Origin of the sequence: Vibrio sp. LQ2, assembly GCF_023920125.1 — a bacterium.
GTDB lineage: Bacteria > Pseudomonadota > Gammaproteobacteria > Enterobacterales > Vibrionaceae > Vibrio > Vibrio fluvialis.
In genome coordinates this window covers 4488923-4572010 of sequence record NZ_CP085308.1, presented here as the reverse complement: position 1 = coordinate 4572010, position 83088 = coordinate 4488923, and the positions used below count along the sequence as shown (strand labels likewise).

The window sequence follows — 83088 nt, the reverse complement described above, 5'->3', positions numbered from 1 at the left end:
GAGGACGCTTGCCACTTTGTGGTTCATGACTGGGGTGAAGTCGTAACAAGGTAGCGCTAGGGGAACCTGGCGCTGGATCACCTCCTTATACGAATGATTATTGCGATGAGTGTTCACACAGATTGATACGGTTTAAATGTGAAGAGTATCTTAGTGTCCCGTTCGTCTAGAGGCCTAGGACACCGCCCTTTCACGGCGGTAACAGGGGTTCGACTCCCCTACGGGATACCACGGGTCGTTAGCTCAGTTGGTAGAGCAGTTGACTTTTAATCAATTGGTCGCAGGTTCGAATCCTGCACGACCCACCATTTCCTGCCACAGGAAATCAAATAATGTGGGCGATTAGCTCAGTTGGGAGAGCACCTGCCTTACAAGCAGGGGGTCACTGGTTCGAACCCGGTATCGCCCACCACTCTCTAAGAATTTTTGGATAGGATAGCCAAACCACTTCAGTAAAACGGGTGTGGTTCGGATTTCTGACGCTGAGAATCCTTAGAAAGTGTTTCTTTCGATAGAAAGTGGCATAGCTCTTTAACAATTTGGAAAGCTGACAAAACAACAATTTATTGTTGTTTGTAAAGTTCTCAATGTATTCCTGATGGAATACACCAACAAACACATTCAAGTGTGCTTGGTATCGAAGCTTACTGATTCAGTAAGTCTTCAAATTGAGTCCGGCAAAATCAGTCACACACTCATGAAAAATAAATGTGTGACACCTAGGTTGTTTAACGACAACCCGAAACTCCTTCGGGTTGTATGGTTAAGTGACTAAGCGTACACGGTGGATGCTAAACCTATCAATCTGTGTGGGCACTCGTTGATGATAATCGCAAAAGATTTATCAATGAACTGAGTGACCAATTTGATACTTCGGTATCGAGCACAGTCAATTCAACATTACGTAGTAATGTTATCAGTATTCATTGAGCCAAAACTTTAATTGAAGAGTTTGATCATGGCTCAGATTGAACGCTGGCGGCAGGCCTAACACATGCAAGTCGAGCGGCAGCGACAACATTGAACCTTCGGGGGATTTGTTGGGCGGCGAGCGGCGGACGGGTGAGTAATGCCTGGGAAATTGCCCTGATGTGGGGGATAACCATTGGAAACGATGGCTAATACCGCATGATAGCTTCGGCTCAAAGAGGGGGACCTTCGGGCCTCTCGCGTCAGGATATGCCCAGGTGGGATTAGCTAGTTGGTGAGGTAAGGGCTCACCAAGGCGACGATCCCTAGCTGGTCTGAGAGGATGATCAGCCACACTGGAACTGAGACACGGTCCAGACTCCTACGGGAGGCAGCAGTGGGGAATATTGCACAATGGGCGCAAGCCTGATGCAGCCATGCCGCGTGTATGAAGAAGGCCTTCGGGTTGTAAAGTACTTTCAGCAGTGAGGAAGGAGGTATCGTTAATAGCGGTATCTTTTGACGTTAGCTGCAGAAGAAGCACCGGCTAACTCCGTGCCAGCAGCCGCGGTAATACGGAGGGTGCGAGCGTTAATCGGAATTACTGGGCGTAAAGCGCATGCAGGTGGTTTGTTAAGTCAGATGTGAAAGCCCGGGGCTCAACCTCGGAATTGCATTTGAAACTGGCAGGCTAGAGTACTGTAGAGGGGGGTAGAATTTCAGGTGTAGCGGTGAAATGCGTAGAGATCTGAAGGAATACCGGTGGCGAAGGCGGCCCCCTGGACAGATACTGACACTCAGATGCGAAAGCGTGGGGAGCAAACAGGATTAGATACCCTGGTAGTCCACGCCGTAAACGATGTCTACTTGGAGGTTGTGGCCTTGAGCCGTGGCTTTCGGAGCTAACGCGTTAAGTAGACCGCCTGGGGAGTACGGTCGCAAGATTAAAACTCAAATGAATTGACGGGGGCCCGCACAAGCGGTGGAGCATGTGGTTTAATTCGATGCAACGCGAAGAACCTTACCTACTCTTGACATCCAGAGAACTTAGCAGAGATGCTTTGGTGCCTTCGGGAACTCTGAGACAGGTGCTGCATGGCTGTCGTCAGCTCGTGTTGTGAAATGTTGGGTTAAGTCCCGCAACGAGCGCAACCCTTATCCTTGTTTGCCAGCGAGTAATGTCGGGAACTCCAGGGAGACTGCCGGTGATAAACCGGAGGAAGGTGGGGACGACGTCAAGTCATCATGGCCCTTACGAGTAGGGCTACACACGTGCTACAATGGCGCATACAGAGGGCGGCCAACTTGCGAAAGTGAGCGAATCCCAAAAAGTGCGTCGTAGTCCGGATTGGAGTCTGCAACTCGACTCCATGAAGTCGGAATCGCTAGTAATCGTGAATCAGAATGTCACGGTGAATACGTTCCCGGGCCTTGTACACACCGCCCGTCACACCATGGGAGTGGGCTGCAAAAGAAGCAGGTAGTTTAACCTTCGGGAGGACGCTTGCCACTTTGTGGTTCATGACTGGGGTGAAGTCGTAACAAGGTAGCGCTAGGGGAACCTGGCGCTGGATCACCTCCTTATACGAATGATTATTGCGATGAGTGTTCACACAGATTGATAAATTGAGTCCGGCAAAATCAGTCACACACTCATGAAAAATAAATGTGTGACACCTAGGTTGTTTAACGACAACCCGAAACTCCTTCGGGTTGTATGGTTAAGTGACTAAGCGTACACGGTGGATGCCTTGGCAGTCAGAGGCGATGAAGGACGTAGTAACTTGCGATAAGCTCAGATTAGGCAGTAACAGCCACTTGAGTCTGAGATTTCCGAATGGGGAAACCCAACTGCATAAGCAGTTACTGTTAACTGAATACATAGGTTAACAGGGCGAACCGGGGGAACTGAAACATCTAAGTACCCCGAGGAGAAGAAATCAACCGAGATTCCGATAGTAGCGGCGAGCGAAATTGGATTAGCCCTTAAGCTTTACATGCGTCAGGTGAAGGTTCTGGAAAGGACCGCGAAACAGGGTGATAGCCCCGTAGCCGACAGCGCATGTTCAGTGAAATCGAGTAGGGCGGGACACGTGTTATCCTGTCTGAATATGGGGGGACCATCCTCCAAGGCTAAATACTCCTGACTGACCGATAGTGAACCAGTACCGTGAGGGAAAGGCGAAAAGAACCCCTGTGAGGGGAGTGAAATAGAACCTGAAACCGTGTACGTACAAGCAGTAGGAGCCTCTTCGTGGGGTGACTGCGTACCTTTTGTATAATGGGTCAGCGACTTATATTCAGTGGCAAGGTTAACCATTTAGGGGAGCCGTAGGGAAACCGAGTCTTAACTGGGCGTTCAGTCTCTGGATATAGACCCGAAACCGGGTGATCTAGCCATGGGCAGGTTGAAGGTTGAGTAACATCAACTGGAGGACCGAACCGACTAATGTTGAAAAATTAGCGGATGACTTGTGGCTAGGGGTGAAAGGCCAATCAAACTCGGAGATAGCTGGTTCTCCCCGAAAGCTATTTAGGTAGCGCCTCGGACGAATACTACTGGGGGTAGAGCACTGTTAAGGCTAGGGGGTCATCCCGACTTACCAACCCTTTGCAAACTCCGAATACCAGTAAGTACTATCCGGGAGACACACGGCGGGTGCTAACGTCCGTCGTGGAGAGGGAAACAACCCAGACCGCCAGCTAAGGTCCCAAATTACAGCTAAGTGGGAAACGATGTGGGAAGGCTCAGACAGCTAGGATGTTGGCTTAGAAGCAGCCATCATTTAAAGAAAGCGTAATAGCTCACTAGTCGAGTCGGCCTGCGCGGAAGATGTAACGGGGCTAAGCTGTAAACCGAAGCTGCGGCAATGCGATTTATCGTATTGGGTAGGGGAGCGTTCTGTAAGCCGTTGAAGGTGTGTTGTAAAGCATGCTGGAGGTATCAGAAGTGCGAATGCTGACATGAGTAACGACAAGGGGGGTGAAAAACCTCCCCGCCGGAAGACCAAGGGTTCCTGTCCAACGTTAATCGGGGCAGGGTAAGTCGACCCCTAAGGCGAGGCCGAAAGGCGTAGTCGATGGGAAACGGGTTAATATTCCCGTACTTCTTACAATTGCGATGGGGGGACGGAGAAGGCTAGGTGGGCCTGGCGACGGTTGTCCAGGTTCAAGTGCGTAGGCTTGAGGGTTAGGTAAATCCGGCTCTCTTTAAGGCTGAGACACGACGTCGAGCTACTACGGTAGTGAAGTCATTGATGCCATGCTTCCAGGAAAAGCCTCTAAGCTTCAGATTGTAAGGAATCGTACCCCAAACCGACACAGGTGGTCGGGTAGAGAATACCAAGGCGCTTGAGAGAACTCGGGTGAAGGAACTAGGCAAAATGGTACCGTAACTTCGGGAGAAGGTACGCTCTTGATGGTGAAGTCCCTCGCGGATGGAGCTGATGAGAGTCGCAGATACCAGGTGGCTGCAACTGTTTATTAAAAACACAGCACTGTGCAAAATCGTAAGATGACGTATACGGTGTGACGCCTGCCCGGTGCCGGAAGGTTAATTGATGGGGTTAGCGTAAGCGAAGCTCTTGATCGAAGCCCCGGTAAACGGCGGCCGTAACTATAACGGTCCTAAGGTAGCGAAATTCCTTGTCGGGTAAGTTCCGACCTGCACGAATGGCGTAATGATGGCCACGCTGTCTCCACCCGAGACTCAGTGAAATTGAAATCGCTGTGAAGATGCAGTGTACCCGCGGCTAGACGGAAAGACCCCGTGAACCTTTACTACAGCTTGGCACTGAACATTGAACCTACATGTGTAGGATAGGTGGGAGGCTTTGAAGACGTGACGCTAGTTGCGTTGGAGCCGTCCTTGAAATACCACCCTTGTATGTTTGATGTTCTAACTTAGCCCCGTTATCCGGGGTGAGGACAGTGCCTGGTGGGTAGTTTGACTGGGGCGGTCTCCTCCCAAAGAGTAACGGAGGAGCACGAAGGTGGGCTAATCACGGTTGGACATCGTGAGGTTAGTGCAATGGCATAAGCCCGCTTAACTGCGAGAATGACGGTTCGAGCAGGTGCGAAAGCAGGTCATAGTGATCCGGTGGTTCTGTATGGAAGGGCCATCGCTCAACGGATAAAAGGTACTCCGGGGATAACAGGCTGATACCGCCCAAGAGTTCATATCGACGGCGGTGTTTGGCACCTCGATGTCGGCTCATCACATCCTGGGGCTGAAGTCGGTCCCAAGGGTATGGCTGTTCGCCATTTAAAGTGGTACGCGAGCTGGGTTTAGAACGTCGTGAGACAGTTCGGTCCCTATCTGCCGTGGGCGTTGGAAGATTGAAGGGGGCTGCTCCTAGTACGAGAGGACCGGAGTGGACGAACCTCTGGTGTTCGGGTTGTGTCGCCAGACGCATTGCCCGGTAGCTAAGTTCGGAATCGATAACCGCTGAAAGCATCTAAGCGGGAAGCGAGCCCTGAGATGAGTCTTCCCTGACAGTTTAACTGTCCTAAAGGGTTGTTCGAGACTAGAACGTTGATAGGCAGGGTGTGTAAGCGTTGTGAGGCGTTGAGCTAACCTGTACTAATTGCCCGTGAGGCTTAACCATACAACACCCAAGGGGTTTTGTATTGGACTCAAAGCTAAGCGCATAAGAATGTGTTGTGAGAACGAAAACAGCTTTCCGAATTTTAAGAATTTGCTTGGCGACCATAGCGTTTTGGACCCACCTGATTCCATTCCGAACTCAGAAGTGAAACGAAACAGCGTCGATGGTAGTGTGGGGTCTCCCCATGTGAGAGTAGAACATCGCCAGGCTTTAAAAGAGAAAGGCTACGAAGCGGGCGACGGCATGGTGCGCGATTTGGCCGCGCAGCTCAAAGCCACCGTCACCACGCCAAACGCCACCATTGCGCGCATCTCCACCGATGAGTTCGGTTTGATTTTGCCTAACCTGGATGAGAGCGAGCTGCGTCTGGTGGCCGATGGCCTCATCAACGCCATTCAGGTGGTCAACCCTGATCCGACCGGCATGGCCGCGGCGGATGCGTCGCTGGGTGTGGTGCACAACAAAGAGAGCAAAACCTCGACCGAGATGCTCTCACTGCTGGATAACGCGGTGGCCACGTCCAAAGCCAATCCGGAGCTGAAGTACGGTTTTGTCACCAGTGCCACCCATCAGGTGGTGATGGGCAAACAGCAATGGAAAGCGCTGGTTGAAGAAGCGATTCATCACGACTGGGTCACCTTCCGCTTCCAGGCGGCCAACCACAGCGACGGCCAGACCTTCCACCGTGAAGTGTTCTCGGCGATTGAAAAAGACAACGTGCGCTACAGCGCCAACCAATACCTGTTTGCCTTAGAGCAACTGCACGCCAGCCACCTGTTTGACCAGTACGTGTTGCAGGCCATGGTGGAGAAACTCGACGCCGGCGAGCTGACCGACACCCTCGCCATCAACATCGCGCAAAGCAGCATCGAGCAGCCGAGCTTCATTCGTTGGGTCACCCAACTGCTCGCGCGCCACAAAGCCGTGTGCGACAAACTGCATTTTGAAATTCCCGAGAGCTGCTTTGTCAACGCGCCCCATCACACCGCCCTGTTCTGTCATGCGGTGCGCAGCGCGGGCGCTGGCTTTGGGGTCGACAACTACGGCCGTAACTTCCAGTCGCTCGATTACATCAACGAGTTCCGTCCGGATTACGTCAAACTCGACTACCTCTTCACTCATCACCTGGATGACGAGAAGCAGAAATTTACCCTCACCTCCATTTCGCGCACCGCGCACGATTTGGGCGTCACCACCATTGCGTCACGGGTCGAGACCCAAGTGCAGCTCGATTTTCTGTCGGAGCATTTTATCGATGTGTTCCAAGGTTTTATTGTGGATAGATAAGGATGCGCGGAATGCAAGACACGCTGCTCAATGCCCTGATATACGTCAGCCGTTATTACGGCCTCGCCAATTCGCCGGAGGCGCTGGTCAACGGCCTGCCGCTCTCCGACGGTAAGCTGACGCCGTTTTTATTTCCGCGCGCCGCCGAGCGGGCGGGTCTGGTCGCCAAAGAGAACCGCTCGGCGCTCCAGGCCATTCCACATCTGGTGTTTCCGGTGGTGCTGCTGCTCAAAAGCGGCGAAGCGTGCGTGCTGAGCAGCATCAACGAAGAGAAGCAGGAAGCGGAAATCGTCACCGCCGAATCGGGCATGGTACCGGTCGCCTACCCGCTGGCAGAGCTCGCCGAGCGCTACATCGGCCGCTACTTCATGGTCAAAAAGCAGTTTCGCTTTGATGAACGCTCACCGGAAGTGCTCAAGACCCGCCACGGTCACTGGTTCTGGGGCACCATCTGGCAGTCAAAACGCATCTACCGCGACGTTCTGGTGGCCTCAGTTCTGATTAACCTGTTTGCCATCGCCGCGCCGATGTTCACCCGTCTGGTGTACGACAAAGTGGTGCCCAACCTCGCGTTTGAGACCCTGTGGGTGCTGGCCAGCGGCGTGTTCATCATCTTCTTGTTTGATTTGACCCTCAAGCTGCTGCGCAACTACTTCATCGACGTGGCGGGGAAAAAGTCCGACATTCTGATTTCCTCCAAACTGTTTGCCAAAGTGATGGGCATTCGTATGGAGTCGCGCCCGCCGTCGGTCGGCGCCTTTGCGCGTCACCTGCAGGAGTTTGAGTCAATCCGCGAGTTCTTTACCTCGGCGACCATCGCCTCTCTGATTGACCTGCCGTTTGCGCTGCTGTTTCTGATTCTGATTTGGCTGATGGCCGGCAATCTGGTGCTGGTGCCGGTCGCCGGCGTGGTGATTCTGATTGTCTACTCGCTGCTGATTCAGGCGCCGCTGCGCCGCGCGATTGAAGAAGGCTCGCGCCTCGCCTCGCAAAAGTACGCCAACCTGATTGAGAGCCTGGCGGGGCTTGAAACCCTCAAACTGTTCGGCGCGCAGAGCCAGTTTCAGTACCGCTGGGAAGAAGCGGTGGCGCACATGGCCAACTGGAACATCAAAAGCCGCCGCATCACCGACGGGATTCAGAACACCGCCGGCTTTGTCCAGCAATCGTCGAACGTCGGCATGATTATTCTCGGTGTCTACCTGATTGCCGAAGGTGACCTCACCATGGGCGGGCTGATTGCCGCCACCATGCTGAGCGGGCGCGCGATTGGGCCGCTGGTGCAGCTGTCGCTGCTCTCCACCCGCTACAATCAGGCCAAATCGTCGCTGACCATCATTGAGCAGGTGATGGCGATGCCCGACGAACAAGAAGAAGGCAAACGCTACATTCACCGCCCGATGATTCAGGGCAAGATTGAGCTCGATAAAGTGACCTTCCACTACCCGAACTCGCCAGTGGCCTCGATTCGTGACCTCAGCCTGACCATCAATCCGGGCGAGAAAGTCGCCATCATTGGTCGCATCGGCTCGGGCAAAACCACCTTAGAGCGCCTCATCATGGGCCTCTACCAGCCCACCGAAGGTCACGTGCGCATTGACGATACCGACATTCAGCAGCTGCACCACATTGATGTGCGGCGCAACATCGGCTGTGTGCCGCAAGAAAGCGTGCTGTTTTACGGCACCATTCGCGACAACATCACCCTCGGGCGCCCGCTGGCTGACGACCGCGACGTGATGGACGCTGCCAACCGCGCCGGCGTGACCGTGTTTACCCAACAAGATCCGGCAGGACTGGAGCGTCAGGTCGGTGAAGGCGGCCTGCTGCTCTCCGGCGGTCAGCGTCAGGCGGTCGCCATTGCCCGCGCCCTGCTCGGCCGTCCGCCCGTGCTGCTGATGGATGAGCCCACCAGCGCGATGGACAACCGCTCTGAGCTGCAAATCAAACATCAGCTCAGTCAGCTCACCCCGAGTGAGACACTGGTGCTCATCACCCACAAAACCACCATGCTGGATGTGGTCGACCGGGTGATTGTGATGGAGAAAGGCTGCATCATCGCCGACGGCCCGAAAGAGATGGTGCTCAATGACCTGCGCCACGGCAAAGTGAGAGTGGTGCAGTAATGTTGTGAGAACGAAAACAGCTTTCCGAATTTTAAGAATTTGCTTGGCGACCATAGCGTTTTGGACCCACCTGATTCCATTCCGAACTCAGAAGTGAAACGAAACAGCGTCGATGGTAGTGTGGGGTTTCCCCATGTGAGAGTAGAACATCGCCAGGCTTTAAATTTAGACTCTTGAGTCTAACCAGTGCGGAGCGGTAGTTCAGTTGGTTAGAATACCGGCCTGTCACGCCGGGGGTCGCGGGTTCGAGTCCCGTCCGCTCCGCCACTTATTTAAGACCTCAGCAGCAATGCTGGGGTTTTTTACTATCTGGGAGTTGCTAAACCTCCACACTCTCCAGACTCACTGAGCGCTTCGCGCTCCTCTTTTTCTCGCCCTTACGCTTTGTCACTCTTAAGCGTTATTCCTAACGGGTCGCTACCTCTCTCAGGGTCTTACCCCTCAGCTTTGTTGTCATCGCGCCTCTGTTTGGCAAAGATAGACCTGGCTTATCTTGCTTGGCATTGCTCAGGTTGGCTTCAGACTGGTGCACTACAGAACCTTGTCTTCATGAATTGCGGGGACTTTTCTTTGCTAATCAAGCCTGTCAGTGGAAGCTTACGCCCATCAGTTCACGTTGATGAGACTTATCCGGGCCGCAAAATAGTACTCTCTTGATGCGTGGTTGGGGGATAGCAAAGATATAAAAAAGCCGATGCTGGGCATCGGCTTTTCAGAGTGTTTGATAATCAGAGAATCTGTTTGAGCACTCGATCGGCTTTGACCCGCGTAATTTTACGAATCAGGCGCTGAACGGTTTCTGGATAGTTCTCAAGCTTCTCAATTTGTTTGTACGTACAAACCAGTTGAGTGTGCTGGAGAATGTTTTGTACTTCCTGTTCAAAACGCTCAGTCAGGTGATGATAATCATCAGTGATCAGAATTGCGTTCTCTAAGTCTAGCTTCCAGGCGCGTGGATTAAGGTTGTTGCCAGTGATGAGCATATACCGTTTATCCACCCAGATTCCTTTCAAGTGGAAACTGTTATCCCCATCTTTCCACAGATGGATAGAGAGTTTGCGGCTGGCGATATTCGCTTCGTTGATTTTCGCAAATCGACGCAGGTTAAGTTCATACAAATACGGCAATCCACCAATGGTTTTAAACTCTTGCGTCGGTGGAATATAGAAGTCATTCGCCGTTTTATCACCCACCACAATATGGACTTTCACGCCGCGTTTAATGGCTTTACGCACTTCCTTGGCGACGCCTTTCGGGAAATTGAAATACGGTGTGCAGATGAAGATTTCATCTTTAGCCTGAGCAATCAGCTGAACGATGTATTGATTCAGGCGGTTGCGGCGTTTGCCGATACCGACCAACGGCGTAATGCCCACTTGATCAGGTGATACCTGCTGCGATTCAAAATCGTACCCAGCTTGAGATAGCGTCGCGCGGAACTGGCGAATATCGGTTTTAATTTCTTTGGTGGTTGGCTTGCTGTGACATGCGAGATCGTTGACCGCCGGGTGAGCCAGCATCTGCTGCTGAATGAACGCGACCATACTGTCGGCCAACACTTGGTTTTCTATCGTATGATAACGGTCAAAGCGGTAACGTTCTTTGTAATGCAAATAGACGTTGTTAAGGCTGGCGCCGCTGTAGATCACTTGATCATCGATAATGAAGCCTTTTAGGTGTAGGACACCAAAGACTTCTTTGCCACGAACGGGAATACCATAAACCGGAATGCAATGGTCATACTGATCTTTGAAAGATTTGTACATCGCCGCATTGCCTTCGGAAGAAGCCGCGCCGATAAGGCCGCGTTGGGCACGGTGCCAGTCAACACAAATATTGATGTCCAGGCCGGGATTACGTTGCTTCGCTTCATACAGCTCAGTGAGAATTTCGCGACCAGCATCATCATTCTCTAAATAGAGCGCCACTATGTAGATACGCTTACTTGCCTGACGAATCGACTCAATCAGATGAGTGCGGAATTCTTTGGCAGAGAACAAAATACCAAACTTATTCGGATCTTGCGCAATAGTTGGTAGCTGTTCGAATGGGTTTCTACGAGCAATCATAGGGATGCTTTACCTTACGTACGTGCAAAATTGCGAGCAGAGCATATTACCAAAACTCGGCAAAGAAAGGCTAGGAAAGTGCACAATTCTTACCATCTCTATGGGATGAATTGCATCGGAATGAGATCTTTACCGCTTGATGAATAACGATTAAGTAATGTTTGTAGTTCGGTAGGAAGTGTATCAGCCATTACCGGGATGAAAGCCGCTTTGCGGTAAAACTCAGCAAGGTGGCTATAGGCAAAGCAGTAATCGTTATGTTGTAAGATGTGTTGACTACAGTAGTTCAACAAGGCGAGACCGATGCCACATCCTCGTTGGTTACTGTCTACCGCCATGCCGGTCAGCAGCCGATACTGAGCTATTTGGCGAAATCGCACTACGGCGCACAAACCTTGTTCGCCGTACGCACCAATCATTAATTCATCGCTTTTGGGTTTGGTACTCGCGTAGTGCTGCTTATAAAAACGCTTTATCAAAGGCAACTTTATCGGGTCTATGTGTTCAAATTGCAGAGTTGGCATTTGTATCTGTCTTCAAAGTACATCTGTTGTAGAATGACCCCAGTTTAGTTTATTCAAAGAATCTCATGCAATTACATCTCGACGCGAACTTAAAGCCCTATCATACGTTTGGTATCGAACAGTCGTGCAAGGCGCTGGCGATCATTGGATCGGTGGATGATCTGGTGCAACTCTATAAAGATGAGCGTTGGCAAGGCTCACCTAAACTGATGCTGGGTAAGGGCAGTAATATGCTGTTTACTGAACCTTATCAGGGGTTGGTCATGGTGAATAACATTACAGGTATCGAACACCGTGAAGATGAACATCATCACTACCTGCATGTAAACGGAGGCGAAGATTGGCCAGCCTTAGTTACCTGGTGTATGAACCAGCAGTTCTATGGTATGGAGAATCTCGCTCTCATTCCTGGTTGCGCGGGGTCTGCTCCCATTCAGAATATCGGCGCGTATGGAGTCGAGTTTCAGGATATCTGCCAGTATGTGGACTACCTGTGTCTGGAAAGCTTTTCCATCAAGCGTCTTAGCGCGCAAGAGTGCCAGTTTGGTTATCGAGACTCCATTTTTAAACACCAGCTGTATGGTAAAGCGATTGTTGTCGCTGTCGGACTCGTGCTGAAAAAGCACTGGCAAGCGGTAGCCTCTTATGGCCCTTTGCAGGCATTAGGTGAGAGTTGCTCGCCAGAAGAGATCTATCACACAGTATGTCGTACTCGTATGGACAAGTTGCCTGACCCTTCTGTCACTGGTAATGCGGGGAGCTTTTTTAAGAACCCTGTGATTGCAGAGGAACACTACGCGAAACTCAAACAAACGTATCCAGAGATTGTGGCTTATCCGGCAGCAGGCGGTGTGAAAGTGGCGGCGGGCTGGCTTATTGATAGCGCGGGTTTAAAAGGTGTGAGTGTGGGAGGCGCGCAAGTTCATCCCAAACAAGCCTTGGTTCTGATAAATACCGGCCATGCTACGTCACGAGATGTCGTTGAGTTGGCTGCGTTAGTGCGAGAACGAGTCGAAGAGAAATACAGCATTCGCCTTGAACATGAAGTGCGCTTTATGGGCGCAATTCAGGAAACTCATTTAACTACCCTAATGGAGCAAGCAGAGTGAAAGAGCATAGTGTGAAACTGACGTTATTAAAGACATTGTCGGATGGTGCTTTTCATTCTGGTGAATCGCTTGGCGCGCAGTTAGGCATGACCCGTGCCGCGATCAGCAAACACATTCAAGGCATTCAGGAATGGGGCGTGGACGTATTTCGCGTACAAGGCAAAGGCTACCAGTTGGCTCAGCCACTGCATATGTTGGATGAAGCGTTGATTCAAGCTCAGGTGAATAACCCGGTTGAGCTGCATCCTATTATTGGTTCAACCAACCAGTATCTGCTGGATAACGTTGATACGTTGACATCAGGCACGGTGTGTTTGGCGGAGTACCAAGCCAATGGGCGAGGACGTCGTGGTCGTCATTGGGTGTCACCTTTCGGCGCTAACCTCTACTTTTCCATGTACTGGCGCCTCGATGCGGGAATTGCGGCGGCTATGGGCCTGAGTTTAGTGGTCGGAGTCGCGATTGTTGAAGCGTTGGAAAAGATGGGGCTGGAAGGCGTCAAACTGAAATGGCCAAACGATCTGTATTACCAAGATCGCAAACTTGCCGGGATTCTGGTGGAGTTGTCGGGTCAAGCCGGCGCGGCTGCCCATTTAGTGATTGGTATGGGGATGAACCTCATTATGCAGGATCGTGAATCCAACATCGATCAGCCGTGGGCGAGTTTGTCGCAGGTGATCGGTCAGGATCGTGTCGATCGTAACCAACTGGCGGTCGCCTTCATTCAGGCACTGGATCAGGCACTGCGCGACTATGAGTTACATGGCATGCAGGACTTTGTCGAACGTTGGAACCGACTGGACAACTTTATTGGCCGTAAAGTGCGACTGATCATGGGCGCCAATGAGATTACCGGTATTGAACGGGGCATCGATGCGCATGGTGGCGTATTGCTGGAAATGGAAGATGGGATAAAGAGCTTTATCGGTGGCGAAATTTCGTTACGTAAAGGTGAATAAAAAAAGAGGCTCAGGCCTCTTTTTTTATTGCAGATACTACTTTCTCAGCAGCACTTCTTCGACCGTATGATTGAGGCTTTTACGCAGAATCAGTTGCGCGCGCTCTTTGGTCGGCAAAATGTTCTGTTGCAGGTTTTTGCCGTTGATGTTGTGCCAAATCTCTTTCGCCTTGGCGACGGCCTCTTCTTCGCTCAATTGAGTGTAGTGGCTGAAATACGATCCCGGCTTCATAAAAGCACCTTGGCGAAACTTCATGAAACGTTCCACATACCACTTCTCGATCATCGTGCTGTCGGCATCGACATAAATAGAGAAGTCGAGAAAGTCAGAGATAAACACACGATGCGGATCATGTGGGTAGTCCATGCCGCTTTGCAGCACATTCAGACCTTCAATGATCAATACGTCCGGGCGATCGACCACTTTAACTTCCGGCGTAATGTCGTAAGTTAGATGCGAGTAGATCGGGGCTTCCACATGTGGCTCGCCAGCTTTCACGTCCGAGACAAACTGGACCAGACGGCGCATGTCATAGGATTCAGGGAACCCCTTTTTATGCATGATGTCGCGTTCGTTCAGAATGCGGTTCGGGTACAGAAAACCATCGGTGGTAATCAACTCGACTTTCGGATGGTTTTCCCAACGTGATAGCAGCGCTTTGAGCAGACGAGCAGTGGTGCTTTTCCCGACGGCGACACTGCCGGCAATACCAATCACAAAAGGTGGTGCTTTTTCGGTGTTACCCAAAAACTGATTCAGCACTGAGTTACGGCTCTGCCTGGCGGCGACATACAAATTCAACAACCTGGCGAGCGGCAGATAGATCTCTATCGCTTCTTTGATGGTTAGGTTTTCATTGATGCCTTGCAGCTCTTGAAGGTCCGTTTCCGACAACGTCATAGGCACAGAATTTCTCAACTCTGCCCACTGATGACGAGCAAAAGACAAGTACGGGCTCATAAAATGCTCAATCGTATAATTAGAATAAGAGAAGGGAACATACAATATGGCGCTGATAATGCAAATGAGAAAGATGACAGAATTAGCGATTGAACCTAAATTCGGGTGAAAAATCATCGAATAAACAAAAACGTGCCAAATTTGGATTTTTTTTAGCTTTAAGGGTTGCAAGCTAAGAAATCATTCAATAGAATGCGCTCCACTTATGCCGACTTAGCTCAGTAGGTAGAGCAACTGACTTGTAATCAGTAGGTCACCAGTTCGATTCCGGTAGTCGGCACCACTTTCCTTAGGAGTAAAACTCCAAGACGTATAGTGGATAAAATTTGGAGGGGTTCCCGAGTGGCCAAAGGGAGCAGACTGTAAATCTGCCGGCTCCGCCTTCGATGGTTCGAATCCGTCCCCCTCCACCATATTCTAAAGGAAATAGCTCTCAGAGTTACGTGTTGCGGGCATCGTATAATGGCTATTACCTCAGCCTTCCAAGCTGATGATGCGGGTTCGATTCCCGCTGCCCGCTCCACTCATTCAAGAGTGCTGATATAGCTCAGGCGGTAGAGCGCATCCTTGGTAAGGATGAGGTCGGCAGTTCGAATCTGCCTATCAGCACCAGCTCTAAGCAAAGTTTTCCTTTTGATATATACTTTACTACCGGTAATTTTTGGTTGCGTGGTCATAAATTAAAGCCACCTATATCCGTACCTAGAGGGACAACTCATGTCTAAAGAAAAATTTGAACGTACGAAACCGCACGTAAACGTTGGTACTATCGGCCACGTTGACCACGGTAAAACAACTCTAACTGCAGCAATCTGTACTACTCTGTCTAAAGTATACGGCGGTGCAGCACGTGACTTCGCGTCAATCGACAACGCTCCAGAAGAGCGCGAGCGCGGTATCACAATCTCTACTTCTCACGTAGAGTATGACACTCCAAGCCGTCACTACGCACACGTAGACTGCCCAGGACACGCTGACTATGTTAAAAACATGATCACTGGTGCTGCGCAAATGGACGGTGGTATCCTAGTTGTTGCTGCAACAGATGGTCCAATGCCACAAACTCGTGAGCACATCCTACTAGGCCGTCAGGTTGGTATTCCTTACATCATCGTATTCATGAACAAATGTGACATGGTTGACGATGAAGAGCTGCTAGAACTAGTAGAAATGGAAGTTCGTGAACTTCTGTCTGAATACGATTTCCCAGGTGATGACCTACCAGTTATCCAAGGTTCATTATTATGGTTTATGTAAAATCAATTTCATTCCTGAATGAATAACCAATACGCAACGAGTAGGCATCTTTTAAGTTCATCACAAATTACTAATATAGTGAAAATGCCTAACTTGCTGTTTATTGTCAGTAAATCCCATGAAAAATATGATTTTCGTCCCATTAACAATAATGAGACTTAGATCACATGAAAAGAAGGGTAAAAGAAGAGCTATTCGAGAACGGAATGTACATCAACCAGGTAAAGGATCTCCTTTTGTGGCATTTTGACGATCACAAACAGGCGGCTGAATACTTCGGTGTGCATCCCAATACGGTGAAGAACTGGCAGTTGAAAGGTAACTGGCCGCTGTCGGTTGTTCGCTTGCTTCTCATCATGCACCGTGGCTATCTGCCAACGTCTAAGGAGTGGCGCGGCTTTCGTATCCGTAAGGATGTGTTGCTGACTCCTGCAGGGCGTGAAATCTCTGCCTATGACTTAATGGAGCTGGATATTCGTGTCAGCCTGAAAACGACGTCGAACGTGATCGAGTTCCGCCGTAAGAAAAAAAAACGGTATAGGAAGAAAAAGAAACAGGGCCGTGATAGCCCTGTTATTTCTTGAGTCTCTTGAGCGTGACCGCCGCCACTATGACGATGAATCCGCCCAGGAGCATGGTGCGCTCGCTGACGTCTATCTTGATGGTCAACGGCTCCGGCGTTTTGACGTCAACGCCGAATTGAGTCGGTATTCCCATTTACTTGGCCTCCAGTGCCCGTAAACGCTTTTCATGGTCGCTGAGTGTGTTCTTAATCCAGGAGATATCCACTTTCAGCGCCACGATAGTGGCAACGCTGCTAATCGCACCCGTTACCACGGCCACAATGACGGTTTCCATATTTCCCCTTAGCTGGCTTGCTTGTCCAGCAGATTCTCAGCGCCTTTGACTTCGTCGCGCACAGCATCATAGACGCCAATAGCTGCAGGAACGATGACGGCTGCAGCCTGGCCGATAACGCCGCCCATTTGCACACCATCTGCAGTGATGGACGCACTAAACAGGTCGCCATAGCCGAAGATTGCCGCCACTGCGCTACCGATTAAGACCAGGCCGCGCCAGGTTGATGTTTGATTGAATTTCATAATGATCACTCTATTGGTTGGTTGATTAAGGGTCTGTATTTCTCGGCCATAACGCCGCCTGGATGACCGAATATTGCCTGCATCAGCGGATAGTATTGGTCAATGTTCCACAGCGTTTGTGATGCGTTGGCCGTGAGTGTGTAGTCGGGGTTGAGGTAGAAATCGCGAATCATGAGCGGCTGCAGTTCGACGGGCGACCAACCGTTATACAGCGCGGTTAGGTCGCTCATCAGTTCGCCGACGGGTTTGGTTGCCTGGGCGGTTACCTGGTCCAGCTGCTGCGCGAGCTTCTGTGTTAGGAACCAGACGGCCACGCCGCCCAGGACAACAAATCCTAAATCAATGAGTCGCTTCTCAAGCTGCGGCGATACCGTCATAAATCACCTTGTCGCTGTAGGGCTGCACACCGTTTTCGTGTTGAATGATCACTTTGATGAGCGCCGCTTTGTGCTGCTCACCAATTGGCGTGTAGCGTGTGAGTTTCAGCGCTTTTTCTGCATGCTGAATGTAAGACTCCGTGTTGTTTTCTACCGGAGGCGCCCAACGTGAGATGATCTTTTCCAGTGTGGTGAATCCGTTGCTGGAATAGGTATCCAGGATGCGCGAAATAGCGCGGATGCCGTTCACTGGGTTGTCAAACACGATAAAGCGGCCGTCGTTACCGACACGGCCACGCCAGGGCGTGCCGTTGTCTTCGATATTGCCCGGGTTGTTATTGCGAACGCCGCGAGGCGGCGCGGTCAATGCGTTCAGTAGTTCATCCATATCGATGTAGTCCGTGTTGGTTGATGGGATAGGTAAGAATGCCTGGTCACTTCCGGAACTCCGGCGGTACCACAGCAGCAGGGAACTACACGCCACTACCGCCGCCAGGCTCAATAACTGGGTCTGGGTCATCGATGCGTCCCTCACTTTCTGCCTTGTCAATGCCCCATTCCGACCAGAAACGGTGACCGCGCGGAATTGTCCACTCTTTCCCGTTTACATCGTTCACAAAAACGGCATCTCTTTGTGTGTTTGCGTATTTCATTACGGCCTCGCGTCCAATGTAAATGACAGTAGCGCCATACCTGTGCTGTTTTTTGCTACTGCCGTTAATGTTTTTCTTGAAATATGCACAATTCCCACTGTCTGGGTCTGACCGCCAATTGATACCGCTGGTCTATCTGCCATCTCAGGAACAAGCGGCATTGACCCATATTGTGTGTTCGATGTGTGCATGTTTAAAATCATTGGGTACGAATTACCCGCCCCACCGTAGACCTGAAGAAACCGCTTGCATGGCGTTAGTTCATCCTGCCCCTGTTGGAAAATTGGCAATTCCACGCTCTCTGCCAGAATCAGGCGCGTAAATTTTGAGTTATCGCCGCTGATTTCAAACTGAATGTATGCGCCTGCGCCGTTCGGCTCGTTGCTCGTTCCGCCGTTAATGCTCATTACTGGCGTGCCGCTAATCACATCCATGTTGGAGCGCAGGTTTCGGCCAAACTCAATGCCATTTGGCACCAATTGCACAATTGAGCCCGAAATCAGACGAAAGCCATCGTCATCAATGTAGACTTCTGCCCCTAATGCACCAGCTTTCCAGCCGTCACAGAAATATTGACCTGCAGCCAACACACCATCAGCTTCATTAAGCTGGTTGATTTTTCCACGAGGGTTGATGAGCAGGTTTTCGCTGCCACCGCCTTTGGCGACGTTCACCGTTTGGAAGGTGACGTTTTGAGGGTATGCGCTAAAACTTGCCATTAGTTGATCTCCTCTAAAATGCGGACATCTGAGGTGTCATTTATACTGGACGGATTCAGTGTAATGTGCAGTGCACCTTTAACATCCAGGGTAACTGGTTGCCCTGCAGCAATCGGAATCTGACTGTTAATGTCAGCACCTAAAGCGCCGATGTAAACCGTGTCCTGCAGGGGAATAATGGTCAGGCTTCGGCGATTACGGCGCTCTGCGACCAGGAGCTTTTGCACCTTTTCGGCCATGACCTGGTTCGTGACAATCTGAGAGCATCCAACGGGCGTAAGGTCGGTGGTTGCGCGGCGCATGTCCGCGAATCCGGCGTAAAACTCAATGGATGTTTCGTACTCAGAGCTGATCTCGATGTTGAAGAAATCACGGTCAAACTTGAGCGAGTCACCAGCCACCAAATCCACTTCTTCTGACCAGGTATCATCCACGCCGTGAAAGCGTACATGAATCTCCGCACCGCTCAGCAACTGAAAGACTCGGCCCTGAGTGGAAAAGGTGTAAATGGTCGGTTTGGCGATAATGCGATTGATAGACATCTGTTCCCCTTACTTCTTAAACGCCAGGAGCGCACCCGCGACGGCAATCGCCACAGCGGTGTACATCATGTTTTTGTTCGCATCGCGAGCCGTGGCTGCATCGCTGTCCAGGCTTAGGTTTTTCGCCACGCCTAACGCCGCATCACTGGCCGACTGTGCAAACTCAAACGCCTTGTCAATCACGCCGCTGTTACTCGTCATCGCCGCTTTTGAGACCGCCTCATTGACGGCCAGCGCTTCTTTGCCAAAGGAGAACGCCTCCAGGCTGTTTTGATACATCGAATCGAGCGCTTTGTTGACCGCGCCACCATCGAGCAAGTTAACCGTCGTGCCTTCGTTACCAGTGATAACGTGGCCGGACATATCGCCGTTGAATGCCGCGCTGTTGCTCTGGTTTCGTGTAATCGTTGTTGTGCTGGTCTGGTTAGCACTAGAACTTGAACCACCCATTAGATCACCAACCTTAAAATGTGCTCCTGGCCGCGCTTCTCGGCCAACTCGAACGGATAGCCGATTGACTGAACAAACGGCAGAAAACCACGGCGCTTAGTGTGTAGACGGATGGTTTTAGCGTGAATCGCTTTCCCCAAGTCGTAGAAAAATCCGCAAGCCTTTTCGAGCTTGTGTGTGCCAGCAAAGGCCACAACCACCATTTCGAACGACTCCGTTCTGACTAACGCGTAAGCACCGTCGATAAAAAAAGGGAAGGCCAGCCCCGCTTCGATTTCGGCGCTGGGGTCGTAACCCTCCAGCGCCTCCATCAGGTGCGGCTTTGCTTCGTCCCAGGTCACGGCGTAAAAATCATTTCGTTGACTTAAAGACATAAAACGCTGCCACTCCTAACGCTGCTAAAACGGCCCACGTCGGGATGCCGTTATTCGATCCAAAGTTAATTGAGCCACTGGTAAAGCCGCTGCTGTTGGTGGTGTTCACCGTACTGGTTGCGGTGGATGGTCCGGCGCTGCCGCCTTGCAAACCACCGCCGCCAGTCAGGGAAGTCATCGCTTCAAACATGGCTCCCCCTTACGCTTTCGCGATCAAAACGGCACCGACCAATAGCAGACCACCCATTGCCAGGTAAGCGACCGGAACTCCGGCGACGGTCATCGCCGAAAGTTCGGTGTTTACTGGGGTAGGGTTCGGCTCTGGCGCCACAACTTCAGGCGTGTTGTTCACCTGGCTTTGTGACGTTCCGGCAAAGTCTGCACCTTGCTGGATTTGCTCGTACTGCAGCCAGTAGTTCATGCCTTTGTCGAACAAGTCACCAGAGCTAGACATAAAGTCGTCTAAGGTCATAAGCCCCCCTTACAGACCTTCTTTAACGTCCAGGTACTCGACCAACACGTTAAAAGCCGCTGCTGCAGACAGTTCCAGGCGTACACGGAAATCCTGCACACCATCCAGAACCTGAGATTGAGCAGTGTCGTTTTCCTTGATGAAGTCCATCGTGAACTTACTGTCGCTTGGTGTGCGGCCAGCGTCCTTTTGGATCTTCGCTTCAAGAGATTTCGGAGCCTGGAACGCGATATTGCCGTTCACTTCCAATTCGGCGTGAGTGACCTTATCGGTCAGAAGATGAATCGCCGCGATACGCGCCGTTGCTGGCGTCGGTAGCTTGTCGATTTCGTGTGTGCCAGCCGTAGCAAAGCTCACTGGATAGCTTTTCATCTTCGTGATGTAGCCCATCGGCATTTGCTGGCCCTGCAGTGCGTAGGCTTCGATAACCGGAGCTGCTGCAGCTGCATCGATATCGATGCGCATGACCAGGGTAGAAATGTCGGCGGTACCCAACGCGAATGTGCGTTGCTGCAGCAGGTCATCCAGTTCAGGACGCGCAAAGTGCAGAACCAGGTAACCATTTTCTGCCGCACCGCGAGAGAAATGCTGGTTAATCAGATCCAGTTCGTTGCCGTCTTTGTAGGTCTGGAATACTTTGCCGTTCACTTCCATGCGGATGTTTTTCATCTGCGCAAGCGTGATGCCGGAATACTGCAGAATCACCTGGTGATAGGAGAGACCTTTACCCAGTTCCAGTGTTGCAGTTGAACCCGCAGCCACATTGGATAAGGAGTTGAGTTTCTTTAGACGTCGTGCCATTGCCGCCGCTCCTTATGGGTTAACTACGTTACGTACAGGCTGGATGCGGTTTGCAACGGCCATCGTCGCCAGGACGATTCCGACCGTAATCAAGTGTTTGTTCATGGGTGTTACTCCGTGTTGTGTGAATGACCAAAGCGGTCTGAACACGGCAATCTCACAGGATGATTAGGAATCGCTTCCTAATGGGGATTTGAAAAGCGTTGCTAATAAATTTGGAACATTTCAAAAAAAAGCCCCGATTGGGGCTATTTTCCTTTGGTCCATTGCTTGCCAACTTGCTTGATGTGGTGATATTCGGGCAGGGCATCGATCTCCTTTGCAGGAATTCCGGTCAACTCTTCCAGGTACTTAGCTGACTTGCTGGTTTTCTGCATCATCACCACACAGGTATGGCAGTTATCAATAATGGTCTTGGATACGTCCTGGCCGCGCTGAAAACAGTTGATAGTGTGGATGCCGTACTTACGGCCAACCATCAATAGCTTGCGGTGGTATGGACTGGTGAACTGCGTTGACTTGCTGTTATCGGCCAGTTCTTCACACACCACTTTGAGCATATGCGAGTGATGACCGTCGCCTGCAGCCCAGGCCACTTTGCAAAACAGATCCAAATCTTCCCAGGTCGTGACGTGTTTCGGGTTCCAAATGATTTTGAATCCCTGACTCGTTTTGCGGCCAGCAAAGACCGCTGCCGCAAAGGTTCGAATGTCGTGGTAAACCCGGCACACAGAGCGGCCAACCTTACCGCTGTAATCGCCTTGAGGGTCAAAGGCGATCACCTGGTCTTTGTCCTGGATAAGTCGATTCTGGGTGTAATAGGTTTTGCCGCTGCCACTCATGCCAGCAATCCAAACGTGACCATTTTTCAGGCTGTTGTTTGGGTTCCTAGGCTGCAATGTCATCATCTCCCATCAATGAGGCTGGCTCAGGCTCGGCTTTCTCCTGGCTCACTCTATGTTTCGCTTCTTCCAGGCGGCGAAGCTCTTTCACCTGCATGTAACCACCAAAGGCGAGGGAACCGATAGCAAACAGGGCGATCATTTCCTCCTTGTAGGGCTGCAACCATTCCGGAAGTTCGCCACCGTTCTTGACCAGGGCGGGGGCGATTTGCTCTGCAGCAATCTGTTTCTCGTTGTCGCCCCAGCCGAAATCCTTATGCACGGCCTGTTTAGTCAGTCCTTCAACCATGTTGAGCACCAGGAGCGCCGTTCCTGTTGCGCCTTTCATGGCTAAATCGTCATCATTGGCCGCATCTGGTGCAAAACTATCGTCATTCGTTGCAACGTCACTTTCCAGTGAAGCCAGGAACCTGGCTTCTTCGTCGGTGTACGTGGGTACGTCTAAATCTTCCAGTTCCATTTCAAATCCTTATTAACTTTCTCTTTGAATTCGTTCCAAACCTTTTCGCGGTGCGTTAGGTCGCGTTCCCATGATTCAAGCTCGACCTGTTTCAAATACACTTTGTACATGCCTTGGTCTTTTTCATGTTGCCAGGCTTGTAGTGCGCGCTTCCACTTGAGCAGCTTGCAGTATTGCCCAGCGCCATAACCAACGATAAGCACTAGCAAGCCAAGCAGAGTGAATGTCGACATCAACTCAACTCCCTACGTGCACTGCGATTACTTTCCGCATGATGTTTATCAAGCAAATACTGGTGATCGATTCGCTCTGATATGTCTCCGCACTCCTCACAACGAATAAACGGACTACCTGTAAAGCTTTCATCACTCGTCTGTTCAACGTGCAGACACTTCGTACACTGATATGTTTTGGCCGGATAAATCATGTTTACCCCCGTAGACTAAACAGGCCAACGACGGCCAGAACGCCGCCGATTATCCAGGGCGCTTTGCTGGATTTTTCCTTGGGCTTGTCTTCGTCATCTTTGGGGGTTGGTAACTGCAGCTGCTCGAGCACGGCCTGGGCTTCTTCTTTGGCCATGTGTTTGTTGAACGACGCCTGTACGCCGGAACCGGTTCTCTGGTCAAGGCCACAGTCACAGCGCGCATAGAGAAAACGGGCGCGTTTGCCTTGTCCCTGGAACACTGATTTGAGGGACATACATTGCTTGCAAGGTAGGTAGCCGATTGGCTCGCGTTCACTCATCGTTCGCGGCCTCCTGAACAGCATCCAGGGCGGTTGCTTCAAGCTGGCAACGAATAGCAAGTTTGATGGACGCCAGCTCATTTTCAAGCTCGGCGATACGTTTATCCTGCGCTTGCATCTGGTTTCCCAGGATGCGGCAGATTTGGAATGATTGGTTAAGCGGTTTTAAAAACGCACCAAAACCCATTGGGGGCTTTTGGTTAAGTTGATCGAGGTAATCACCCAGTGATGCCTCAAGTTGTTTGAATTTTTGAATGACAACGTTCATGACTCATTTTCCTTAACTGACGTTAAACAAAACAAGCCGGAAGTTTTACGAATCCCTTTCCGAAAAAGGATACAACAGTTTCATATAATCCGATACATTTTAAACCGATTCCAAATAATTAGGAGAACCACCAATGACGAACGAACTACAACTAACACAAGCAGTTTTAAGACTGAATGATCAAGATATAGAGGTTTATGTACCATCAAGTGGGATGCAATACGTAAACACCTATACAGCCTTTTCACTTGACCAGGATAACTCTGTATTAACTGCGCCAAACTTTAAGATGGAGATATTCCGCGACCAGGACATCAAAAAACTCAGTGAGTGGTTGATGTCCCTCTACATCTAAAATCAGCCCCTTCACCTTGCCAGGCTCGTCGCGTAGCGACATAAACGACCTATACACCTGACACGCCGCTAAAGCCCATCGACTGTGTTGAAGGGCTTCATCCTGGGGCCCGTTAAATCGCCTCACTGCAGTTAAGTTTCTCTCAGCCTTTCCAGCGATTTAATGGGAGCTACCTTTATCCCCGTTATTACGGGGATAAGATCATTAATTCTATTAATTTCTATTAAGGACGTTCTAGTCGAAGACTATGTTGGCTAGATATATAGAGTGATTATTGGTAGTAAGAACTAGGAGTAGTTTATTTAATACGCTCACAGGGTTATCCACAAACTCAGTGGATAACGGTTAAAATTTCATCAACTTGGTTTCTGCCAGGTGTGAACAATGACAAAATGACATACCGAAATGACATACCAGGACAAAAAATAACGTACTCAGCGCGCCATAAACGGCTTAGGGAACGAAAAAAGCCCCAACTAAGGGGCATGTAAGCAATGTGGCTCTAAACGGGTATAGGGGCGGTTTGTGTTGCGCGCGCTGCCGCCTCTTTACGACGGCGGCGAAGTAGGGTGATCGGTGTTTGGATGTATTTGATTGGTCGACCTAAGCGGCGGGACTTCATTTTTAGCCATTCTTTTGCCGCTAATCTGGCAGCTTCATATTCCTCTTCGAACTTAACACCCAAGTCGCTGAAATAACGCAGTTCGATACGCTTGATTGACGCTAGGCCGCGCCACTTTTCAATGTTGTCGTTGCCAGTGAATGACTCACGAGGCTGCTTAGATGTGATCCAACCTTTGGAGAACGCAAACTTAGCACATTGCTTGATGCGCCATAGTGGTAAATCACATTTTTCAGCGATAAATCCCCAAGTCCTTAAACTAAAGCCGTGAGATGTTGCCTTACCGATTTTGCGCGAATGAAAGCACATTTCATCAACCAGTACGGTCATTACCTTGGCTATGTCCTTGGCAAATGACTTACGAATTCCGCGACCATTAGCGGTGGTAAAAGCGACTGAGCTAGAAGGGCACTGAGCAATCTTTTCCATAACAGCACGATGAAATGACGCGAATCCGCGGTCTTTTCTCTTTTTGCTGTAATTGCTCGGTTGGGTATTCATAGAATTAAGCCGCCTTATGATTCAGTGGCTTATTGCTGGTAGTTTGACGTTGAAATGACATAGAATTGATCCCTTTCTTATAGTTCTGGTCAATACTTGGACTTGCAACCCTCCAGAATTCCCCCTAAAAGCGGTGGCCGCCGCCTTTAGGGGGTGAATTAGCATTTCGCAATACCAACTCATATAACAAAGGATCGCAAAGTCTCCCGACTTGACGGAGAGATTAAAGATCATCTGATTAATGGTGTAAACAGGTTGAGACATTGTGCACAGGTGAACTAAGCTTCGCTTTGGAGGTAGGAAAATGATAACTACGCGAAACTTGCTCAACCGTTTAATGGTTGAAAAACAACTACATAGCTTGCGTGATGTAGCCCGTTTTTTAGATATTACTCATTCTACAGTCCACAAATGGCATAAAGGCGGCACAATGAGCGATGATATTGCTTGTGAAGTGGCTGAAATCTTAGGTTTAGATGTGGATTTAACTCTATTGGCAATCATTGCAGAACGCTCTAAGAACAATCGAGCGATTGATGCTTTAAGACGCCTAGAAGAGAATCAAAAGATCGCATAATTTATGTGGGTGAAAAGTAAAGGTATCTGATTGATTGTACAGACAAAGATACCTTTCTTTTTTGCCTACCTTGGTGCGTATTATTGCCCGTCGAACCCACGCACCACCAGCGTGTCGTCCTCCAGACCTTCCACATGAAACTGATACTTTAACGTCGCCATCCTGCCATTCCTTCATACTCAGTAAAAATGGTGAAACCTTAAGCGCAAAACACCCGAAACCAAGCGGATGCCAGGGTGCGGGTTGGATGCTTTGTGCTTAAGGTTCACAAGGTTGCCCGCCTTGAGACGGGCAACACAGCTCGAGCGTAACTTACGCTTCGATTGGTTTACGCCAATCGTCTGAGCCTGAAGTACCCGCGTTCACGTGATCCCACGTGATTTTGCGGTAAGACATCGAAACGGTCAGGTTCTGAGTGAAATCAGATTTTGCTGGATCTTGGCAGTGTGGCATTTCACATTGGATATCCACGATAGACGCGTTTTCCAGCTTGGTGGTGAAGAAGTTTTCTTGTTTGCCTTCGATAGACGTGCGGTACCATTTCAGTTCAACCGTCGTCATCTTCTCGCCTGATGCCAGTGCGTTGTACAGCAGAGGAACAGCTTTGTTCAGAGACACGGTGAATTTGAATGGTTTGTGCACACGCTGACCTGAAGGCTGGCCCGATTGTGGGTCAGTCGGAACAGTAACGATGTGGTCGAACTGCTGAACCAGCATCTCGTCTTCGTGACCTTCAACGAATGAATCGCCGATAGAATCCGCAGTACAAGCGCCTGCAGTGATTAGACCCTGAGTTTGACCTTCGATAGAGATATAACATGGAGTTGGCATTGCTCATTCCTTTCTAACTGGTTGTTTATCAGGCAATGGGTTAAGACAACCTTTGCCATTCGATAAAACGTTCGTGATGTAAGTGCGCTCAGCGCGAATTCAGTGAGTAAGGGAGCAAAGTCGATGCCACTTTGGTATTCTTTTAAAATCAATTAGTTATATTTAAAACCTTGCCATTAGAGCAACAAACTGCCTTTGAACAAGCAAGATCTTGCTTGTCGGGCAAGGATCCTGCGATACAAAAAAGCCCGATTTACATTGTAAAATCGGGCTCGAACAGGCTAATGAGTCATTCAGTCGATAAACTTATACATTAACGTAGCCAAAGGTGGCACGCGTAGTCTCAGTGACTGAGGTAAACCCTCACTAGGTACTTTTTCCGTAGCCACCAGCGTATTGACCTCAAAGCCGCTGCCATCGTACTGAGGCGCATCGCTGTTGAGCAGCAGTTGATAACTACCTGTCTTGGGTACACCTAAGCGGAAAGATTCATGTGGCACAGGGGTGAAGTTTGTTACCACCAGAATGCGCTCGCCATTTTCACTAAAGCGTTCATGGGCAATCACGCTGGCATCAGCGGAATCTTGTAGGCGCCATTCAAAACCTTTCGGATCGCAATCCAGTTCATGCAATGCCGCTTCATTACGGTACAGATGGTTCAAATCACGCACCAGACTTTGCACACCGTTATGACGGGCAAATTCCAGCAGGAACCATTGCAATTGATCATCGTGATTCCACTCCGCCGTCTGACCGATCTCCGCTCCCATAAAGTTAAGCTTCTTGCCTGGCTGACCATACATGTAACCCAAATAAGCGCGCATGTTGGCAGTTTGCTGCCATTCATCGCCCGGCATTTTATAGATCAGAGAGCGCTTGCCATACACCACTTCGTCGTGAGATAGCGACAAGACGTAGTTTTCGCTAAAGGCATAAATCAGCGGGAAGGTCAGCGTATTGTGGTGATACTTGCGGTGCACCGGATCTTCCTGAATGTACGACAAGCTGTCATGCATCCAACCCATGTTCCATTTAAAGCCAAAGCCCAGGCCCCCCATGAAAGTTGGCGCTGAAACGCCCGGGAATGCGGTGGATTCTTCGGCAATGGTCATCGCATTCGGGAAGTATTTGTAGACTTCCTCGTTCATCCACTTCAGCGTTGCGATCGCATCATAGTTCTCACGGCCACCGTCGATGTTAGGAATCCATTGGTCGTGACTGCGCGAGTAATCGAGATAGAGCATCGACGCCACCGCATCAACACGAATGCCATCAATGTGGAACATTTCAAACCAGTACAGCGCGTTAGAAACCAGAAAACGGCGTACGTGCTCGCGCCCTAAATCATAGATGTACGAGTTCCAATCCTGATGCCAGCCCCGGCGTGGATCCGGGTCGTGATAGAGTGGTGTGCCATCGAAGTTGGCCAAACCATGGTCATCCGATGGGAAATGAGCCGGAACCCAGTCAAGCACCACGCCCAGTCCGGCTTGGTGACAGGCGTCGACAAAGTATTTGAAATCATCGGGTGTACCATAGCGACTGGTTGGCGCGAACAAACCAACAGGCTGATAGCCCCAAGAGCCGTAAAACGGGTGCTCCGAAACTGGCATCAGCTCAACATGGGTGTACCCCATATCGACCAGATACGGAACTAACTGATCAGCCAGTTCACGATAATTGAGGAAGCGGCCATCTTCGCCGCGTTTCCATGAACCAGCGTGCAACTCATAAAACGATAACGCTTCTTTGCGTTTTTCCGTCACCGGACGGGTTTGCCAAGATTCATCCTGCCACTCATAGCTTTCGTGGTCATACACTACCGAAGCAAAGGATGGATACTGCTCAGCGTAACTGCCCCACGGATCGGCTTTATGCGGTAAACCTTCACCATGTGGACCTTTCAATTCATATTTATACTGCACACCCGCTTCGAGGCCCGGAACAAACAAGCCCCAAATGCCGTAATCAAGACGCTGCATCGGATGGCGGCGACCATCCCATTGGTTAAATGAGCCGATCAGGCTGCAAGAGGAAGCGTGCGGTGCATACACCAGAAAACGTACCCCAGAAATCTGCTTTCCATCACGTTCAAGCGTGACAAAGTGCGATCCCAGAAAATGATACATCTGCTTTGGCGTGTGCAGGTCGTCGTACTCGGCGTAAATGGAATGATACTGATACGGGTCGTCTATCAACTGCTCGACACCAGCCCAGTTGACGGCCAATTGATAATGGGTAAAACGCAGATCACGTGATGATTTAAGAACAAAACCGGATTCGTCTTCACGTTCCAGCGCAATGCGGGGTTCCCCTTCAATCACCAGCTCAACGCTGTCTGCGCCCGGCAGCCACACTCGCAGCGCGCACTGTTCATCGGCAATGTAGGGGCCTAAAAAGGCAAAAGGATCAGCAAACGCGGCGTGGGAAAGTTGTTGATAGGCCAGTTGCTGTTTGGATGGCTTCTTTTTTGTCGTTTTCAATATACCTACTCCTAACCTTGACTCACTCAAAAGAAAAAAATGCCCGCTAAAAGTGCGGGCTTGCTAGCGTTAAACCATCTTATCGAACTCAAGTATGACATGGAGTGACCGAACCTAAACTTCTCGTTGTAATTTATGAGAAAAGGCTAAATCACTCCAATGGGTTTATTTGCTTGCCTTGGCGCGAACTTCGCTCAGTTTCGACGCAATGCGGTTCACGTCTTCACGGGCGAAAATTTCGTCCAGATTCATGGAAAGCTTACGGCGCCAGTTAGGGTATTCATTAACTGTGCCAGGAATGTTGACTGGCTTATCCATTTCCAACCAATCTTCAAGCTGGACACTCAACAACGCCGAAGAACCGGCAGCGACGTGCAACTGCAAGGCTTCGCTCAGGTAGGAATCCATCGGGACCAGGCTGGCATCACGGCCTACGCCTTCAGGCAGGTAACCATGCCACGCCACTGAATCCAGAATGCCTTGCTTGCACTTGAGGCGATCATCGAACAACGCCGCCAGTTGGGTTGCATCTGGGTACAGACCAATTTCACCGCCCAGTTTCAGGTCGTCGCAGTGCCAGAAACCACGCAGCGTTGGCATGTCGTGTGTACACAGCGCTGCCATTGACTGCTCGGCATAGTGCTCCGGAGAAATAAAGCCGCCGTCGTCTTTAGAAGTTTCGAAGAAGAACACTTTGTATGAGTGCACGCCAGCATCACGCAGCAGTTCAACGATTTCATCCGGCACGGTGCCCAAATCTTCACCAATCACACTGCACTGATGGCGATGCGATTCCAGCGCCAAAATCGCCAACATATCTTTCACCGGGTAGTAGATATACGCACCTTTGGTCGCGTTTTCACCTTTCGGAATCCACCACAGACGCAGCAAACCCAGCACGTGGTCGATACGCAGTGCACCACAATGCTTCATGTTTGCACGCAGCAGTTTGATGTAAGCATCGTAAGCGGTGGCTTGCAGTACTTGCGGGTTCAGAGGTGGTAAACCCCAGTTCTGGCCCAGAGGACCAAGGATATCCGGCGGCGCACCAATGCTCGCGTCCAGGATCAGGTTGCCATCATCCGCCCAGGTTTCAGAACCTGCGTCCGATACGCCCACCGCTAAATCGCGGTACAGACCGACGGACATGCCCTTCTCTTCTGCCAAAGCCTGAGCTTCATTGATCTGGGTGTCAGCAATCCACTGCAGGTACATGTAGAGGTGGACGCTGTCCTGATTCTCTTCAATGTATTTCTGCACTGCCGGGCTATCGAAGCGACGGTAGCTTTCCGGGAACACTGGCCAGCCCCATACTTGGCTGTCTTTGGCGTGTAGGTCAGCATGCAGCGCATCAAACGTTGCCTGATGCAACAGGCTATCGCCACCCTCTTCGACAAAGTTGAGGAAGGCATTGGCGCGATCGGTGTTTTTTTCCAGATGGCGTTTTTTGAATTCAGCAAACAGCAGCGGCAGCACACTCATCTTCATTTCAGCGACTTCGGTGTAGTTCACCCAATGCGTGTCACGCACTTTTTGGAGGCGCTGTTGGAAATCCGGGCTGCCGACACGTTGCTGCGCTTCGCCGCTCAGTGCAAATTCCGGCACAGAGCTGACATCGATGTAAAGAATGTTCAACCAGCGACGCGAAGACGGGCTGTATGGGCTAGCGCCTTCCGGGTTAGCTGGGAACAGAGAGTGAATCGGGTTCAGACCAACAAAATCACCACCGCGTGACGCGATGTCAGCAACCAGTTGTTTCAGGTCACCAAAGTCACCGATACCCCAGTTATGCTGGGTACGCAGGGTGTAAAGCTGTACGCTCGGGCCCCACAGTTTCTTGCCGTGTTCCAGCGCAGATTGCTTAAAACAAGCCGGTGGCGTAATGATCAGCGTCATTTCATACGGCGCTTTGCGGCGTTTGCGGGTGATGTGCAGCGTATGATAGCCCCATGCCAGATCGCTTGGCAGGGCAAACACTAGAGGGCCACCCTCGGCACGCTCGTCTCGAACGATTTGAGACTGAAGATAGCCTTCAAGTACCTCTCCTTGCTCGGTTTCAAGACGCCAGTTAAATTCGCTTTCACGGGCACTCACGCCCAGATAGAGCGGAACTTCCACCGCTTCACCTTCGCGGATCACCAGAACCGGATCCAACACATCTTTCTTGTGTTTTTTCTCTGCCGACTTCAATAAGGTTTCGTCATTGGTGGTGTCGTAGCCCAAAGACGCCAAAAGACGACGGATAGTGTCGTCTTCAACACGCGCTTCGTCGCCCCATGCGCTCACATAGTGATCGACAATTTTTGCCATCTCTGCGACTTGTTTTAATGCGTTTTGTTCTTTCATCGCTCTCTCCGAAGGGACTGCTTTCCCCTTCAAAACGTGTAGGGTGTGTTGTAATAAATATGGTTGTGACACAGCCAAGGCAGTTGCCTTGGCTGTTATTTGGTTTAGCGTTTGACCGCTTCCAGTTTCCAGATGTTGTTGACGTAATCCCGAATACTGCGGTCTGAGCTGAATTTGCCCACCAGCGCAGTATTGAGAATGGCTTTCTTCGCCCACCCCGCCTGGTCGCGGTATTGCTGATCGATGGCTTCGTGCGCCGCCACATAAGAGGCAAAATCTGCCAGCACCAGATACGGGTCGCCGCCATCGAGCAAGCTGTCGTACGTTGCACGCAGTTTGCCCGGCGCGCCCGGCGTGAACTCGTCGCCCAACAGCAGATCCAACGATGCTTTCAGCAGCGGATCCGCGTGGTAGAAGTCGTACGGGTTGTAACCGTTGGCTTTGAGTGATTCCACGCCATCCACTTCCAGACCGAAGATGTAGATGTTGTCATCGCCCACTTCTTCACGAATTTCTACGTTCGCGCCATCCATGGTACCGATGGTCAATGCACCGTTCAGCGCCATCTTCATGTTGCCGGTACCCGATGCTTCTTTACCTGCGGTAGAGATTTGCTCAGACACATCCGCTGCCGGAATGATGATTTCAGCCATGCTGACGCGGTAATCCGGCACAAACACCACTTTCAACTTGTTGTTGATGCGCGGATCGTTGTTCACTTTCTCGGCAATCTTGTTGATGGCGTAGATGATCTCTTTCGCCAGGTGGTAACCCGGTGCTGCTTTCGCTGCGAAGAACACCACGCGAGGATGCATGTCAAAGCTTGGATCGTTCAGCAGACGGTGGTAAAGAGACAGAATGTGCAGCATGTTGAGGTGCTGACGCTTGTACTCGTGCAGACGTTTGATTTGCACGTCAAAGATCGCATTGGTATCAAGATCGATGCCCATGTTCTCTTTCACCCAGTGCGCCAGACGCTCTTTGTTCTCTTTCTTCACGGCCATGAACTGTTTCTGGAACGCTTTATCATCAGCAAACTGAGAAATCGCTTCTAGCTGATCCAGATCCGCAGGCCACTGATCACCAATTTTCTCCGTGATCAGCGCAGACAAACCCGGGTTACAGAACTTCAGCCAGCGACGTGGCGTAATACCGTTGGTCACGTTTTGCAGACGGCCTGGGTAAAGCTCGTTGAATTCAGGGAACAGGTCACGCTTCACCAGTTCAGAGTGCAGCGCCGCTACGCCGTTCACCGCGTAAGAGCCGATCACACACAGGTTCGCCATGCGTACCATGCGGTGGAAGCCTTCTTCGATGATCGACAGCTTTTGCTGTTTCGCCACATCACCCGGCCATTTCGCGCGCACTTCCTGCAGGAAGCGGTGGTTGATTTCGTAAATGATTTCCATATGACGAGGCAGCAGGCGCTGGATCAGAGACTCGCTCCAGGTTTCCAATGCTTCTGGCAGCAACGTGTGGTTGGTGTAAGCGAAGGTTTTTGAACAAATCGCCCACGCCGCTTCCCACGACAGGTCGCGCTCATCAATCAGGATGCGCATCAGCTCAGGAATCGCGATGGTTGGGTGCGTATCGTTGAGCTGAATGGTTTCTTGTTTTGACAGATCAGCCAACGCAAAACCAGCCGCTTCATGGCGACGCAGAATGTCGCGAATCGACGCAGCACTGTGGAAGTACTGCTGCATCAGACGCAGTGTTTTGCCTTTCTCGTGGTTGTCGTTCGGGTACAGCACCTTAGTGATGTTGCCCGCGTCAATCAGTGAGTGCTGCGCTTCAAAGTAGTTGCCGTTGTTGAAGCTTTCCAATGAGAACGGTGCGATCGCGCGGCATTCCCACAGGCGCAACGGGTAGACCGTCTCGCTCTGGTAACCGACAATCGGCAGATCCCACGGCATCGCCTGAACCAGCATCCCCGGTACCCAGCGGCGCTTCTCTTTACCGTTGTCCTGATACACTTCCACATGACCGTAGAAACCGATTTCCTGTTTCAGTTCAGGGCGTGCCACTTCCCAAGGGTAACCTTCAACACCGCACCAGGCATCCGGTGCTTCTTTCTGATGGCCTTGTTCAAAAGATTGTTTAAACAGGCCGTACTCATAGTGCAGACCATAACCCACTGTCGGGTATTCCTGCGCAGCACAAGAGTCCATAAAACACGCCGCCAGTCGGCCCAGACCGCCGTTACCCAATGACGGGTCGCGCTCTTCTTCGAGCAGATCGGTCAGGCTTTGACCCAGTTCGGTCATCGCTGCTGAAATCTCTTCGTACAGCCCCATGCTGATCAGGTTGTTACCTGTCAGGCGGCCGATCAGAAATTCCAGTGACAAGTAGTTCAGGCTTTTCGCGTTAACAATGCGCTCGTCCTGCTCGGTTTGCAGCAGATCAAACGTGGTTAATTCGGCCAGGGCACGACCCATTGCCAAATACCAAGAGCGGCTGGATGCGTGCTCAATCGTCGTCGCGTAGGTAGCAGTCAGGTGGCGTTTTACGTTTTCTTGGAACAAAGCTTTATCAAAACTTTTTTGTTGAGTAGGTTTCATTGAGAAATCTCACTTTTCGGTTCTAATCCATCTGAGACATATCGTGCATCTGCTACGCAATCAAAACATCCTCCTGTTTCCGGCGGAATTTAGGAGGAGGAGTCAGGGCGTAGAAGGGGTAGCACCTGAGTTGGAGTGATCTATCTCCCATTGATTGGGCAAGTCGCGAAATTATGAGTGACAGGGATCACGGCAACCATCTCCATAACCCTAGTGGAGATTTATTAAACGCAGGTTTCTCCGCCTGAAATCATTTGCTCAATGTGCAGCCGCGATCACAAACTATTCGTTCTCGTTACGCAGATTTCACTAATTTTCGTAGAGGGTGGTAGTCATACACCGCTATCTACGCACCATTTTAGTGATTAACTTCACAATAATAGGGCGTAGTTTAGTGAGAAGTGTGAAACCTGCAAAAATCTCGTGGGCGATCAATAAACGTAGGGAAAGACATCAAGTAACATCTTCATCATTAAACCGTGAGCTAGCCCTCACTACCTATTACAAAGAGACAGAAACGGGAAGTACGACGATGTGGATACCCTCTAAATTAACTCGCCCCGGACGGCTGCATAACGCCATCGTCAGGCCGCGGGTATTAGAACTGTTGCAGCAGGCTCCCTGCTATAAACTCGTTCTGTTCCGCTCGCCCGCTGGCTATGGCAAAACCACCATGGCGGCGCAGTGGCTGGCGGACAAACCGAATGTCGGTTGGTACAGCATCGATGAAAGCGACAACGACACGTTCCGCTTCATGAACTACCTGCTGCAAGCGATCAACAAAGCCACATCGCAAAGCTGCCCGAACGCGCAAAAACTGGCGGAGCGTCGCCAGTTCTCTTCTCTGCACTCCCTCTTTAGTGAAGTATTTGCCGAAATGTCGGATTTTCATCAGGAATGCTTTGTCGTGCTGGATGACTACCATCTGATTTCGGATGAAGAGATCCACGAAGCGATGCGCTTTTTCCTCAAGCACATGCCCGACAACCTGACACTGGTCGTGACCAGCCGCATGACGCCACCACTGGGTACCGCCAACCTGCGTGTGCGCGATCTGATGATCGAAATCGGCAACGAACTGCTGGCCTTTGATACCGAAGAAACCACCCGCTTCTTTAACCAACGCGTCGCCGATGGCATTGATGACATCACAGCCGTCAGCCTGCGTAATTATGTTGAAGGCTGGCCGTCAGCCCTGCAATTGATCGCTCTGCAGGCGCAGCATCAGAAACGCACTCTGGCGCAGACGGCAGAATCGGTATCGCACTTTAACCACGCGCATTTGTGGGACTATCTGGTGGAAGAGGTATTTGACCTGCTCGATCAGGAAACCCGCTACTTCCTGATGCAGTGCTCCGTGCTGGATCATTTCAATGACGCTTTGGTATCGGCGCTCACCAAGCGCGATGACGCGCTGAGCATGATTGAATCGCTCAACCGATATGGCCTGTTTATTTACCCACTGGAAGGCGAGCAGAACTGGTATCGCTTCCACAACCTGTTTGCTGAGTTTCTTGCCCACCAGCGTATGGCGCGCATTCCGCAGCAAGAACAAGAGCTTCACCGCGCCGCAGCCCGCGCGTGGCTGGAAGCCAATACGCCGCATCAGGCACTGCGTCATGCACACCTCGCTCAGGACACAGACTTACTGGCCAGTATTCTGACTCAGCACGGCTGGAAGATGTTCAACCAGGGCGAATTGGAAGTGCTCGAAGCGGCAATCAACCTGCTCACGCCAACGCAGCTCTACAGCGAGCCGAAACTGTGCCTGCTGCAAGCCTGGCTGGCGCAGAGTCAGCACCGTTACGATGATGTCGGCGATATGCTTATCCGCGCCGACAAAGAGATGAAAGCGCTCAACGTTGAGCCAAGCAGCAAAGAACAGGGCGAATTCAACGCGCTACGTGCGCAGGTTGCCATCAACCAGAACGCACCGGAAAAAGCACTGGAGCTAGCCGAACTGGCCCTGAGTCAGCTTGATAACACCATTTACCGCAGCCGCATCGTGGCAACCTCGGTGGTGGGCGAAGTCAATCACGTACTGGGGCAACTGAGCCGCGCGCTGTCGATGATGCAGCAGACCGAAAAGCTGGCGCGCCAGTATCAGGTTTACCATCAGGCACTGTGGGCGCTGCTACAACAAAGCGAAATTCTGATCGCACAAGGCTACGTGCAGGCCGCATTCGAGGTGCAGGACAATGCGTTCAAGCTGGTCGAAGAGCAGCATCTGCACCAAGTGCCGCTGCACGAATTCCTGCTGCGTATCCGCGCGCAAATTCTGTGGTGCTGGAATCGTCTGGATGAAGCCGAAGAGTGCGCCTATAAAGGGCTGGATGTGCTCGGCAATCACTCACCAAGTCAGCACCTGCACAGTTACTCGATGCTGGCACGCATTGCGATTGGTCGTGGCGAGCTGGATAAAGCCGGCCGCTTTATCGAACAGATTCAGCATCTGATGAAACAATCCAACTACCACGTCGACTGGACCGCGAACGCCTCACTGTCGCTGATCCTCTACTGGCAGGCACGTGGCGATCTGGATGCAATGCAAACCTGGCTGGAGACCGCTTCCAGACCGGAGCGCGCCTGCAACCACTTCTCGCAATTGCAGTGGCGCAACATCGCTCGCGTGCAGATCAATCTGGAACGCTACGAAGATGCGGAGCAAACACTCACTTTCATGCAAGAACAGGCGCAGCAGTATCAGCTCATCACCGATATGAACCGCAACCTGATTGTAGAAGCGAACCTCGCGACTTCTGGCGGTCAGGAGGAACTGGCACGCGAGAAAATCAAAGAAGCGCTGCGTCTGACCAACCAGACCGGCATGATTGGCAACTTCCTGATTGATGGCTACAAGATTGGCCACTTGCTGGAAAAACTGGTACATCGGGTTGAACTCGGCGATTTAGAACGTCATCGCGCGCAGCAACTGATGAAAGAGATTTCGACCACCCAGCGCAGCCGCTCAGTGCATTTCGACGAAGAGTTTGTCGAGAAGCTCATCAACCACCCGAACATTCCGGAGTTAGTGCGCACCAGCCCGCTGACGCAGCGCGAATGGCAGGTGCTGGGGCTGATCTATTCCGGCTTTAGTAATGAGCAGATTGCGCAGGAGCTGGATGTGGCAGGAACCACCATCAAAACCCACATTCGTAACCTGTATCAGAAGCTCAACATCGCCAACCGTAAAGAGGCGATTCGCACCGCAGAGAATCTGCTGCAATTGATGGGTTACTAATCGAAAGCCAGAAACGCAAAGAGCCAGCTATCGCTGGCTCTTTTTATTCTTGCGGTGTCGCCTTAGAACGGCTTTGGCGCAAACCCGGTCATCACTTCCAAACGCAGCGCTTTACCGACTTTGGTCATCGGGTGCACCACAACCAGACCTTTGACTGATTTTTTCAGCTTACCCAGATCCGCCTGCTCGGCTTTGGTGATTTCGCGCGAGAATGGCATATCCGCCAGTTTCTTACGCTCTTTATTCGTCTCGTAATCGTTTTTGCCTTTTAGGCCGTTCAGCTTCTTCGACAGCTCTTCCACCTCATCGGTGAACTTGCTGATCATCGCGTCATCGCCGCGAGTCTTAGCAGCATCCAACTTGTGACGGCAGGTATCGAGACGGTTATGCATTTGTTGAATGTCGTTTTTTAGACTCATGGAAAAACCCTCTTTGTAGATCGGGCACGGAGTATAGCACAATGCGTCAACGCGTAACGGTTTTCTCACCAACAAAATATTCCGCTATGGCGGAAAAGAAAAGGCGCCCATAGAGGGCGCCTTTGAGCTTGTGACGGGTTGGAAGCTAGATAGTCAGAGGAATCAGTTCCAAGCCAAGAACAGAACTGATGCCCATCACTACCAGCAGTGACACTTTAAACACCGTTTTTGACCATTCAACATAGTTGTCTTCGGTCACCGGTTTGAAAGTCACTTTGGTCCACATGAAGCACACGGCAGAAGCAATCACCAGGTACTCGTAGCCACACTCCCCGAGAAGGAACAAAGCCAAAGCCACCAGGTTGAATGCCACCACATACGCCATCATGTGTTTGCGTGCTTTTTCAATGCCAGATACAACCGGCAATACAGGAATGCCAGCGGTCTTGTAATCTTGCATACGGAACATCGCAATCGCGTAGGAGTGCGGCATCTGCCACAGGCAGAACAATGCAAACAGCAGTACCGCTTCCAGGCTGATGTAATTGGTTACGGCAAGGTAACCCACCAGCGGTGGTACGGCGCCAGAGACGCTGCCGACTAAAGTGCCGTACACAGAGGTGCGTTTGTACCACATGGTGTAGAAGAACACGTAAAACACGTATCCCAACAACACCACCACTGTCGAGAGCGGGTTGGCCATGCGATAAAGCAGAGCCGTGCCGCCCAGCAGCAGAGCGATAGCGTAGACAAACGCGTGGTCAACATTGATTTCCCCTTGCGCCAGTAAACGGCCACGAGTGCGATCCATTCGCAAATCGATATCACGATCGAAAATGTTGTTCACCACACAGCCTGACGCAATCACCATTGCCACACCCGCCAAGGTGTATGCCAGCAAAGCCACATCAGCCGCCTCAGATTTCGCTGCGAGGAAGTATCCCGCAGCGACTGAGATCAGGTTACCGATGATGATGCCCGGCTTGGTGATAGAGATGTAACCTTTAATCATGGATGCCTACATCGCCATGTTGATGTTGAGGTTCCACATGATCCAGATTGAACCACCAATCAGAATCAGTACCACCATGGCAGTAAACATCAGAGACACAAAGTTCCAACGGCCATCTTCGGTACGGGTTTCCATGTGCAGGAAGTACACAAAGTGCACAAACACCTGCACGATCGCGCAGCCAAACATCAGAGCGTAAGTAACCGTCTCTGGCAGGCTTTGAGTCGCGACAAAGTAGAACGGGATAATGGTCAGGATCAGTGACGCAATAAAGCCCTTGATGTAATCGTTTTTACCAGAATCTACGTGTTGGTTGCTCATTACATTACTCCCAGTAGGTAGACGATGGTGAATACACAGATCCAAACGATATCCAGGAAGTGCCAGAACAAGCTTAAGCAGTTAAAGCGGGTTTCCATCATTTCGTTCAGGCCTTTGCTGTTGAGTTGCCAGTAGCATACTGCCAGCCAAATCAGACCAAAGCTTACGTGCAGACCGTGCGTGCCCACCAGCGTAAAGAACGCCGACAAGAATGCACTGCGCTGCGGACCTGCGCCTTCTGCAATCAGGTGATGGAACTCGTACAGTTCCATGCCGATAAAGCCAGCACCCAACAGGAAGGTCACCGCCAGCCAACGTTTCAGGCCAGCGATGTCTTTGCGTTTCATCGCAATCATACCGAAACCAAACGTGATACTACTGAACAGCAGCAGCATGGTTTCAGCGAAAACGAATGGCAGTTCAAACAGCTCTTTGCCGGTTGGACCGCCAGCGGTCGCGTTAGACAGGACGGCGAACGTTGCAAACAAGCTTGCAAACAGAACGCAGTCGCTCATCAGGTAGATCCAGAAACCGAACAGCTTGTTGCCACCGGTGTCGTGATGATCGTGATCATGTGCGCCATGAACATTAGCGTGCATAGGTCACCTCCATATCTTCATCGTCACCCTGGTCGCCAGACACTGGGTTAGCGGTCGCTTGTGCTGCACGTTTACGGTGCGCTTCTTCAATCGCTTTGATTTCATCAACCTGAACGTAGTAGTCGAGGTCTTCGTTGAAGCTGTGTTTGATACTGGTTACGACGATACCGATAAAACCGATAGCCGCCAGCCACCAGATGTACCAAATCATCGCGAAGCCGAAGATCAGTGCCCAAGCCGATACGTAGATACCCGTTGGTGTGTTCTTAGGCATATGAATTGGCTGGTATTCCACTTCTTTGTTCAGATCGTGTTCACCGCGCTCTTTCTGGTACCAGAAGGCATCCAGTTCGTCGCCTTTCGGCAGCACTGCGAAGTTGTAGAACGGAGGAGGAGATGACGTTGCCCATTCCAGAGTACGGCCACCCCATGGGTCGCCAGTCAGATCCAGGTTCTGTTTACGGTCACGCACACTCACGTAGATCTGAATGAACTGACACAGGACGCCCAGTGCAACAATTGCCGTACCAAAGGCAGCAACCGCCAGCAGAGGGAAGAACTCATGGTCGATGTTCTGGCTGATACGACGAGTCATACCCATAAAGCCCAGCGCGTAAAGCGGTAGGAATGCCAGAATGAAACCGGTCAGCCAGCACCAGAACGCACGTTTACCCCAAGTTTCATTCAGAGTGAAACCGGTCGCTTTCGGGAACCAGTAAGTGATCGCTGCGAAACAGCCGAACACCACACCACCGATAATAACGTTGTGGAAGTGCGCGATCAGGAATACCGAGTTGTGCAGTACGAAGTCCGCACCCGGTACGGCCATCAGTACGCCAGTCATACCACCGATAGAGAACGAAATCAGGAAGCCGACCGTCCACATCATTGGTGTTGTGAACTGAATGCGACCACGGTACATGGTGAACAACCAGTTGAAAATCTTAACCCCGGTCGGGATAGAGATGATCATGGTCGCGATACCGAAGAACGCGTTCACGTTCGCGCCGCCACCCATGGTGAAGAAGTGGTGCAGCCAAACAACAAACGCCAGAATGGTGATAACAATCGTTGCCCAAACCAGAGAGGTGTAACCGAACAGTTTCTTACGCGAGAACGTCGCAGTGACTTCTGAGAACACACCGAACACTGGCAGAACCAGGATGTACACTTCTGGGTGACCCCAAGCCCAAATCAGGTTGACATACATCATCATGTTGCCACCCATATCATTGGTGAAGAAGTGCATGCCCAGGTAACGGTCAAGCGTCAGCAGAGCAATGGTTACGGTCAGAATCGGGAACGAGATAATGATCAGGATGTTGGCGCAGAACGATGCCCAAGTGAATACTGGCATTTTCATCAGCGGCATAGACGGCGTACGCATACGCAGAATCGTCGCGAAGAAGTTCACACCTGTCAGCGTGGTACCAACACCGGATATCTGCAGTGCCCATATCCAGTAGTCGACCCCGACACCCGGACTCGCATCAATGCCAGACAATGGCGGGTATGCAAGCCAACCGGTACGGCCGAACTCACCCACAGCCAGAGACATGTTGGTCAGGATGACACCGACAACAAACAGCCAGAAGCTCAGGTTGTTCAGGTATGGGAACGCCACGTCGCGAGCACCGATTTGCAGCGGCACCACGATGTTCATCAAACCGATGACCAGCGGCATTGCCACGAAGAAAATCATGATCACGCCGTGCGCGGTAAAGATTTGGTCGTAGTGGTGCTGAGGCAGGTAGCCTGCTTCACCCGCTGACGACAGCAATTGTTGGCTACGCATCATCACTGCATCGGCAAAACCACGAATTAACATGATCATCGCGACAGCAATGTACATAAAGCCCAGTTTTTTGTGGTCTACCGAAGTAAACCATTCATTCCACAGGTACTGCCATTTACCCATACGAGTAATGGTCACTACCACAGCAAGGCCAACAAGCGCGATCACTGCCATAGTGATCATGATGATAGGCTCATGATATGGAATGGAATCTAGTGTTAGTCTTCCAAACATCGTTTGTTACCCTTTATGTTCTGCCATGTTCATATGACCATGCTCTTCAGCTTCACCACCCATGCTGTGAGAACCCATAAACTGCATAACCACAGTCGAGAACAAGTCATGAGGGACGTGAGAGAAGTAAGTCACAGGAACGTCTTCACTTGGTTTCGCAAGCGCTTGGTAATCGCTGAAATCGTGCAGCATTTTTGGCTGTGATTTCACTTCGTTAACCCAGCTGTCGAAGCTCTGTTGATCTGGCAGTGCATTTGCCACGAACTTCATGTGCGAGAAACCTTCGCCGCTGTAGCTGGCAGACATGCCTTTGAACTCACCTTCGTGGTTCGCAATCAGGTGCAGACGAGTCACCATGCCAGGCATCGCGTAGATCTGGCTGCCCAGTTGCGGAATAAAGAAGGAGTTCATGATGTTGTCAGAAGTGATTTTGAACTTCACAGGAACATCTTTCGGGAATGCGACGTAGTTGACGGTAGCAATCTGCTGCTCTGGGTAGATGAATAGCCATTTCCAGTCCAGTGAAACAACTTCAATCGTCATCGGTTTGACGTCACTTTGAAGTGGGACGGATGGCTCCAGCTCATGCGTAGAACGCCAGGTAATCACACCCAAAATCGCGATGATGATGATTGGAATCGTCCAAACCACCACTTCGATTTTGGTCGAGTGAGACCATTCTGGTGTGTATTCTACGTCAGTGTTGCTCGCACGGTATTTGTAGGAGAAGTAAATTGTCATCAGAATCACGGGGATGACGACAATCAACATCAGAACAAGAGCGGTGATGATCAACTCTTTTTCACGTACCCCTACCATGCCCTTGGGATCAAGCAAAGCAGATTGACATCCTGAGAGGAGCAAAATTGCAAAAAACAATCCCGCTCTCGACAAGATGTTTTTGTATCTTGAGGCTTCCATTGACTTTCTCGACTGTATTTGCAGATTTCCACCGACAAAAGTTGGCACTTTTTGGAATCTGCGGTTGATGTTTATGAGTATTTTTATGTGTGTTGAGCTTGAACAAATGTTTACTTGAGGTAACATTCGCGTGCACGCAAGTCATGAACATCGACATACGTCCAACAATTCAACTCACGCCAAAACACAAATGTCACAGTCGGAAACATTTTGTTACATCCGGCGCATTATGCGGACATTAAGTCCGAATCACAGTAGATCAAATTGCAATCTTACCTTTCATAAATGGAATCATTAGTAAATTTAAACCTTTACTAATGTGGGGTTACACACTTCAAACACCTGTTATATCTGAAAAGTTTCTTTGATTTGGATCAAGAAATGTCATACTTTTGTGCTAAGAAAAAAAGTTAATAAGCTCGAATGATGTCACAAATTACGATTTTTTTTGATGGGCGCTGTCCGCTCTGCTTTCGCGAAATGTGCGCATTAAAGCAGCATGATGTTCATAATTTCATCACCCTGATCGACATCCACAGTGAAGCCATGGACGCCTATCCCGAGATCGACGCAGAAGAAGCGCGGCGGATTCTGCTCGCCTACAATTCGCAAGGTGAGCTGATCCGAGGATTGGATGCGCTACATTTGGCCTGGTCTTTGGTCGGTAAGCCGTGGATCTATGCCATGACACGCTGGCCTGTTATCCGCCCACTCGCCAATTACGGCTATTTATTGTTCGCTCGTCATCGCTACACATTATCCCGCTGGCTGACAGGTCAGAGCCGTTGCGATAACGATCAATGTCGACGCAAATAACAAAATCTAACCAACTCCCCTCCCCCGTAACAAAACTGCGCTACGATTACTGAGTAAAACAACAATAAGCCACCTCAAACCAGAGCGCAGGCAAAAGACAATCACCTTTACTGGACGGGACACGCTATGAATTTAACCATACGTCATCGACTCTATATTTTGTCGATCGTGCCGCTGCTGATCATCGCCATCAGTATGATGTACTTCACTTTTACCGAGACCCAGAACTTCAGTCACACTCAAATGGCCAACACGCGCGAAGCGATGATGGACATGAAGAAGGCGGAGCTTAAAGCGTATTTACAGATCGCCGAATCCGCACTGACGCCGCTGAAAAACCGCCAAGCGACCCGCGAGGATGCGGTCGCGATTTTGCAGGAGATTGCGTTTGGCCAAAATGGCTACCTGTTTGGCTACGACAGCAAAGGCACCAGAGTCCTGCTGGGCAAAGGCCAAACCGGACTGGGAGACAACTTCATCGATTTACAGGACTCGCAAGGCAACTATCTGGTGCGGGATCTGATCAAAAACGCCAAAAGCGGTGACTTCACTACTTACTATTTCCCCAAACCCGGTGAGACTCAGCCTCTGCCTAAATTAAGCTACTCCGTCTATCTGCCACAGTGGGATCTCATCATTGGTACCGGTTTTTATACCGATGATGTCGACGCCGAAATCGCCGAAATGGAAATGCTCGCCAAACAAAGACTCACCAGCAGCTTGTGGACGCTCACCGCGATCAGCGTCGTGATTGTGGTATTGGTGGGGATTGTTGCCATGTTCATCAACCGCAGCATCTTGCATCCTTTGCGTCTCTTTGATGCGTCAATCCGCTCGTTTGCCAGCGGCGATGCCGATCTGACAGCGCGTATGGAACGTTTCAACGTGCCGGAATTTGCTCAACTGAGTGAGAACTTCAATGCCTTTGTCGCCAGCCTGCAAGACATCATCAAACGAGTGAACTTGGTCGGCCAGCAAGTGGTGGACGAAACTAACTCCATGACCCAGCGCGCGACCCAGGTCGATGATTTGGCTTCCGGTCAGCGCGAAGAGACCGAACAGGTTGCCACCGCCATGACGGAGATGACCACTACGGCGCACGAAATTTCCAATAATGCCAGCCAGGCTGCGCAATCGGCCAAAGAGGCGGACGACAATGCCAAAGAAGCCCATTCGATTGTTGATACCGCTGCGCGGTCCGTACAGTCACTAGCGGAAGAAGTGGCCGAAGCCAGCAGCGTGATTTCCAAGTTGGAGAGCGATGTGAAGAACATTTCCACCTCCCTTGCCGTGATTCAGGATATTGCTGAACAAACCAACCTGCTGGCACTCAATGCTGCCATTGAAGCGGCGCGCGCAGGCGATCAAGGGCGCGGCTTTGCAGTAGTTGCCGATGAAGTGCGTAAACTGGCCAGCCGCACACAAGACAGTACTGGTGAAATTCACGCCATGATTGAGCAGTTGAAAGCGGCTTCCGATGCTGCGGTACGCGCGATGGATTCCAGCCAGAATCGCAGTGTCTCTACCGTGCAGGAGGCCAATGCCGCCGCCAAGGCGCTGGAGCAAATTCAGCAGTCGATTGGCACGATTATGGATATGAACTCACTGATTGCGACCGCCACGGAAGAGCAAAGTCTGGTTGGGCAGGAAATTTCACAACGTATTGTGGTGATCTCCGATCAAAGCAGTCAGTCTGCCGATCTGGCTAATGAAAACCGTCAAGGCAGCCAGGCACTCAATGGTCGTGCGCATGAACTGTATGACTTGGTGGCACGGTTTAAAGTTTAACCAGTTTTACACTGTAAACTGTCATAAAAAAGCCCCCGACTTCGGGGGCTTTTTGGCTATATAGAGCGGTCTATTGTTTGGCTTGCTGCTTGACCGCTTTAATCAATACCGAGGTATCCATGCGACCATCCCCGTTTGCAGACAGGCTGCGATATGCTGCAATGGTTTTCTCGGTCATCGGCAAACGCACGCCCTGACGCTGAGCTTCATCCAGGCAGAAGCCCAGATCTTTGATCATCCAATCAATGGCAAAACCAAAATCAAACTTGTTCTCAGCCATGGTCACTGCACGATTTTCCATCTGCCATGAACCCGCAGCACCATTTTTCAGGCAAGCAACCAGCGTTGGAATATCCAGCCCGGCGTTTTCCGCCAGAATCAGACCTTCCGACAAACCGTTAAGTACGCCAGCGATACAGATCTGGTTAACCATCTTAGCTCGCTGTCCCTGACCGACGCCGCCCATCAAAACCGAAGAACGGCCATACGCCTTAAATACTGACTGCAGTTCATCAAACAACTCCGCCTCGCCACCACACATGATGGTCAGCACGCCGTTTTCCGCGCCAGCTTGACCGCCGGATACGGGTGCATCCATAAAGCGAACACCGACTTTCTGCGCCGCCGCGCCCAGCTCTTCTGCCAGCTGTGCTGAAGTCGTCGTGTGATCGACCAAAATAGCGCCCGGCTTCATGAAGGCCAATGCGCCTTGCTCGCTGGTGGTCATGCTACGCACATCGTCATCATTACCTACGCAGGTCAGCACCACATCGGCATCTCTCACACACTCCTCCAACGTAGCGGCCGCATGACCACCGTGTTGTTCAGCCCAAGCGATTGCTTTCGCCTGAGTGCGGTTGAACACCGTCACCTCAAATCCCGCTTTCACCAGATGGCCGGCCATCGGGTAACCCATAACACCTAAACCAATAAAACTGACTTTCATTTTAATCTCCTTTTACGACAGGCGCGCCTTTGTCGAGCTTGCTCACTGCATCGAGCAGTGCCTCAACCAGTAAGGTCAGCGCTCTGGGCTGATACTTTCTATCCCGATACACCAAATAGGCCTGTTTGGCGCTGCGATGATACTTCGGTAGTAACTGTACGATATTCATGCTTTTAGAAACATGCCGATATGGCAGTGACGCCACTCCCAAGCCGCGCTCGACGGCACTGGCAATTGCATTGATGTCGTTGACGATCAATTTGGGTCTAATATGAATCAGGCGCTCAAACTCTTCACCACAATAAATCGGGATCTCTTGCGCGCGATCGACCGAGATCCAATCCAGTGCTTCGAGTTGATCCAGACTGGTGATCGGTCCACATTGCGCCAGATATTCCGGGCTAACAAAAAAACCGTGATTCGCTTTAAACAGAGGACGCGCAATCATGCCTTCCATGTTGTCGATGTCAAAGGTAATCAACAGGTCGCGATTGGTTTCTGGTGTCACAGACTCCTGGCTTAGCGCCAGCTCGACGTGCACTTTCGGATGCTGACGAATGAACTCTTCCACCACTTTCCCGACAAAAGCACGATAGAAGTTGTGAGGAATGGCCAGCTTAACACTGCCGGTCACTTCCTGGTTTTCTGACAACATTTGGTTAAACGTGCTTTCCAGATTTTCCATTCCGCTGCGAATAGCCAAAAATGCTTGCAAACCACTTTGCGTAGCGACCAGTTCCCTGCCCTGCTTTTCCAGTAAACGAAGATTCAGACGTGATTCCAATGCGGACAGGCGGCGAGACATGGTTGAGATTGGTAACTTAAGCTTTTTCGATGCCGATACCAGTGAACCTTCCTCCACCACACAGAAGAACAAATAGAGATCATCAATGTTTCCGAAAATGGAATTCATACTTCTTTTCTTGGGGATTTTTCTCAGTTATGGATAGTTATATCTTAGTTGCCATGCAGAGGAAACAAGAGAAAAAAATCCATGATAAGTCGTAAACAATTCTGGCTAACCGCGCTGATGTCATCGTTTGTGATGGCGCTAATCATGTCTGGCGTGTTATCTGGCTATAAGCTCGGCTTTAACGCACAGTGGCCGCCGATATGGTTGAACGGATTTACTATCGCCTGGCCGCTGGCGCTGCTGCTTAACCTTACCGTTCTGCCACAAATCCGCAATTTAGCGGCATGGCTTTCGAGACCCCATTCAGGCATCAAATCTCAGGCAGAAAAAAACCGAGCTTAAAGCTCGGTTTTCTTTTTGCGTTCTTATTCGATTTCAGCGTTGTGATATACCTGCTGAACATCGTCGCAGTCATCAAGAAGGTCTAGGAACTTCTGGAATTTCTCTGCGTCTTCACCCGATACTGGCGTTGGTGTTTGAGGAACGAAAGTGATTTCTTCCACATCAATGGTCAGATCAGGGAATGCAGCGTTTAGCGCTGTTTTCGTTTTGAAGAACTCAGTGTGAGGAGCGAATACTGTGATCACACCATCTTCGAGTTCAACGTCAGTCACGTCGACATCTTCCATCATTAGCGTTTCAAGAATCACTTCATCGTCTTCGCCTTTGAATTGGAATACCGCTTGGTGATCGAACATGTGAGAAACAGAGCCTTCCACACCAATTTTCGCACCTACTTTTACAAAGCATTGGCGAACGTCTTGGAACGTACGGTTGCCGTTGTCAGTTAGACAGTCAACAATAACGTTTGTACCACCTGGGCCAAAACCTTCGTAACGCGCTGGTTGGTAATCTTCACCGCCGCCGCCGTTCGCTTTATCGATCGCTTTTTCGATAACGTGCGCCGGAACCTGATCGCGTTTCGCTTTAGTGATCAGGTGACGCAGAGACAGGTTCATGTCTGGGTCGCTACCACCGTTTTTCGCACACACGTAAATTTCTTTACCGTATTTGGAATAAACTTTAATTTTTGCGCCTGCAGTTTTCGCCATAGAGGCTTTGCGCACTTCAAAACTTCTTCCCATCGGGATGTTCTCTCTAGTTCAAATTTTATGCGACGGATTTTAGCAGATAGCCTTCGCTTCTGCTGAGAGCCAAGCGTTATGCCACGCCCATCACTCGTTTGTACTTGTCTACCGACTGTTGAAACCACTCTTTTTCTTGTGCAGAAACAAGCTTGGTTAGCTGCTTAGTGATCTCTTCCGATCCACTTTTTGCCTGCTTCATCTTCCAAACTAAAAAAGAAGCCTGTTTGTCGAGTTCTATTTTGTTTTTCTCTGCAGCATCCAGCAATGCGAGGTTGAAAGACATTAGTAAGCCCACAGTCGATAAAAACGTGGGGCGAAATATAGCATAGGAATAGGAAAAATTAAGAGTCAAAATGTCGGTTTAATCAGCATTCATCAATAAAAGCGTTAAAAACATAAAGGGTGGCTTTCGCCACCCTTCTCAATTCGCCTAATAGGCACTTCTCAGTGAAGCAGACCTAATTCCTTTGCTTCCTCAATGGTCAACCCGCTTTCTCGGATCTCTCGCAGTGTTTCAATGCGACGACGAGCTTCCGCAGATTTTAGATTTTTCATTGGGCGTGGTGTTTCAACTTCTTCCGTGAAGTCCCAACTGCTTGCGATATTAGTCATTTCATCATGGTCAATTGAATTAATGGACATTGTAACCTCCGAACAAACCATGCCAGGGACATGTAATCTGTAGCAAAGCGCCAAAACCTTGTTAAGCAGATTTGAGCCAGAATGTGATTTCGACGATAGTTCAGAAATCTAATCAATAAATAGCTCAATTATCTTTTGCTCTACCTACAGTGTAGAAGTACATTTAAAAAATTCTCGCAAAAAAATTAAGCCGATCAATCTCTCAATTCCTGTCGCGCTATCCCTTGTGTCATCAGGCTTCAATGGCTATTTATCGCACAGCTGCTCTGCAGGTTTGAATCGCTCATCTTTTTCGATTCTTGCTCATTGCCAACCTCTTAACCACACTGTTAAAAAGTGGCAGCAGGACAACGTTAAATGGGTGCACAAGAGTGGATTGACGCGATCCGATCCATCCAGCGAATTCGGAACAATGATCAAGGTGATGCCTTAATCTCGTTACTGCTGGCAACACCAGACGAAGTATTCACCGACAGCAGCTTTCACGATCAACCTTTGGCGCTGACTTGCTTCCTTGACGCAGGTATTCGTCTCTACCAGCAAGCCCTTCCTGATTCCGCAGAACAGGCCTTTGCCTGGATTAGCTTCGTGCAAGCCAAGTTGCAGCTTTGCGTCTGTACGCCCAATACTTCCAGGCAGGTTCGCGATTGGTGTCTGATACGGCTCACCCGCCTCACGGTGTTGTTGCTCGAACTCTGTCAGAATCAGCCTGAAACGGGCTGGCATCAACGATCGCGAGAGTTGATCGAAGCACACGTGAGACTGATGCAGCAGTTTGAATGGAAGCATGATCAAGAGCATATCTCACCGAACTGGTGGTGATCCGAAAGCATGATCAAGGGATAATGAAAAGAATTGATCGTAAGAATCTGAATTTCAGGCGAAAAAAAAGCGAGCTCTCAGGAAGAACTCGCAAACTAATTCAGAATGAATGTAACAATATGAGCCAATCTATTAATTCATCAGATAGGACAAAAGGTTGTCTATTCGGGTTTAACTTTACGCAAGGCCCGCCCATTCATTGTCAGATGTATGTCAACGTTGTGTTCTAAAAGTGTTGTTTAGCGGCTCAAATACCAATCGCCACTTCATCCAGCGCCCGGAATACCGATTCATCCAGATGCCCTTCGTGCACTTGTTTACACACTTTACGGCGTACTGCCAAGCCGGAAATCAGGCGCTCGATGGAGAGATGCTTGCTCTCATTTTGCGAATTATACAGCTCAATCATCTTGCTGAGCGTCTCGTACGGAATCACATCTTCATCGACTCGCAGCCAATCAAGCTTGTCAATGAGCTCTACGCACTCTTCACGGATTGAGGAAGGGGCATGCCCGGTCATCGCCGCCAAAGCCGTTATACCGCGTTCTAGAGCCTCTGGTGAGGTGTATTTAGATAGAGTGATGGTAATTTCGTCTGCATTGATCTCAACCAGGTGTTTACGCAGCTTCACGCGACGGCCCAATTTTCCGCGCGGTGACGGTGATTTGCGCTGAATCGGCTCAAATTCACCATCGATGATTTCTGATAGCTCTTCCAGCTTCTGCTTGGACACCATCTCGTTACGCAGCGGGTTTGGCAACGTCGGCGCCATATTGCGTTTGCCTGCATTGGTGGTTTTCGCACGTGAATAGCGCAGCACCTCTTCCACATCGCACTTAATATCAACCTGATAGTCGGTCAGCTTGCCTTTGTCGATCATGGTGGTGATCGTCAGGTGATAGCCCCACAGGTTTACGACAAACAGATCGTCATTGCCTTTGCCATCAGACAAGCGGCGCAGTTCTCGAATCAGATCCATGGAGAATCGGCGCCATTCTATGTTGCGAGCCAGTTTCTGATTCAGCTCACTAAGCAGCATCACATCCGTGTGGCGGCGTGACATGCGGCTTCGGAAATAAGAATACAACTGGAACACCAACGTATGCTGCTTCAGAATTTCTGGCGGGAACAGGAAGAAGTAATCACGTGTCATCAGCTCTTCAAAGAACGAAGGCTCCCAGACCAGAATGTACAGGTTTGGTTTGATCTTGATCTCACCATCACTGCCTTCTGTTGGTGCCTCTTCTGATGCCGTGATCGTGCGTGCGAGAAAACGGAAACGATCACTCTTGAACCCTTCCGGCATGTTTTCACTCAGCCAACGCCCGGTGAGTTCATGTAACTGGAAGTCGGTAAATTCAATACGATCAATACTGTCTCGAATCGAGTCACGAGCAGGTCCGCTGTCCTTTTTTCCGCGCAGCGACAAGATGTCCGTGATATAGAGCGGTGTCTTGTTGGGTACGTGGCTGGCGTTGAGCTGGTAATCTTCCTGATGATGATCATGGTACTGCACCGTAAGTGTAAACAGTGCAAACAAGGTCATCAGATCATCAACTGTCATGATGTTTTTCGATGATCGTGTCTCGATCACTGCTCGAGTGCCCGAAATCGATACCATGGATTTCTGATAGCTTTTACGAGTGCGAGGCGGCGCTAATGCCTGATCAATAATTCCGGCCCAGTTGGTTGGTGAAACCACAAATTGATCGGCTTCATCCTTCATGGCTGGTGGTGTATTCAACCCATGTTCTGTCAATAAACGTTGATTTACCTGAGTTTGCGCTAATGCTTTAGAACGCTTGCGTTTTTCGCTTTGCTTGACTGATTCCGTCACCAAGCTGGTGGATCCTAGCACAGAGATCAATTGGTTCGGGTTCACGAAGCGGTGCAACATGGTTTTGCCCGCTAAGCCTTCCTCAAAGCGTACTGGGATTTGTTTAAACAGCCCGATCGATACAGCGGCTCTCAACCGTTGCTGGATAGCAGCACGTGTCAACTGGCCATCAGTTGCATCAATCAATTCTGTGGTTGATACCAGGCCATCCTTGCTACGAAAGCCACGCAGAGAAATTAAGTTTAGAAGTTCTACAATACTCTTCGTGACACCTTTAAAATGCTGATATTGTTCTATCCAATCTACTGCAGTTTCAGAAACTTCAAAGAGGTGTCCATCTTTGTGGCTTCTGGGTGCCTTAATCAGCAATTTCTCTTCTGACGTCATTATTAGATCCGTATCACACTGGCCGTAATATCGCTATAGTTCCAAGAGAATAAAGAAAAAGAGATCATAAATAAAGAAAAAATTGTTGGTTTTAAATAACTGATCTTTTTGATTATTATGATTAAGAGTGATTAATATGATCATATGATCTGAGTCTAAATTGCTCTGTAATCCACTGTTTTTAAATGACTTTTAAAAATGCTCTTCGAAAACATGATCATGGTATTTCTGAAACGATGATCATTAACTCATTGAAAGCATGATCAAAAATATTCCGAACCATGATCATGTGATCCTCGAATCTATGATCAACAGCGTTCTCAAACGATGATCAAGGTGCACTCACAACTTATCCACAATCCCTTGAATCATCTGCACGCCTTCTTGTCCTTTTTCATTTTTTGCCTTCTATTGCTGTGGTTAACGATTCGGAAGCATGATCAAGCAATATAGAAAATAGACCTATTTTGGCTACTATTTGGACGTTCTCTTAATTGAATGACACGTTTAACACCGATTGCGGTATCAAAGGGTTTTGCCACGTGCTGGCGAAAGCATGATCATGGCAATCGCTGCCAATTGTGCGTCAATTCAATTGCAGCTTAATGAATGGCGATTGAGGGCTCAATCAGCCACAACCCCTACTCTGATTGACATTGCCCGTAAATCGTCGTTGATTTTACATGCTTCCGGTACAGTGGATCTCTTGATCATTGATCCGATCTAAGATCATTTTCACTCTGGCATTTAAAGCAATGTTAGCGAGTATGAAATTACCTTGATCATGTTTCCTTATTCGCGATTTCTCAGCGGAAGCATGATCATCATTGCTTCCTTGATCATGCTTTCGTAAATCTGGCGCCCCAGCGGTGGTACAGTGCATTTTGAGTAAAATGTTATTCAATGGTGAAAATGTTGATGAAATGCAGTGAGTGTTGCGAAATCGAGATTGAAATGACAGAGGCCGTAATTTATCGCATGGAATTAATCGTTCCGGAATGACATTCTGTCATTGCGTATCGTGTTTAGAAAAAATCAGGTTTACATTGTAAATAAGTGACGTTGTGACATTTTAAATCTGATAAAGAACGAACATCTTTTTGTTGCCCTTTTATTGAATGTTTTTTCAGCTCTTGTTCATGATTCAATGAATTTCATGTTAAAAATCTATTTAATGTGATTTTAATCTAAAAGTGATTGTTCACCTTTTTATTGTATATGGTTAATATTGCTGTACAATTTGCTGATTGGCACTAATTACGGAATTTGGCTATGAAAAGAGAACAAACCATAGATAATCTCTATACGCTCGCAGAACTGACCCAACAGGTGCAAGCTGACCGTATTGAGATTGTATTGGAAGAGCGTCGCGATGAGCATTTCCCGCCGATGTCGAAAGCCCTGATGGAAACCCGTTCCGGGCTGACACGTCGTAAACTTGATGAAGCCATCGCCAAGATGGAAGAAGCGGGACATCAGTTTACTAAAAACAACGCGAACCATTACTCCATTTCTCTGGCGGAAGCGCACATGCTAATGGATGCGGCGGGCGTGCCAAAATTCCATCAGCGCAAAAAGAACACCGAGAACAAGCCTTGGATTATCAATGTGCAAAACCAGAAGGGTGGCACCGGTAAATCGATGACGGCCGTGCATTTGGCGGCTTGCTTGGCGCTGAATCTCGACAAGCGTTACCGCATCTGTCTGATTGACTTGGACCCACAAGGTTCACTGCGTTTGTTCTTAAACCCACAAATTAGCCTTGCCGAACACAGCAACATTTATTCCGCAGTCGATATCATGCTGGACAACGTGCCGGAAGATGTCGAAGTGGATAAGGCGTTTTTGGAAAAGAACGTGATGCTGCCAACTCAGTATCCGAATCTGAAAACCATTTCCGCATTCCCAGAAGATGCGATGTTTAACGCAGAAGCGTGGCAATATCTCTCTCAGAACCAGTCACTGGATATCGTGCGACTGCTGAAAGAGAAGCTGATTGACAAAATCGCCGACGAATTTGATGTGATTATGATCGATACCGGTCCCCACGTTGACCCGCTGGTGTGGAACGCGATGTATGCGTCAAACGCTCTGCTAATCCCATGTGCGGCGAAACGTCTGGACTGGGCTTCAACGGTGAACTTCTTCCAACACCTGCCAACGGTGTACGAGATGTTCCCGGAAGACTGGAAAGGGCTGGAATTTGTCCGTCTGATGCCAACCATGTTTGAAGACGATAACAAGAAGCAGGTATCGGTACTGACCGAAATGAACTATTTGCTGGGTGACCAGGTGATGATGGCGACGATTCCTCGTAGCCGCGCGTTTGAGACTTGTGCGGATACTTACAGCACCGTGTTTGACTTAACCACCAGCGATTTTGAAGGGGGTAAGAAAACACTGGCGACCGCGCAGGATGCGGTGCAAAAGAGCGCGCTAGAATTGGAACGCGTACTTCATTCACACTGGAACTCACTTAATCAGGGGTAAGTAACACATGGCAATTAAAACGTCTGATCTGAACGCAAAACTTTTTGGCAAAGCGGATAAGCGTCGTGCATCGACCCCTCAAGAAGCGCACGCGGCTGCTAAAGCTCAGGCTCAAGTGATTGAGCTGTCTGTCGCTGGTGAAGAGCTGGTGACGTTTGAACTGGTGCGTATTCCTGCTTCGGAAGTGGCCACCCGTACCACCGTCTTTGCGGAAAACGCACGTGAGCAAGCGTTCCTGAATGAACACGCGCTGTCGGATGTGTTGAGCACACTGCGCGAACGTGGTCAGCAGTACCCAGCCGTTGGCCGTAAAACGGCGGATGGCAAAATTGAAGTACTCGACGGTAGCCGTCGCCGCAAGTCGTGTATTCTGGCCAATCAAGAGTTTCTGGTTTACGTAGCAGAAAACATCAATGGTGAACACGCGAAGTTCCTGTCGGATGTCGCTAATGCGCACAAACCTTTGTCTCTGTATGAGAAAGGGCGTGAAATGCAGGCCAAACTCGACAGCGGGGAAGCGGAAGACCAAAAAGCACTGGCGAAGATGTTCCAGTGCAGCGAAGCGCTCGTCAGTGGCGCTTTGAAAGCCGCCGCTTTGCCGCTTGAGCTACTGCAAGCTTACCCAAACGTTGTGGAATTGGGCCGTCCAACGATCGTTAAACTGCATAAGCAGTTCAACGATTTGAGTGCGGAGCAGCAATCTGAACTGCTGAATAAGTGTCATCAGGCTGAAGGTCTGGTGTGGCAGCGCTGCCAATCACAGGGCGTGGCTCGTATCACCAAAGAAGTGACCGAAACCATTGAACAGTGGATTGCAGAACTGGTACCGCCAAAGCGCGCTGTGAACAACAAAGTTGACTTGGTGAAAGGGCGCGTCAGTTATTCCCGTAAAGGTTCGAATCTGGCGCTGAATCTGAAGAAAGTCGATGATGCATTGATGAAAGAGATTCTCGCCTTCGTCGAACAAAAATTGAGTTAAACAAAAGCCCGCCGAAGCGGGCTTTTTTATTGCTTATCGTAATTATTGGTTTCTCAGGCGTTGCCAGTATTTTTCATAAATAGCGAGCGCTTCTGGGCCCACATCATTGATGAATTCACCTTTCGCCATATCTTCGTCCGATGGGAAGATAGTCGCGTTGTTACGCAGCGCTTCAGGCAGCAGCGCACGACCGCCCTTGGTTGCCGAAGCATAACCCAGGCTGTTAACGATTTCGGCCTGGTTTTCTGGCTGGTACATGAAGTTAATGAACTTGTGCGCCAGCGCTTTATGTTCACTGCCTGAAGGAATGGTGAAGTTGTCCATCCACAAAACGGCACCTTCTTCCGGCATCACGAATTTCAGCTCAGGCATCTCTTGTTGGCCTTGATACGCGTTGCCATTCCACTGCATACCCAACGCCGCTTCTCCGGATACGTACGGAACATGCGGTGCATCTGAGTTGTACAGCAGGACATTGTCTTTCAGAGCTGACAGAGATTGGTATGCTTTTTCAATCTCTTTTTCGTTCTTGGTGTTGATGCTGTAACCGTTCAGTATCAGCGCCATACCGAATACGTCACGAATATCGTCAATCAGCATGACTTGCTGAGCGTATTTAGGATCCCACAAATCTTTCCAGTGTGTGATGCCTTCAGGAATCATTGATGCGTTGTAGCTCAGACCTGTTACACCCCAAATGTAAGGCAAGGAGTATTTGTTCTGAGGATCGTGAGCCTGGCCGAGTAGGGAAGGCATTGCATCTTTCATGTTCGGGATTTGTGTGTGGTCCAGTTCTGCCAACAGACCTTCACGGCCCATTTTCTCAATAAAGTAAGCAGATGCGAACACCACGTCATAACCAGTACCTTTAAGAAGTTTGAGTTTGGTGTACATTGACTCGTTATTCTCAAAGGTTGAATAGTTAATGGTTACGCCTTCTTGTTCTTCAAACTTTTTCAGAGAAGCTTCTGGCAGATAACCGCCCCAAGCGTAAACATTCAGTGTTTGCGTCTCTGCGCTCACCTGAGAAGAGGCGACTGCAGCAGCAAGTACCAATCCTTTGATGAAATTTTTCATTGCATTTTGATTCCTTAAGGCCAGCACCATGCTGGATTTCGATTGCATAATTAGTGAAATTAAGTTCTCAATAAAGCAAATATAATTTGTCGTTATGGAAAAAGTTTTTAGCCTTCAATTGCCTGATTTGGTGCAACTGGACGCAGCCCAATAACGACGGAATGTGGCGCGGATGCATGCCTGTGCTACCATGGTGCAACTGCAACAAATCACGGTTTTTTATGGCAAATTCAACTCCAAACTTTTTGCAATTCTTTGAACAGCTTCAGCAATTGGCGGCGAAGCAACGTTGTCGTTTTGGCATCCGTCTGCAAGGTGGAGCGGTTTGGCAACAAGCATTGGTGCAGCAAGTTTTGAATCAACAAAATGCGCATGCGACAGTCTTTCAGTTGGGGGGGGATCCAAACTCGGGGGTAACGCATGTTGCCGCGAAGAAAGGCCAGTTGTTATTGGGACGCGAATGCCAGCTGCTGATCTGTGATGTCAGTGATGAGTTTGATGCCAACAGCTTCAGTGCTGCACTGGGGACATTGGTTGGCGGAGGTATGCTGCTGGTGATCGGCGCGGATGCGTGCAATGAGAATCCCGCGCAGCAATGGCTCACTGCGGCGTTATCTGAATTGCTCGTAGTAACTCCGACCTCGATACCCGTTATCCCTGCTGTTGAGTTGCCGTTAGAGGTGGATGCATTTGCTCAGCAAACTGCCGCCGTGGCGCAAATCGTGCGTGTTATTGAAGGACATCGCAAACGTCCGTTAGTACTGACTGCTGATCGGGGGAGGGGGAAAAGCAGTGCTTTGGGCATTGCCGCTGCGCAGTTGATGCAGTCGCGCTCACTCAATATTGTTCTTACGGCGCCGACTCTGAGCGCCGTCGCGCCGGTATTTCACCATGCTTTCCGTCTTCTTCCGCAGGCACAGATGAATAAAGGTGAGCTTTGCTTTGGCGAGTCACGGCTGCGTTTTATGGCGCCGGATGACATCATTGCCCATCTGCCTGAGTGTGATCTGTTGCTGGTCGATGAAGCGGCTGCGCTGCCATTGCCATTTCTGATGGCATTTGTCTCTCATTACCACCGCGCCGTTTTCTCTACCACCATTCATGGTTACGAAGGGTGTGGGCGCGGATTTACGCTCAAGTTTCAACAGTGGCTACAGCAAGAGCGCCCGCAAACACGCGCACTTCATCTTGACCAACCAATACGCTGGAACCTTGGCGATCCACTGGAAGCATGGCATCAGCGCGCGTTTTTACTCGATTATGAATTTGAATTTTTGCCCGATGCTCTCGACATCGCGGCGTTGACCTACCAGTCGATTTCCAAGCAACAACTATTGGCCGATCGCGAGTTGCTGGAGTCAATTTTTTCGTTGTTGGTGAACGCCCATTACCAAACGTCGCCGAATGATTTATTTCACCTTCTTGGCGATGACGCGATGAGTGTCTTTATCGCCAAAGCGAACAAGCAAGTGGTGGGATGTATTCTTGCTGTGCGCGAAGGTGGGCTGGACGCTGAACTGGTACAACAGATTCAACTTGGTCAACGCCGTCCGAAAGGGCACTTGGCGCCAGTAACTCTCGCGAATCAACTTGGGTTCAGCGAAGCCGCGTCGCAAACTTGTTTGCGCGTGATGCGTATTGCGGTTCATCCTCAGGTGCAAGATTCAGGTATTGGCTCGCAGTTACTATCGCAATTTTTTACTACCCATCATGCCGATTATTTCGCAACGAGTTTTGGCGCAACGGATGAACTGGTTCATTTCTGGCAGCGTAATCAATTTCGAGCGATGAAAATGGGGTCGCAGCGTGATCAAGCAAGCGGATGTTATTCTCTGTTGATGGTTAAGAGTGCCAACGCACCATGGACGGCAGAAGCGTCCTCTCAGTTCGAAACTCATTTTCTCTATGAACTGAAAGATACGCTGCGTACGTTACTTCCCGCATTGGTGCGACGTTTGATGTCTACGTCCTCTGAAGCGAAAGCGGGCGAAATTCCGATTGGGTTGTTGGAACAATACTCATATGGCGGAGCCAACTTTGAAAGTGTGGGCGCCTGGATAGAACAACTTTTGCTGGGTTTAACTCAAGAACAATGGCAACAAGTGCCAGACTTATTGATTGCAAAAGTATTACAGCAGAGAACATGGCAAGAATGTGCCAAAGCGTTCGGCTTAGCCGGACGCAAACAAGTGGAGCAGGAAATCAGAACATCTCTCGCTAAGTTACTGACAAATTTACACTGTAAAACGCCGGAGTGAGATCGGTTTGATATAGGTTGATTTACACTGTAAATGCTTCACTGAAATTCCGAATGACAAAAAAGTCCTACTTGAACATGAACCTAAGTAGGACTTTTTCTTTTCTACAACTCTTCGACATTTCCCTTCTTATTGAATGACTTAAGAATTTGTCTAATACAAAAGTCGCATTCACTGAACAAATGAATCTGTATTATGCAATTTGCTAATTAACTATTCCTTCCTACACTGACATGAGGAAAAAACAAACCTAATTTCAATCCGACAATGACAAGGAAATCTGCTTATGTTCGCCTTAAATGAGAGCCTGGACATCAGCAATGTGGTTGATTGCAAACTCCAATATCTGGAATGGCTGCAACAAGACAGCAAGATTGTCGTTGATGCGGCTCGTGTCTCGCGAGTCGATGCCGCTGGTATCCAGCTGCTGGTGTCACTTTTTGAATCTGCTCGCTTGGCGGAAAAAGACATTCGTTTAGAAAACATATCTGAAGTGTTGCAGGAAGGCATCGAGGTGCTGGGCCTGAAGCACAGGTTTATGGAATCTCAGGATGTAACAAGGAAGACGTGATGACAAAAATTCTCGCAGTAGATGACTCCATTTCTATTCGTCAGATGGTCAGCCACACCTTAATGGATGCTGGTTATGAGGTGGAAACCGCAAATGATGGTCGTGAAGCGCTGACCAAAGCGCAGAGCACGAAATTTGATGTGGTGATTTCCGACGTCAACATGCCCAACATGGGCGGCTTCGAACTGGTGAAAGCCATTCGCGGCAATCCTCAATACAAATTCATTCCAATTTTGATGCTGACCACAGAAACCAGCATGGAGAAAAAACAAGAAGGTAAGTTAGCGGGGGCGACCGGCTGGCTGGTGAAACCTTTTAACCCAGATACGTTACTAAAAACTCTAAAACGCGTGCTGTAATTTTACTTCGACTTTGAAGCGTTGAAATATCGATAACGTCAATTGGCAGGACTGAATATGGCTTTAGACATGGAACAGCTGCGCAAGATGTTTTACGAAGAATGTCGTGAAAATCTTGAAGTGCTGGAAAATGTGTTGCTCCATCTTGACCCTCAGGATGGAGACCACGAAACCATTAACACCATTTTTCGCGCCGCTCACTCCATCAAAGGTGGCGCTGCTACCTTCAATTTGCTCGATATCAGCGAGTTTACTCACTCCGTTGAAGCCTATCTCGATAAAGTTCGTAATCACGAAGCAGAATTGTCGGCCATCAGCGTGGATGTTCTGCTGAAAAGTTGCGACGTTATTGGCGATATGCTGGCTGGACATGAAACGGGTTCGGATGTCGATCTTGACCTGAAAGCTTCGGTAAGTCATCAGCTTGCGCAGCTATTGTCCTCATCGCCGCTGGGGAGTTCTTCTCCAACCCAGAGTGCGGATCTCGCAGCCGCCAAAACGTCAGATACGCAAACCGGCCGTTGGCGCATTGCCTTTGTTCCGCATCGTGAGCTGTTTTTCAGTGGCAATGATCCATTGCGGATTCTGCGTGAACTGTATGAACTCGACTCAGAATGTAACATTCAGGCGGATAGTCAGGCCTTGCCTGAGCTTCTCGAAATGGAAGCGGAACTCTGCTACTTGTTCTGGCATGCTGACGTCAGTGGCGAAGTGGATGAAGCGGCGATTCGTGAAATTTTCGAATGGGTGGAAGACGAATGTGAGTTAACCATCGAACGTGCTGCTGCATCCAGTGCAGAAACGAGTGCCCCTTCCAATGTTGCTGCCGAACCTGTTGCGGTGCAAGAGCCAATCAGCATTCAGGACGCTACGCCAGTTGAAGACGTTTCGCCGCCGTTGGTAATAAAACCTGCACTGAGCGACAGCAAAGAATCGGAACTGAAAGAGAAAGCACCAGCCAAAGCAGCGAAAGCGGAATCGAGCGTCACCTCGATTAGGGTGGATATCGATAAAGTCGATAGCCTGATTAATCTGGTCGGTGAGCTGGTGATCACTCAATCGATGCTGACTGAAATCGGCAATGATTTCTCGATGGATAAGCTGGAGAAGCTACAAGCGGGGCTCGCGCAACTGCTGCAAAACAGCAAAGATTTACAAGAGAATGTGCTCAATATTCGCATGTTACCGATGAGTTTTGCCTTTAGCCGCTTTCCGCGTCTGGTTCGTGACTTGTGCGGGCGACTGGAGAAGAAAGTCGACTTGCAGATTCAGGGCGAAAATACCGAACTGGATAAAACCGTACTGGAGCGCATTGTCGATCCGCTGGTGCATCTGGTGCGGAATGGTATTGACCATGGTATTGAACGTCCGCAGCAACGGCTTGATGCGGGTAAGCCGGAAATGGGGCTGATCGAACTGAATGCCTATCATCAGGGCGGCTCCATTATCATCGAAGTGAAAGACGATGGGGCCGGCATTGATTGCGACCGCGTGTGGCGCAAAGCGGTGGAGAAAGGTGTGCTGCCTGCCGACTCGCGCCGTGAAGAGATCTCAGACAAACAGGTGCTTAATCTTATTTTCGCTCCTGGCTTTTCGACCGCCGATCAGGTGTCGGACATTTCAGGTCGGGGCGTCGGCATGGATGTGGTGAAACGCAATATCGAAGAGCTGGGCGGCCATATCGAAGTGGAATCACACCTTGGGCAAGGCAGCCATTTCACCATCAGCTTGCCGCTGACACTGGCCATTCTCGACGGCCAGTTGGTTAAGGTTGGCAGCGAAGTCTACATCATTCCGCTGCTGACGATCATCGAATCGATACAAATCAATCCATCCTGCGTCAAACTCGCCTCTGGTGGCGTTGAACTCTATCGCCTGCGTGACGAAAACATTCCGATTCTACGCCTTCAGGATGAGTTGGAAATGGGTGACAGCGGCGCGCTGGGACGACGGTTACTCTGCTTCGTTGAAGCCGCAGGGAATCGGGTCGGTTTGTTGGTGGATGAACTGCTCGACCAACAACAGGTTGTGATTAAGAGTCTGGAGTCCAACTACGCCAAAGTCGCGGGTATTTCTGGTGCGACCATTTTGGGCGACGGCTCCGTGTCGCTGATTCTGGATATTCAGGGACTCATCACCAGTTACTTAAAACGCCGAAGTTTCGGTGGTCAGAAAGGCATGGCGGCCTAGTAGTTAAGGAGAGCGACGAATGGATATCGAACACGCACATCCGCTTCAACATGAATCCATGGTGCACGCAGCACTGATGGCCAGTCACGACGATGCGTCACGTGGCGCAGATTTTCTCAGCTTCCGTCTGGCGAACGAGCTGTACGGCGTGGCCATTCGCGATGTCGAAGAGATCCGCGTTTGGGAACATCCGACGCCGATTCCTCGCTCTCCCCATTTTGTCAAAGGTGTGATTAACCTGCGCGGCATGATTGTTCCGATCATGGATTTACGTCTTCGGTTTGGCATCGGTTCGAATGACTATATGCCCACGACTGTTGTGTTGGTGTTGCGTAGTGAAGTGGGTGACCAGTCAAGGCTGATGGGGTTGGTTGTCGATGCGGTCAGCGATGTGATTGGGCAGGGCGATAACGATTTGTACCCGGCGATCGGCGAGACATCGGTGGCGCCTTATCTGCAAGGGTTACTCAATGTGGGTGAAGAAGTGATGTCACTGCTGGATACCGATACGCTGCTGGATATGGCGCGCATTTTGGGTGAGGAGGCGTGATGGCGACTCAGGAGTTTCTTAGCTTTGTGCTGGATGAGGATGAATACGGCGTCCCAATTCTGGATGTGCGCGAAGTGCGTGGCTGGAACGAAGTCCGCGCGGTGCCTAACTCGCCTGACTACATGGTTGGCGTGCTTGATATTCGTGGAGAATACGTACCGATTGTGGATCTGCGGATGCGCTTTCATCTGCCTGCCGCGCAAATCACGGCCACGACCGTGGTGGTGGTACTCAACGACAGTGATAAACACCCGCTAGGGCTCATCGTGGATGGCGTTGCGGAAGTGTATGAACTCAATCCTGAACAGATAAAACCGGCGCCGCATTTGTCCAGTGTCGCCAAGCAAAAGTTTATTAAAGGCATTGCCGCGGTGAAAAGCGGTCATTTGATTTTGATTGATATTGAGTCGCTGTTTGACGTGACAGAACTCAATCACCACACCATTGAAGAAGCAATCATGTGAGGGAACACTCATGGCATTTTGGAATCGTAAACCCCAACAACAACAGCGCTATGTCGCACCGGCTACGGATTCTTTGCTGGACGAACGGGAAGATGAAGCAGAACAGGGGCTTTCCAATCAGCAGCTTCTTTCTGCGCTGAACGCCGCTCAGACCGCTTTGATGATGATCGACCGGGATTTCAAGATCACTTATCTCAACAAGCAATCGATGAATCTGCTTAAACATCATGAAGCACTGTTTAAGTCTGTGTGGCCCAATTTTCGCGCTGAAGAGCAGTTCCTCATGGGCTACAGCATCGACAATTTTCATGCTCATCCTGCACATCAACGGCAGATGCTGTCGACTCCCGCTAATCTTCCTTACGTAACGACGATTGATATCAAAGGAGTCAAAATCGAGCTCAATGTCGGTGCCATCATTGATGGCAACGGCGTGTACATTGGTAACACGCTGGAGTGGAAAGATGTGACCGCGGCGCGCCAGCAGGAACATGAAGTGGCTCGCCTGCGAGCGGCGATTGACCAAGCGCAGACTGCGATGGTGATGATCGACCGTGATTTCAACATTACCTACATCAACAAAGAAACACTGACGCTGTTTGGTAAGCATGAAGCGACGCTGCGCACAGTGTGGTCGGGTTTTACCGCTTCATCCGATTGGCTGATGGGACGCTGCATTGATGAATTTCACCGTAATCCGGCGCATCAGCGCAAGCTGCTCAGCGATCCGAACAACCTGCCTTATAGCACCGACATCACCATTGGCCCGCTGAAAATCGAGCTCAATGTAGCGGCGATTTTCGATCTGGATGGCAAGTACATTGGCAACACGCTGGAGTGGCGTGACGTGACGGAAGAGCGGGCCAAAGAGACCGAAATCGGCCGTCTGGCGTCCGCGGTGGAAGGCATGACCACCAACCTGATGATGGCTGATCAGGAAGGCATCATCCAATATCTCAACCCGTCGCTTTCCGCCCTGTTACGTAGCCGGGAAAGTGAATTGGCTCAGGCTTTTCCGGGTTTTGAAGTCAGTAAACTGGTCGGGCGCAGCATCGACACGTTCCATAAAAATCCGTCCCATCAACGCAGCATCATCAGCAACCCGGATCGCCTGCCATTCAGTTCCAACATCAAAGTGGGATCGCTGGAATTTAACCTCACCTGTATCGCGATGCGTGATGCGAAAGGCAACTACATTGGTCCGGCATTGCAGTGGGTCGACATCACAGAGCAGCGCGATGGTCAGCGTCAGGTCGAAAGCCTGATTCAGAAAGCGATTGATGGTCAACTGCATGAACGGATTGATACATCGGTTTACAGCGGCTTTATGCGCGAGCTGGGCGATGGCATCAATAACCTGCTGGATACGTTGGTTGAACCGCTTGGCCAATGTATTGATGTGATGAGTCAGGTGGCGGAGGGGAATCTCAACAACCAAATGCCGCATGAACATCAGGGTGAATTTGGGCGTCTGGCCGAAGCGGTCAATACCTCCATTACCAACCTGCGCAACATGGTCGACAAGATCACCAAATCGTCGGCGCGCGTTGCGACCGCGTCGACGGAAATTGCTGAAGGCAATAACGATCTCAGTCAGCGTGTGGAAGCACAGGCTTCCAATCTGGAACAGACCGCGGCCAGCATGGAGCAGATGACCGCGACGGTACGTCAGAATGCCGATAATGCGAAAGATGCCAACGGCGTGTCTGCCGATGCGGCGAAGAAAGCGACGCGCGGTGGCGAAGTGGTCGGCCAAGCGATTAACGCCATGGGCGAGATCAACACCGCAAGTAAGAAAATTGCGGACATCATCGGCGTCATTGATGAGATTGCCTTCCAAACCAACCTTCTGGCGCTCAACGCGGCGGTAGAAGCAGCCCGAGCAGGCGAGCAAGGCCGAGGTTTTGCGGTGGTGGCGGGTGAAGTTCGCAACCTCGCCCAGCGCAGTGCGGCGGCGGCCAAAGAGATCAAAGGTCTTATCAAAGACAGCGTCGAGAAAGTGGATGAGGGTTCCCGTCTGGTGAATGAGTCCGGATCGACCCTCAACGAGATAGTGGAAGCCGTCAGCAAAGTGTCGCACCTGATTGGCCAGATAGCATCGTCCAGTATCGAGCAGTCGACAGGGATTGATGAGATCAACCGCGCGGTGACAGCAATGGATGAAATGACGCAGCAAAACGCCTCGCTGGTTGAAGAGATCTCGGCGGCCAGTCAGTCGCTGAAAGATGAAGGCAAAGAGCTGCTCAATCTGATGAACTACTTTACCACCGACAGCAACATCACCACTTTTGAAACGCGAAAGTCTGCGCCGCCTGCGGTACCTATGCAGTCGAAGCGTAGCAATGTCAGTGACTTGCGCTCTTCGGGAAAAGTCGCAAATGCCAGACTCGATGTGAAAGACGATGGTGATGAGTGGGAAGAGTTTTAGTAAAGGACTCCAACAATGTTGGCTTTGAATGAACAAGAATTTGAACTGACGGACAAAGACTTCAAGTTCATCCAGTGGTTTATGCACAAACGGGTGGGCATCTATCTGTCCGACCGAAAACGGACCATGGTGTATGGGCGCATCAGTCGTCAGATGCGACGCCGTGGTCTGACGCGTTTTGCGGAATATCGGACGTTAATTGAAAAAGATGAACAGGAGTGCATCCATTTCATCAATACGTTAACCACCAATAAAACCCAGTTTTTTCGCGAATACCACCACTTTGAGTTTCTTGAAAAAGTGGTGGTTGAAGGGTGGCGTAGCCTTAACAACCACAACATCAACATTTGGTCAGCAGGCTGCTCTACCGGCGAGGAACCATACAGTGTCGCAGCGTCACTGCTGATGTCCGGCACGTTTGACTTCGCTGAATCTGTCAATATCTGGGCAACCGACTTAGATACACAAGTGCTGGATCACGCGCAACGCGGCGTGTATTCGCAGGAAGCGCTGGCCAGCATTCCTAAGCCGTATCTCAAACCGTGTTTCCTGCGTGGTAAAGGGGAGCAGAGTGGCAAGATCAAAGTGGCGAACCGTTTGCAGCAATTTGTCCATTTTCAACAGCTGAATCTGATGGATCACTGGTCGCTGCCGAACGAGTTAGATCTGATCTTGTGCCGTAACGTGATGATCTATTTTGATAAGCCGACTCAAGAACTGCTGATCACCCGTTTTCATGATCGTTTAAAACCCGGTGGCGTCTTGTTTCTCGGCCATTCGGAAAGCGTCGGTCGTTGCAGTCCGCTGTTTCACCACTTAGGTCAGACGATCTACGTCAAAATGTAGGGCGGAAGAATGGATAACCCGACATCGACAACGATAAAAATGGACAACATCAATCATGATCGTTTTCCAAATCTCAAGCCCAACATGCCTTGGGTGAAAGTATTGCCGGGTGGCGTGTACGTGACCAACCAGGCCGAGATCATCTGCACCGGGCTGGGTTCCTGTGTGGCAGCATGCATGTGGGATGAAAAAGCGCAGGTCGGCGGGATGAATCATTTTCTTCTGCCGTTTGATACCTCTGCGCAGCTGCATCACTGGAAACCGCAGGAGCTGCTTTCCACCGCTTCGCGTTATGGCTGCTATGCGATGGAGCTGTTGATTAACCAGCTGATTATCCAGGGCGCTGACAGGCGCCGTTTAAAAGTGAAGCTGTTTGGCGGTGCGCAACTGATGGGGTTTCAGTCGCTGATTGGCATCAAAAACGTCGAGTTTGTGATGGCGTATGTGCAACGCGAACAATTAAAAGTCGAAGCGCAGGATTTGGGTGGCACTGAGCCGCGACGGGTCTTGTTTGACCCACGAAGCGGCCGGGTATGGATCAAGCGCATTCCATGTGCGGAAGTGTCCAACATTCGCCGTCATGAAGAACGCTATTTTGTTCAACTGGACAAAGAGACGCACACCCAAACGGGTGCGGTGGAGTTGTTTGAATGAGTAAAAAGATCAGAGTGTTGGTCGTGGACGATTCTCCGGTTTTTCGGGCGCTGCTGACTCAGTTAATCGAATCGGATCCTGATCTGGAAGTGGTCGCAAGTGCCGAAGATCCCTATCAGGCACGCGAGTTGATCAAACGTTACAACCCGGATGTACTGACACTCGACATTGAAATGCCGAGAATGAACGGCGTACAGTTTCTCAAAAATCTCATGCGCCTTAGGCCAATGCCGGTAGTGATGATATCCACGCTGGCGCAACACGGCGCTGAGCCTACATTAACAGCGCTTGAACTGGGAGCGGTGGACTATTTTCCTAAGCCGTCGGTGGAAAACACCGCCGATATGGTCAACTACAAAGCGTTGGTCAACGAGAAAATCAAAATGGCGGCCGGTGCCAATGTGGCGTCGGTGACGAAAGCCGTGGTGTCTGCGCCCGTGTTACGGACATCAGATGAAACACGAATTCAGTTGCTGGCGATTGGCGCGTCGACAGGCGGTACGGAAGCGGTCAAGAGTGTGTTATCGGCGCTGCCCGCTACGTTGCCACCGATTGTTATCACGCAGCACATCAGTGCGATGTTTACACCGTCCTTTGCCAAACGGCTGGATGAACACAGTGCAATCAGCGTTCACGAAGTGGTGAGTAGCCATACGCCTCTGAAAGCAGGGCATGCTTACCTAGCGCCGGGCGATCGCCACATGGTGGTGATCAAACGTGGTGCGCAGTTGTATGCGGATCTGGATGATCGCGCTGCGGTGAATCGTCACAAACCATCAGTGGACGTGATGTTTGATTCGGTGGCAGAAGTGGTCGGCGATCGGGCAGTTGGCATCATTCTGACCGGAATGGGGCAGGATGGTGCGCGTGGCATGTTGAAAATGCGTCAGCAAGGCGCCCCGACTGTCGCTCAGGATGAAAAGAGCAGCGTCGTCTGGGGAATGCCGCGAGTCGCGGTTGAACTTGGCGGCGCGCAGGATGTGCGTTCATTGAACGCGGTGCCGCAATGGATTTGCGAACAAGTCGAGCTACACAAAATTCAGCGTTGAGTTTCTCACCAAGGAGTCGGTATGGAAAACAGAAAAACCATGAATAAGAAAGGGCTGATTCTACTCGTGCAGCTGGTGTTACTGGGCGCACTGCTGACTCAGGTTCACTCTGCGTGGCTGGTGATAGGAATGATTGCAGCCGCCGCTCTGCCGTGGCTGATGTTGTCTGCAAAACAACCGGAGTCAGGCAACGTCTCTGCGCCTCAGAAAAACGTCGCGAAGAAGGCGGTGGTTCCTGCTGCGGACAACGCCCAAACCGAACAGTTGGAATCGGTGATCTCCCTTAATCTCAATCGCATTCGCGACCCGTTACAAAAACAGCATCGCATCATTGATGAGTCGGTCGAGACTCTTAACGAGAGCTTTTTTGGCCTGCAAACTGTCAGTGAGCAGCAGTCGGCCATTTCCAGCACTTTAGTGAACAATCTTCTCGCTAACCAGAACAGCGAATACAGCCTGACGACGGTGCTGCCGCGTACCGAAGCCATCATCAACGAATACGTATCAACGTTGCTGAATGTGTCGGAGAAAAGTACCTCAGCGGTGACCAGTATTCGCGATATGTCGAATAAGCTCGATGTGGTGTTTAAGCTGCTCGATCAAGTGCGAGGCTTATCCGAACAGACAAATCTGTTAGCACTCAATGCCGCGATAGAAGCGGCGAGGGCAGGAGAAGCCGGGCGCGGGTTTGCCGTGGTTGCTCAGGAAGTGCGAAACCTCTCCGTCAAAGCGTCAGAGCTGAATAGCCAGATTGAAAAAGAGATCCAGATTGCGCAGCAAACGGTGAAAGAGGCCAACAAAACCGTGGGCGAGATGGCGTCGATAGACATGTCGCATGTGGAAGCCTCTAAACACAAAGTTGACGACATGCTCCATGGCGTGCAGCAGGTCAATACCGAAATTGAACGTGAAGTGCAGAAGATTCAGGAGCTCGGGAAAGCCTTGGTCAAGCACGTAAGTGACGGAGTGCGTTCGCTGCAGTTTGCCGATATCGTGATTCAGCAGGGCGACTATGCGCAAGATTCGCTGAACTACCTGGAAGAGGCGGTCGGTTTGTTGGGCGTGCTGCGCCGTAACACTCAGGAGCTCAACGAGGTGACCGAGCAAATTCAGCACCTGCAAGAACGTTCGTCTAAACGCAGTGCTCCTGCAGCGAACCAAAGTTGTATGGATGAAGGCGAAGTAGAACTTTTCTAAGGAGCGAGCATGGGAATTGAAACCAGCATCGATACGAACAACAAACACGTAACCATTTCGGTGGAAGGCACCTTCTGTTTTAACCTGGTGCAAGATTTTCGCAGCAGTTACGCCAAACGCTACGATCACCGTTTCACGGTCGATTTGCGTAAAGTGGATTACATCGATAGCGCCGCGCTGGGTATGTTGCTGAACATGAAAAACTATCTTGAGCAACCGGACGGCATGATACGTATCGTAAACACGCTGCCGCAGGTGCGAAAAGTGTTGTTGATTTCCCGCTTCGACAAGAAGTTCACCATTGAATAAGCGATGAGGCATTACCATGCGTGTGATGGTTGTGGATGATCATGCCACCAACCGAGAACTGTGCCGCTTTATGCTGGCGCATGTGGCTGACCAGATCGATGTGTTCGCTAATGGTCAGGGTGTGGTGGAAGCAATGCAGCAGATGGACACCTTGCCGGATCTGATCTTGCTCGATGTCATGATGCCGATTAAAGACGGCTTTACCACGGCGCAGGACATTCGTCGTGCGTTCCCGGAAAACTACATTCCGATAATCTTTCTGACCGTACTCGATGATCACGATTCGTTTGAGCGTTGTCTGACGTATGGCGATGACTTCATCCTTAAACCCGTCGAGCGCAATGTGTTGATTGCCAAAGTTCAGGCCCATTACCGCACCGTGAAGATGCACAAAGAGGTCACCGAGCAGCGCGATCAGTTGCAACATTTTCGTGAACAGGTGCAGTACGACTACGCGATTTCGGAATCGATCTTCTCTAACCTGATGGAAGAGATGAGCGCGCAGGTTGAGCACCTGTTTGGCATTGAATACATCTCAACGCCGTCGACCATCTTTAACGGCGATTTAATTGTGGCAGCTAGCCGCCCTTATGGCGGAGCTTACGTGATGATTGCGGATGCGACAGGCAGCGGCTTACCCGCTGCGATTTCGACTATTCCGGCAACGAGAACCTTCTTCTCCACCGCGGCACGAGGATTATCGCTGGGGGAAATGGTGACCGAGCTCAACCGCTCACTGGAAAGCTTTTTGCCGACCGGTATGATGCTGGCGGCCAGCGTGTTTGAAGTGCGCGCCAACGGCTTTGAAGTCTCCTGGTGGGGCGGAGGTTTACCGGACGGCTATATTCTCGATGACGCAGGTAGAGTGGTGAAACGTCTGGTCTCGACACACATGCCACTTGGCGTGTTGAAATCCAACGAGTTCGAAAGCGATTTGCAACATTTCAAACTGGAACCCGGCCAGCGTATCGTCGGTTATACCGATGGCATCACTGAAGCAGAAAACGCGGTGGGGGAACGGTTCGGAGAAGAGCGGTTGGAAGCGCTGCTGATGCGTGTGCCGCAAGGCGAACTTATCCCGACGTTGTATGAAGAGGTCAAACTGTTTGCCAAAGCAGGTTCGCGGGATGATCTCTCCATTCTCACCATGGTTTTTCCGATTACCAACAGCAGTCAGGTTCAGCTCGCGCAGCCTCTACTTCTGAGCAATGTTCCGGTGAAAAGCGAAATCAGTTTTCCGGCGGCGGTGCTGAAAGAGGTGGTGGTGATGAACGAGATTCGTAACTTCCTCAAAGGCATGGTACTTGGCGGAGCGCATTTGGATCTGCTCTGCTCGATATTGTCTGAGCTGTTTTCTAATGCGATCGAACATGGTTTGCTGGAACTGAAATCGGACATGAAAGAGGATCCGGACGGCTTTTTCCACTATTACCAGATGCGCGAAGAGAAGTTGAAATCACTTGCCGAGTATCACTGGATTCGTCTGAACGTCGATTATCAGCCGGCCAAAGGTCGTATTGAGATGACGTTGGAACACAGCGGTAAAGGCTTTGAGTGTCAGCAAAGTAGCCAGACCGATTCGAATGTGACTTATGGGCGAGGAATACTGCTGGCGTCGGAGTTGTGTGAATCTCTGCATTACTCCAACAACGGAAAATGTGTGCATGCGGTGTATGTATTCAATGAGTCGCACACCTTTCCTGCCATCGGTTAAGTATTTACACTGTAAACCTCGTCAATAGCGAGAGACTTTGGTTCCAGAAGTGATGTAAGCCTTAATTTGAACATCGAATTATTTCGACTCAGTATCATTTTTTATACACTGTGCTGTAAACGACAGGAATGCCGTAAGGTTGTGCAGTATGTGGAAGGATTTCATTACTCTCTCTGAGAACAAAAAAAGCGTTGTCGCTCAATTGCCTGCGGGTAAGGAGATCGACAAAACGTTCTCGGCAGCAGGATTAGCAGAAGCGTTAGCGGAAATTGGTGCGCGAAAATATCGGGTGCTGGATGATTCGGTGACCCGGTTTGTTAATTGCGCCAGAGAGCTGAAGGGAGAGGCTTACGAAGGGATTGTGGTTGCTGAAATGCGCAATGCCGTGGTTGAAGTGGTGCTCAGTGAACAGGATATGCTGGCCAGCATGGTAGTGACGGGCGCATACGGCGGCCGCGGACTACATGGCAGCGAACTGGTGCATGCGCTGGCTCAGTCACACGTCATTAAAGGCATCAACAAGCTGGCGCTGAAAAAAGTGCTGTTAATGAGCAACACACTCAAGCCGGGCGAAATCTTCACTCAACCTGTGGCGCAAGGCAAAGAAGCCGTGCAGGGGCAGGATGCTCAGTTTATTCCGCTGGTGGATGATGTGACTAAGCGCGTACTGGCGCCCAAAGAACGCAAAAGCAATGAAAAAATTGATATGCGTAACCTCGGTGAAACCATCACGGTCGGTGAAAACGAGGCCGTGATGCGCCGTAAGCCGGCAACCAAAGGCGAACCCGGTTTCACTGTTCAAGGCAAGATTATTCCACCCAAACCGGGCAACGATTCCGCGCTGGTCGCGGGGAAAGGTACCATCATCTCGCCTGACGATCCCAACCTTCTGTTAGCCAGCCAATCCGGCATGCCGATCATCAAAGGCAAGACCATCGATGTTGATAACGCGCTGTGTCTTAACAACGTCAGCGTCGCGACCGGGCACGTGAAATTCAAAGGTTGTGTGGTGATCGCAGGTGATGTGGAGCCGGGCATGATCGTGCGCGCAACGGGGTCGGTGACCATCGGCGGTTTCGTTGAATCGGCAGATGTGCAGGCGCAAGGCGATATTGAAGTCGGTAAAGGCATCATCGGCCACACGGTCACTGATGGTGAAGATAAGAGCTGCGTGGTCAAATCAGGCGGCAGTATCAAAGCCAACTACGCGCAATATTCTGCGCTGCAAGCTTCGGAAAACATTCAGTTAGCTGTCCACAGTATGAGTAATGATGTGCGTTGTGGCGCAGATCTGATTGTGCTTGATGGCTCCGAAAAGCAAGGAACGCTCAGTGGCGGTAGCGCCAAAGTGGGTGGGAAAATTGTCTGTTTCAATCTTGGGGTTGAGGGCGATACCGCAACCAATATCGAGGCGTTCGCCCGTTTTGGTTGGTACAAAGAGCGTATCGCAAAACACAAAGAGCAATACAAGCTCACTCAGGAAGAGACGATGGATGTGATTCGCCGTGAGCTGGAGTTTAAAAAACGGCCGAAAGCGCAGCGCACCGAGGAAGAAGAACACACCATTGACGAGCAGAAAGCGCAAACTTCAGACCGAATGGAAAAGGTCAAAATGGCGCTGGAAATGCTTAATGAAGAATTTGAGCAGATGCTGGAAACCAACACGGTGGAAGCCAAAGGGAAAGTGTTTACTCACGTGACGATTCAGTATGGTGACGAGCGGGTAACCACCAAACGTGTCCACGGACCTTCGGTGTTTACCTTTAACCAGTACGAAATTCAGATGTCGTCGAAACTCGACGAAGAAGATATCGGTATCTGATTCAGACGTAAAAAAAGGGAGCTTCGGCTCCCTTTTTTGTGGCTTACTGCACCACTCTCACTTTGCCGTGGCGCAGGTCATTGAGCACCATCTCTTTCGGGCCGTCGGCGATGATGCAGCCTTTCTCCATCACAATCACCCGGTCGACCACATCCAGCATGGTGGTTTTGTGGGTGATGAGCACCAGTGTCTCACTCGGGGTGAGCTGACTGAGCTGATGTTTGATTTGCAGCTCAGAGCGGTTGTCCATCGCGCTGGTGGGCTCATCCATCAGCAGCACGGGCGGACGGCCGAGCAGGGCGCGGGCAATGGCGACCGCCTGACGCTGACCGCCGGAGAGCAGCAGGCCGCCTTCACCGACCTGACGCTCCAGTCCTGCCGGATCTTGTTGGGTAAACACGGTCACGCCGGCGCGGTTGGCAGCGTCCATCACGTCGCGGTCGTCAGCCAGCGGGCGCCCGAGGGTGATGTTGTCGCGTGATAACATTACTACGTAATGTTGAATTGACTGTGCTCGATACCGAAGTATCAAATTGGTCACTCAGTTCATTGATAAATCTTTTGCGATTATCATCAACGAGTGCCCACACAGATTGATAGGTTTATATTGTTAAAGAGCTTTCTTCCTACTTCAGCGATTGAGTCACCGTGGAAGAGGCGGCCATTCTAGCGAGATAATCATCAGTGTCAAACACTTTTTTCAAATCATTTCGTTTTTCTTTCTGGCCTGTCTGACTAGCCTTGAACCCTTGTGAGCCCTTGCCCTGTCGACGAGGTGGCATTATAGAGATCCTAATCACACTGGCAAGTACTTTTTCTGAAAAAATGCAAAAATAACACTTAAGTGATGAATTAACGCTCAAAGCCTTATTTATCCAATTTTACCCCAATGATACGTACAACTTATCCACAGAGTTATTCTATTTAGCACTTGGATCGCGGTTAGCCCACACCTCTTATATATAGAAAAAGCCGCTAGCGCGGCTTTTTTTAGATACCTGACCCATCTTGCTCAGGAGACTCTTCATGCAGCCCACATTCTCGCTTCAAACCAAAGAATCGCGTTTCTTCTTCGCTCATTCCCGGTTCCCACTTACGCGTGGTATGTGTATCACCAACCGACAGGTAGCCCTGATCCCAAAGCGGGTGATACGGCAGATCGTTGTCTTTCAGGTAATAGTGGACATCTTTATTGGTCCAATCGATCACCGGAAGGAATTTGAAGACACCATTTTGAACCGCAAGAATCGGTAAGGTCGCCCGTGACTTCGATTGCTCACGGCGCAAGCCCGAGAACCAAGTACCAACTTCAAGTTCATGCAGCGCACGGCGCATCGGTTCCACTTTATTGATGCGATTGTATTGCTCAATCCCCGTCACGCCCTGTTCCCACAATTTACCAAAGCGAGCTTCCTGCCACGCGGACGACATCTCTGCGGTGTAAATCTTGAGATTCAGATTCAAACGCTCCGTCAGTTGATCAATAAACTGGTAGGTTTCCGGAAACAAATAGCCCGTGTCGGTCAAAACCACAGGGACATCCTTGTTGACTGACGTCACCAAATGCAGCATCACTGCAGCCTGAATTCCAAAGCTGGAAGAGACCGCATGAGTACCCGGTAAGTTTTCCAGAGCCCAAACGACACGTTCCTGCGCCGTGAGCGTTTCTAAATACGCGTTAACTTCGGCCAAGTGGAGCGCCTGCTCCGCCTTGGTGAACGTTAACAACTCCGCCAAATTCGGAGTCGCGACGATCTCAGGCATAAAAGTCCCTCTTAGACACGATCACTTCTTGGATGATGCCGATACGAATCGTGAAATCACCAAACCCTTCACCCAGCTCACGCTCTTTCGCCCAACGGCCCACCAGCGTATCAATTTCTTCCAGGATCTGTTTGTCGGTGATGTTCTCTTTATACATCTTCGGCACACGAGTTCCCGCGCGGTTGCCACCGAGGTGCAAATTGTAACGGCCAGGCGCTTTACCCACCAAACCGATTTCAGCCAGCATCGCGCGGCCACAACCGTTCGGACAACCAGTGACACGCAGAATGATGTTGTCTTCTTTTGGCAGCGCGTGTTTTTCCAGAATACCTTCAACCTGGGTGACAAACTCCGGCAGGAAGCGTTCAGCTTCAGCCATCGCCAACGGACAGGTTGGGAACGCCACACACGCCATCGAATTCTTACGCTGCTCGCTGACACTGCTGTCCATTAAGCCATGTGACACTGCCAATGCTTCGATCGCGGCTTTTTGATCAGCCGGGACACCAGCGATGATCAAGTTTTGGTTTGCCGTCATACGGAAATCGCCTTGGTGAATCTTCGCAATTTCCGCCACACCGGTTTTAAGTGGCTTGCCAGGGAAATCTAACAAACGTCCGTTTTCAATGAACAGCGTCAGGTGATGCTTGCCATCGATGCCTTCTACCCAACCGATACGATCCCCGCGTTCAGTGAACTCGTATGGACGGCTATCGCCAAACGTCACGCCCGCACGTTTTTCCACTTCCGCTTTAAAGACATCAACGCCAACACGATCCAGCGTGTATTTGGTTTTCGCGTTCTTACGGTTTGAACGGTTACCCCAATCGCGTTGTGTTGTGACCACGGCAGCAGCAACGTCTAACGTTTTATCCAGTGGAATAAAGCCGAAGTCATCAGCGCGACGCGGATAAGTCGAGGTGTCGCCATGCGTCATCGCCAGACCACCGCCCACCAGCACGTTAAAGCCAACCAGCTTGCCGTTGTCCGCAATCGCCACAAAGTTAAGATCGTTAGCGTGCACGTCCACGTCATTTTGTGGCGGGATCACCACGGTCGTTTTGAATTTACGCGGTAAGTAGTTACTGCCCAGAATCGGTTCCTCATCGGTGGCTTCAACTTTCTCACCATCCAACCAGATTTCGGCATAAGCACGCGTTTTTGGCAGCAGATGCTCACTGATTCTCGATGCCCATTCGTACGCTTCTTGATGCAGCTCAGATTCCACCGGGTTTGAGGTACATAGTACGTTACGGTTTACGTCACCCGCGGTCGCAATCGAATCGATACCGATGCTGTTGAGTGTCTGGTGCATCAGTTTAATGTTCGGTTTCAGAACGCCATGGAACTGAAAGGTCTGGCGGGTCGTCAGACGGATACTGCCATACAGCGAGTGCTCGGTCGCAAACTTATCGATCGCCAGCCACTGTTTTGGCTGGATGATGCCGCCCGGCATACGAGCACGCAGCATCACATTGTGCAGCGGCTCCAGTTTCTGTTTAGTACGTTCGTTGCGAATGTCACGGTCATCCTGCTGATACATTCCGTGGAAGCGGATCAGCTGGAAGTTATCAGCGGTAAATCCGCCCGTGATGCGATCTTGCAGATCTTGTTCGATCGTGCCGCGTAGGAAATTACTTTCGCGCTTGAGACGTTCATTATCAGAAAGCGAGCCGAGCACTTCGCCAAGAACTTCCTGTACGTTGTTTTCAATCTTGGTGCTCATTAGTACACATCCCTCTGGTAACGTTTCGCTTTACGAAGCTCATTGAAATATTCTTCTGCTTTTTCACGTGACAGGCCACCCTGTTGCTGCGCGACGACGATCAGCGCTTCATGGACATCTTTCGCCATGCGTGTGGCATCACCACAGATATAAACGTAGGCGCCATCTTGCAGCCATTGCCATACCTGCTCAGCTTGCTCCAACACACGGTGTTGCACGTACACTTTTTCATGTTGGTCACGGCTGAAGGCGACGTCCAAGCGAGTCAGCGCGCCCGACTTCAGGTATTTCTGCCATTCCACTTGGTAAAGGAAATCTTGGGTGAAGGTGCGATCGCCAAAGAACAACCAGCTCTTACCATCCGCTCCGCGGTTATCACGCTCTTGGATAAAGCTGCGGAACGGCGCAATACCAGTACCCGGGCCAATCATGATCACTGGCGTTGAATCATCTTGCGGCAGTTTGAAGTTGTTGTTGTGCTCGATGAACACTTTCACCGACTCACCTTCCTCCAAACGCTGTCCCAAAAAGCTGGACGCGCCGCCCTGACGAACTTCGCCATCCACATCGTATTCCACGATGCCCACCGTCAAGTGCACTTCTTCATCCACTTCCGATTGGCTGGATGCGATAGAGTACAGACGTGGCGTGAGGCGACGTAGCAGAGAAATCAATTGTTCAGCTGAGAGCTTGGTTTTCTTTTCTTTTAGTACATCGACAATTTGAGTGTTTGCCGCGTATTCACGTAGCTTGTCTTTATCTTCCACCAGCTTTTGCAGTTTCTTACTGCCAGACAGCTCAGCAAACTTAGTGACGAACTGCGGATTCGAACCCGTGATTTCGTATTTGCTGACCAGTGCGCTGTGCAGCGATAAACTCTCACCATCAACGTCGATACTTTCAACACCAGACAAACCTGCCGCCGCCAACACAGCATTCGCCAGTTCTGCACTGTTTTCATACCATACGCCTAACGCATCGCCCGGTTGATAAGTCAAACCCGAGTCTGCCAAATCGATTTCGATGTGACGCACGTCTTTGCCCGAATCGCGGCCAGTGATTTTCTGGCTGGTCAGCAATGTCGCGGTGTACGGATTTTGTTTGTTGTACTGAGAGTGAGAAGTCGTGGCTTGGCCAACGGGCAACTGAACCACTTCCGCCTGGCTACCCGCCAACGCTTCTTTGACACTTTCTAGTGCTTTAGCACGCCATTCGGCAGCAGGAGCATCATAGTCCACATCACAATCAACGCGATCGATAAAGCGTTTCGCGCCCAGTTTTTCAAGGAAAGCATCGAAGTCTTTACCAGTTTGGCAGAAAAACTCATAGCTCGAGTCACCCAAGCCAATCACACCGTATTGCAGGTTTGGCAGTTTCGGAGCTTTTTTCGATTGCAGGAATTCATACAGCTCCAGCGCGTTGTCAGGCGCTTCGCCTTCACCATTGGTTGAAGCCACAAAGATCACATGCGTTTCTTTCGCCAGATCTTTGCCTTTGTAATCACTGGCATCAAACAATTGTACCGCGATACCAGCAGCCTGAGCTTCCTGTTCTAATGCTTCGGCCACACCTTTAGCGTTACCGGTTTGCGAAGCAAAGATAATGGTCAGCTTACCTGCAGGTTTTGCGGCGGTCAGTGCAACCGCCTGAGTCAAAGGTGCTGAAGCGCCCAGAGTCTGAGACTGGCTTAGCCCCCAGAAATAACCGCTCACCCAAGCCATTTGCTGAGGTGAGAGTTGTGAAATCGTTTGTTGCAGCTGGTTTAGCTGCGAGTCGTTGAGTGGGCTTGCAAGCCCAGCTAGCTCTTTTGGTATGGTGTTTCCTGAAGACATTGTCACGACTTCCTTATTCATTGCGTGACGATAGATTAACCACTCCTCTTAATAACAAGAAAGAATAGATGAGCATGTTTTATAACTTTTTGGAAGTAAGGCGGGTAACATTTCACCTTACTTAGATTCCACTCTCACCTGTTTAAATCCCACCGCCATCGCCGATTTAGAAGCCTGGTCAAGATCGATGTAATGGCACTCCTCGCCATTCGTGCCCGTCAGCAGCACAAATCCTCCCCGTTGGTGACGAAATTCCACAATCCATGCGCCTTCTTCAGAAGAGGGTTCGATTATGGCTTCTACAAGCTGGTTCTCGCGGTAAAGGTTTCTCAGTTCCGTGATAGTCATCGCCACTCTCACTCATATTGCCGATCCATCTTATTAAGCATGGTCTATTTCGGGAGGATTGCGAATTCTGCAGATGAGATTGTCGTTAACAGAACAAAAACGCCACCGGAAAGCGGTGGCGTTTAACGTAAAAGAAAGAGGTTCAGAAGCGGAACTCTGCGCCCAGAAACCAACCGTCAACAAAGACGTAGGACGTTTCGGTATCTGGAGATTGCTTAGCGAGATCTTCAAATTCCAAATCGATGACGCGGTAGCCACCTTTTATGGTCCATAAGCCATCTTGGATTGGCAGTCGATACTGAATCCCAGCCGTCACATCAGAACTCTTAATCCCGCTGCTGTTACCAACATCGAACTGACCGATAACATCAAAATTGGTATCCGGGATCGACAGCGCCGCTGACGCGTACCAGTTAAAAGTGGTTTCATCAAAATCGTAAGTTCTGGTATCCAGCGCTTGGTAGTCGGTATTGCTGTAGCGAGTAAGCGTTACGCCGGCATCGAAGTTCATCAGATCATGATGAAGCAGCGTGTAATAGAAGGTGTAGTCCCATTTGTCATAAGACGCATAGTCTGCATCAACACTGGTATAACGCACACTGACGTTGGGCAGGTAACGGATATCACTTTCGACCGCAGCATGGAAAGAAGGCGCGTAATCCGTATCACGGCGAATTTCGTCAATCTTAGTACTTCCTCGCCACATCTCAGCACCCACGTTCACAGTGTACGAAGAATCCTCACACCATGCCGTGGAAGAAAGCGATAAAAACGCCGTTGTTACTATCGCCATAGCTGGCTTATTCATTGTTGTCGCTCCTGTCCAAGTACACATTTTCAGCCATATTCAATATCGGCATATTAGCACACAAGCCAGCTTAGTTAAGGACAGGACGCTATTCTTAACGCGGAATTTGCTGATAGTGGCGGTACACCCAGACACCAAGTGCAATCACGATAATCCAAGGGAGCAACTTAATTGCAAACCCTAACATGCTCAGTAACATCAGCACCACAAATGCAACAGCGGCAGCAATCAGCGCCCCAAACACCGTGAGTCCGGTGACCAACAGACTGGCCACAAAGATCAGAATAAAAATCAGCTCAATCATCATTGCTCTCCTTTTTACTCCAACACTGCACGTTTCGCGCCAAGCAAGACAAACACGGTAATTGACTGTTCTAAAAAGGAAAAAATAAAAAGGCCGTGAAAACACTACTTCCACGGCCTCTATTAATTGGTTAAAGTCACCATAAGTTGGCGAAATTTACACATCCAGCTCCTGATAAGGAATTTTGGCCAGCGCCTGCTCAACCACTTCAATACCAGCGCCCGCTTTATGTGCGTTTTCACTGATATGGCGACGCCACTGACGCGCGCCCGGCATATTCTGGAACAGGCCCAGCATATGACGAGTAATGTGGCCCAGATAGCTTCCCTGTGCCAGTTGCTGCTCAATGTACGGATACATTTCTTGCACCAGCTGCGAACGCTTCTTCACCGGCGTATCCAGACCAAAGATTTGCTGATCCACTTCTGCCAGCAAGTATGGGCTTTGGTACGCTTCACGGCCGATCATGACGCCATCCAGATGTTGGAGATGTTCTTTGGCTTCAGCCAACGTCTTCACCCCACCATTAACAGCGATGGTCAGATGTGGAAAATCCTGCTTAAGCTGATACGCACGAGGGTAATCCAGCGGCGGGATCTCGCGGTTCTCTTTCGGGCTCAAACCGCTCAACCACGCTTTGCGTGCATGAATGGTGAACTGCTCGCAGCCACCTTTTTCAGACACCAACGTGACGAAGTTAGTCAGAAACTCATACGAGTCCTGATCGTCGATACCGATACGGGTTTTCACCGTTACCGGAATATCCACCACCTCTTTCATCGCCGCGACACACTGCGCAACCAAATCAGGTTCCGCCATCAGGCAAGCACCAAAGCGGCCGTTCTGTACGCGATCTGACGGACAGCCGACATTGAGGTTAATTTCATCGTAACCGCGTTCCTGCGCCAGTTTGGCACAACGCGCCAGATCCGCTGGGTTCGAACCACCAAGCTGCAACGCAACCGGGTGTTCCTCCTCGTTGTACGCCAAGAAGTCACCCTTTCCATGGATGATCGCACCTGTGGTTACCATTTCGGTATAAAGCAAGGTTTGCGATGACAGCAAACGATGGAAATAGCGGCAGTGGCGGTCAGTCCAATCTAACATTGGCGCCACAGAAAGCCGGCATGAGTGAGTCATTGGTTCAACATCCCCATTTCAATCAACAAGCATTCGGCCACCGGGTGACCAAAAAGAAAGTTTGGCATTGTAATCGCTTCTGTTTATATCGCCAACAGTTCTTCGGTAGTATCGTTTTACGGCAAGATAAGGTAACTTAGCGCTTATCTATGGGAATATCGTTGTTAGTGTTTGAATCAAGCCAGATTTATTGATGAGCAAAACGATATTCATCCGGAAATAGTATATGATTACTAAAGTCCGACGGTTATGGTGATAGATTTGGACAATAAGCTTACCAAACAGATTGAAGAAATATGTGCGGCACGAGGTGTCAGGCTGACTTCTCAGCGAAAACGGGTATTTGAGCTCATCTGTGCCAGCAAAAAAGCCTCCAGTGCTTATGAATTGCTGGAAGATCTGAAGCAGAGTGAACCTCAGGCGAAACCACCCACGGTATACCGGGCGCTGGATTTTCTGATGGAACAAGGCTTCATACACCGGGTGGAATCAACCAACAGCTTTATATCCTGCTGCTCCTGTAATGCCCATAAGCACTTTTCTCAGCTATTGATTTGTGACCAGTGCGGCAACGTTATTGAATTGCAAGATGATAGTCTGATAGCCTTGCTGGCAAACAACGCGGAGAAACACGGCTTTAAAATCGTCAATCATGTGATTGAGTCTCATGGTGTATGCCAATCGTGTTCCTCGAAGTAAAGAATGAAACAATAGAAGAAGGTTATGCGCGCTGAATTTGTAAACCCGTTTTTAGCGTCTCTGCTGAACGTGTTAAAAACGATGGCTTCTCTCGAACTGAAGCCTCAGAAACCTCGTCTGAAAAAAGACGAAATTGCCCGAGGTGATGTGTCCGGCCTGATTGGTATGGTTGGGCAGCAAACTCGCGGCTCCATGTCGATCACTTTCGATGAAAGTCTGGCTCTGGAAATTATGCAGAATATGCTGGGCGAGCGACCGAACGGGTTAAATGAAGAAGTGACGGACATGGTGGGTGAAATCACCAACATGGTCACTGGCGGCGCGAAACGTATTCTGGCCGAAAGTGGGTTTGATTTTGATATGGCAACCCCGGTTGTTGTTTCCGGCAAGGGACACACCATTCGTCACAAATGTGAAGGTTCGATCATCATCATGCCATTTGCCTCGCAGTGGGGAAATGCCTTCATCGAAATCTGTTTCGAATAACCTTTCTGATTCAATTCCAATAAAAAGCGGATGCCAAGGCATCCGCTTTTTTTATCTGTGACTCCGGGCCTAGACCCGGAATCGCCTAATTAGCCACTAAACGCTTTAAATGCGTTGATCAGGCCATTCGTTGAACTGTCGTGAGAGCTGATTTGCGCGCCATCTGCCAGTTCAGGCAGGATTTGGTTTGCCAGCTGTTTGCCCAGTTCCACACCCCATTGGTCAAAGGTGAAGATGTTCCAAATCACGCCCTGAACGAAGATTTTGTGTTCGTACATTGCGATCAGGTTACCCAGCGAACGTGGAGTAATCTGTTTCACCAGAATAGAGTTCGTCGGACGGTTACCTTCAAACACTTTGAATGGAATCAGTGCCGCTACTTCTTCTTCTGTTTTACCCGCTTTGATGAATTCTGCTTTCACCACTTCTGCTGATTTACCGAATGCCAACGCTTCCGTTTGCGCGAAGAAGTTCGACATCAGTTTCTGATGGTGGTCGCTGACGGCATTGTGAGTCAGAGCTGGTGCGATGAAGTCACAAGGGATCAGCTTCGTGCCTTGGTGAATCAGCTGGTAGAACGCGTGCTGACCATTCGTGCCTGGTTCACCCCAAATGATTGGCCCCGTCTGGTAAGTCACCGGGTTGCCGTCGCGGTCAACGAACTTGCCATTAGATTCCATGTTGCCTTGCTGGAAGTAAGCTGCAAAGCGGTGCATGTACTGATCGTATGGCAGAATCGCTTCTGATTCGGCACCGTGGAAGTTGTTGTACCAAATACCAATCAACGCCAGGATCATTGGGATATTGCTTTCGAACGGAGTTTCAACGAAATGCTTGTCCATTTCATGCGCGCCCGTCAGCAGCTCAACGAAGTTGTCAAAACCGATCGACAGAATGATAGACAGGCCGATTGCAGACCACAGAGAGTAACGACCACCAACCCAGTCCCAGAACTCGAACATGTTGTCGGTATCAATACCAAATTCCGCTACCGCTTGTGCGTTGGTTGACAGCGCCGCGAAGTGTTTTGCTACGTGTGCGTCATCGCCAGCGGTTGCCAGGAACCAGTCACGCGCAGAGTGCGCATTGGTCATGGTTTCTTGCGTGGTGAAGGTTTTTGAAGCGACCAGGAACAGCGTCGTTTCCGGATTCACTTTCTTCAGCGTTTCTGCAATGTGCGTACCATCGACGTTAGACACAAAGTGCATGGTCAGGTGGTTTTTGTATGGTGTCAGCGCTTCAGTCACCATGTAAGGACCGAGGTCAGAGCCACCGATACCGATGTTGACAACGTC

The 83088-nt window shown here is 50.2% G+C and carries 76 protein-coding genes, 8 tRNA genes, 4 rRNA genes, 3 pseudogenes and 1 other annotated feature (1 of these 92 running past the window's edge); of the genes and pseudogenes, 43 read left to right on the top strand and 48 right to left on the bottom strand.

What is annotated here, in order from left to right:
• Nucleotides 1-88: a sequence feature (16S ribosomal RNA rRNA prediction is too short), on the top strand.
• A 67-nt stretch (nt 89-155) separates the two neighbouring features.
• The 10 genes and pseudogenes from LGV68_RS21425 to LGV68_RS21380 all read left to right on the top strand — a co-directional run bounded on the left by LGV68_RS21425 (nt 156) and on the right by LGV68_RS21380 (nt 9196).
• Nucleotides 156-231: transfer RNA gene (locus LGV68_RS21425), tRNA-Glu, on the top strand.
• 1 nt (nt 232) lies between these two features.
• Nucleotides 233-308, top strand: a tRNA-Lys gene (locus LGV68_RS21420).
• A gap of 28 nt (nt 309-336) precedes the next feature.
• Nucleotides 337-412 (top strand) — tRNA-Val (locus LGV68_RS21415).
• Nucleotides 413-940: 528 nt separating this feature from the next.
• A 16S ribosomal RNA gene (locus LGV68_RS21410) occupies nt 941-2493 on the top strand.
• A gap of 135 nt (nt 2494-2628) precedes the next feature.
• Nucleotides 2629-5516 (top strand): 23S ribosomal RNA (locus LGV68_RS21405).
• Nucleotides 5517-5609: 93 nt separating this feature from the next.
• Nucleotides 5610-5725, top strand: a 5S ribosomal RNA gene (rrf, locus tag LGV68_RS21400).
• The 16S, 23S and 5S rRNA genes sit together here, the layout of an rRNA operon.
• A gap of 10 nt (nt 5726-5735) precedes the next feature.
• Nucleotides 5736-6803 (top strand): annotated as a pseudogene (locus tag LGV68_RS21395) (EAL domain-containing protein); the annotation flags it as partial.
• A gap of 11 nt (nt 6804-6814) precedes the next feature.
• Entirely contained in the window at nt 6815-8929 is a 2115-nt protein-coding gene (locus tag LGV68_RS21390) for a type I secretion system permease/ATPase (protein ID WP_252536017.1), read from the top strand.
• 42 nt (nt 8930-8971) lie between these two features.
• A 5S ribosomal RNA gene (rrf, locus tag LGV68_RS21385) occupies nt 8972-9087 on the top strand.
• A gap of 32 nt (nt 9088-9119) precedes the next feature.
• Nucleotides 9120-9196 (top strand) — tRNA-Asp (locus LGV68_RS21380).
• Between the two features lie 461 nt (nt 9197-9657).
• Here the strand turns inward: LGV68_RS21380 and pssA are convergent.
• Together pssA and LGV68_RS21370 are read right to left on the bottom strand one after the other, a co-directional pair.
• Nucleotides 9658-10998: a CDP-diacylglycerol--serine O-phosphatidyltransferase gene (gene pssA, locus LGV68_RS21375; protein ID WP_024374528.1), complete on the bottom strand. Its 1341-nt coding sequence runs from the start codon at nt 10996-10998 to the stop codon at nt 9658-9660.
• A 98-nt stretch (nt 10999-11096) separates the two neighbouring features.
• Nucleotides 11097-11522 carry a GNAT family N-acetyltransferase gene (locus tag LGV68_RS21370; protein ID WP_052193096.1) on the bottom strand — a complete coding sequence of 142 codons (426 nt, stop codon included), beginning with the start codon at nt 11520-11522 and terminating at the stop codon, nt 11097-11099.
• 65 nt (nt 11523-11587) lie between these two features.
• Here LGV68_RS21370 and murB point away from each other — a divergent pair, with 65 nt between their 5' ends.
• Entirely contained in the window at nt 11588-12631 is a 1044-nt protein-coding gene (murB, locus tag LGV68_RS21365) for a UDP-N-acetylmuramate dehydrogenase (RefSeq protein ID WP_252536016.1), read from the top strand.
• A complete protein-coding gene (birA, locus tag LGV68_RS21360; protein ID WP_055453516.1) occupies nt 12628-13590 on the top strand; it encodes a bifunctional biotin--[acetyl-CoA-carboxylase] ligase/biotin operon repressor BirA in 963 nt (320 codons plus the stop codon). Before murB ends, birA begins: the two co-directional genes overlap by 4 nt.
• Nucleotides 13591-13626: 36 nt before the next feature.
• Here birA and coaA read toward each other — a convergent pair whose 3' ends face one another.
• Nucleotides 13627-14550 (bottom strand): type I pantothenate kinase, encoded by a 924-nt coding sequence (coaA, locus tag LGV68_RS21355; RefSeq protein ID WP_024374524.1) that lies wholly within the window; start codon nt 14548-14550, stop codon nt 13627-13629.
• 207 nt (nt 14551-14757) lie between these two features.
• Between coaA and LGV68_RS21350 the strand changes: the two genes are divergently transcribed.
• From LGV68_RS21350 to LGV68_RS21325, 6 genes and pseudogenes are all read left to right on the top strand, one after another.
• Nucleotides 14758-14833 (top strand) — tRNA-Thr (locus LGV68_RS21350).
• A gap of 45 nt (nt 14834-14878) precedes the next feature.
• Nucleotides 14879-14963, top strand: a tRNA-Tyr gene (locus LGV68_RS21345).
• Nucleotides 14964-14998: 35 nt separating this feature from the next.
• A tRNA-Gly gene (locus LGV68_RS21340) sits at nt 14999-15073 on the top strand.
• Between the two features lie 13 nt (nt 15074-15086).
• Nucleotides 15087-15162: transfer RNA gene (locus tag LGV68_RS21335), tRNA-Thr, on the top strand.
• Between the two features lie 105 nt (nt 15163-15267).
• Nucleotides 15268-15789: pseudogene (locus tag LGV68_RS21330) on the top strand (GTP-binding protein); the annotation flags it as partial.
• Between the two features lie 185 nt (nt 15790-15974).
• A complete protein-coding gene (locus LGV68_RS21325) occupies nt 15975-16391 on the top strand; it encodes a DUF3653 domain-containing protein (RefSeq protein WP_222779811.1) in 417 nt (138 codons plus the stop codon).
• Here LGV68_RS21325 and LGV68_RS21320 read toward each other — a convergent pair.
• The 18 genes from LGV68_RS21320 to LGV68_RS21235 form a co-directional block, all read right to left on the bottom strand.
• Nucleotides 16381-16524, bottom strand: coding sequence for a hypothetical protein (locus LGV68_RS21320; RefSeq protein ID WP_222779812.1), 144 nt, complete (start codon nt 16522-16524; stop codon nt 16381-16383). The genes LGV68_RS21325 and LGV68_RS21320 overlap by 11 nt on opposite strands.
• Nucleotides 16525-16665 carry a hypothetical protein gene (locus LGV68_RS21315; RefSeq protein ID WP_222779813.1) on the bottom strand — a complete coding sequence of 47 codons (141 nt, stop codon included), beginning with the start codon at nt 16663-16665 and terminating at the stop codon, nt 16525-16527.
• An 8-nt stretch (nt 16666-16673) separates the two neighbouring features.
• On the bottom strand, nt 16674-16910 hold the full coding sequence (locus LGV68_RS21310) for a hypothetical protein (RefSeq protein ID WP_252536015.1): 237 nt from the start codon (nt 16908-16910) through the stop codon (nt 16674-16676).
• A gap of 5 nt (nt 16911-16915) precedes the next feature.
• Complete coding sequence (locus tag LGV68_RS21305) at nt 16916-17287, bottom strand: hypothetical protein (protein WP_252536014.1); 372 nt, start codon at nt 17285-17287, stop codon at nt 16916-16918.
• Nucleotides 17265-17807, bottom strand: coding sequence for a structural protein P5 (locus LGV68_RS21300; RefSeq protein ID WP_252536013.1), 543 nt, complete (start codon nt 17805-17807; stop codon nt 17265-17267). The genes LGV68_RS21305 and LGV68_RS21300 overlap by 23 nt, the downstream gene beginning before the upstream one ends.
• Nucleotides 17761-17940, bottom strand: coding sequence for a hypothetical protein (locus LGV68_RS21295; protein ID WP_252536012.1), 180 nt, complete (start codon nt 17938-17940; stop codon nt 17761-17763). The genes LGV68_RS21300 and LGV68_RS21295 overlap by 47 nt, the downstream gene beginning before the upstream one ends.
• Nucleotides 17940-18659 carry a hypothetical protein gene (locus LGV68_RS21290; RefSeq protein WP_252536011.1) on the bottom strand — a complete coding sequence of 240 codons (720 nt, stop codon included), beginning with the start codon at nt 18657-18659 and terminating at the stop codon, nt 17940-17942. The genes LGV68_RS21295 and LGV68_RS21290 overlap by 1 nt, the downstream gene beginning before the upstream one ends.
• Entirely contained in the window at nt 18659-19201 is a 543-nt protein-coding gene (locus LGV68_RS21285) for a hypothetical protein (RefSeq protein WP_252536010.1), read from the bottom strand. Before LGV68_RS21285 ends, LGV68_RS21290 begins: the two co-directional genes overlap by 1 nt.
• Before the next feature lie 9 nt (nt 19202-19210).
• Nucleotides 19211-19651: a hypothetical protein gene (locus LGV68_RS21280; protein WP_222779819.1), complete on the bottom strand. Its 441-nt coding sequence runs from the start codon at nt 19649-19651 to the stop codon at nt 19211-19213.
• Nucleotides 19651-20025: a hypothetical protein gene (locus LGV68_RS21275; RefSeq protein ID WP_252536009.1), complete on the bottom strand. Its 375-nt coding sequence runs from the start codon at nt 20023-20025 to the stop codon at nt 19651-19653. The genes LGV68_RS21280 and LGV68_RS21275 overlap by 1 nt, the downstream gene beginning before the upstream one ends.
• Nucleotides 20003-20215, bottom strand: a complete 213-nt coding sequence (locus tag LGV68_RS21270) for a hypothetical protein (protein ID WP_222779820.1) — start codon at nt 20213-20215, stop codon at nt 20003-20005. Before LGV68_RS21270 ends, LGV68_RS21275 begins: the two co-directional genes overlap by 23 nt.
• 9 nt (nt 20216-20224) lie before the next feature.
• Nucleotides 20225-20497 (bottom strand): hypothetical protein, encoded by a 273-nt coding sequence (locus tag LGV68_RS21265; protein ID WP_222779821.1) that lies wholly within the window; start codon nt 20495-20497, stop codon nt 20225-20227.
• 9 nt (nt 20498-20506) lie between these two features.
• A complete protein-coding gene (locus LGV68_RS21260) occupies nt 20507-21298 on the bottom strand; it encodes a major capsid protein P2 (protein WP_222779822.1) in 792 nt (263 codons plus the stop codon).
• A gap of 248 nt (nt 21299-21546) precedes the next feature.
• Nucleotides 21547-22197 (bottom strand): type IV secretory system conjugative DNA transfer family protein, encoded by a 651-nt coding sequence (locus tag LGV68_RS21255; RefSeq protein WP_222780313.1) that lies wholly within the window; start codon nt 22195-22197, stop codon nt 21547-21549.
• Nucleotides 22187-22660 carry a hypothetical protein gene (locus LGV68_RS21250; protein WP_252536008.1) on the bottom strand — a complete coding sequence of 158 codons (474 nt, stop codon included), beginning with the start codon at nt 22658-22660 and terminating at the stop codon, nt 22187-22189. The genes LGV68_RS21255 and LGV68_RS21250 overlap by 11 nt, the downstream gene beginning before the upstream one ends.
• Entirely contained in the window at nt 22642-22893 is a 252-nt protein-coding gene (locus LGV68_RS21245) for a hypothetical protein (protein ID WP_252536007.1), read from the bottom strand. The genes LGV68_RS21250 and LGV68_RS21245 overlap by 19 nt, the downstream gene beginning before the upstream one ends.
• A gap of 196 nt (nt 22894-23089) precedes the next feature.
• Nucleotides 23090-23407: a hypothetical protein gene (locus LGV68_RS21240; protein ID WP_222779824.1), complete on the bottom strand. Its 318-nt coding sequence runs from the start codon at nt 23405-23407 to the stop codon at nt 23090-23092.
• Nucleotides 23400-23675 carry a hypothetical protein gene (locus tag LGV68_RS21235; protein ID WP_252536006.1) on the bottom strand — a complete coding sequence of 92 codons (276 nt, stop codon included), beginning with the start codon at nt 23673-23675 and terminating at the stop codon, nt 23400-23402. The genes LGV68_RS21240 and LGV68_RS21235 overlap by 8 nt, the downstream gene beginning before the upstream one ends.
• Before the next feature lie 133 nt (nt 23676-23808).
• Here LGV68_RS21235 and LGV68_RS21230 point away from each other — a divergent pair, with 133 nt between their 5' ends.
• Complete coding sequence (locus LGV68_RS21230; protein ID WP_252536005.1) at nt 23809-24030, top strand: hypothetical protein; 222 nt, start codon at nt 23809-23811, stop codon at nt 24028-24030.
• Nucleotides 24031-24532: 502 nt separating this feature from the next.
• Here LGV68_RS21230 and LGV68_RS21225 read toward each other — a convergent pair.
• Nucleotides 24533-25153: a hypothetical protein gene (locus tag LGV68_RS21225; RefSeq protein WP_252536004.1), complete on the bottom strand. Its 621-nt coding sequence runs from the start codon at nt 25151-25153 to the stop codon at nt 24533-24535.
• Between the two features lie 304 nt (nt 25154-25457).
• Here LGV68_RS21225 and LGV68_RS21220 point away from each other — a divergent pair, with 304 nt between their 5' ends.
• The gene (locus tag LGV68_RS21220; RefSeq protein ID WP_252536003.1) at nt 25458-25730 is read left to right on the top strand and encodes a helix-turn-helix transcriptional regulator; all 273 of its coding nucleotides are present in this window, start codon (nt 25458-25460) and stop codon (nt 25728-25730) included.
• 312 nt (nt 25731-26042) lie between these two features.
• Here LGV68_RS21220 and hcp-2 read toward each other — a convergent pair whose 3' ends face one another.
• From hcp-2 to LGV68_RS21200, 4 genes are all read right to left on the bottom strand, one after another.
• Nucleotides 26043-26561, bottom strand: a complete 519-nt coding sequence (gene hcp-2 / locus LGV68_RS21215) for a type VI secretion system effector Hcp-2 (RefSeq protein WP_020331126.1) — start codon at nt 26559-26561, stop codon at nt 26043-26045.
• A 293-nt stretch (nt 26562-26854) separates the two neighbouring features.
• The gene (gene glgB / locus LGV68_RS21210; protein ID WP_154182896.1) at nt 26855-29044 is read right to left on the bottom strand and encodes a 1,4-alpha-glucan branching protein GlgB; all 2190 of its coding nucleotides are present in this window, start codon (nt 29042-29044) and stop codon (nt 26855-26857) included.
• A gap of 165 nt (nt 29045-29209) precedes the next feature.
• Nucleotides 29210-31390, bottom strand: coding sequence for a 4-alpha-glucanotransferase (gene malQ, locus LGV68_RS21205; protein WP_020331128.1), 2181 nt, complete (start codon nt 31388-31390; stop codon nt 29210-29212).
• Nucleotides 31391-31494: 104 nt separating this feature from the next.
• Nucleotides 31495-33948, bottom strand: a complete 2454-nt coding sequence (locus LGV68_RS21200; protein ID WP_252536002.1) for a glycogen/starch/alpha-glucan phosphorylase — start codon at nt 33946-33948, stop codon at nt 31495-31497.
• Nucleotides 33949-34480: 532 nt separating this feature from the next.
• On the opposite strand from LGV68_RS21200, the gene malT reads away from it, so the two are divergent.
• Nucleotides 34481-37189 carry an HTH-type transcriptional regulator MalT gene (gene malT / locus LGV68_RS21195; RefSeq protein ID WP_024373923.1) on the top strand — a complete coding sequence of 903 codons (2709 nt, stop codon included), beginning with the start codon at nt 34481-34483 and terminating at the stop codon, nt 37187-37189.
• Between the two features lie 62 nt (nt 37190-37251).
• Here the strand turns inward: malT and LGV68_RS21190 are convergent, their stop codons facing one another.
• The 6 genes from LGV68_RS21190 to cyoA all read right to left on the bottom strand — a co-directional run bounded on the left by LGV68_RS21190 (nt 37252) and on the right by cyoA (nt 42490).
• Entirely contained in the window at nt 37252-37608 is a 357-nt protein-coding gene (locus LGV68_RS21190) for a YibL family ribosome-associated protein (protein WP_004727368.1), read from the bottom strand.
• Nucleotides 37609-37753: 145 nt separating this feature from the next.
• Nucleotides 37754-38620: a heme o synthase gene (gene cyoE, locus LGV68_RS21185; RefSeq protein WP_024373922.1), complete on the bottom strand. Its 867-nt coding sequence runs from the start codon at nt 38618-38620 to the stop codon at nt 37754-37756.
• 6 nt (nt 38621-38626) lie between these two features.
• Complete coding sequence (cyoD, locus tag LGV68_RS21180; RefSeq protein ID WP_032080704.1) at nt 38627-38941, bottom strand: cytochrome o ubiquinol oxidase subunit IV; 315 nt, start codon at nt 38939-38941, stop codon at nt 38627-38629.
• A complete protein-coding gene (cyoC, locus tag LGV68_RS21175) occupies nt 38941-39540 on the bottom strand; it encodes a cytochrome o ubiquinol oxidase subunit III (protein WP_024373920.1) in 600 nt (199 codons plus the stop codon). The genes cyoD and cyoC overlap by 1 nt, the downstream gene beginning before the upstream one ends.
• Nucleotides 39530-41569 carry a cytochrome o ubiquinol oxidase subunit I gene (gene cyoB, locus LGV68_RS21170; RefSeq protein WP_024373919.1) on the bottom strand — a complete coding sequence of 680 codons (2040 nt, stop codon included), beginning with the start codon at nt 41567-41569 and terminating at the stop codon, nt 39530-39532. The genes cyoC and cyoB overlap by 11 nt, the downstream gene beginning before the upstream one ends.
• Before the next feature lie 6 nt (nt 41570-41575).
• Nucleotides 41576-42490, bottom strand: coding sequence for a ubiquinol oxidase subunit II (gene cyoA, locus LGV68_RS21165; protein ID WP_024373918.1), 915 nt, complete (start codon nt 42488-42490; stop codon nt 41576-41578).
• A 426-nt stretch (nt 42491-42916) separates the two neighbouring features.
• Between cyoA and LGV68_RS21160 the strand changes: the two genes are divergently transcribed.
• Nucleotides 42917-43306, top strand: coding sequence for a DUF393 domain-containing protein (locus LGV68_RS21160; RefSeq protein ID WP_100268879.1), 390 nt, complete (start codon nt 42917-42919; stop codon nt 43304-43306).
• Nucleotides 43307-43432: 126 nt separating this feature from the next.
• Entirely contained in the window at nt 43433-45094 is a 1662-nt protein-coding gene (locus LGV68_RS21155) for a methyl-accepting chemotaxis protein (protein WP_252536001.1), read from the top strand.
• Nucleotides 45095-45164: 70 nt separating this feature from the next.
• Here LGV68_RS21155 and LGV68_RS21150 read toward each other — a convergent pair whose 3' ends face one another.
• Nucleotides 45165-46040 carry an NAD(P)-dependent oxidoreductase gene (locus LGV68_RS21150; protein WP_252536000.1) on the bottom strand — a complete coding sequence of 292 codons (876 nt, stop codon included), beginning with the start codon at nt 46038-46040 and terminating at the stop codon, nt 45165-45167.
• Nucleotide 46041: 1 nt separating this feature from the next.
• Nucleotides 46042-46953: a LysR family transcriptional regulator gene (locus LGV68_RS21145; RefSeq protein ID WP_172571553.1), complete on the bottom strand. Its 912-nt coding sequence runs from the start codon at nt 46951-46953 to the stop codon at nt 46042-46044.
• An 84-nt stretch (nt 46954-47037) separates the two neighbouring features.
• Between LGV68_RS21145 and LGV68_RS21140 the strand changes: the two genes are divergently transcribed.
• Nucleotides 47038-47295, top strand: coding sequence for a DUF2798 domain-containing protein (locus LGV68_RS21140; protein ID WP_024373913.1), 258 nt, complete (start codon nt 47038-47040; stop codon nt 47293-47295).
• Nucleotides 47296-47318: 23 nt separating this feature from the next.
• Here the strand turns inward: LGV68_RS21140 and LGV68_RS21135 are convergent, their stop codons facing one another.
• The 3 genes from LGV68_RS21135 to LGV68_RS21125 all read right to left on the bottom strand — a co-directional run bounded on the left by LGV68_RS21135 (nt 47319) and on the right by LGV68_RS21125 (nt 48683).
• On the bottom strand, nt 47319-48038 hold the full coding sequence (locus tag LGV68_RS21135) for a YebC/PmpR family DNA-binding transcriptional regulator (RefSeq protein ID WP_024373912.1): 720 nt from the start codon (nt 48036-48038) through the stop codon (nt 47319-47321).
• Between the two features lie 76 nt (nt 48039-48114).
• Nucleotides 48115-48324: a DUF3283 family protein gene (locus tag LGV68_RS21130; RefSeq protein WP_032080700.1), complete on the bottom strand. Its 210-nt coding sequence runs from the start codon at nt 48322-48324 to the stop codon at nt 48115-48117.
• A 161-nt stretch (nt 48325-48485) separates the two neighbouring features.
• A complete protein-coding gene (locus LGV68_RS21125; protein WP_024373910.1) occupies nt 48486-48683 on the bottom strand; it encodes a PA3496 family putative envelope integrity protein in 198 nt (65 codons plus the stop codon).
• 357 nt (nt 48684-49040) lie between these two features.
• Between LGV68_RS21125 and LGV68_RS21120 the strand changes: the two genes are divergently transcribed.
• Nucleotides 49041-49505 (top strand): hypothetical protein, encoded by a 465-nt coding sequence (locus tag LGV68_RS21120; RefSeq protein WP_158145937.1) that lies wholly within the window; start codon nt 49041-49043, stop codon nt 49503-49505.
• 247 nt (nt 49506-49752) lie between these two features.
• Here LGV68_RS21120 and LGV68_RS21115 read toward each other — a convergent pair whose 3' ends face one another.
• Nucleotides 49753-51729 carry a replication initiator protein RctB domain-containing protein gene (locus LGV68_RS21115; RefSeq protein ID WP_044366237.1) on the bottom strand — a complete coding sequence of 659 codons (1977 nt, stop codon included), beginning with the start codon at nt 51727-51729 and terminating at the stop codon, nt 49753-49755.
• Between the two features lie 1272 nt (nt 51730-53001).
• On the opposite strand from LGV68_RS21115, the gene LGV68_RS21110 reads away from it, so the two are divergent.
• Both LGV68_RS21110 and LGV68_RS21105 read left to right on the top strand, forming a co-directional pair.
• The gene (locus LGV68_RS21110) at nt 53002-54219 is read left to right on the top strand and encodes an AAA family ATPase (protein WP_024375606.1); all 1218 of its coding nucleotides are present in this window, start codon (nt 53002-53004) and stop codon (nt 54217-54219) included.
• Nucleotides 54220-54226: 7 nt separating this feature from the next.
• A complete protein-coding gene (locus tag LGV68_RS21105) occupies nt 54227-55198 on the top strand; it encodes a ParB/RepB/Spo0J family partition protein (RefSeq protein WP_100268870.1) in 972 nt (323 codons plus the stop codon).
• A gap of 42 nt (nt 55199-55240) precedes the next feature.
• On the opposite strand, the gene LGV68_RS21100 is transcribed toward LGV68_RS21105, so the two are convergent.
• Nucleotides 55241-56275 (bottom strand): spermidine/putrescine ABC transporter substrate-binding protein, encoded by a 1035-nt coding sequence (locus LGV68_RS21100; protein WP_024373437.1) that lies wholly within the window; start codon nt 56273-56275, stop codon nt 55241-55243.
• 221 nt (nt 56276-56496) lie between these two features.
• Between LGV68_RS21100 and LGV68_RS21095 the strand changes: the two genes are divergently transcribed.
• From LGV68_RS21095 to LGV68_RS21030, 14 genes are all read left to right on the top strand, one after another.
• Nucleotides 56497-58533, top strand: a complete 2037-nt coding sequence (locus tag LGV68_RS21095; protein WP_252535999.1) for a GNAT family N-acetyltransferase — start codon at nt 56497-56499, stop codon at nt 58531-58533.
• 286 nt (nt 58534-58819) lie between these two features.
• Nucleotides 58820-59104: an STAS domain-containing protein gene (locus tag LGV68_RS21090; protein ID WP_032082460.1), complete on the top strand. Its 285-nt coding sequence runs from the start codon at nt 58820-58822 to the stop codon at nt 59102-59104.
• The gene (locus LGV68_RS21085) at nt 59104-59463 is read left to right on the top strand and encodes a response regulator (RefSeq protein WP_024375238.1); all 360 of its coding nucleotides are present in this window, start codon (nt 59104-59106) and stop codon (nt 59461-59463) included. The genes LGV68_RS21090 and LGV68_RS21085 overlap by 1 nt, the downstream gene beginning before the upstream one ends.
• Before the next feature lie 57 nt (nt 59464-59520).
• A complete protein-coding gene (locus LGV68_RS21080; protein ID WP_252535998.1) occupies nt 59521-61653 on the top strand; it encodes a chemotaxis protein CheA in 2133 nt (710 codons plus the stop codon).
• A gap of 19 nt (nt 61654-61672) precedes the next feature.
• Nucleotides 61673-62203 (top strand): chemotaxis protein CheW, encoded by a 531-nt coding sequence (locus LGV68_RS21075; RefSeq protein ID WP_158125978.1) that lies wholly within the window; start codon nt 61673-61675, stop codon nt 62201-62203.
• Nucleotides 62203-62667, top strand: coding sequence for a chemotaxis protein CheW (locus tag LGV68_RS21070; RefSeq protein ID WP_024375235.1), 465 nt, complete (start codon nt 62203-62205; stop codon nt 62665-62667). Before LGV68_RS21075 ends, LGV68_RS21070 begins: the two co-directional genes overlap by 1 nt.
• Nucleotides 62668-62677: 10 nt before the next feature.
• A complete protein-coding gene (gene aer2 / locus LGV68_RS21065; protein ID WP_158125977.1) occupies nt 62678-65095 on the top strand; it encodes an aerotaxis transducer Aer2 in 2418 nt (805 codons plus the stop codon).
• Between the two features lie 15 nt (nt 65096-65110).
• The gene (locus LGV68_RS21060) at nt 65111-65941 is read left to right on the top strand and encodes a protein-glutamate O-methyltransferase CheR (RefSeq protein ID WP_047461862.1); all 831 of its coding nucleotides are present in this window, start codon (nt 65111-65113) and stop codon (nt 65939-65941) included.
• A 39-nt stretch (nt 65942-65980) separates the two neighbouring features.
• Nucleotides 65981-66595 (top strand): chemotaxis protein CheD, encoded by a 615-nt coding sequence (locus LGV68_RS21055; RefSeq protein WP_230857715.1) that lies wholly within the window; start codon nt 65981-65983, stop codon nt 66593-66595.
• Nucleotides 66592-67644, top strand: a complete 1053-nt coding sequence (locus LGV68_RS21050) for a chemotaxis response regulator protein-glutamate methylesterase (protein WP_044364141.1) — start codon at nt 66592-66594, stop codon at nt 67642-67644. Before LGV68_RS21055 ends, LGV68_RS21050 begins: the two co-directional genes overlap by 4 nt.
• 21 nt (nt 67645-67665) lie before the next feature.
• Nucleotides 67666-68841, top strand: coding sequence for a methyl-accepting chemotaxis protein (locus tag LGV68_RS21045; RefSeq protein WP_222739079.1), 1176 nt, complete (start codon nt 67666-67668; stop codon nt 68839-68841).
• 9 nt (nt 68842-68850) lie between these two features.
• Nucleotides 68851-69150, top strand: coding sequence for an STAS domain-containing protein (locus LGV68_RS21040; RefSeq protein WP_055453688.1), 300 nt, complete (start codon nt 68851-68853; stop codon nt 69148-69150).
• 25 nt (nt 69151-69175) lie between these two features.
• Entirely contained in the window at nt 69176-70864 is a 1689-nt protein-coding gene (locus LGV68_RS21035; RefSeq protein ID WP_172558672.1) for a fused response regulator/phosphatase, read from the top strand.
• A 148-nt stretch (nt 70865-71012) separates the two neighbouring features.
• A complete protein-coding gene (locus LGV68_RS21030) occupies nt 71013-72686 on the top strand; it encodes a FapA family protein (RefSeq protein WP_024375227.1) in 1674 nt (557 codons plus the stop codon).
• 43 nt (nt 72687-72729) lie between these two features.
• On the opposite strand, the pseudogene LGV68_RS21025 reads toward LGV68_RS21030, so the two are convergent.
• From LGV68_RS21025 to dusA, 8 genes and pseudogenes are all read right to left on the bottom strand, one after another.
• Nucleotides 72730-73164, bottom strand: a pseudogene (locus tag LGV68_RS21025) (ATP-binding cassette domain-containing protein); the annotation flags it as partial.
• A 512-nt stretch (nt 73165-73676) separates the two neighbouring features.
• Nucleotides 73677-74450 carry a phosphoadenylyl-sulfate reductase gene (locus LGV68_RS21020; RefSeq protein WP_047461404.1) on the bottom strand — a complete coding sequence of 258 codons (774 nt, stop codon included), beginning with the start codon at nt 74448-74450 and terminating at the stop codon, nt 73677-73679.
• Complete coding sequence (gene cysI / locus LGV68_RS21015) at nt 74443-76176, bottom strand: assimilatory sulfite reductase (NADPH) hemoprotein subunit (RefSeq protein WP_252535997.1); 1734 nt, start codon at nt 76174-76176, stop codon at nt 74443-74445. The genes LGV68_RS21020 and cysI overlap by 8 nt, the downstream gene beginning before the upstream one ends.
• Nucleotides 76176-78029, bottom strand: a complete 1854-nt coding sequence (locus LGV68_RS21010; protein WP_222782150.1) for an assimilatory sulfite reductase (NADPH) flavoprotein subunit — start codon at nt 78027-78029, stop codon at nt 76176-76178. The genes cysI and LGV68_RS21010 overlap by 1 nt, the downstream gene beginning before the upstream one ends.
• A 96-nt stretch (nt 78030-78125) precedes the next feature.
• Nucleotides 78126-78356 (bottom strand): hypothetical protein, encoded by a 231-nt coding sequence (locus tag LGV68_RS21005; RefSeq protein ID WP_024374468.1) that lies wholly within the window; start codon nt 78354-78356, stop codon nt 78126-78128.
• Nucleotides 78357-78498: 142 nt separating this feature from the next.
• Nucleotides 78499-79164: a TIGR04219 family outer membrane beta-barrel protein gene (locus LGV68_RS21000; RefSeq protein WP_252535996.1), complete on the bottom strand. Its 666-nt coding sequence runs from the start codon at nt 79162-79164 to the stop codon at nt 78499-78501.
• 94 nt (nt 79165-79258) lie between these two features.
• The gene (gene pspG, locus LGV68_RS20995) at nt 79259-79468 is read right to left on the bottom strand and encodes an envelope stress response protein PspG (RefSeq protein ID WP_024374467.1); all 210 of its coding nucleotides are present in this window, start codon (nt 79466-79468) and stop codon (nt 79259-79261) included.
• Nucleotides 79469-79624: 156 nt separating this feature from the next.
• Nucleotides 79625-80608, bottom strand: a complete 984-nt coding sequence (gene dusA / locus LGV68_RS20990) for a tRNA dihydrouridine(20/20a) synthase DusA (RefSeq protein WP_080650744.1) — start codon at nt 80606-80608, stop codon at nt 79625-79627.
• Nucleotides 80609-80857: 249 nt separating this feature from the next.
• Here dusA and zur point away from each other — a divergent pair, with 249 nt between their 5' ends.
• Nucleotides 80858-81307: a zinc uptake transcriptional repressor Zur gene (zur, locus tag LGV68_RS20985; RefSeq protein ID WP_061056948.1), complete on the top strand. Its 450-nt coding sequence runs from the start codon at nt 80858-80860 to the stop codon at nt 81305-81307.
• Between the two features lie 24 nt (nt 81308-81331).
• Entirely contained in the window at nt 81332-81793 is a 462-nt protein-coding gene (locus tag LGV68_RS20980; RefSeq protein ID WP_020433733.1) for a chemotaxis protein CheX, read from the top strand.
• A gap of 89 nt (nt 81794-81882) precedes the next feature.
• Here the strand turns inward: LGV68_RS20980 and pgi are convergent, their stop codons facing one another.
• Nucleotides 81883-83088, bottom strand: partial view of a glucose-6-phosphate isomerase gene (gene pgi / locus LGV68_RS20975; RefSeq protein WP_252535995.1) — the 3' portion only. 447 nt of this gene lie beyond the right edge of the window; 1206 of the gene's 1653 nt are visible here — the last part of the coding sequence; its start codon lies off the right edge, out of view; it ends in the stop codon at nt 81883-81885.

Coding starts and splice junctions, on each gene's coding strand:
- LGV68_RS21325 (WP_222779811.1), top strand. CDS start 15,975: ATGAAAAGAAGGGTAAAAGAAGAGCTATTCGAGAACGGAATGTACATC.
- LGV68_RS21250 (WP_252536008.1), bottom strand. CDS start 22,660: ATGGAACTGGAAGATTTAGACGTACCCACGTACACCGACGAAGAAGCC.
- malQ (WP_020331128.1), bottom strand. CDS start 31,390: ATGAAAGAACAAAACGCATTAAAACAAGTCGCAGAGATGGCAAAAATT.
- LGV68_RS21320 (WP_222779812.1), bottom strand. CDS start 16,524: ATGGGAATACCGACTCAATTCGGCGTTGACGTCAAAACGCCGGAGCCG.
- LGV68_RS21060 (WP_047461862.1), top strand. CDS start 65,111: ATGTTGGCTTTGAATGAACAAGAATTTGAACTGACGGACAAAGACTTC.
- LGV68_RS21020 (WP_047461404.1), bottom strand. CDS start 74,450: ATGCCTGAGATCGTCGCGACTCCGAATTTGGCGGAGTTGTTAACGTTC.
- LGV68_RS21290 (WP_252536011.1), bottom strand. CDS start 18,659: ATGGCAAGTTTTAGCGCATACCCTCAAAACGTCACCTTCCAAACGGTG.
- LGV68_RS21275 (WP_252536009.1), bottom strand. CDS start 20,025: ATGTCTTTAAGTCAACGAAATGATTTTTACGCCGTGACCTGGGACGAA.
- LGV68_RS21120 (WP_158145937.1), top strand. CDS start 49,041: ATGGGTGCACAAGAGTGGATTGACGCGATCCGATCCATCCAGCGAATT.
- malT (WP_024373923.1), top strand. CDS start 34,481: ATGTGGATACCCTCTAAATTAACTCGCCCCGGACGGCTGCATAACGCC.
- LGV68_RS21280 (WP_222779819.1), bottom strand. CDS start 19,651: ATGGGTGGTTCAAGTTCTAGTGCTAACCAGACCAGCACAACAACGATT.
- aer2 (WP_158125977.1), top strand. CDS start 62,678: ATGGCATTTTGGAATCGTAAACCCCAACAACAACAGCGCTATGTCGCA.
- LGV68_RS21005 (WP_024374468.1), bottom strand. CDS start 78,356: ATGACTATCACGGAACTGAGAAACCTTTACCGCGAGAACCAGCTTGTA.
- LGV68_RS21035 (WP_172558672.1), top strand. CDS start 69,176: ATGGTTGTGGATGATCATGCCACCAACCGAGAACTGTGCCGCTTTATG.
- LGV68_RS21230 (WP_252536005.1), top strand. CDS start 23,809: ATGACGAACGAACTACAACTAACACAAGCAGTTTTAAGACTGAATGAT.
- LGV68_RS21070 (WP_024375235.1), top strand. CDS start 62,203: ATGGCGACTCAGGAGTTTCTTAGCTTTGTGCTGGATGAGGATGAATAC.
- cysI (WP_252535997.1), bottom strand. CDS start 76,176: ATGAGCACCAAGATTGAAAACAACGTACAGGAAGTTCTTGGCGAAGTG.
- cyoA (WP_024373918.1), bottom strand. CDS start 42,490: ATGGAAGCCTCAAGATACAAAAACATCTTGTCGAGAGCGGGATTGTTT.
- cyoD (WP_032080704.1), bottom strand. CDS start 38,941: ATGAGCAACCAACACGTAGATTCTGGTAAAAACGATTACATCAAGGGC.
- murB (WP_252536016.1), top strand. CDS start 11,588: ATGCAATTACATCTCGACGCGAACTTAAAGCCCTATCATACGTTTGGT.
- dusA (WP_080650744.1), bottom strand. CDS start 80,608: ATGACTCACTCATGCCGGCTTTCTGTGGCGCCAATGTTAGATTGGACT.
- LGV68_RS21110 (WP_024375606.1), top strand. CDS start 53,002: ATGAAAAGAGAACAAACCATAGATAATCTCTATACGCTCGCAGAACTG.
- pspG (WP_024374467.1), bottom strand. CDS start 79,468: ATGATTGAGCTGATTTTTATTCTGATCTTTGTGGCCAGTCTGTTGGTC.
- LGV68_RS21160 (WP_100268879.1), top strand. CDS start 42,917: ATGTCACAAATTACGATTTTTTTTGATGGGCGCTGTCCGCTCTGCTTT.
- LGV68_RS21240 (WP_222779824.1), bottom strand. CDS start 23,407: ATGAGTGAACGCGAGCCAATCGGCTACCTACCTTGCAAGCAATGTATG.
- LGV68_RS21000 (WP_252535996.1), bottom strand. CDS start 79,164: ATGAATAAGCCAGCTATGGCGATAGTAACAACGGCGTTTTTATCGCTT.
- LGV68_RS21100 (WP_024373437.1), bottom strand. CDS start 56,275: ATGAAAAATTTCATCAAAGGATTGGTACTTGCTGCTGCAGTCGCCTCT.
- LGV68_RS21090 (WP_032082460.1), top strand. CDS start 58,820: ATGTTCGCCTTAAATGAGAGCCTGGACATCAGCAATGTGGTTGATTGC.
- LGV68_RS21095 (WP_252535999.1), top strand. CDS start 56,497: ATGGCAAATTCAACTCCAAACTTTTTGCAATTCTTTGAACAGCTTCAG.
- LGV68_RS21265 (WP_222779821.1), bottom strand. CDS start 20,497: ATGACCTTAGACGACTTTATGTCTAGCTCTGGTGACTTGTTCGACAAA.
- LGV68_RS21390 (WP_252536017.1), top strand. CDS start 6,815: ATGCAAGACACGCTGCTCAATGCCCTGATATACGTCAGCCGTTATTAC.
- LGV68_RS21040 (WP_055453688.1), top strand. CDS start 68,851: ATGGGAATTGAAACCAGCATCGATACGAACAACAAACACGTAACCATT.
- LGV68_RS21200 (WP_252536002.1), bottom strand. CDS start 33,948: ATGAAACCTACTCAACAAAAAAGTTTTGATAAAGCTTTGTTCCAAGAA.
- LGV68_RS21135 (WP_024373912.1), bottom strand. CDS start 48,038: ATGGGAAGAAGTTTTGAAGTGCGCAAAGCCTCTATGGCGAAAACTGCA.
- LGV68_RS21115 (WP_044366237.1), bottom strand. CDS start 51,729: ATGACGTCAGAAGAGAAATTGCTGATTAAGGCACCCAGAAGCCACAAA.
- zur (WP_061056948.1), top strand. CDS start 80,858: ATGGTGATAGATTTGGACAATAAGCTTACCAAACAGATTGAAGAAATA.
- LGV68_RS21125 (WP_024373910.1), bottom strand. CDS start 48,683: ATGTCCATTAATTCAATTGACCATGATGAAATGACTAATATCGCAAGC.
- LGV68_RS21315 (WP_222779813.1), bottom strand. CDS start 16,665: ATGGAAACCGTCATTGTGGCCGTGGTAACGGGTGCGATTAGCAGCGTT.
- LGV68_RS21145 (WP_172571553.1), bottom strand. CDS start 46,953: ATGAATTCCATTTTCGGAAACATTGATGATCTCTATTTGTTCTTCTGT.
- LGV68_RS21155 (WP_252536001.1), top strand. CDS start 43,433: ATGAATTTAACCATACGTCATCGACTCTATATTTTGTCGATCGTGCCG.
- LGV68_RS21235 (WP_252536006.1), bottom strand. CDS start 23,675: ATGAACGTTGTCATTCAAAAATTCAAACAACTTGAGGCATCACTGGGT.
- LGV68_RS21105 (WP_100268870.1), top strand. CDS start 54,227: ATGGCAATTAAAACGTCTGATCTGAACGCAAAACTTTTTGGCAAAGCG.
- cyoB (WP_024373919.1), bottom strand. CDS start 41,569: ATGTTTGGAAGACTAACACTAGATTCCATTCCATATCATGAGCCTATC.
- LGV68_RS21055 (WP_230857715.1), top strand. CDS start 65,981: ATGGACAACATCAATCATGATCGTTTTCCAAATCTCAAGCCCAACATG.
- LGV68_RS21300 (WP_252536013.1), bottom strand. CDS start 17,807: ATGACCCAGACCCAGTTATTGAGCCTGGCGGCGGTAGTGGCGTGTAGT.
- pssA (WP_024374528.1), bottom strand. CDS start 10,998: ATGATTGCTCGTAGAAACCCATTCGAACAGCTACCAACTATTGCGCAA.
- LGV68_RS20980 (WP_020433733.1), top strand. CDS start 81,332: ATGCGCGCTGAATTTGTAAACCCGTTTTTAGCGTCTCTGCTGAACGTG.
- LGV68_RS21220 (WP_252536003.1), top strand. CDS start 25,458: ATGATAACTACGCGAAACTTGCTCAACCGTTTAATGGTTGAAAAACAA.
- hcp-2 (WP_020331126.1), bottom strand. CDS start 26,561: ATGCCAACTCCATGTTATATCTCTATCGAAGGTCAAACTCAGGGTCTA.
- LGV68_RS21370 (WP_052193096.1), bottom strand. CDS start 11,522: ATGCCAACTCTGCAATTTGAACACATAGACCCGATAAAGTTGCCTTTG.
- LGV68_RS21305 (WP_252536014.1), bottom strand. CDS start 17,287: ATGACGGTATCGCCGCAGCTTGAGAAGCGACTCATTGATTTAGGATTT.
- LGV68_RS21260 (WP_222779822.1), bottom strand. CDS start 21,298: ATGGCACGACGTCTAAAGAAACTCAACTCCTTATCCAATGTGGCTGCG.
- LGV68_RS21045 (WP_222739079.1), top strand. CDS start 67,666: ATGGAAAACAGAAAAACCATGAATAAGAAAGGGCTGATTCTACTCGTG.
- coaA (WP_024374524.1), bottom strand. CDS start 14,550: ATGAGCCCGTACTTGTCTTTTGCTCGTCATCAGTGGGCAGAGTTGAGA.
- LGV68_RS21270 (WP_222779820.1), bottom strand. CDS start 20,215: ATGTTTGAAGCGATGACTTCCCTGACTGGCGGCGGTGGTTTGCAAGGC.
- LGV68_RS21285 (WP_252536010.1), bottom strand. CDS start 19,201: ATGTCTATCAATCGCATTATCGCCAAACCGACCATTTACACCTTTTCC.
- LGV68_RS21085 (WP_024375238.1), top strand. CDS start 59,104: ATGACAAAAATTCTCGCAGTAGATGACTCCATTTCTATTCGTCAGATG.
- LGV68_RS21245 (WP_252536007.1), bottom strand. CDS start 22,893: ATGTCGACATTCACTCTGCTTGGCTTGCTAGTGCTTATCGTTGGTTAT.
- LGV68_RS21190 (WP_004727368.1), bottom strand. CDS start 37,608: ATGAGTCTAAAAAACGACATTCAACAAATGCATAACCGTCTCGATACC.
- cyoC (WP_024373920.1), bottom strand. CDS start 39,540: ATGCACGCTAATGTTCATGGCGCACATGATCACGATCATCACGACACC.
- LGV68_RS21075 (WP_158125978.1), top strand. CDS start 61,673: ATGGATATCGAACACGCACATCCGCTTCAACATGAATCCATGGTGCAC.
- LGV68_RS21010 (WP_222782150.1), bottom strand. CDS start 78,029: ATGAATAAGGAAGTCGTGACAATGTCTTCAGGAAACACCATACCAAAA.
- LGV68_RS21080 (WP_252535998.1), top strand. CDS start 59,521: ATGGCTTTAGACATGGAACAGCTGCGCAAGATGTTTTACGAAGAATGT.
- LGV68_RS21150 (WP_252536000.1), bottom strand. CDS start 46,040: ATGAAAGTCAGTTTTATTGGTTTAGGTGTTATGGGTTACCCGATGGCC.
- LGV68_RS21050 (WP_044364141.1), top strand. CDS start 66,592: ATGAGTAAAAAGATCAGAGTGTTGGTCGTGGACGATTCTCCGGTTTTT.
- LGV68_RS21030 (WP_024375227.1), top strand. CDS start 71,013: ATGTGGAAGGATTTCATTACTCTCTCTGAGAACAAAAAAAGCGTTGTC.
- LGV68_RS21295 (WP_252536012.1), bottom strand. CDS start 17,940: ATGAAATACGCAAACACACAAAGAGATGCCGTTTTTGTGAACGATGTA.
- cyoE (WP_024373922.1), bottom strand. CDS start 38,620: ATGATTAAAGGTTACATCTCTATCACCAAGCCGGGCATCATCATCGGT.
- LGV68_RS21310 (WP_252536015.1), bottom strand. CDS start 16,910: ATGAAATTCAATCAAACATCAACCTGGCGCGGCCTGGTCTTAATCGGT.
- LGV68_RS21225 (WP_252536004.1), bottom strand. CDS start 25,153: ATGAATACCCAACCGAGCAATTACAGCAAAAAGAGAAAAGACCGCGGA.
- LGV68_RS21130 (WP_032080700.1), bottom strand. CDS start 48,324: ATGTCTTTCAACCTCGCATTGCTGGATGCTGCAGAGAAAAACAAAATA.